General features: G+C 34.2%; 112 protein-coding genes (2 of these 112 cut by a window edge). 50 read left to right on the top strand and 62 right to left on the bottom strand.

Annotated elements, in window-relative coordinates; all coding sequences use genetic code 11:
• From PBT89_RS08755 to bshA, 4 genes are all read left to right on the top strand, one after another.
• Positions 1–104, top strand: partial view of a (Fe-S)-binding protein gene (locus PBT89_RS08755; RefSeq protein ID WP_270061563.1) — the 3' end only. 688 nt of this gene lie to the left of the window's left edge; 104 of the gene's 792 nt are visible here — the last part of the coding sequence; its start codon lies off the left edge, out of view; its stop codon occupies positions 102–104.
• 116 nt (positions 105–220) lie between these two features.
• Positions 221–706 (top strand): ABC transporter ATPase, encoded by a 486-nt coding sequence (locus tag PBT89_RS08750; protein WP_270061353.1) that lies wholly within the window; start codon positions 221–223, stop codon positions 704–706.
• A complete protein-coding gene (locus PBT89_RS08745) occupies positions 706–3,642 on the top strand; it encodes a glycoside hydrolase family 3 N-terminal domain-containing protein (protein WP_270064255.1) in 2,937 nt (978 codons plus the stop codon). Before PBT89_RS08750 ends, PBT89_RS08745 begins: the two co-directional genes overlap by 1 nt.
• A gap of 59 nt (positions 3,643–3,701) precedes the next feature.
• Entirely contained in the window at positions 3,702–4,850 is a 1,149-nt protein-coding gene (bshA, locus tag PBT89_RS08740) for an N-acetyl-alpha-D-glucosaminyl L-malate synthase BshA (RefSeq protein WP_270061562.1), read from the top strand.
• A gap of 33 nt (positions 4,851–4,883) precedes the next feature.
• Here bshA and PBT89_RS08735 read toward each other — a convergent pair whose 3' ends face one another.
• Positions 4,884–5,381, bottom strand: coding sequence for a hypothetical protein (locus PBT89_RS08735; protein ID WP_270061561.1), 498 nt, complete (start codon positions 5,379–5,381; stop codon positions 4,884–4,886).
• A gap of 135 nt (positions 5,382–5,516) precedes the next feature.
• Here PBT89_RS08735 and PBT89_RS08730 point away from each other — a divergent pair, with 135 nt between their 5' ends.
• The gene (locus PBT89_RS08730; protein WP_270061560.1) at positions 5,517–8,438 is read left to right on the top strand and encodes an FAD-binding and (Fe-S)-binding domain-containing protein; all 2,922 of its coding nucleotides are present in this window, start codon (positions 5,517–5,519) and stop codon (positions 8,436–8,438) included.
• A gap of 85 nt (positions 8,439–8,523) precedes the next feature.
• Here PBT89_RS08730 and PBT89_RS08725 read toward each other — a convergent pair whose 3' ends face one another.
• On the bottom strand, positions 8,524–10,917 hold the full coding sequence (locus PBT89_RS08725; protein ID WP_270061559.1) for a TonB-dependent receptor domain-containing protein: 2,394 nt from the start codon (positions 10,915–10,917) through the stop codon (positions 8,524–8,526).
• Positions 10,918–11,047: 130 nt separating this feature from the next.
• Between PBT89_RS08725 and PBT89_RS08720 the strand changes: the two genes are divergently transcribed.
• Positions 11,048–11,485 (top strand): energy transducer TonB, encoded by a 438-nt coding sequence (locus tag PBT89_RS08720; protein ID WP_270061558.1) that lies wholly within the window; start codon positions 11,048–11,050, stop codon positions 11,483–11,485.
• Between the two features lie 115 nt (positions 11,486–11,600).
• On the opposite strand, the gene PBT89_RS08715 is transcribed toward PBT89_RS08720, so the two are convergent.
• From PBT89_RS08715 to PBT89_RS08705, 3 genes are read right to left on the bottom strand one after another with little or no spacing between them, the layout of a single operon-like run.
• Entirely contained in the window at positions 11,601–13,997 is a 2,397-nt protein-coding gene (locus tag PBT89_RS08715) for a GH92 family glycosyl hydrolase (RefSeq protein ID WP_270061557.1), read from the bottom strand.
• 9 nt (positions 13,998–14,006) lie between these two features.
• The gene (locus tag PBT89_RS08710) at positions 14,007–16,301 is read right to left on the bottom strand and encodes a GH92 family glycosyl hydrolase (RefSeq protein ID WP_270061556.1); all 2,295 of its coding nucleotides are present in this window, start codon (positions 16,299–16,301) and stop codon (positions 14,007–14,009) included.
• Positions 16,302–16,332: 31 nt separating this feature from the next.
• A complete protein-coding gene (locus tag PBT89_RS08705; protein ID WP_270061555.1) occupies positions 16,333–17,292 on the bottom strand; it encodes a glycoside hydrolase family 43 protein in 960 nt (319 codons plus the stop codon).
• A gap of 249 nt (positions 17,293–17,541) precedes the next feature.
• Here PBT89_RS08705 and PBT89_RS08700 point away from each other — a divergent pair, with 249 nt between their 5' ends.
• From PBT89_RS08700 to mscL, 7 genes are all read left to right on the top strand, one after another.
• Complete coding sequence (locus PBT89_RS08700; protein ID WP_270061554.1) at positions 17,542–18,273, top strand: class I SAM-dependent methyltransferase; 732 nt, start codon at positions 17,542–17,544, stop codon at positions 18,271–18,273.
• Between the two features lie 113 nt (positions 18,274–18,386).
• Positions 18,387–19,586 carry a hypothetical protein gene (locus PBT89_RS08695; protein ID WP_270061553.1) on the top strand — a complete coding sequence of 400 codons (1,200 nt, stop codon included), beginning with the start codon at positions 18,387–18,389 and terminating at the stop codon, positions 19,584–19,586.
• A gap of 170 nt (positions 19,587–19,756) precedes the next feature.
• Positions 19,757–20,851 carry a redox-regulated ATPase YchF gene (gene ychF, locus PBT89_RS08690; RefSeq protein ID WP_270061552.1) on the top strand — a complete coding sequence of 365 codons (1,095 nt, stop codon included), beginning with the start codon at positions 19,757–19,759 and terminating at the stop codon, positions 20,849–20,851.
• Between the two features lie 267 nt (positions 20,852–21,118).
• Positions 21,119–22,981 carry a DNA topoisomerase IV subunit B gene (locus PBT89_RS08685; RefSeq protein ID WP_270061551.1) on the top strand — a complete coding sequence of 621 codons (1,863 nt, stop codon included), beginning with the start codon at positions 21,119–21,121 and terminating at the stop codon, positions 22,979–22,981.
• Complete coding sequence (locus PBT89_RS08680) at positions 22,978–23,460, top strand: hypothetical protein (protein ID WP_270061550.1); 483 nt, start codon at positions 22,978–22,980, stop codon at positions 23,458–23,460. Before PBT89_RS08685 ends, PBT89_RS08680 begins: the two co-directional genes overlap by 4 nt.
• A 3-nt stretch (positions 23,461–23,463) precedes the next feature.
• The gene (locus PBT89_RS08675) at positions 23,464–26,094 is read left to right on the top strand and encodes a DNA gyrase/topoisomerase IV subunit A (RefSeq protein ID WP_270061549.1); all 2,631 of its coding nucleotides are present in this window, start codon (positions 23,464–23,466) and stop codon (positions 26,092–26,094) included.
• Positions 26,094–26,543 (top strand): large conductance mechanosensitive channel protein MscL, encoded by a 450-nt coding sequence (gene mscL, locus PBT89_RS08670; protein WP_270061548.1) that lies wholly within the window; start codon positions 26,094–26,096, stop codon positions 26,541–26,543. The genes PBT89_RS08675 and mscL overlap by 1 nt, the downstream gene beginning before the upstream one ends.
• Positions 26,544–26,552: 9 nt before the next feature.
• Here mscL and PBT89_RS08665 read toward each other — a convergent pair whose 3' ends face one another.
• Together PBT89_RS08665 and PBT89_RS08660 are read right to left on the bottom strand one after the other, a co-directional pair.
• The gene (locus tag PBT89_RS08665; protein ID WP_270061547.1) at positions 26,553–26,927 is read right to left on the bottom strand and encodes a DNA topoisomerase IV; all 375 of its coding nucleotides are present in this window, start codon (positions 26,925–26,927) and stop codon (positions 26,553–26,555) included.
• A 31-nt stretch (positions 26,928–26,958) separates the two neighbouring features.
• Complete coding sequence (locus PBT89_RS08660; RefSeq protein WP_270061370.1) at positions 26,959–27,405, bottom strand: helix-turn-helix transcriptional regulator; 447 nt, start codon at positions 27,403–27,405, stop codon at positions 26,959–26,961.
• Between the two features lie 277 nt (positions 27,406–27,682).
• On the opposite strand from PBT89_RS08660, the gene PBT89_RS08655 reads away from it, so the two are divergent.
• The 6 genes from PBT89_RS08655 (at position 27,683) to PBT89_RS08630 (ending at position 34,293) form a co-directional block, all read left to right on the top strand.
• Entirely contained in the window at positions 27,683–28,846 is a 1,164-nt protein-coding gene (locus tag PBT89_RS08655; protein ID WP_270061546.1) for a M14 family zinc carboxypeptidase, read from the top strand.
• Positions 28,847–28,922: 76 nt separating this feature from the next.
• Entirely contained in the window at positions 28,923–29,402 is a 480-nt protein-coding gene (locus tag PBT89_RS08650) for an Lrp/AsnC family transcriptional regulator (protein WP_013072138.1), read from the top strand.
• A 95-nt stretch (positions 29,403–29,497) separates the two neighbouring features.
• Complete coding sequence (locus PBT89_RS08645) at positions 29,498–32,080, top strand: phosphoenolpyruvate carboxylase (RefSeq protein ID WP_270061545.1); 2,583 nt, start codon at positions 29,498–29,500, stop codon at positions 32,078–32,080.
• A complete protein-coding gene (locus PBT89_RS08640; protein WP_270061544.1) occupies positions 32,080–32,601 on the top strand; it encodes a DinB family protein in 522 nt (173 codons plus the stop codon). Before PBT89_RS08645 ends, PBT89_RS08640 begins: the two co-directional genes overlap by 1 nt.
• Before the next feature lie 47 nt (positions 32,602–32,648).
• On the top strand, positions 32,649–33,614 hold the full coding sequence (locus PBT89_RS08635; RefSeq protein WP_270061374.1) for a YihY/virulence factor BrkB family protein: 966 nt from the start codon (positions 32,649–32,651) through the stop codon (positions 33,612–33,614).
• Between the two features lie 130 nt (positions 33,615–33,744).
• Complete coding sequence (locus tag PBT89_RS08630; RefSeq protein WP_270061543.1) at positions 33,745–34,293, top strand: type 1 glutamine amidotransferase domain-containing protein; 549 nt, start codon at positions 33,745–33,747, stop codon at positions 34,291–34,293.
• Positions 34,294–34,356: 63 nt separating this feature from the next.
• Here the strand turns inward: PBT89_RS08630 and PBT89_RS08625 are convergent, their stop codons facing one another.
• Positions 34,357–34,656, bottom strand: a complete 300-nt coding sequence (locus tag PBT89_RS08625) for a hypothetical protein (protein ID WP_270061376.1) — start codon at positions 34,654–34,656, stop codon at positions 34,357–34,359.
• Between the two features lie 93 nt (positions 34,657–34,749).
• Positions 34,750–35,814: a 3-dehydroquinate synthase gene (aroB, locus tag PBT89_RS08620; protein ID WP_270061542.1), complete on the bottom strand. Its 1,065-nt coding sequence runs from the start codon at positions 35,812–35,814 to the stop codon at positions 34,750–34,752.
• Between the two features lie 96 nt (positions 35,815–35,910).
• Here aroB and PBT89_RS08615 point away from each other — a divergent pair, with 96 nt between their 5' ends.
• On the top strand, positions 35,911–37,122 hold the full coding sequence (locus tag PBT89_RS08615) for a proline dehydrogenase family protein (protein ID WP_270061541.1): 1,212 nt from the start codon (positions 35,911–35,913) through the stop codon (positions 37,120–37,122).
• A gap of 4 nt (positions 37,123–37,126) precedes the next feature.
• Here the strand turns inward: PBT89_RS08615 and PBT89_RS08610 are convergent, their stop codons facing one another.
• Positions 37,127–37,942, bottom strand: coding sequence for a UDP-2,3-diacylglucosamine diphosphatase (locus tag PBT89_RS08610; protein WP_270064254.1), 816 nt, complete (start codon positions 37,940–37,942; stop codon positions 37,127–37,129).
• A 169-nt stretch (positions 37,943–38,111) separates the two neighbouring features.
• Between PBT89_RS08610 and aroC the strand changes: the two genes are divergently transcribed.
• Together aroC and PBT89_RS08600 are read left to right on the top strand one after the other, a co-directional pair.
• Entirely contained in the window at positions 38,112–39,176 is a 1,065-nt protein-coding gene (gene aroC, locus PBT89_RS08605; protein WP_270061540.1) for a chorismate synthase, read from the top strand.
• A gap of 24 nt (positions 39,177–39,200) precedes the next feature.
• A complete protein-coding gene (locus PBT89_RS08600) occupies positions 39,201–40,514 on the top strand; it encodes a dicarboxylate/amino acid:cation symporter (RefSeq protein ID WP_270061539.1) in 1,314 nt (437 codons plus the stop codon).
• A gap of 119 nt (positions 40,515–40,633) precedes the next feature.
• On the opposite strand, the gene PBT89_RS08595 is transcribed toward PBT89_RS08600, so the two are convergent.
• From PBT89_RS08595 to PBT89_RS08585, 3 genes are read right to left on the bottom strand one after another with little or no spacing between them, the layout of a single operon-like run.
• A complete protein-coding gene (locus PBT89_RS08595) occupies positions 40,634–41,158 on the bottom strand; it encodes a hypothetical protein (RefSeq protein WP_270061538.1) in 525 nt (174 codons plus the stop codon).
• Positions 41,159–41,209: 51 nt separating this feature from the next.
• Positions 41,210–41,626: a thiol-disulfide oxidoreductase DCC family protein gene (locus PBT89_RS08590; protein ID WP_270061537.1), complete on the bottom strand. Its 417-nt coding sequence runs from the start codon at positions 41,624–41,626 to the stop codon at positions 41,210–41,212.
• A complete protein-coding gene (locus PBT89_RS08585; protein WP_270064253.1) occupies positions 41,623–43,809 on the bottom strand; it encodes an endonuclease MutS2 in 2,187 nt (728 codons plus the stop codon). Before PBT89_RS08585 ends, PBT89_RS08590 begins: the two co-directional genes overlap by 4 nt.
• 172 nt (positions 43,810–43,981) lie before the next feature.
• Between PBT89_RS08585 and PBT89_RS08580 the strand changes: the two genes are divergently transcribed.
• The 4 genes from PBT89_RS08580 (at position 43,982) to PBT89_RS08565 (ending at position 46,698) form a co-directional block, all read left to right on the top strand.
• On the top strand, positions 43,982–44,647 hold the full coding sequence (locus PBT89_RS08580; RefSeq protein WP_270061536.1) for a uracil-DNA glycosylase: 666 nt from the start codon (positions 43,982–43,984) through the stop codon (positions 44,645–44,647).
• Between the two features lie 227 nt (positions 44,648–44,874).
• Positions 44,875–45,669, top strand: a complete 795-nt coding sequence (locus PBT89_RS08575) for a DUF3667 domain-containing protein (RefSeq protein WP_270061535.1) — start codon at positions 44,875–44,877, stop codon at positions 45,667–45,669.
• A 209-nt stretch (positions 45,670–45,878) separates the two neighbouring features.
• Positions 45,879–46,454 (top strand): hypothetical protein, encoded by a 576-nt coding sequence (locus PBT89_RS08570; RefSeq protein WP_270061534.1) that lies wholly within the window; start codon positions 45,879–45,881, stop codon positions 46,452–46,454.
• A 43-nt stretch (positions 46,455–46,497) separates the two neighbouring features.
• Positions 46,498–46,698 carry a DUF4177 domain-containing protein gene (locus PBT89_RS08565; RefSeq protein WP_270061533.1) on the top strand — a complete coding sequence of 67 codons (201 nt, stop codon included), beginning with the start codon at positions 46,498–46,500 and terminating at the stop codon, positions 46,696–46,698.
• A 76-nt stretch (positions 46,699–46,774) separates the two neighbouring features.
• On the opposite strand, the gene PBT89_RS08560 is transcribed toward PBT89_RS08565, so the two are convergent.
• The 6 genes from PBT89_RS08560 to PBT89_RS08535 all read right to left on the bottom strand — a co-directional run bounded on the left by PBT89_RS08560 (position 46,775) and on the right by PBT89_RS08535 (position 52,865).
• Positions 46,775–47,626 carry a substrate-binding domain-containing protein gene (locus tag PBT89_RS08560; RefSeq protein WP_270061532.1) on the bottom strand — a complete coding sequence of 284 codons (852 nt, stop codon included), beginning with the start codon at positions 47,624–47,626 and terminating at the stop codon, positions 46,775–46,777.
• Entirely contained in the window at positions 47,623–49,671 is a 2,049-nt protein-coding gene (gene ppk1, locus PBT89_RS08555) for a polyphosphate kinase 1 (RefSeq protein WP_270061531.1), read from the bottom strand. Before ppk1 ends, PBT89_RS08560 begins: the two co-directional genes overlap by 4 nt.
• 73 nt (positions 49,672–49,744) lie before the next feature.
• Entirely contained in the window at positions 49,745–50,614 is an 870-nt protein-coding gene (locus PBT89_RS08550) for a nucleoside phosphorylase (RefSeq protein WP_270061530.1), read from the bottom strand.
• A 1-nt stretch (position 50,615) separates the two neighbouring features.
• The gene (locus PBT89_RS08545; RefSeq protein ID WP_270061529.1) at positions 50,616–51,548 is read right to left on the bottom strand and encodes a DUF1835 domain-containing protein; all 933 of its coding nucleotides are present in this window, start codon (positions 51,546–51,548) and stop codon (positions 50,616–50,618) included.
• A 2-nt stretch (positions 51,549–51,550) separates the two neighbouring features.
• Positions 51,551–51,907: a translation initiation factor gene (locus tag PBT89_RS08540; protein ID WP_270061528.1), complete on the bottom strand. Its 357-nt coding sequence runs from the start codon at positions 51,905–51,907 to the stop codon at positions 51,551–51,553.
• Between the two features lie 7 nt (positions 51,908–51,914).
• The gene (locus PBT89_RS08535; protein ID WP_270061527.1) at positions 51,915–52,865 is read right to left on the bottom strand and encodes an isopenicillin N synthase family dioxygenase; all 951 of its coding nucleotides are present in this window, start codon (positions 52,863–52,865) and stop codon (positions 51,915–51,917) included.
• Between the two features lie 208 nt (positions 52,866–53,073).
• On the opposite strand from PBT89_RS08535, the gene PBT89_RS08530 reads away from it, so the two are divergent.
• From PBT89_RS08530 to PBT89_RS08505, 6 genes are all read left to right on the top strand, one after another.
• Positions 53,074–55,050 (top strand): alpha-ketoacid dehydrogenase subunit alpha/beta, encoded by a 1,977-nt coding sequence (locus PBT89_RS08530; RefSeq protein WP_443089614.1) that lies wholly within the window; start codon positions 53,074–53,076, stop codon positions 55,048–55,050.
• Between the two features lie 127 nt (positions 55,051–55,177).
• Positions 55,178–55,339: a DUF1328 domain-containing protein gene (locus PBT89_RS08525; protein ID WP_092540888.1), complete on the top strand. Its 162-nt coding sequence runs from the start codon at positions 55,178–55,180 to the stop codon at positions 55,337–55,339.
• 83 nt (positions 55,340–55,422) lie between these two features.
• Complete coding sequence (locus PBT89_RS08520) at positions 55,423–55,902, top strand: lipocalin family protein (RefSeq protein ID WP_270061396.1); 480 nt, start codon at positions 55,423–55,425, stop codon at positions 55,900–55,902.
• Positions 55,903–55,928: 26 nt separating this feature from the next.
• Positions 55,929–56,624 carry an OmpA family protein gene (locus PBT89_RS08515; protein ID WP_270061525.1) on the top strand — a complete coding sequence of 232 codons (696 nt, stop codon included), beginning with the start codon at positions 55,929–55,931 and terminating at the stop codon, positions 56,622–56,624.
• A 187-nt stretch (positions 56,625–56,811) separates the two neighbouring features.
• Positions 56,812–57,531 (top strand): MBL fold metallo-hydrolase, encoded by a 720-nt coding sequence (locus tag PBT89_RS08510; protein ID WP_270061524.1) that lies wholly within the window; start codon positions 56,812–56,814, stop codon positions 57,529–57,531.
• A gap of 210 nt (positions 57,532–57,741) precedes the next feature.
• The gene (locus PBT89_RS08505) at positions 57,742–59,730 is read left to right on the top strand and encodes an aconitate hydratase (protein ID WP_270061523.1); all 1,989 of its coding nucleotides are present in this window, start codon (positions 57,742–57,744) and stop codon (positions 59,728–59,730) included.
• 64 nt (positions 59,731–59,794) lie between these two features.
• Here the strand turns inward: PBT89_RS08505 and hpf are convergent, their stop codons facing one another.
• Together hpf and PBT89_RS08495 are read right to left on the bottom strand one after the other, a co-directional pair.
• Complete coding sequence (gene hpf, locus PBT89_RS08500; protein ID WP_270061400.1) at positions 59,795–60,094, bottom strand: ribosome hibernation-promoting factor, HPF/YfiA family; 300 nt, start codon at positions 60,092–60,094, stop codon at positions 59,795–59,797.
• Between the two features lie 190 nt (positions 60,095–60,284).
• A complete protein-coding gene (locus PBT89_RS08495; RefSeq protein WP_270061522.1) occupies positions 60,285–61,199 on the bottom strand; it encodes a cation diffusion facilitator family transporter in 915 nt (304 codons plus the stop codon).
• A gap of 150 nt (positions 61,200–61,349) precedes the next feature.
• On the opposite strand from PBT89_RS08495, the gene PBT89_RS08490 reads away from it, so the two are divergent.
• A complete protein-coding gene (locus PBT89_RS08490; RefSeq protein ID WP_270061521.1) occupies positions 61,350–61,907 on the top strand; it encodes a DUF4251 domain-containing protein in 558 nt (185 codons plus the stop codon).
• Positions 61,908–62,291: 384 nt separating this feature from the next.
• Here PBT89_RS08490 and PBT89_RS08485 read toward each other — a convergent pair whose 3' ends face one another.
• The gene (locus PBT89_RS08485; RefSeq protein ID WP_270061520.1) at positions 62,292–62,678 is read right to left on the bottom strand and encodes a single-stranded DNA-binding protein; all 387 of its coding nucleotides are present in this window, start codon (positions 62,676–62,678) and stop codon (positions 62,292–62,294) included.
• A 1,028-nt stretch (positions 62,679–63,706) separates the two neighbouring features.
• Between PBT89_RS08485 and PBT89_RS08480 the strand changes: the two genes are divergently transcribed.
• Together PBT89_RS08480 and PBT89_RS08475 are read left to right on the top strand one after the other, a co-directional pair.
• Positions 63,707–64,123, top strand: coding sequence for a hypothetical protein (locus tag PBT89_RS08480; RefSeq protein ID WP_270061519.1), 417 nt, complete (start codon positions 63,707–63,709; stop codon positions 64,121–64,123).
• A gap of 2 nt (positions 64,124–64,125) precedes the next feature.
• Positions 64,126–64,383 (top strand): hypothetical protein, encoded by a 258-nt coding sequence (locus tag PBT89_RS08475; protein WP_270061518.1) that lies wholly within the window; start codon positions 64,126–64,128, stop codon positions 64,381–64,383.
• A 174-nt stretch (positions 64,384–64,557) separates the two neighbouring features.
• Here the strand turns inward: PBT89_RS08475 and PBT89_RS08470 are convergent, their stop codons facing one another.
• The 31 genes from PBT89_RS08470 to PBT89_RS08320 form a co-directional block, all read right to left on the bottom strand.
• Positions 64,558–65,052, bottom strand: coding sequence for a hypothetical protein (locus tag PBT89_RS08470; RefSeq protein ID WP_270061517.1), 495 nt, complete (start codon positions 65,050–65,052; stop codon positions 64,558–64,560).
• Positions 65,053–65,062: 10 nt separating this feature from the next.
• A complete protein-coding gene (locus tag PBT89_RS08465) occupies positions 65,063–65,392 on the bottom strand; it encodes a hypothetical protein (RefSeq protein WP_270061516.1) in 330 nt (109 codons plus the stop codon).
• Positions 65,392–66,246: a hypothetical protein gene (locus tag PBT89_RS08460; RefSeq protein ID WP_270061515.1), complete on the bottom strand. Its 855-nt coding sequence runs from the start codon at positions 66,244–66,246 to the stop codon at positions 65,392–65,394. The genes PBT89_RS08465 and PBT89_RS08460 overlap by 1 nt, the downstream gene beginning before the upstream one ends.
• 112 nt (positions 66,247–66,358) lie before the next feature.
• Positions 66,359–66,796, bottom strand: coding sequence for a hypothetical protein (locus PBT89_RS08455; protein WP_270061514.1), 438 nt, complete (start codon positions 66,794–66,796; stop codon positions 66,359–66,361).
• 191 nt (positions 66,797–66,987) lie between these two features.
• Positions 66,988–67,419 (bottom strand): M23 family metallopeptidase, encoded by a 432-nt coding sequence (locus PBT89_RS08450; protein WP_270061513.1) that lies wholly within the window; start codon positions 67,417–67,419, stop codon positions 66,988–66,990.
• Between the two features lie 237 nt (positions 67,420–67,656).
• Positions 67,657–68,091 carry a hypothetical protein gene (locus PBT89_RS08445; RefSeq protein WP_270061512.1) on the bottom strand — a complete coding sequence of 145 codons (435 nt, stop codon included), beginning with the start codon at positions 68,089–68,091 and terminating at the stop codon, positions 67,657–67,659.
• Positions 68,075–68,398 carry a hypothetical protein gene (locus PBT89_RS08440; RefSeq protein WP_270061511.1) on the bottom strand — a complete coding sequence of 108 codons (324 nt, stop codon included), beginning with the start codon at positions 68,396–68,398 and terminating at the stop codon, positions 68,075–68,077. The genes PBT89_RS08445 and PBT89_RS08440 overlap by 17 nt, the downstream gene beginning before the upstream one ends.
• 6 nt (positions 68,399–68,404) lie before the next feature.
• Positions 68,405–68,635: a hypothetical protein gene (locus PBT89_RS08435; protein WP_270061510.1), complete on the bottom strand. Its 231-nt coding sequence runs from the start codon at positions 68,633–68,635 to the stop codon at positions 68,405–68,407.
• Positions 68,636–68,681: 46 nt separating this feature from the next.
• Complete coding sequence (locus PBT89_RS08430) at positions 68,682–69,497, bottom strand: hypothetical protein (RefSeq protein WP_270061509.1); 816 nt, start codon at positions 69,495–69,497, stop codon at positions 68,682–68,684.
• Positions 69,498–69,508: 11 nt separating this feature from the next.
• Positions 69,509–69,778: a hypothetical protein gene (locus tag PBT89_RS08425; RefSeq protein WP_270061508.1), complete on the bottom strand. Its 270-nt coding sequence runs from the start codon at positions 69,776–69,778 to the stop codon at positions 69,509–69,511.
• An 83-nt stretch (positions 69,779–69,861) separates the two neighbouring features.
• Complete coding sequence (locus PBT89_RS08420) at positions 69,862–70,674, bottom strand: hypothetical protein (protein WP_270061507.1); 813 nt, start codon at positions 70,672–70,674, stop codon at positions 69,862–69,864.
• A gap of 10 nt (positions 70,675–70,684) precedes the next feature.
• A complete protein-coding gene (locus tag PBT89_RS08415) occupies positions 70,685–70,828 on the bottom strand; it encodes a hypothetical protein (protein WP_270061506.1) in 144 nt (47 codons plus the stop codon).
• Positions 70,829–70,923: 95 nt separating this feature from the next.
• Positions 70,924–71,289 carry a hypothetical protein gene (locus PBT89_RS08410; protein WP_270061505.1) on the bottom strand — a complete coding sequence of 122 codons (366 nt, stop codon included), beginning with the start codon at positions 71,287–71,289 and terminating at the stop codon, positions 70,924–70,926.
• Between the two features lie 147 nt (positions 71,290–71,436).
• The gene (locus tag PBT89_RS08405; protein ID WP_270061504.1) at positions 71,437–73,470 is read right to left on the bottom strand and encodes a phage/plasmid replication protein; all 2,034 of its coding nucleotides are present in this window, start codon (positions 73,468–73,470) and stop codon (positions 71,437–71,439) included.
• A 557-nt stretch (positions 73,471–74,027) separates the two neighbouring features.
• Complete coding sequence (locus tag PBT89_RS08400) at positions 74,028–74,588, bottom strand: hypothetical protein (RefSeq protein ID WP_270061503.1); 561 nt, start codon at positions 74,586–74,588, stop codon at positions 74,028–74,030.
• A 160-nt stretch (positions 74,589–74,748) separates the two neighbouring features.
• Complete coding sequence (locus PBT89_RS08395; RefSeq protein WP_270061502.1) at positions 74,749–75,723, bottom strand: S41 family peptidase; 975 nt, start codon at positions 75,721–75,723, stop codon at positions 74,749–74,751.
• 188 nt (positions 75,724–75,911) lie between these two features.
• Positions 75,912–76,103 carry a cold-shock protein gene (locus tag PBT89_RS08390; protein WP_270058108.1) on the bottom strand — a complete coding sequence of 64 codons (192 nt, stop codon included), beginning with the start codon at positions 76,101–76,103 and terminating at the stop codon, positions 75,912–75,914.
• A 179-nt stretch (positions 76,104–76,282) separates the two neighbouring features.
• Entirely contained in the window at positions 76,283–77,650 is a 1,368-nt protein-coding gene (locus PBT89_RS08385) for a GH1 family beta-glucosidase (RefSeq protein ID WP_270061501.1), read from the bottom strand.
• A complete protein-coding gene (locus tag PBT89_RS08380; RefSeq protein ID WP_270061500.1) occupies positions 77,651–78,676 on the bottom strand; it encodes a glycosyltransferase family protein in 1,026 nt (341 codons plus the stop codon).
• Positions 78,676–78,813, bottom strand: a complete 138-nt coding sequence (locus tag PBT89_RS08375) for a hypothetical protein (RefSeq protein ID WP_270061499.1) — start codon at positions 78,811–78,813, stop codon at positions 78,676–78,678. The genes PBT89_RS08380 and PBT89_RS08375 overlap by 1 nt, the downstream gene beginning before the upstream one ends.
• A gap of 113 nt (positions 78,814–78,926) precedes the next feature.
• Positions 78,927–79,754: a 4,5-DOPA dioxygenase extradiol gene (gene ygiD, locus PBT89_RS08370; RefSeq protein WP_270061498.1), complete on the bottom strand. Its 828-nt coding sequence runs from the start codon at positions 79,752–79,754 to the stop codon at positions 78,927–78,929.
• Positions 79,755–79,838: 84 nt separating this feature from the next.
• Positions 79,839–80,441, bottom strand: coding sequence for an FMN-dependent NADH-azoreductase (locus PBT89_RS08365; protein WP_270061497.1), 603 nt, complete (start codon positions 80,439–80,441; stop codon positions 79,839–79,841).
• A gap of 103 nt (positions 80,442–80,544) precedes the next feature.
• Complete coding sequence (locus tag PBT89_RS08360; RefSeq protein WP_270061496.1) at positions 80,545–81,081, bottom strand: helix-turn-helix domain-containing protein; 537 nt, start codon at positions 81,079–81,081, stop codon at positions 80,545–80,547.
• A gap of 213 nt (positions 81,082–81,294) precedes the next feature.
• Complete coding sequence (locus PBT89_RS08355; RefSeq protein ID WP_270061495.1) at positions 81,295–83,622, bottom strand: T9SS type B sorting domain-containing protein; 2,328 nt, start codon at positions 83,620–83,622, stop codon at positions 81,295–81,297.
• 224 nt (positions 83,623–83,846) lie between these two features.
• Positions 83,847–84,557, bottom strand: coding sequence for a 6-phosphogluconolactonase (gene pgl / locus PBT89_RS08350; RefSeq protein WP_270061494.1), 711 nt, complete (start codon positions 84,555–84,557; stop codon positions 83,847–83,849).
• The gene (zwf, locus tag PBT89_RS08345; protein ID WP_270061493.1) at positions 84,551–86,077 is read right to left on the bottom strand and encodes a glucose-6-phosphate dehydrogenase; all 1,527 of its coding nucleotides are present in this window, start codon (positions 86,075–86,077) and stop codon (positions 84,551–84,553) included. Before zwf ends, pgl begins: the two co-directional genes overlap by 7 nt.
• Before the next feature lie 18 nt (positions 86,078–86,095).
• The gene (gndA, locus tag PBT89_RS08340; protein WP_270061492.1) at positions 86,096–87,502 is read right to left on the bottom strand and encodes an NADP-dependent phosphogluconate dehydrogenase; all 1,407 of its coding nucleotides are present in this window, start codon (positions 87,500–87,502) and stop codon (positions 86,096–86,098) included.
• Positions 87,503–87,523: 21 nt separating this feature from the next.
• On the bottom strand, positions 87,524–87,979 hold the full coding sequence (locus PBT89_RS08335; protein WP_270061491.1) for an RpiB/LacA/LacB family sugar-phosphate isomerase: 456 nt from the start codon (positions 87,977–87,979) through the stop codon (positions 87,524–87,526).
• A 171-nt stretch (positions 87,980–88,150) separates the two neighbouring features.
• Positions 88,151–89,080: a YeiH family protein gene (locus PBT89_RS08330; RefSeq protein ID WP_270064240.1), complete on the bottom strand. Its 930-nt coding sequence runs from the start codon at positions 89,078–89,080 to the stop codon at positions 88,151–88,153.
• Between the two features lie 73 nt (positions 89,081–89,153).
• Positions 89,154–90,047: a LysR family transcriptional regulator gene (locus PBT89_RS08325; RefSeq protein ID WP_270064239.1), complete on the bottom strand. Its 894-nt coding sequence runs from the start codon at positions 90,045–90,047 to the stop codon at positions 89,154–89,156.
• Positions 90,048–90,172: 125 nt separating this feature from the next.
• Complete coding sequence (locus PBT89_RS08320; protein WP_270064238.1) at positions 90,173–92,047, bottom strand: M1 family metallopeptidase; 1,875 nt, start codon at positions 92,045–92,047, stop codon at positions 90,173–90,175.
• Between the two features lie 266 nt (positions 92,048–92,313).
• Here PBT89_RS08320 and PBT89_RS08315 point away from each other — a divergent pair, with 266 nt between their 5' ends.
• From PBT89_RS08315 to PBT89_RS08300, 4 genes are all read left to right on the top strand, one after another.
• Positions 92,314–93,831, top strand: coding sequence for an FAD/NAD(P)-binding protein (locus PBT89_RS08315; RefSeq protein ID WP_270064237.1), 1,518 nt, complete (start codon positions 92,314–92,316; stop codon positions 93,829–93,831).
• Complete coding sequence (locus PBT89_RS08310; RefSeq protein WP_270064236.1) at positions 93,818–94,738, top strand: AEC family transporter; 921 nt, start codon at positions 93,818–93,820, stop codon at positions 94,736–94,738. Before PBT89_RS08315 ends, PBT89_RS08310 begins: the two co-directional genes overlap by 14 nt.
• Before the next feature lie 57 nt (positions 94,739–94,795).
• Positions 94,796–95,812: a zinc-binding alcohol dehydrogenase family protein gene (locus tag PBT89_RS08305; protein ID WP_270064235.1), complete on the top strand. Its 1,017-nt coding sequence runs from the start codon at positions 94,796–94,798 to the stop codon at positions 95,810–95,812.
• Between the two features lie 203 nt (positions 95,813–96,015).
• Positions 96,016–96,435: a BRCT domain-containing protein gene (locus PBT89_RS08300; RefSeq protein WP_270064234.1), complete on the top strand. Its 420-nt coding sequence runs from the start codon at positions 96,016–96,018 to the stop codon at positions 96,433–96,435.
• 64 nt (positions 96,436–96,499) lie between these two features.
• On the opposite strand, the gene PBT89_RS08295 is transcribed toward PBT89_RS08300, so the two are convergent.
• Together PBT89_RS08295 and PBT89_RS08290 are read right to left on the bottom strand one after the other, a co-directional pair.
• Positions 96,500–97,600 carry an alkene reductase gene (locus PBT89_RS08295; protein ID WP_270064233.1) on the bottom strand — a complete coding sequence of 367 codons (1,101 nt, stop codon included), beginning with the start codon at positions 97,598–97,600 and terminating at the stop codon, positions 96,500–96,502.
• A 149-nt stretch (positions 97,601–97,749) separates the two neighbouring features.
• Complete coding sequence (locus PBT89_RS08290; RefSeq protein ID WP_270064232.1) at positions 97,750–98,322, bottom strand: Crp/Fnr family transcriptional regulator; 573 nt, start codon at positions 98,320–98,322, stop codon at positions 97,750–97,752.
• Positions 98,323–98,690: 368 nt separating this feature from the next.
• Between PBT89_RS08290 and PBT89_RS08285 the strand changes: the two genes are divergently transcribed.
• Complete coding sequence (locus PBT89_RS08285) at positions 98,691–99,875, top strand: pyridoxal phosphate-dependent aminotransferase (RefSeq protein WP_270064231.1); 1,185 nt, start codon at positions 98,691–98,693, stop codon at positions 99,873–99,875.
• A gap of 70 nt (positions 99,876–99,945) precedes the next feature.
• On the top strand, positions 99,946–101,010 hold the full coding sequence (locus PBT89_RS08280; RefSeq protein WP_270064230.1) for a permease: 1,065 nt from the start codon (positions 99,946–99,948) through the stop codon (positions 101,008–101,010).
• A 59-nt stretch (positions 101,011–101,069) separates the two neighbouring features.
• Here PBT89_RS08280 and PBT89_RS08275 read toward each other — a convergent pair whose 3' ends face one another.
• Positions 101,070–101,585 (bottom strand): DUF6155 family protein, encoded by a 516-nt coding sequence (locus PBT89_RS08275; RefSeq protein WP_270064229.1) that lies wholly within the window; start codon positions 101,583–101,585, stop codon positions 101,070–101,072.
• A gap of 3 nt (positions 101,586–101,588) precedes the next feature.
• Entirely contained in the window at positions 101,589–103,835 is a 2,247-nt protein-coding gene (locus tag PBT89_RS08270) for an FUSC family protein (protein WP_270064228.1), read from the bottom strand.
• Between the two features lie 196 nt (positions 103,836–104,031).
• On the opposite strand from PBT89_RS08270, the gene PBT89_RS08265 reads away from it, so the two are divergent.
• Entirely contained in the window at positions 104,032–105,027 is a 996-nt protein-coding gene (locus tag PBT89_RS08265) for an NADP-dependent oxidoreductase (protein WP_270064227.1), read from the top strand.
• 75 nt (positions 105,028–105,102) lie between these two features.
• On the opposite strand, the gene PBT89_RS08260 is transcribed toward PBT89_RS08265, so the two are convergent.
• The 4 genes from PBT89_RS08260 to PBT89_RS08245 all read right to left on the bottom strand — a co-directional run bounded on the left by PBT89_RS08260 (position 105,103) and on the right by PBT89_RS08245 (position 108,192).
• The gene (locus PBT89_RS08260; protein ID WP_270058133.1) at positions 105,103–105,849 is read right to left on the bottom strand and encodes an SDR family oxidoreductase; all 747 of its coding nucleotides are present in this window, start codon (positions 105,847–105,849) and stop codon (positions 105,103–105,105) included.
• A gap of 150 nt (positions 105,850–105,999) precedes the next feature.
• The gene (locus PBT89_RS08255; protein WP_270064226.1) at positions 106,000–107,058 is read right to left on the bottom strand and encodes an ArsO family NAD(P)H-dependent flavin-containing monooxygenase; all 1,059 of its coding nucleotides are present in this window, start codon (positions 107,056–107,058) and stop codon (positions 106,000–106,002) included.
• Complete coding sequence (locus tag PBT89_RS08250; RefSeq protein ID WP_270064225.1) at positions 107,059–107,388, bottom strand: ArsR/SmtB family transcription factor; 330 nt, start codon at positions 107,386–107,388, stop codon at positions 107,059–107,061.
• Between the two features lie 90 nt (positions 107,389–107,478).
• Positions 107,479–108,192 (bottom strand): SDR family oxidoreductase, encoded by a 714-nt coding sequence (locus PBT89_RS08245; RefSeq protein ID WP_270064224.1) that lies wholly within the window; start codon positions 108,190–108,192, stop codon positions 107,479–107,481.
• Between the two features lie 204 nt (positions 108,193–108,396).
• Here PBT89_RS08245 and PBT89_RS08240 point away from each other — a divergent pair, with 204 nt between their 5' ends.
• From PBT89_RS08240 to PBT89_RS08225, 4 genes are all read left to right on the top strand, one after another.
• Entirely contained in the window at positions 108,397–108,789 is a 393-nt protein-coding gene (locus PBT89_RS08240; RefSeq protein ID WP_270058137.1) for a hypothetical protein, read from the top strand.
• 55 nt (positions 108,790–108,844) lie between these two features.
• The gene (locus tag PBT89_RS08235) at positions 108,845–109,462 is read left to right on the top strand and encodes a YqaA family protein (protein WP_270064223.1); all 618 of its coding nucleotides are present in this window, start codon (positions 108,845–108,847) and stop codon (positions 109,460–109,462) included.
• Positions 109,463–109,567: 105 nt separating this feature from the next.
• Positions 109,568–110,353 (top strand): DUF1206 domain-containing protein, encoded by a 786-nt coding sequence (locus tag PBT89_RS08230; RefSeq protein ID WP_270058139.1) that lies wholly within the window; start codon positions 109,568–109,570, stop codon positions 110,351–110,353.
• Positions 110,354–110,452: 99 nt separating this feature from the next.
• Positions 110,453–110,611, top strand: coding sequence for a YqaE/Pmp3 family membrane protein (locus PBT89_RS08225; protein WP_270064222.1), 159 nt, complete (start codon positions 110,453–110,455; stop codon positions 110,609–110,611).
• Positions 110,612–110,685: 74 nt separating this feature from the next.
• On the opposite strand, the gene galE is transcribed toward PBT89_RS08225, so the two are convergent.
• Complete coding sequence (gene galE / locus PBT89_RS08220) at positions 110,686–111,714, bottom strand: UDP-glucose 4-epimerase GalE (RefSeq protein ID WP_270064221.1); 1,029 nt, start codon at positions 111,712–111,714, stop codon at positions 110,686–110,688.
• Between the two features lie 146 nt (positions 111,715–111,860).
• Here galE and PBT89_RS08215 point away from each other — a divergent pair, with 146 nt between their 5' ends.
• The 4 genes in view from PBT89_RS08215 to PBT89_RS08200 are tightly spaced (at most 47 nt apart) and all read left to right on the top strand, a layout consistent with a single transcriptional unit that may run on beyond the window.
• A complete protein-coding gene (locus PBT89_RS08215; protein ID WP_270064220.1) occupies positions 111,861–112,148 on the top strand; it encodes a DUF3817 domain-containing protein in 288 nt (95 codons plus the stop codon).
• Positions 112,145–113,434 carry a mechanosensitive ion channel family protein gene (locus PBT89_RS08210; protein ID WP_270064219.1) on the top strand — a complete coding sequence of 430 codons (1,290 nt, stop codon included), beginning with the start codon at positions 112,145–112,147 and terminating at the stop codon, positions 113,432–113,434. Before PBT89_RS08215 ends, PBT89_RS08210 begins: the two co-directional genes overlap by 4 nt.
• A gap of 47 nt (positions 113,435–113,481) precedes the next feature.
• A complete protein-coding gene (locus tag PBT89_RS08205) occupies positions 113,482–114,558 on the top strand; it encodes an endonuclease/exonuclease/phosphatase family protein (RefSeq protein WP_270064218.1) in 1,077 nt (358 codons plus the stop codon).
• Positions 114,555–115,343 carry the 5' portion of a mechanosensitive ion channel family protein gene (locus PBT89_RS08200; RefSeq protein ID WP_270058145.1) on the top strand. 123 nt of this gene lie beyond the right edge of the window, so 789 of the gene's 912 nt are visible here — the first part of the coding sequence; the start codon lies at positions 114,555–114,557; its stop codon lies beyond the right edge, outside the window. Before PBT89_RS08205 ends, PBT89_RS08200 begins: the two co-directional genes overlap by 4 nt.

The following is a 115,343-nucleotide window of genomic DNA, read 5'->3' as shown; positions in this document are numbered from 1 at the left end:
TTTGTAATACGATGATGACTGATGGCGTAAAAAGCAAAAATCAGGAAGAAAATATCGATGTTATGGATGTTGCAGAGATGATCGCTAACGCCAAAGATCTTTAAAATCAAATTCTTATAAAATTCCTTCAATAAAGCTTAATTAATTTGAAATATGGCAGCTTTTTTGCGACTATATATTTAATTATTAAGTTTGAAATCGATAAAATTACCACCACAATATGTTAGTACCTTTTGAATCCTTGCCAGATAGTTCACGAGTATGGATCTATCAATCTAACCGATCTTTTACTGAAGAGGAATTATCTGAAATTAAGCAAAAACTAGATCAATTTTTAACCCAGTGGACAGTACATGGCTCTAGCTTAAAAGCTGGGTATGATATTAAATATAAAAGATTTATAACCATTGGTCTAGATCAAGAAATCAATGCAGCTTCAGGATGTTCAATTGATGCTTCAGTTCAATTTATACAAAGCCTTGAAAAAGAATATAATGTCGATTTATTAGATAAGATGAATGTATCCTTTAAGCAGGGAGAATTTGTGGCTTATAAACCCCTAGCAGATTTTAGGAAATTAGCCAAAAATAAATCGGTTTCTCCTAAAACAATCGTCTTCAATAATCTGGTAAATAACAAAGCTGAATATCTTTCAGATTGGGAAGTCCCAGCATCTGAAAGTTGGCACAAGAGATTTATGAATTAATGAGGATAAAAGCTAAACTAACCGTACTGCTTCTATCGTTCTTTTTTTTATCTCCTGTTTTAAATGCTCAGCAGATAAGCAGCCCCGATCCTTTGGTTGCCAATGATAGTTTGGCACAAAAGAAATGGGTAGATAGTATTTATTCTAATTATTCCCTGGAGCAAAAACTTGGGCAGCTTTTTATGGTCGATATTTTTTCGAGCGGATCTCAAAGAGATTTCGATAAAGTACGATCGCTTATTTCAGATTATGAGATAGGAGGAGTTATTTTTTCTAAAGGAGGACCGGTAAGAGAAGCTAAATTAACGAACGAGTTTCAGGAAATCAGCAAAACTCCGCTTCTAGTTGGTATGGATGCAGAATGGGGACTGGCCATGCGCTTAGACTCTACGTTTGCCCTGCCATGGAATATGACTTTAGGAGCTATTCAGGATAATAAATTGATCGAAGAAGCTGGTGCTGCAATCTCAAGACATACAAAACGACTTGGTATTCATATAAATTTTGCACCTGTTGTAGATATCAATACAAATCCTCAAAATCCAATTATTGGTAATCGTTCGTTTGGCGAGAATAAATTTAATGTTACCCAAAAGGCCTTAGCTTTTATGCACGGAATGCATAAAGAAGGAATATTATCTAGCGCTAAACATTTTCCGGGACACGGGGATACCGATCAGGATTCTCATAAAACCTTACCATCGATCAACTTTCCAAAAGAGCGAATAGAAGGCGTTGAGCTTTACCCATATCGTAGCTTAATAAAGGATAGCTTAAGTAGTGTGATGGTGGCGCATCTAGATGTTCCCGCTTTAGGAACTCAAGAAGGAAGACCAACATCTTTATCTAAAAAGGTTGTTACCGGCATGTTACGTGAAAATTTACAATTTAAAGGTTTAATTTTTACCGATGCTTTAAATATGCGTGGGGCTTCCAATTACGACGAACCGGGAGAAATAGATCTAGCCGCTTTTAGAGCAGGAAATGATATTTTATTAATTTCTGAAAATGTTCCAAAATCTATAGAAAAACTGAAATCTGCCTATTATTCAGGTTTGATAACTGAAGAGAGGCTAGCGCATTCAGTAAAAAAGATTCTTAAAGCAAAATATAAGGCAGGACTTAATAATTATGAGCCCGTAGAAGAAACTTTTCTTTATGAAGAACTGAATGGTGTTATGGATAAGGTTCTATATGAGAAATTGATGGAAAATGCCATGACTTTGATTCGTAATAACAAAGGTATGGTGCCTATCAAAAACTTAGATGAACAAAAGATTGCTTATGTAGGATTAGGCGATGATGACGGTACTGCATTTCTTCAGCAATTGAAGAAATATGCGAGAGTTGATCACGTTTCCGCAGAAAAATTACCACAGCTTCTAGATAAACTAAAGGATTACAATTATGTAATTATAGGTTTTCATAAAAGCAATGATAACCCTTGGAAATCGTATAGCTTTAGTAACCAGGAGTTAATTTGGTTGCACGAAATTGCCAGAGCGCATCAAACGCTCTTAACGGTATTTGCAAGTCCTTATTCATTATTAGACATAAGAAGCACCACAAATATTCAGAGTATATTAGAAGCATACCAAAATAGTGAAATTGCACAGCAAAAAGCAGCACAGGTTATTTTTGGTGCAACCGAAGCCAAGGGAAAATTACCCGTTAGTATTGGTATTGAATTTCCGGAAGGTACAGGATATGATACTAAATCTATAAATAGGCTTACGTATGGTTCTCCAGAAAGTGTGGGGATGAATAGCTTTAAATTGAAGAAAATAGATTCGATTGTAAATTATTCTATTGCCAAGAAAATGACGCCTGGAGCGCAAGTTTTAGTGGCAAGAAAGGGAAAAGTAATCTATAGTAAGAATTTTGGATTTCATACCTACGAGCATATAAATCCTGTAACAGATACTTCAGTATACGATTTAGCATCGTTAACCAAAATTCTATCAACTTTGCCTTTGGTGATGAAACAGGTAGAAGAGGGAATAATTAGTTTTGATACCAAATTGGGCGAAATAATGCCGGTTTTTAGGGGAACTAATAAAGAGTTTATCAAGTTACAGGATATGTTGATGCATTATGCAAAACTTAAAGCATGGATTCCTTTTTATGTTCCCACTATAGATGCAGTTACCAAACATCCATCTACATTATACTATCACAAATCGCCAGACGAGCGCTTTAATACCCAAGTTGCTAATGATATGTATATTAGGAAAGATATGCAGGATACTATTATAGATATTATAGCAAAGAGTGGACTTAATCGTAAAAAAGAATATAAGTACAGCGATTTACCATTTTATATTCTAAAATATTATCTTGAGGGATACTACGGTTCTAACTTAAATAGTCTTACCCAAAATAAATTTTACAAAACTCTGGGAGCTAACTATACAGGTTATCTACCGATAACAAGATTCCCATTAGATGAAATTGTACCAACCGAAAATGATAAATTATGGAGAGGGCAGTTAGTACATGGCTATGTTCATGATCAGGGCGCAGCCATGCAAGGAGGTATTGGCGGTCATGCGGGCTTATTTAGTAATGCTAACGACGTTGCCAAAATAATGCAGACCTACCTACAAGGTGGTAGCTATGGTGATCAAACCTACCTAAAATCTAAAACTATAGAAAAGTTTAATACCTGCTATTATTGTAATAGAAATGTAAGGCGTGGTGTTGGTTTCGACAAACCACAGATTAGTGGTGCAGGCCCGGTTTGTTCTTGTGTTTCGCACAGTAGTTTTGGACACAGCGGATTTACAGGAACACTCGCTTGGGCAGATCCAGAAGAAGAGATTGTTTATATATTTTTATCTAATCGTGTATATCCAGATTCGACCAATAGAAAACTGATTCGCGAAAATATTAGAACCAAAATACAGGAAGTAATCTATGATGCTATAGACTATTAATGTAAATTGTTAGAAATAATTAAATTGAATCGGTTCTAGCCGATTTTAAAAAAGGATTAATGAAAATAGCAATAGTTTGTTATCCCACTTTTGGCGGTAGTGGTGTAGTCGCAACAGAACTTGGCCTGGCGCTATCAAGAAGAGGTCATGAAGTTCATTTTATAACCTACAAACAGCCGGTACGATTAGATCAATTATCTAGCAATGTGAAATTTCATGAAGTTCACGTACCAGATTATCCATTATTTCATTACCAACCTTACGAACTTGCTTTAAGTAGTAAACTGGTAAACATGGTTAAGCTACACGGAATTGAATTATTACATGTACACTATGCTATTCCGCATGCTTATGCGGGCTATATGGCTAAAAAAATGCTAGAAGATCAAGGGATAAATATTCCTATGGTAACTACGCTGCACGGTACAGATATTACTTTAGTAGGTAATCATCCTTTTTATAAACCTGCAGTTACCTTTAGTATCAATGCGAGCGATATGGTTACTTCAGTTTCTGAAAGTCTGCGAAAAGATACATTAGAACTTTTTGAAATTAAGAAAGAGATCAGAGTAATCCCTAATTTCATTGATGCTTCTAAGTATCAGGAAAAAAGCTTCACCGATTGTCAGCGAGAATTGATGGCTGACGGCGATGAAAAAATTATTACTCATATTAGCAATTTTAGGAAAGTAAAGAAAATTCAGGATACCATTAAGGTTTTTTATGAAATTCAGAAGAAATTAAAATGCCGTTTAATGATGGTGGGTGAAGGTCCTGAAAAAGAAAAAGCCGAAGCTTTAGCAGAAGAACTGGGTATTCAGGATAAAGTGATGTTTTTAGGTCAAAGTCACGAGATTGATAAAATTCTATGTTTTTCAGATTTATTTTTACTAACGTCAAAAAGAGAAAGTTTCGGTTTAGCTGCTTTAGAGGCAATGATAAATAGCGTTCCCGTTGTTTCTAGTAACACCGGAGGATTACCAGAAGTAAACCAGCAAGGGGTTTCAGGTTATTTGTGCGATGTAGGCGATGTGAAAGGAATGGCAAAGAAGGCTATTGCTATATTAAGTGATAATGAAACTTTAAAAACGTTTAAAAGAAACGCCAGAAAAGTGGCAGCGACTTTTGATATTAATCAGATCGTACCGATGTACGAAAAAATGTATTCAGAACTTTTAGAAAAGAGCATAAAAAAAGTGGAAAATTAATTTCCACTTTTTTTATATCTCGATTTTATTAATCTAAAACTGGTAACGTACACCAATCGCAAAATCTGGAGCAAGATCGTCGATAGTATCGTAATCATTAAATCCAATTTCTGGTCTCAAATCTAAAGTAAGCACTAGAGGAATATCAAAATTGTATTCAATACCAATATCTCCTGCTATAAGAATATAAGCACCGTCGTTATAGGGATCACCAATTCTATCATCATCTAGACTTGCGATACCGGCACCTGCACCAGCGTACCAGTTAAAGCCACCTTCGATATTCCAAACCCATTGATACAATCCAACAAGTTTAACAATATCATAATGCTTATGATTTCTCCAACCAAGGTCGAATTCTAAACGATTATTATCGCTTCCTACCGCTCTTTGATAAGAAATTTCTGGTCCAAAACCATTACTCCCTCCAAGTCTAAGACCAATAGCATTATCAGCAATCTCTTGTGCATTTACATTCGTAAATAAAGCTGATCCTAAGGTAACCAATGTAATCACTAAAAACTTCTTCATTGTTTTGATTTATATGTTTTGGGCAAAAATACTTTTTGACGGAAAGTAATATTAGGCCTTTTAGCCAATCTATTGTTAATTATCTTTAAAAATCTGTTAAGCAGTTTAGTGAATTTGCTTAATTTTAAAGGCTGTATGGAAAAGAAACTTCAGCAATTAGCAACGCGACTGGATGGCCAGTTATTTTTTGATAAACTTTGGCGATCGATTTATGCAACCGATGCCTCAGTTTATAGAGAACTACCATTAGCGGTAAGTTATCCTAAAAGCAAGAACGACTTAAAAGAACTAATTCTTTTTGCTAAAGAAAATAAAACCTCATTGATTCCGCGAACGGCGGGGACTTCTCTTGCTGGCCAATGTGTAGGTACTGGTATTGTTGTAGATGTATCTAAGAACTTCACCAAGATTTTAAGTCTCGATACAGAAAATAAAACGGTAACACTACAACCAGGAGTTATAAGAGATGATCTTAATAGAATGCTGAAGGAACACGGTCTTTTCTTTGGGCCTAATACTTCAACTTCCAACCGTTGTATGGTGGGTGGAATGGTAGGAAATAATAGTAGTGGTACCACTTCCATTAAATACGGAACCACCCGAGAAAAAACGGTTGCCTTAAAAACAATTCTTAGCGATGGAAGCGAAGCTGAATTTAAAGCTATTTCTAAAAAAGAGTTTCAGGAAAAGCTGAAATTGGATAATTTAGAAGGTAATATTTACAGAAATATAGCTGAAATACTTTCTTCGGAAGAAAATAGAGCAGAGATTATTAAAGAATTTCCGCCGCGAGAATTACATCGTAGAAATACAGGATATGCGATAGATGAATTAATTTATTCTGAAGTTTTTTCTGAAGATTCAGACGAGCTACTTAATATTTGCCATTTGCTTGCCGGAAGCGAAGGGACATTAGCCTTTACTACCGAGCTTACTTTGCAGTTAGATGATCTTCAACCGCCTGAAGCAGCCATGATTGCTTCGCACTATCGTAGTATCGAAGATTGTTTGCAGGACGTAGCTTCTACCATGGAGCATTCACTCTACACCTGCGAGATGATGGATAAAACTATATTAGATTGTACCAAGCAAAACATTAAATATCGCGAGAACAGGTTTTTTATTCAGGAAGATCCTGAAGCTATATTAATGCTTGAAGTTAGAGCTAATACTGCCGATGAACTTCAGGATAAAACAATAGCCTTATTACATACTCTAGAAGAGAATGGAATAAGTTACGCCAATCCCATTCTTTATGGCGAGCAAATTAATATGGCTTCAGAATTAAGAAAGGCTGGGCTTGGTTTATTAGCAAATATCGTTGGCGATAAAAAAGCCGTAGCCTGTATTGAAGATACCGCGGTCGCTTTACCAGTATTGGCAGATTACATAAAAGAGTTTAGCCAGATTATGAAATCGTACAGGCAAAATGCGGTTTACTATGCCCATGCCGGTGCGGGTGAGCTTCATTTGCGCCCTATTTTAGATTTGAAGAAGAAAGAAGATGTCGCTCTTTTTAGAAAGATTACCACAGATGTAGCGAAATTGGTTAAAAAATACAATGGTTCTATGAGCGGAGAACATGGCGATGGCCGCGTTCGTGCTGAGTTTGTAGAAATGATGGTTGGATCTAAAAATTACGCACTATTAAAACAGGTGAAAGCTACTTTTGATCCACAGAACATCTTTAATCCCGGCAAAATTATAGATGCTCCTGCTATGGATACCTCGTTGCGATATCAACCAGACCGAGTTGAGCCGGAAATAAAGACTCTGATGAATTTTGATGAAAATCAGGGAATTTTACGTTTAGCAGAGCAGTGTAATGGGAGTGGAGATTGTAGAAAATCTGCGGAAAGCGGCGGAACCATGTGCCCAAGTTATCGCGCTACTAAAGACGAAAAAGATACTACCAGAGCTAGAGCAAATACGTTGCGGGAGTTTTTAACAAATTCAGATAAAGAAAATAAATTTAGTCATAAAGAAATTAAAGATGCTTATGATCTTTGTTTAAGCTGTAAAGGCTGCAAAAGTGAATGCCCAAGCAGTGTTGATGTTGCTGCTTTAAAAGCAGAATTTCAGTATCAATATCAAAAAGAACACGGATTTTCCAATCGAAGTAAAGCTTTTGCCAATAATGGAAAAATGAATAAAATGGCTTCCAAAGTTCCTGGAGTGGCTAATTTTATGTTCTCTAATAGTTTAACCTCTGGTATTGCTAAAAGAATAATGGGCGTAGCTCCACAAAGAAGTTTGCCAAAATTGGCCAAAATGACTTTAAAATCTTATTTCGAAAAGAATAAAGATCGATTAACACCCCGAAATCCTATAAAGTCTGTTTATTTTTTTAATGATGAGTTCACGAATTTTCTGGATGCTGAAATTGGTTTTGATGCTCTTGAACTTTTAAGCAAGCTGAATTATAAAGTTATTTTTACCGATCACGAAGAGAGTGGAAGAGCGCATATTTCTAAAGGTTTTTTAGAAGAAGCGAAAGAAATGGCGAATAAAAACGTTTCTATTTTTAGCAATTTGGTTGCAGAAGATCAACCGCTTTTAGGTTTGGAGCCTTCAGCAATTCTAACATTTAGGGACGAATATTTGCGCTTAGCCGATGATCGAGAAAAAGCAACCGAATTATCTAAAAATTGCTTTATTATCGAAGAATTTTTGAAGAAGGAAATGGCCCTCGGAAACATCAAAAAAGAGCAGTTTACTTCCGAAGAAAAAGATATAAAAGTCCACGGTCACTGCCATCAAAAAGCATTATCGAATACTGCAGTAACTTTTGAGATTTTAAATCTACCTGAAAATTATAAAGTAACCATTATCCCTTCGGGTTGCTGCGGAATGGCGGGTAGTTTTGGGTACGAAAAAGAACATTACGAGGTAAGTATGGCGGTTGGTGAGCAAACCTTGTTTCCGGCAGTTCGAAAAGCTTCAGATGAAACGATAATTTCGGCAAACGGAACCAGTTGTAGACATCAGATTTTTGATGGAACAAAACGCGAAGCCCAACACCCGGTAAGTATTTTGCTGAATGCCTTAAGAGTATAATATTGTCTAATTTAAGAGTATTGATAAAGTCTTTAGTTGATTTTAAAATCTAACTAAAGACTTTTTTGATAATTTAAGTCTCAAATCAACCTCCGGCGCGTCTTTCTGTATCTGTATTTCCTGATTTTTGCGAACGCACTTTCAAATTATCATTTCCAAACTTGTAGCTTACACTCAGCCAAAATTGTCTGGAATCGTAAAAATTTCTAATTTCCTGAGTAACTCCGTTTATTTTAGCCGTTTTTCGCTCAATAGCGTTTTTAAATAAATCTTCTCCACGCAGGCTAATATTCAAATCTTTATCTAAGAGTAAAAACTGTAGCGAAAGTCCTAGAGAACTTTGCGCTTGGGTTTCAAAAATTCCATCGACACCTTCAAATTGATACCAATAGTTAAGGCCGCCAATAATTGTTTTTTCAGAATTTAAATTAAAATCATTATTAGTGCTAACTCTGCTATTAAAACCGTTGCGATCTGCTTGTGGTTGCTCTAAATTGAAAGTTGATTTTGCATAATTTAGATCTAAATTATTTACGTTAGTCCACCAATGTATTGGATTCCAGGTAAAACTTTCAGAGATTCCTAAAAGCGTTCTGTCAATATAATTTTCGTAACTAAATCCTGTACTATTAATCGATGTATTGGCTATTGGAACTTCACCAAATGCATTGTTTTCCCGAGTAAAATAAAGCCGGGTTACAAAATCATGATGTAAAACACTAAATTCTATATTATGAATAAATGAGGGATCTAAATAGGCGTTTCCCGAGTAAAATATAGATGGGGTTCTATAATAAGTATTAGGATTAAGATCTCTAAAGTTTGGGCGTTCTATCCTACGACTGTAATTGAGTGAAAAGTTTGTTTTCGTATCAAGATTATAATTAATGTAAAAAGTAGGGAAGAGGTTAGTGTAATTATCCTCACGATTGATATCCAAATTTGGAGAAAGGGCGCTTATAGCGGTATTTTCTAATCGTAAACCAAACTGTGCAGACCATTGCTCACCAAAATTTCTATTTGCTGAAATATACGCCGAAGCAATTTTTTCATCGTAATCAAAAGGAACTGCAGGAATATTAGGAATCTCATCTGTAGGATTTAAAGTGTATCCTGTGTTAAAACTTTTAATATCGCTAGAAATATCAGAATAAGTATACTTTGCGCCAAAGTCTAAATCAATCCATTTTAGTGGATTTTCAATGTCTATTTTAGCCGAATAAATATCATATTTATTATTGGTTTTATTGAAAGATCTAAAATATCTATTCTCTGTATTTTCATCTAAGCCAGGAGATTCTATACCCTGATAATACTTTTTATCTTCGTTGGTATTATACAAGTAATCTAGATTCAAAATCACGTTTTTACCTAAGGAATCTAAATTGAAATTGGTATTAAGATTTAACTTGTGAACTCGTGGATGTTGGGGTTCAGATCCATTCATTCTTATAAAGCTATCTTCTGCATTATTTCGTGTGATTTTGGTTTTAGGCAAAGATTCAATATTTGCAGCCGTACCATTAAAATAATATTGTGCGCCTAAATGCCAATTTTGATTCATTTCATAGCCAATTTCTGCGGAAGCTACCGAGCCTTCCAGATCTATATCAACCGGGGTAGAAGTTACTGAGGTTTCTTCTGGATATGTAGATGTTAAGTTTTCCTGAAGCACTAGTTGATGTTTTATAAAACCAAGCCGTCCTGAAAATGTAAATTTATCTTTGTTAATATTGAAGTTGGCCGAACTTCTATAATTCGCTTTGGTTCGCTGTATGTATGTTCCTTTAAGTTGTGCATTCCAAGAATCGCTTTTTGGCTTTTTCAGGATAATATTTATGAGTCCGCTATTGCCTTCAGCTTCATATCTAGCTGGCGGATTGCTAATTACTTCGATACTCTTAATAGTTTCAGAATCGATACTTTGCAGGAAATTTATAAGGTCTACGCCAGAAAGTTGCAGCATTTGCTCGTCAATCATCACTCGCATATTTCCTTTACCAATCATACTTATAGCATCATTTTCTACACGAATACTGGGAACTATTTTTAAAACCTCAACAACATCACCCTGTGACGATTTGGATGAATTTTCTACATTAAAAATAAGCCGATCAATTTTTCGCTCAATCAGTTTTTTCTTAGAAGTCAGGAATACTTCATCTAATTCTTGAGCATTATCGACGATTATAGTTCCTAAATCTATAGCGTCTTCTTTGACTTCAATCTTTTTAGTAAACAATTGTTGGCCTACAAATGAAATTTCTAAACTGTAATTGCCGGGAGTAGTGTTCAGCTGAAAACTACCATCATCCTCGGTAATAGAACCAATAAGTTTTCCAGACGTTACGTTTTTTAAAACAACTTCAGCAAAAGGAATTGCAGTGGAGTCATTTTCGATGATTTTACCTGAAATTTTAGTTTGAGAAATTGCTGAAAAACATAATAATCCAACGATGATGGTGATGAATAATTTCATTTAAGGAATTTGGGGATGTTTATTTTATTCCAGCAAAATACAAAATAATTACGCTTTGGGATAAAATTTATAGGGATTAATATGTCTTCTCGTTCGAAATTTTTACATTCGATTTCTTAATTGTTTATGAATGTTCAAGAATATACTTTCCACCGTAGTTTTTATTATGATAAGCTGTTTGGTGATGGCACAATCAGATCCTTCAATAGAGAATTTGCATCTTGAAGCTGTAGATAAAATTCCTATTGCTGAAGACTGCGATCCTAATGCCAGCAATAAAGAGCTTGCCAATTGTTTTTATAAGAGTGTGCGTAATACGATAATGGCTAATGTGGATACAGCTATTATAAATAGCGAGAATTTAGAACCAGGATTGTATACCGCTATTGCGAAATTCAGAATAAATAAAAAAGGAAAAGTAGACCAGGTTAATGTTGATTTTGAAAATAAAAAGATCGCAAAAAATATAAAACTAGCGGTAAAAAAGATAAAGCGATTAGAACCAGCAATGAAAGATGGAAGAGCGGTTAATATAATTTTTTCGGTTCCTGTGAAATTTAAAATTTAAAGCTTTCACTGCGTATTGAAATTAGGAATTTTCAAAAGCACTCGAGGGATTTGCCATTAGTAAAAAAAGCGGGCATTTGCCCGCTTTTTAAATTCAAAACAATATAAATTATACACTAATTTATAAATAAGGCTTTATTTGGCTGGTTGCTCATGTAAAATTTAAGTTCACCGCCATTCATTACATCCTCGTGAGAAATAAATGGTTTGGATAATTCTTTGCCATTCAGTTCTACTTTTTCCACATAAACATTTTTATCACTTTGGTTTTCAGCAATAACTCTAAAAGTATTACCATTATCAAGATTTAATTTTGCATCTTTAATTGCAGGACTTCCTAAAGCATAATCCACAGATCCCGGAGCAACAGGGTAGAAGCCAAGGCTACTAAAAATATACCAGGCACTCATTTGTCCAAAATCGTCATTACCGCTAAGACCGTCGGCTCCTGTTTGATATTTCATATCTAAAATCATTCGAATTTTATCCTGAGATTTCCACGGAGTATTAGTCCAGTTATAAAGATAAGCCACGTGATGTGAAGGCTCGTTGCCGTGTACGTAATTACCAATAATCCCTTCACGTGAGATATCTTCAGTATTTTCGAAATATTTATCAGGGAGTTCCATAGTAAAAAGTGAATCCAAATGTTTCGAAAATTGCTCTTTTCCGCCCATCATCTCGATCATTTCAGTGGGAGCGTGAGGAACGTATAAACTGTAGTTCCAGCTATTTCCTTCAATAAACCCTTGTCCGTGAGTATTTAATTCATCAAAATCCTTTTTAAAAGTACCATCACTTAATTTAGGACGCATAAAGCCGGTTTTTGAATCATAAACATTTTTATAATTCTCAGCTCTTTTAATAAACTCTTCGTAGATCTCTGTTTTACCAAGTTTTTTAGCGGTCTGGGCAATTGCCCAATCATCGTAGGCATATTCTAAAGTTTTAGATACTGAAGCACCATTTTTATCTTCAGGTACATAACCCATGTCAATATAGTAGCCTAAACCATCGTAGTATCTTGTTTTGGCGGTGTTCACCATCGCTTGTAAAGCATGTTCCTGATCGAAATCTGCATTACCTTTTACAATGGCATCCGCTAAAACAGATGCACTATGATACCCGATCATACACCAGTTTTCGTTGGCATAATGCGACCAAACCGGTAGCATAGAATGTACGCTTTGGTCATAGTGAGCCATCATCGACTGGGCCATATCAGCATTTCGTTTTGGCTGTAATATATTGAATAGTGGATGTAATGCTCTATATGTATCCCAAAGCGAAAAACTGGTATAATTGGTAAATCCATCGGCTTGATGAACATTAATATCCAAGCCCATATACTTACCATCGGTATCCATATATTCTGTAGGTCCTAAAAAGGCATGATACATGGCGGTGTAAAAGTTAGTTAACTCATCTTTATCTTTAGATGATAACTGAACTTTATTAAGCTCACGATTCCATTTGGCTCTTGCTTCTTTTTTAACCTGATCGAAATCCCAATGGGGAGTTTCTTCTTTCATGTTATTTAAAGCACCTACAGAACTTACCGGAGAAATGGCCATTTTGACTTTTAATTTTTCCTGAGGTTCTAGATCGAAATTAAAAAAAATTCTAATTTTCTCTCCGGCGATCTCAGGAAAGTTTTTAGACTGATCGAATTTTCCCCAAAAACCATTGTAAGGTTGTTTATCATTACGAGTTCTACCATAATCTTTGATAGGTTCACTAAAAGACATGGCAAAGTAAACTCGGCGTGTTCTTGCCCAACCATTAGTTTGGCGGTAACCAGTAATTAATGTATCATTTTCTACACGTACAAATGTCCATACATTTTTGTCATCATAGTTATAAATACCATGCATTAGATCGAAAATAATATGTGCATCTTTCCCTTCAGGAAAAGAATATTGATGCATTCCTACGCGCGATGTAGCTGTCATTTCAGCTTTAATATTATAATCGTCCAATATCACACTGTAATAACCAGCTTCTGCAGTTTCCTTGTCGTGAGAAAATCTGGAACGATATCCACTTTCAGGATTCGTAGCAGTACCAGGATTTAATTGAAGATCTCCTGTGGTAGGCATAATCAAAAAATCTCCAAGATCTGAATGTCCTGTGCCACTAAAGTGCGTATGGCTAAAACCAACAATGGTTCTATCTTCATATTGATAGCCTGCGCAATATTTATAAACATCTGGATTGTAATGACCATCTACAGCATAAGGAATAGTATCTGTATCTGGACTTAATTGTACGCTCCCAAAAGGAACGGTTGCACCAGGGTAGGTGTGTCCCATTTTTGCAGTACCAATCATTGGATCTACATACTGCGCAAAATCTTTAGTATCGTTTATTTTTGATGCTGAAACCGAATTTTCTTCGGCTTCAGCATCTTTGCAGGAAGTATATAAACTTAAAGAGCTAAGAAAAATACTGGCGCCTAAAAGTTGAATTCCTTTTTTAAACTTGGATTTATTTTGAAATGAGCTTATAATCATAAATTTATGCTATTCGTTAGAAAATGAATAAGGCAAAGCATCTTTTGTAGTACCGCGATTTTTATTTGGGGAAGTGCTCATTTCGATATCAATCGTTACGCCATCTACTAAATCTGAATGTTTCAAATAGTTTTTGTGGTAAGACTCTCCATTAATTTTCATACTCTTAATATACTTATCATTGTCGCTATTTTTTGGAGCATTGATCTCGATCTTATTTCCATTTTCAAGGTTCACAGTCATTTTTTTAAATAACGGAGCTCCTATTACATATTGATCTACCGCTGGAGTTACGGGGTAAAAACCTAGAGCAGAGAATACATACCAGGCTGAAGTTTGTCCATTATCTTCATCACCACAATAACCATCTGGTGTAGCCATGTACATTCTGTCCATAGTTTCTCTAGCCCATTTTTGAGCTTTCCATGGCTCTCCAGCATAATTATAAAGATAAATCATATGCTGAATAGGTTGGTTACCGTGTGCATATTGTCCCATATCTGCAATTTGCATCTCACGAATTTCGTGAATTACGCCACCGTACATACTTTCATCAAAAATTGGAGGCATAGAGAAAACAGAATCTAATTTCTTTACAAAGTTTTCTTTACCTCCCATAAGACCAATTAAACCTTCAACATCATGAAAAACTGACCAGCTGTAGTGCCAGCTATTTCCTTCAGTAAAAGGATTTCCCCATCTAAAAGGATTAAAATCTTCCTGCCAGCTTCCATCTTCATTTTTACCTCTCATTAATCCATAGCTAGGGTCAAAGAGGTTTTTATAATTCATACTTCTTTCCTTGTATTTTCTAATCTCCTTTTTTGATTTTCCAATCGCTTTTCCAAATTGGTAGATAGCAAAATCGTCATAGGCATATTCTAAAGTTCGTGCAGCGCTTTCGTGAACACCAACATCGTATGGTACATATCCAAGTTCGTTATAATAGGGAGCACCAGCACGTCCTACAGCCGTCATAGGCCCTTCGTTATTGGCTCCGTTTACTAAAGCATCCCATAAAGTTTCGGTATCGTAACCTCGTAAACCTTTTATATAGGCGTCTGCAACAACAGAAGCCGAGTTATTACCAACCATAATATTAGAATAACCGGGGCTAGACCATTCTGGCAGCCATCCACCTTCTTTATAATCGTTAGCAAGACCCTGTTGCATTTCTTTGTTTATAGACGGATAGGCTAAATTAAGGAAAGGGTAAAGGGCTCTAAAAGTATCCCAAAAACCAGTACCCGCAAACATATATCCAGGAAGAATTTCTCCATTATAAGGGCTCCAGTGAACGATCTCGTCGTTTTCATTAATTTCGTATAATTTATTCGGAAAAAATAAAGTTCTGTAAAGACAAGAATAAAATGTTCTCACTTGATCGATCGTTCCGCCGGAAACTTCTAATCTGCCTAATTTTTCATTCCAAAGATCACGTGCATTTTGCTTTGTAGTTTCAAAATCATCACTCGCGATTTCGCGATCCAAATTTAATTGAGCTTGCTGGAAACTTATAAAAGAAGAAGCCACTTTTGCATTTACAACAGCCGCGTCTTTAGTATCAAAACCAACAATAGCACCGGCATGATCTGCTTCCATTTCAGCCTGTCCTTTAGCTAATTTATTACCTTCCCAAGTATTCACATCAATAAATGGTTTATCAAACTGAATCACAAAGTAATTCTTGAAATTGGTTAATTTTCCGCGGGAATATTTTGTGGTGTATCCAATGATCTTATTTTCTTCTGGAATCACTTTTACATAAGAACCTTTATCAAATGGATCGATAACCACATAAGAGCTATCAGATTTAGGGAAGGTCATTTTAAACTGGGCAGCACGCTCTGTTGGAGTAAGCTCTACCGTCACATCATGATCTGCTAAATATACCTTATAATAATAGGGGGTAGACTCTTCAGCTTTATGAGAAAACCAGCTTGCACGATCGTCTTGGTTAAATTTCAGTCCGCCGGTAACCGGCATTAACGAAAATTGACCATAATCGTTCATCCAGGGAGAAGGCTGGTGCGTTTGTTTGAATCCGCGTATTTTATCTGCGTCATAGGTATACGCCCAACCATTTCCCATTTTACCTGTTTGGGGTGTCCACAAGTTCATTCCCCACGGGACAGCAACTGCGGGATACGTATTCCCATTAGATAATTCAGGTTTAGAGTCTGTTCCCATTAGTGGATTTACAAAATCTACAGGATTCTCAACAGATTCTATAAGATGGTTTTGGGCGTCAGCATAATTGAATACGGCAAAGAAGGCCAGTACCGTTAAGAACTTTTTTTTCATAGTTTATGTTGAATAATTTAGATTGCAATTTTTATTTTAAAGGATGTGCCGCAACACCTTCATTGGTTATTTTCACCGGTTTTATATGTCCGTTGCTGTCAAATTCCATCACATCGATACAGGTTTCTCTAGAATTTCCATCGGTTTCTGTAAGCGGTCTGCGATGGTAAATTATATAATAATCGTCATCTTTGGGATGTTTTATTACGGAATGATGCCCGGCACCGGTAGCAATATCTTTATCCTGCTGAAGTATCTTATCTATTCTCTTAAAAGGCCCCAGCGGTGAATCTGCAATAGCGTATGCCACTGAATAATCTGGACCTGTCCAGCCACCTTCAGACCACATAAAATAGTATTTTCCATCTTTAATGAACATAAAAGGCCCTTCAACATAACCTTCAGGTGTAACTTCTTTAAAAATGGTACCATCTTTAAAAGGAACAAAACCTGTAAAGTCGTCGTTTAATTTCGCGACATTACAATGTCCCCAACCACCGTAGTAAAGGTAATACTGGCCATTTTTATCTCTAAAACAAAATTGATCTATAGGTTGCGCACCATTATAGAATTTGCCAATAAGCGGTTTTCCTAAATGATCTTTATAAGGCCCTTCTGGATAATCTGCAATTGCAACACCAATTCCGCCTAACTCTTCATCGCTTTGTATATCGTTTGCGCCAAAGAATAAATAGTACTTATTTTCTTTTTTGATAATTGATGGTGCCCAAACTGCACGTTTTGCCCATTTTATTGTTGCCGTATCAATCACTTTTTCGTGCTTTGTCCAATTTACAAGATCTGGAGAAGAAAAAGCATCGAAAAAAACTTGCTCATCATACGGAGCTGAAAACGTTGGATAGATCCAATATTGATTGTCGAAAACTATTCCTTCAGGATCGGCGTACCAACCCGGGAATACTGGATTATTATTCTGACCATTTATGCTTAAATAGCAAAATATCAACAGTAGAAATATTAGTTTTTTCATGATATTGCAGCTAGAGCTATTTGATCTTGCTATTATACGAAAATAAAGACTAAAAAATAAATCGTTTTAGCTAAAGTTTATTTGTCTATAAATTAGATATTTCGAAAAAAGTATTTAATGTTCTATTTATAAAATCTGAATGAAGTATGAGCTTATTTTGTATCTTTCTAAAGTTCTAATTTCGAATAATTATTAAAGGTTGAAATTCTACTTATCAAGTTGAATTTTCTAAAATTATTAATTCATTTTATGAAAGATAACTTTTCAGATCAGTCTCAAAACTACGCCACTTTTCGTCCCACGTATCCAGATGCCGTTTTTACAGAAATAATGAATCATGCAAATGCTAAATCAAATGCATGGGATTGTGCTACTGGTAATGGGCAGGTAGCAGAAGAACTTTCTAAGCTATTTAAGTTTGTTGAAGCCACTGATATCAGCGAAAATCAAATACAACAAGCACCCAAATTATCCAATATCAATTATAGTATTCAACCAGCTGAAAATGTAAATTTTCCTGATAATTATTTTGATTTAATTACAGTGGCTCAAGCAATTCATTGGTTTGATTTCAATAAATTTTATGCTGAAGTTAAGCGGACCTTAAAAAGTAACGGAATTATAGCAATTTTGGGTTATAGTCTCTTCCGTAGTAATTCAAAAACAAATGAAATAATGGATCATTTTTATTACCAAGTCATTGGTCCATATTGGGATGAAGAGCGAAAATATTTAGATGAAAGCTATAACACAATACCATTTCCGTTTGACGAAATAAAAACATCAAAAATCATTTTTAGAGAAGAATGGAGTTTTGATAGGCTTATTGGATACATAAAAACATGGTCTGCGGTTAAACATTTTATAGCGAAAAATGGATTTGATCCTGTAGATGATATTTATAAGGATCTTAGACTGAGCTTTGGGTCATCAAATACGATAGAATTCCCAATTTTATTTAAAATTGGTAAACTTTTCTAAAAAATGAATATTTAAAAGGAGCGTTAAAGTGTTTCATCTTTATTATTAAGTAAAAAATGATAATTTAGCTTGGCATAAAAAATGCTGAATAACTAAATCAACTTTAACCACTAATGAAGAAATTAACCATAAGTTTTAGCCTTTTTCTTGCTTTTAGCGGAGTTACTTTTGCGCAAAGTCTTTCAACTACTGTTCCTAATGAAACAGTAACCGATCAGGTTCTTAAAGAACTAAACCGCGAGCGAGCTTTACTAAGTCAAAATCTGGATTTTCGAATTAAAGAAATTGATTCTAAAATCACCAATCTTGATGAGAGTATCAAAAATTCTAAAAATGCTTCAGATAAAGTTGAAAAGCTTCTAGAGCGAGTAAAGTTTTTGGAAGAGCGCCAATCTGAAATCGATAAAAATACGGTAAGCGTTTATAAATATAATTACAGTTCCGCAGTATTAAATCTTGCCAGTATGGAGCGCGAGATAAAACCCCTAAACTTATTTAATAGTTCAAGAGAATTTTATTCCACATTGGATAAAGTAAGTAATCCTATGCATTATGATGGGTACAAAGAATGGTTTGGTAAATTTCAGAATTTTGTAAAGGAAGAACAGGATAGCAATGCAAGCTTAGCAGCCCTAAATCACATTATGGCAGTAACCGGTGATCTAAGCCAGGGAACTCCCTTTGTAGGAATGTTCGCCGGGAGCCTTTTTGATGGGATTGGTACTTTTATTGAATCTTTAAATCGAAGACAAAAAGAGTTACAAAAGCAAAGTATAGAAATGCTAAAGTTAACAACTTCGGTATCTCAGTTTACGCACGATAAAGATCTAATTGAAACCGAATGGGAAGCAATTAACAAAAGCCTGGACGAATTAAGAAGTCTTCAGGATAAAGAGATGAAGGAGAATTTTGTGAATATGCTTGGTGTTAATCTTGAAGAATTTGAAAGAAAATTTACTGAAGAAACCGATGCAAAAAAAAGAACGCAATATATTCTTGACATTTCAAAAATTGCTGAAAACAAAATTGTAGAAGAGCGCGAAAAAAATCCTGAAAACTGGAAACAAAGTTACCATGATCAAATGCTAGCCGTTCAGAATCTTAAAATTCGTTTTGGAGATATTACTTTCAGGATTCTGGAAAATTTAAAAAAGTACGAGGGTTTAATTGAAAAATACAATAAAGACCCTTATTTGAAAAAAGAAATGGGAGAATTAAAATTAAAATTAGATATTGTAAAAAATACATTCGAATCTACTTTTAATCCGCAGGAATATATCAAAGCTTCTAACGAAATGTATATCGTAGAGTAATTAAAATCGAATAATTTTTTTTTCATTAAAAAATAGAGGAGAACAGCCAAGTTCTCCTTTTTTGCTTTTATAAAGTTTTTTAGAGATATTTAAAATAGGTATTATCAATTAAATTCGTATCTAATTCTTATCTTTGCAGCCGCAAAATTAATAGCATCAAAATTTAATTTATGAAAGCCGGAATTGTAGGATTACCAAACGTAGGAAAATCGACTCTATTTAATTGTCTTTCCAATGCCAAAGCGCAAAGTGCAAACTTTCCTTTTTGTACGATCGAACCTAACGTAGGAGTAGTTAATGTTCCAGATCCTCGTATCCAGCGATTAGAAGAATTGGTGAATCCAGAAAGAGTACAGCCGGCAACAGTAGAGATTGTAGATATTGCTGGTCTTGTTAAGGGCGCTAGTAAAGGAGAAGGTCTTGGAAATCAATTTTTGGCTAATATTCGTGAAACCGATGCTATTCTTCATGTATTAAGATGTTTTGATAATGATAATATTGTACATGTTGATGGTTCTATAGATCCTATTCGGGATAAAGAAACTATCGATATGGAGCTTCAACTTAAAGATTTAGATACGGTCGAAAAAAAGTTGGATAAAGTAAAACGCGCGGCTAAAACTGGTAATAAGGAAGCGCAAAAAGAAGAAGCTGCATTACTAAAAGCAAAAGAAGGTTTAGAAGCAGGGAAATCGATTAGAGCGGTAGATTTTACTGAAGATGAGCATAAGGAGTTTATCAAACCTTTGCAATTTATTACCGATAAGCCGGTAATGTATGTTTGTAATGTGAATGAAGAAGCTGCGGTAAATGGTAATAGCCATGTAGATCGAGTTCGTGAAGCCGTAAAAGAAGAAAACGCCGAGGTTTTAGTGCTTGCCGTGGGAACTGAAGCTGATATTACGGAACTTGATGATTATGAAGAGCGCCAGATGTTTCTTCAGGATATTGGATTAGAAGAACCTGGATCTGCCAAACTTATCCGTGGTGCTTACAGTCTTTTAAATTTGCAGACCTATTTTACAGCCGGAGTGAAAGAGGTTAGAGCTTGGACTATTCCTATTGGTTCTACTGCACCACAAGCTGCGGGAGTTATTCATACCGATTTTGAAAAAGGCTTTATTCGTGCTGAAGTAATTTCTTATAATGACTTTTCAGAATTAGGATCTGAAGCTAAAGTAAAAGAAGCCGGAAAAATGCGAGTGGAAGGTAAAGACTATATCGTGCAAAATGGCGATGTAATGCATTTTAGATTTAACGTGTAAACCTAAAAAGGATTATTTAAGTTTTAATTCTAATTGCAAACTTCACACGGTGTAGTTTCAGCATACAAATATTTTTTTTGTAAAACATCAAGAGAGTATTTGATAATGCATTTATTTTTAAAATTCAGGGGTGTAATAGCATGGAATTTTAAAAAATTGCGGAATTAACATTTTTTCTAAAGTCTTTGTTAATTACTTTGTGGCAACAAGGTTTTAACTTTTCCCGGTATATCTTATATTAGCCGGGAATCTCCACTATTTACACATATGAGTCAGGAAACAAAGTATACTGAAGATAATATTCGGTCGCTAGATTGGAAAGAACATATCCGTATGCGCCCCGGGATGTATATCGGGAAACTGGGAGATGGTTCTAGTGCAGATGACGGAATTTATATTTTACTTAAAGAAACTTTAGATAACTGTATCGATGAATTTGTAATGGGCGCCGGTAAAACCATCGAGGTCTCTGTACAAAATCAACGTGTTATCGTTCGTGATTACGGGCGTGGTATTCCACTGGGGAAAGTTGTGGATGTTGTATCTAAAATGAATACCGGTGGTAAATACGACTCTAGAGCGTTTAAAAAATCTGTTGGATTAAACGGAGTTGGTACAAAAGCAGTTAATGCACTTTCTTCTTATTTTAGAGTTGAATCTAATAGAGATGGGAAATCCCATGCAGCAGAATTTGAGCAAGGGAATTTAAAGGAAGAAGAATCTTTAGAAGAAACTTCTCGTCGTCGCGGTACAAAAGTAACTTTTGTACCAGATGAGCTTATTTTTAAAAACTTCAAGTTTAGAAATGAGTACATCGAAAAAATGATTAAAAATTATGTGTATCTAAATCCTGGATTAACTATAATTTTTAATGGAGAAAAATTTTATTCAGAAAATGGATTAAAAGATCTTTTAAGTGATACATTAAAACAAGAAGATCGATTATATCCAATTATACATTTACGGGGTGATGATATCGAGCTGGCGATCACGCATAGCAAAGCTCAATATAGCGAAGAGTATCACTCTTTTGTAAATGGTCAAAATACTTCGCAAGGTGGGACACATCTTGCTGCTTTTAGAGAAGCTTTGGTGAAAACCGTTAGAGAATTCTACGGAAAAAATTATGACGCTTCAGATATTAGAAAATCTGTGGTAGCAGCTATTTCCATTAAAGTAATGGAACCGGTTTTTGAAAGTCAGACCAAAACAAAATTAGGTTCTACCGATATGGGAGGAGATTTTCCAACTGTAAGAACCTATATCAATGATTTTGTAAAGCGTAATTTTGATAATTATCTGCATAAAAATCAAGAAACTGCAGATAAACTTCAGCGTAAAATATTACAGGCCGAGCGCGAAAGAAAGGATCTTTCAGGAATAAGAAAATTAGCTAAAGAAAGAGCAAAGAAAGCCAGCCTGCATAATAAAAAACTAAGAGATTGTAGAATCCATTTAGGGGATAGTAAAAAAGAGCGATATTTAGAGACCACGCTATTTATTACCGAGGGTGATTCGGCTAGTGGATCTATTACCAAGTCACGCGATGTTAACACGCAAGCGGTTTTTAGTTTGAAAGGAAAACCACTGAATAGCTATGGGTTAAGCAAAAAAATTGTTTACGAAAACGAAGAATTTAATCTTTTACAGGCAGCTCTTAATATCGAGGAGTCTATGGAGGATCTTCGCTATAATAATATCGTGATCGCAACAGATGCCGATGTAGATGGAATGCATATTCGCTTATTATTGATAACATTTTTTCTTCAATTTTTCCCTGAATTGATAAAAGAGAATCATCTTTATATTTTACAAACACCACTTTTTAGAGTACGGAATAAAAAGGAAACTATCTATTGCTACTCTGAATATGAACGAAAAAGGGCTGTTGAAAAACTTAAAGGAAAGGTTGAAATAACTCGATTTAAAGGTCTAGGGGAGATATCTCCAGATGAATTTAAATATTTTATTGGTGAGGATATACGATTGGATCCCGTGATGTTAGATAAAGATAAATCTATCGAAGAAATGCTTAGCTTTTACATGGGAAAAAATACACCAGATAGACAGGATTTTATTATTGATAATTTGAAGGTCGAACTAGATCTAATCGAAGAATTGGGAATATGAGACTGAATAATAGTAACGAAATAAAAATAATACCTCCAATTTATATTGTTTTGGTGGCCGTTTTTCTTACTAATTTTTTTGTGAATCTCGAATTAATGGGGCGTGATGAGCCTATTAATTTCAGTCATTTTTTACCCAATATTGTATCATTTGTTCTATTTCTATTAGTTCATAGAGTTGGTGTAAGTTTCAATTTCGATGGTGAAGGAGAAACGCTAATTTTTAAGAACAATGGCGTTTTCTTTTCTAAATTTATGGAGTACCGCTTAAAGAAAGCAGAATTTCCAAAAAGAAAACTCGCCAATTATAATTTTACAGATTATGGTGTTTATTCAAGCATCACTATTTATATAAAATCCAGACGAAGAAAAGGTTTTAAAAAATATACTTTTAACACCACATTTTTAAGTAGAAAAAAGAAGCGAGAATTGGTCGAATCTTTAAAAAATGTTTTGGACAAACCTAAAGCTGTGGCTTAACTTATGGAAGAGAATCCCGAAGAATCTAAAGACGAACAACTAAATAATCCTAAAGAAGAAATTATCCGAGTAACCGGTATGTACAAAGACTGGTTTTTGGACTATGCTTCTTATGTAATTTTAGAGCGCGCCGTACCGGCAATGGAAGATGGCTTTAAACCGGTGCAAAGGCGTATTATGCATTCTATGAAAGATCTTGATGATGGTCGTTACAACAAGGTAGCGAATATTGTTGGGCATACAATGCAATATCACCCTCACGGCGATGCCAGTATTGGTGATGCGATGGTTCAAATTGGCCAGAAAGATATTCTAATCGACACGCAGGGAAACTGGGGGAATATTTTAACTGGCGATCGTGCGGCTGCTCCCAGATATATAGAAGCTCGATTATCCAAATTTGCTCTAGAGGTTTTATATAATCCTAAATTAACCGAATGGCAATTGTCTTACGATGGTCGTAAAAAAGAGCCGGTAAATTTACCGGTAAAATTCCCAATGCTATTGGCCCAAGGTGCAGAAGGTATTGCCGTTGGTCTTAGTACTCGATTACTTCCGCATAACTTTAATGAATTAATAGATGCCTCAATAAAGCATCTTAGAGGAAAAAGATTTCAATTGTTTCCAGATTTCCCGACAGGAGGGATAGCAGATATTTCAAATTATAACGACGGGCAACGTGGAGGTCGTGTAAGAGTACGCGCAAAAATAAGTCAGCTTGATAAAAATACGTTGGTCATTACTGAAATTCCTTTCGGTACCACGACAACAAGTTTAATAGATTCGGTTTTAAAAGCTAACGATAAAGGGAAGATTAAAATTAAGAAGATTGAAGACAATACTGCTGCTGAAGTAGAAATTCAGATTCATCTTCCTAATAATATTTCTCCAGATCGAACTATAGATGCGCTGTATGCTTTTACCCAATGCGAAAATTCACTTGCACCTTTAGGATGTGTAATTGTAGATAATAAGCCAGAGTTCTTAGGAGTATCAGATATTTTAAGATATTCTACAGATCACACTCTTCATTTACTAAAGCGAGAACTGGAAATTACCCTAGACGAACTAGATGAACAATGGCATTTTTCTTCTTTAGAACGAATTTTTATTGAAAATAGGATTTACCGCTTAATCGAAGAAGAAGAAACCTGGGAAGGTGTTATAAAAGCTATTGACGAAGGTTTAAAGCCACATATAAAACACCTTAAAAGGGCCGTAACCGAAGAGGATATAATCCGACTTACGGAAATTAGAATTAAGAGAATTTCCAAATTTGACATCGATAAGGCACAACAGAAGATCGACGCTCTGGAAGATGAAATTGCGCGTATAAAACATCATTTAGATAATCTTGTAGATTACGCTGTAGATTATTTCTCTAAACTTAAAGCGAAATACGGCGAAGGTAAAGATCGTAAAACCGAATTAAGATTATTTGAAGATATTGAAGCTTCCAAGGTTGTTATTCGTAATACCAAATTATACGTTAACCGTAAGGAAGGATTTGTTGGTACTGCCTTAAAGCGGGATGAATATGTTACTGATTGTTCTGATATCGATGACATTATTTGTTTTACCGCAGATGGTAAAATGATGGTTACAAAGGTAGATACGAAAACTTTTATTGGTAAAGATATAATTCATGTAGCGGTCTTTAAGAAAAAAGATAAGCGTACCATTTATAATATGATTTATCGTGATGGTAAGGGTGGCAAAACATATGTAAAGCGCTTTGCCGTAACCTCGGTTACCAGAGATCGCGAATACGATCTTACACAGGGTAAAAAAGATTCAAAAGTATTTTATTTCTCAGCAAACCCAAATGGTGAAGCAGAAGTGATTACTGTTTTCTTAAGACAGGTAGGGAGTATTAAAAAACTGAAATTCGATTTAGATTTTGCTGAAATTCTGATAAAAGGTCGAAATGTAAAAGGAAATATTGTTACGAAATACTCCGTGAAGCGCATCGAAATGAAAGAGGAAGGAGTTTCTACCCTGAAACCTAGAAAAATTTGGTTTGATGAAGTTGTGAAGCGACTAAATGTAGACGAGCGTGGTGAACTTTTAGGCGAATTTAAAGGCGAAGACCGTCTTTTAATTATTACGCAAGATGGCATTGTAAAAACCATTAAGCCAGAACTTACGAAACATTTTAACGAGGCAATGGTGGTGCTTGAAAAATGGAATCCTAAAAAGCCAATTTCAGCTGTGTATTGGGAGCCAGAAAAAGAACGCTATTACGTAAAAAGATTCTTAATCGAAAATCCAGACAGGGAAGAGAAATTTATTAGCGATCACGATGATGCTTATTTAGAAATTGTATCGACTGATTTCTACCCATTGATCGAAATTGAATTCACTAAATTGAAAGGAAAAGATCGTCGTCCTAATGAGGAAGTTAATATTGAAGAATTTATTTCAGTAAAAGGTATTAAGGCGCTTGGAAATCAATTAACTACAGATAAGGTGAAATCTATTAACTTACTAGATCCATTACCAGATATAGCAGATCCTGAAGATGAAGAAGACGAAGAAGAAAACCAGGTAGATTTAAATAAAACAGGAACTAGTTTTAAGGAAGATAAAGATTCTTCCGAAGAAAATCAGACTAAATTATTTGATGAAGAATAATGGGAATTTTTAAGGAATTTAAAGAATTTGCCATTAAAGGTAATATGGTAGATATCGCCGTAGGTGTGATAGTTGGCGCTGCCTTTAATAAAGTAATCGATGTTTTAGTTAAGCAGGTGATTACACCGCCGCTAAGTTTAATGACCGATGGAATTCAGTTTTCCGATCGTAAGATCGTACTAAGGGACGCTATAGATGCTTCGGTAGCTTCTGGTGGTGAAGCAGTAGAAGAAGTGGCGATTAATTACGGGGCTTTATTAGAAGCGCTAATCGACTTTTTTATTATTGGCTTTACCATATTCCTTGTGGTAAAATTTATGAATAGATTTAGAGCACAGGCACAAGATCCTAAAAATAAAAAGGTGACTACGCCAAAGGATATAGAATTGCTCTCAAATTTGACCGATCTTGTAAAAGAGCAAAATGAATTGCTGAAGAACAATAATTGAAAATAGGTGTTATTCTTCTACTTTATAAACAGATCCTCGTTCTTTGCGGGGATCTCCTACTTTTCCATATTCAAATGTATATCCATCTTTTTCGGTTTTGATAATGCGAATATGGATAGCCTGTCGTTCCTTCATATTTTTGGGATGTAAATTTTTAATTACATACTCACAATCGTTTACCCATCTTACCGAAGAAGTATCTGTCTTACCCTGAAAAGTATCAATCTCTATACTATCATTACGCACAAAACGGGAAGTAACCATTTCGCCATTTAAATAGGTTTGAAATTCGAAAGTTCCTGTATGAAAATCCTTGCAATTTTTTTCAGGCTCAAAGCAGCTTAAGAATAGGAAAGGTATAAGAAGAAAGATTAATTTTTTCATAGTGCAAAATTAATCCAAATGGCTTAGATATTCAATTTTCAAAGGCATCAAAAGTGCCATCTTCATAAAATATAATTACACGCGCAATTTTCTTTCCGTTATTAGGAATGATAGGAGTCGTATTCTTTTGTTCTTTATTGTTGTTTTCCTGACTTTCTGAAAACAAATCATTATCACTATTCTTCGTTGCGGTTGTTGATTGCTGTCTAGTTTCCGTTTTATTTTCTTCTTTTTTCTGAAAAGCTTTATCTCTTTTAGGAAATTCGCCTTTACCATTTAGTAGCCAGTAAAGTTCCACTTCAGGAAAAGTCTTTACAATTTTCATTACAAATTCTAAGCTTGGTTTATTTCTTCCCGAGAGTAAATGGCTAATAGAAGAGCGTCCCACTTCTATTTTGTCAGCAAAAGAAGAGGCGCTCAAATCGTAATATTCTATGATTTTCTGTAGTCTATTTGTAAACTCTTCAGTGTTTACCATTGTAAAAAACTAATACCTATTAATATTTACAAATGTAAATTATAATTTACAATGATACAAATTACATTTGTAAATCGACTTTCATAATTAAACTATAACTATAATTGAAATATATTAAATAGCTAAAATACAGTTAAATGTGTGATAATTTAAACGTTCACGGAATTTTTCCAATACAGATAAATAGCTAATCATACTCGAGTTTTACAATTGTAAACACAGCTACTGATCTTCTATGTTTACAATTGTAAAATAAAGGTTTTTTACTTTTGTCAACATGAGAAAATACGCAGCAACCATCGATAGTATTATGAGTCTTTATGGAGATTTTAAGCTTAAGGAAATTCAGGGGCGATATATAAATCAGTCCCACATTCAACCAATATTGAATAAGTTTGAAGAACATGTGGAACTTTCTAAAATCGGCTTTTCAGTAAATAAAGAACCTATTCATCTTTTAAAAATTGGTAACGGAAATACAAAAGTTCTGGCGTGGTCGCAAATGCACGGAAATGAATCTACTACAACTAAAGCTATATTAGATGTATTTAATGCATTAATCAATAATGATTCGGCAGATTTGAAAGTGATTTTAGATCATATTACTTTATATTGTGTCCCAATGCTTAATCCCGATGGAGCTAGAAAATACACTCGTTTTAATTATAATAATGTAGATTTAAACAGAGATGCACAGCATCTTACGCAGCCTGAAAGTAGAATTCTTAGAAAGATTTTTGAAGAAGTGAAACCAGACTTTTGCTTAAATCTGCATGGGCAGCGAACTATTTTTAGTGCGGGACTAACTAATAAGTCGGCTGTAATGTCTTTTTTAACGCCAGCTGAAGATCAAGAGCGTAATATCACCCCAAAGCGATTAGAAAGCATGAAAGTGATTGCACAAATTGCTGAAGATTTAAAAGCAGCATTACCAGGACAGATTGGACGATATGACGATGGTTTCAATCTAAATTGTACCGGAGATACGTTCCAGAGTGAAGGCGTGCCTACAATTTTATTTGAAGAAGGACATTTTCCTAATGATTATACCAGAGAAACTACACGGGAGTTTGCAGTTGCCAGTATCTTTTCTTCATTACGAAGCATTGCTACTAAAAGCTATCTGAATTTTAGCGGAGATGATTACTTCAAAATACCCGAAAATGGTAAAAAATTCAACGATATTCTAATCAAAAATGTAAGAATTAAGGATGGTATTTTTGATGTTAGCATTCAATATTCAGAAAAATTAGTAGGAGAGAAGATAGAATTTGTACCAAAAATTGAAAATATAAGCCCTAAAATTGATAAATATGGTCATCGTGAGATTGAAGGTGAAGGCAAAATTCTTGAATTAGTAGGTGAGAAGTCACTAGTCGAAAACGTTGTAGTCGATAAATTACTCTTAAATAAAGAGATTTTAATGGTTAAATGTGATTAATTCTTCAAAAAATTATAAATACTTCAAAGTTTTTGTATTATTTTTGAGGTTCATATAATAAAAAGAAGTTAAGAAAATGGCCAAATTTAAATTAGACGAAACAGATCACCAGATTCTCGACATGCTTATCGAGAATACTAGGACTCCTTTTACAGATATCGCTAAAAAACTTTTAATATCTGCAGGGACTGTTCATGTTCGAGTTAAGAAAATGGAGGAAGCAGGAATTATTATCGGTTCTTCTTTGACATTGGATTACCAAAAATTGGGATATGCGTTTATCGCTTATGTAGGTGTTTTCCTTAAAAACACTTCTCAAACCAAGTTTGTTTTAGAAAGAATCAACGAAATTCCTTTTGTTACTGTTGCTCACGTAACTACCGGTAAATTTAATGTATTCTGTAAAGTTCGTGCTCGTAATACCCAACATGCTAAGGAAATTATTTTCCAATTAGATGATATAGAAGGTGTTTACCGTACAGAAACTATGATTTCTTTAGAAGAAAGTATTAACGATAAGAAGCGTTTAATGCACTCTATCTTCAAGGAGCTGTAAATAAGGGAATACTTAAACTTTTATTAAAAACCCTTTAAGCTCTTTTGTTTGAAGGGTTTTTTTATATTTTTAAATTCAACTAAATACCAAATATTATGCACAGAGAGCCTAAGTTAGAACGCTTTAATGAGAACGTTCTTTCTAAGTATCAAATTTATAATAGCCTTTTTTTAACCCTGCCTTTTGATGATATCAAAAAAACGGGTTCATTACTTCCTCTTTTTCAGGAAGTTTGCGAAGAAGGTTTCAAGCAAAAGAAAAATCCTTCTGAAATTGTAGAAGCTTTTTTTGATAAATATCTCGATAAACCTTCAGAAAAAGAGATGAATGAGCTTCTGTTCAGGTTTATTCAATATATAGAACGACAGGTAGTTTTGTTTGATGCGATAGAAGATGCTGCATTCCCGATTGTGAATAACATGGATGGTATTGGGACTTTAAGAAATATGAAAGAAGAGTCTGAATCACAAAATCAGACTGAAGGAATAAAGGAGTTTTTAAAACGCTTTAAAGTAAGACCAACTTTAACCGCTCACCCAACGCAATTTTATCCTGGTGCTGTTCTTGGAATTATTACAGACTTGGACAAAGCAATCCAAGAAAACGATCTTGTAAAAATTAAACAATTATTATCACAGTTAGGAAAAACACCTTTTTTCAAAAAAGAAAAACCAACACCATACGACGAAGCTGTTAGTTTAATATGGTATTTTGAAAACGTTTTTTATCAAAGTGTAAGTAAGATTTACAACTATATTCAGCAGAATTTATTTGATGGAGAAAGTGTAGGCAACGAGATCATAGAACTAGGTTTCTGGCCGGGAGGAGATCGTGATGGAAATCCTTTTGTAACCACAAATATTACACTTCAGGTTGCGAAGAGATTAAAAAGCACCATTTTATTCTGTTATTATCAGGATGCCAGAAAATTGAAAAGAAGATTAACTTTTGAAGGCGTTAGAGATACAATCGAAGAAATCGAAAAAGAATTGTACGATGGCGCTGTTTCTGAAAGTGGTGATATTAAAATTTCTCTGGAAGATTTAAAATCTAAACTTCGTTCTATTAGAGAAGTACTAATCGACGAGCATCAATCACTTTTCTTGGATGATGTAGATGATTTACTTAATAAGGTTAATCTTTTTGGGTATCATTTAGCTACGTTGGATATCCGCCAAGATAGTGGTGTTCACGAAGAAGTTCTTTCAGAAATTATAAATGTTTGCGAAAAAAGGGACGATAATCTAATTCCTAGTAATTACAAAGAGCTTTCCAACGAAGAGCAAATTGACATTCTAACGAAAGTTAAAGGAAATCTTTCTGCAGATGAATTTGAAGAGGAAAATGGTATGGGGAAAGCGACAATATCGTCTATCCATGCTATGAAGGAAATTCAGCAGAAAAATGGTGAAAAAGGTGCGAATCGCTATATTATTAGTCATAGTGAAGTACCGCAAAGTATTTTAGAGCCGTTTGCATTCCTAAGATTATGCGGTTGGGACCAACCAACGGTAGATATTATTCCGTTATTTGAGACGGTGCCAGATTTGAAAGCTTCACCAGATGTGATGAAGACTTTATACAGCAATCCTGTATATCGTGAACATTTAGAGCGTAGAGGGAACAAGCAAACGATAATGCTTGGTTTTAGTGATGGTACCAAAGATGGTGGCTATTTAATGGCAAACTGGAGTATCTATAAAGCAAAACAAGAATTAACTGAGATTTCTAGAGAATACGATATTAAAGTAACCTTCTTTGATGGGCGTGGAGGACCACCAGCACGTGGAGGAGGAAAAACTCACCAGTTCTATGCTTCCTTAGGATCTGCTATTGAAAATGAAGAAATTCAGTTAACAGTACAGGGACAAACGATTAGTTCTAATTTTGGAACCAAAGATAGTTGCCAATACAATCTTGAGCAGTTAATAAGTGCGGGGGTTTCCAACGAAATTTTCAATCACGGTAAAAATAATTTATCAGAGGAAGATCGCGCCACTATGGTAGGTCTAGCAGAGTCTAGTTATAATACATATATGGACTTTAAAGCTCACCCAAGGTTTATACCTTATTTAGAGAAAATGAGTACCTTAAAGTATTACTCTAAAACAAATATTGGTAGTCGTCCTTCAAAAAGAAATAATAAAGAATTAAATCTGGATAATTTAAGAGCTATTCCTTTTGTTGGAAGCTGGAGCCAGTTAAAACAAAATGTACCTGGTTTCTTTGGAGTTGGAACAGCTTTAAAAAAGTATGAAGAGAATGGAGAGTTCGATAAAGTAAAGCAACTTTATAATAACTCGATATTCTTTAAAACTTTACTGGAAAACAGTATGATGAGTTTAACGAAATCATTCTTTGAGCTTACTTCTTATATGAAAGAAGACGAAGAATTTGGTGAATTCTGGCAGTTAATCCATGATGAATATATTCGTTCTAAAGAAATGCTGCTTAAAGTAACTGGTTATAAAGATTTAATGGAAAACGAACCAGCAATGAGAGCTTCTATACAAGCCAGAGAGCGTATTGTTTTACCATTACTTACTATACAGCAACATGCATTAAGAATGGTACAAAAACTTCAGAATGGTGAAGATAGTGCGCGTTTAGAAGAGTTTGAGAAAATGGTCACCAGATCATTGTATGGAAATATTAATGCAAGTAGAAACTCTGCATAATGACGATTGAGCAAATTAGCATTTCTGAATATAATTCGTTCTATGAAAATTATATCAAGATTATCCCCAAAGAGACTTCTTTGGGGATATTATTTTTAGAGAACCTGAAGGAAAGCTTAGATCTATTTGATAATTTGTCTGAAGATCAATTATCATTGAAATACGAGGAAGGAAAGTGGACTGTTGCTGAAGTTTTACAACATCTAATTGATGTAGAAAGAATTTTTCAATATAGAGCGCTTAGTTTAGCCAGAAAAGAGACTAAGCCTTTGCCGGGATTTGATCATAACGAGTATGTAGTTAATTCAGGAGCCGAGCATCGAAGCTTACAAAGTCTGAAAGATGAATTTGAAATTGTAAGAAAATCGACTTCAATTTTATTTAATTCTTTTACCGAAAATATGCTTAAAACAGTTGGAGAGATGAATGGTTCTGCCGCAACACCAAGAGCTATTGGTTTTATAATAATAGGACATACAAAGCATCATTTAAAAATTTTACAAGAACGCTATAAACTTTGAAGAATCCCCCAAAATATACAAAATCAATCCAGTCTTTTTTTAAACTTTTGGTCAAAGCTTTTAAAAGTTGGAATAAAAACGAGCCTTATTCGCGTAGTGCAACTATTGCCTATTACACTTTGTTTTCATTACCATCTTTATTAATCATCATTGTAAGCATAGCGGGGCGCTTTTTTGGAAGAAAGGCGGTAGAGGGAAGAATAACTTCAGAAATTGGTCGCTTTATAGGGTCAGATGCCGCAGATGCTATTCAAAGTATGATATCAAATGCGTGGTTATCAAAAGATTCTACTTTTGCGATTATTTTTGGAGTAGGAATGCTACTTTTTGGTGCTACAGGTGTTTTTGTTCAACTAAAACTGGCAATGAATAACATTTGGAATGTTGCTGAAAAACGTAATGATTTTTGGGGATTACTATTAGATCGAGCTATTTCTTTTGGGATGATCTTGGTAATTGGGTTGTTGCTGTTAGTTTCACTTGTACTTTCAGCATTGCTAAATCTTATCAAAGAGAAAATACACTTCATTGCTCCAAACATTACTGGAGCTATGTTGTATATCATCAATTTTGTAATTAGCTTTTTTGTAATTACCAGTTTGTTTATGGCTGTTTTTAAAATTTTGCCGAATATTAAAATCAAGTGGAAAACAACTTTTTGGGGAGCAAGTCTAACAACTATTTTATTTTTGATAGGAGAATATTTAATTAGTTTTTATTTTGGTACCAGTGAGCCAACTTCAGTTTATGGTGGTGCTTCTAGCGTCGTACTTATATTATTATGGGTTTATTATGCTTGCATGATTTTGTTCTACGGAGCTGAATTTACTGTGCAGTATGCTTTGGCAAAAAACGAAAAGATTCAGTTGGGTAGAAATGGAGAACCTGCGATCTATCAGGAAATGGAAAAACTAGAAAAGAAAAAAATACAGTTAAAAGAAGAAAAAAGAATAATCGATAGATTAAAGGAGAACCTTAGAATGGCCAAAAAGGATAAAAATCCGAAGTCTTAAGGTACTTCAAAAGAGTTGTTTTATAAAGTTTAACTCTTATTAACTCCAAAAAATATAATTTTAAAATCGCTTTAATACAGCCTCATCTTCATAGTTCTTACTTTTGGAGTAAACCTAAAAAAGAAAAATTATGGAAAAGAGAATCGCAATTTTGGCTACTGATGGATTTGAGGAAAGCGAACTTACTTCTCCAAAAGAAGCTATCGAAAAAGCAGGCTTTACTGCAGATGTTGTAAGTATTAAATCTGGCTCTATTAAAAGTTGGGATGTAGATAACTGGGGTAAAGATATTACTGTTGATAAATTGGTAAGCGAAGTAAGCGCCAAAGATTATAACGCATTGGTTTTACCAGGTGGTGTTATTAATCCTGATAATTTACGTACTAACGAAGATGCTTTAGTATTTATTAGAGATTTCTTTAAACAAAGCAAGATTGTTGCAGCAATTTGCCACGGTCCACAATCTTTGATTAATGCTGAAGTTGTAGAAGGAAGAACAATGACATCTTACCCATCAATTAAAAAAGATCTTGAAAACGCAGGAGCTTTATGGGTAGATAAAGAAGTAGTAGTTGACGAAGGTTTTGTAACCAGCAGAACCCCGGATGATTTACCAGCTTTTAATGACAAATTAATTGAAGAGATTAAAGAGGGGAAACATGATTATCAACATGCCTAATTAGATTAAAAAATTGATGTAAAAAAAGGAGAACTTTAGAGTTCTCCTTTTTTATTAAGTACACTAATTGTCATCTTCTTCCTCTTCTTCGCCCTTTTCAGGAATATCTACAATAGGCTCGTTAAAGTCTTCATCGTCATAATCATCTTCGTCAAAATTAGCCATTTTATTTTCTAATCGAGTACTTACTTTAACTAGATAAATAGCATCTTCTGTTTTTACTTCTACAGCATCTACTGTTTCTCCTTTAAGATTTTTAAAGGAAATAATGTGATCATCATCATAGCCATCGGGATATTTTTCGACCAGAAGGCTTAATATTTCGGGTGTTAATTTTTTAAAGTCAACAATTACTCTTTTCATTTTCTAAGGTTGAATTTTTTGCAATTATAATTAAAAATACGAAACCTAAAAGCTTAAGTATAAATTTTTAATGAAATAATAAAATTATAATAATTAGGCGTTTTTATAAAATTCGAAAGCATTTATTATCAAATCATTCGGCACCTCGCAGTCAATTTCAGCTTCACCTATGTCTTTTAATAATACGAAATTAATTTTTCCGGCTTCATTTTTCTTATCATATTTCATCAAATCGATTATCTGATCGATATCTTCCTGGCTGAATTCCGTTTTTCCGTAGAGATCAATAATTCGTTTTGTGATATCGTTTAGTTTTTCAGAAGGAAAATCTTTCAAATGTTTTGAAATATAGGTTGCTAATATCATCCCTATAGCAACAGCTTCACCATGTAATAAGGTCTTTTTTTCGTTATGAGTTAAGCAGTATGATTCTATGGCGTGGCCCAAGGTATGCCCGTAATTTAAGGTTTTTCGTAATCCCTTTTCGTATGGATCTTCTTTTACTACTTTTGCTTTTATATCTACGGAAGTTCGAATAATTTCATCTAAATCATTTAATGTAAGATCACTTAATCGACCAACTTTATTCCAATAATCTTCATTAGCGATAAGACCGTGTTTTAATATTTCAGCTAATCCACTGCGCATTTCTTCTGTAGGTAAAGTTGCTAAGTAATCGGAATCAACTACAACCAACTCTGCATTAGAAATTACACCAATTTGATTTTTTAAATTACCTAAATCTACACCGGTTTTACCACCTACAGAAGCATCTACCATAGAAAGTAGGGTAGTAGGTACATTTATATAATTAATTCCTCTTTTAAAAGTAGAAGCAACAAAACCACCAAGATCGGTTACAACTCCACCTCCCAAATTAATCATTAAACTTTTACGATCCCCTTCAAGATCAGACATTGCTTGCCATACTCCCATGCAGGTATCTGAATTTTTATAGGGCTCACCGGCATCTATTTCAATAACCTCAATCCCAACCTCTGTAATGATTTTAGGTAAAAAAGCCGATAAACAGTGTTCGTGCGTATTGGTATCTACAAGAACAAATATTTTGGAATGATTGGCTTCCTGTAGGTAGTTATTGATTTGCTGGTATGCTTCTTCTTTATAATAAACGGTTCCTTTTGCCGTATTTGCCATGATTTTGATTGTTTGTAACAGATTCGAAAATAAGCAGAAATAATTAAATCGAAATCAATATTCAATAATTATATTTGCGAAAATTAACGCTATCCCATGATTAGAAAAAAGATATTTAACAATACTAAAACTGCTTTTAAATTAAAATCGGATAATGAGCTAGATAGAGCAATATTTTTATTTAGTATGATGGGGAAACCATCTTTAGTAAAGTCTGGTATAGCGCTTACTAAAATGTCTTTACGATTAAAATTACCTGTAGAAGGTCTTATAAAAAAAACGATATTCGAACAATTTGCTGGCGGTGAAACAATGGAAGATTGTAAGCCTACTATCAAAACCATGTACGAAGCGAATCTTTGCAGTATTTTAGACTATTCTGTAGAAGGTAAAGAAACCGAAGAAGAATTTGATGCGGCTTTAGAGAAGAAATTAAGCTTAATAAAATTTGCTAAGGAAGAAGAAGAACTTCCCTTTGCAGTATTTAAACCTACCGGAGTAGGAAGATTTGAAATCTGGGAAAAGTTGACTGCCAATGTAAGTTTGGATGATGATGAAAAAAAAGAGTGGGACAATATTAAAAGGCGTGTCGATAAACTTTGCAAAACCGCGCACGATTTAAAGGTTAGACTTTATGCCGATGGTGAGGAGAGCTGGATGCAAACAGCGGCAGATGATCTAATGGAAGAGATGATGCGAAAATATAATAAGGAGGAAGCATTAATTTTCAACACCTTACAATGTTATCGCTGGGATAGGATAGAATATCTAAAAGATCTTCATGAAAAAGGTAAAGCTGAAGGATTTAAAATTGGCGCTAAAATAGTTAGAGGGGCTTATATGGAAAAAGAAAATGAGCGCGCTAAAAAATTAGGGTATGTATCACCTATCTGTGAAAGTAAAGAGGCTACCGATGTAAACTTTAATAGTGTGATGTCTTATTGCCTGGGTAATCTGGAAGATATAGCTGTATTTATTGGTACTCATAACGAGGTAAGTAATTACTTAGCCTTGCAAATTATAGAGGATAAGAATATAGATTTAAATGATTCTAGAATCTGGTTTAGTCAACTTTTTGGGATGAGTGATCATCTAAGTTATAATCTTGCTAAACGTGGTTACAATGCAGCGAAGCTTGTGCCTTTTGGCCCTGTAAGAGATGTTGTACCTTATTTAATGCGAAGAGCACAGGAAAATTCTTCAGTAAAAGGACAAACGGGTAGAGAACTTTCTCTTTTATTAGAAGAGCGTAAGCGTAGAAAAGGTCACGAGACAAGGCACGATCGTCAGGAAAAAGAAAATTTTTAATTATCTATCTGGATTTACTGCTTTTTATCACAGTAATCGCAGTGAGCATTTGTGGAGTTTTATTCTTTTTGGAATTAAGTTCAGGAAAACTAATAAGTTCCCAACGCTTATCATTATACTCCAGGGCGGTTAGATTTTCAATCCAATCGCCTGAATTTAAATAGAGACAAGTTCCCTTTTTATTGGTTTTTCTTACAATTCGCGGTTGGTGAATATGACCGCATACTACATATTTGTATCCGTTTTCTATCGCAAGATCTGTGGCAGTTTTTTCAAAATCATCAATAAATTTAATTGCTCCTTTTACACGATTTTTGATTTTTTTTGAGAGTGAATATTTCTTTCTACCCATTCCCACTAAACACCAATTTAAAAATCGATTAATTAAAATTAAAAGATCGTAGCCCCAGCCTCCAAGTTTAGCAATCCATTTTGCATTTTGAATGGAAACATCAAAAACATCTCCATGAAAAAACCATGCTTTTTTTCCATCCAACTCAAGCACAAGCTTATCTACTATAGAAAAAGAACCCATTAACGTTTCGCTAAATTTTCTTAGCATTTCGTCGTGATTACCTGTAATATAGATCACTTCAGTTCCACCAGTACTTAAATCAATAATTTTTTTTATAACCTCTAAATGTGATTTTGGGAAATAACTTTTTCTAAACTGCCAAATGTCTATAATGTCACCATTTAAAATAAGTTTTTTAGGATTTATACTGTCTAGGTATAATAGCAATTCTTTTGCATGACATCCAAATGTTCCTAAATGAACATCTGAGATTACAACCACTTCAATTTCTCGTTTTCTTCCCAATACAAAAATATTTATAGCAAAGAAACTGGAATTGAATCGATTATAGATTTCTTGTATTTTAAACATCTTTTACCAAATTATTAAATCTGATCCTTGTTACTTTAATATTAATCGTGTTAACATTTTTAAATTATAGGCTAAAAAATTACATTTGTTCAAAATCGAACTAATGGCAGGAAATTCCTTCGGAAAACTATTTAAACTCACCACCTTTGGTGAATCACACGGGCCGGCAATTGGTGGAGTCATCGATGGATGCCCGGCAGGATTACAATTAGACTTTGAAGCAATTCAGGAAGAATTGAACCGAAGAAAACCTGGACAGTCTGCTATAGTAACGCAGCGTAAAGAACCAGATACGGTAGCATTCTATTCGGGTATTTTTGAAGGACAAACCACTGGTACGCCAATTGGTTTTGTAATTCATAATTCAAATCAAAAATCTAAAGACTATTCTCACATTAAAGATGCGTATCGACCTTCGCATGCAGATTATACATATGACGAGAAATACGGCGTAAGAGATTATCGCGGTGGTGGCCGTAGTTCTGCAAGAGAAACGGCAAGTAGAGTAGTAGCTGGAGCGATTGCAAAACAAATGCTTCAGGATATCAAAATTACTGCATACGTAGATTCTGTTGGAAAAATATCACTAGAAAAACCCCATTATGAAGTCGATTTTTCTTTAATTGAAACAAATCCTGTTCGCTGTCCAGATAAAGCAAAAGCTCAAGAAATGGAAGCTTATATTAAGCAAATTCGGTCTGAAGGTGATACTGTAGGCGGTACTGTTCGTTGCGTGATTAGCCATGTACCTAAAGGTTTGGGAGAACCGGTTTTTGATAAATTACATGCCGAATTAGGAAAAGCTATGCTTTCTATCAATGCTGTTAAAGGTTTCGAATACGGTAGCGGATTTGAAGGAACCAAGATGAAAGGAAGTGAACATAACGATCTCTTTAACGAAGACGGTTCTACAAAATCAAACTTAAGTGGCGGAATACAAGGTGGCATTTCTAATGGAATGGACATCTATTTTAATGTTGCTTTTAAACCTGTAGCTACGATAATGCAAAATCAGGAAACCATTGATAAAGAAGGTAAATTAGTAGAAATGCAAGGTAAAGGTCGTCATGATCCTTGTGTTGTGCCTAGAGCAGTTCCTATTGTAGAAGCAATGGCAGCACTTACCATTGCCGATTTTTTACTTCAGAATAAATCTTCTAAATTATAATAAAACAATACAGAAAACCACACTATGAAGAAATTAGCACTGCATTGGCAGATTTTATTAGGAATGTTTGCCGGAGTTGTTTTTGCTTTAATCATGACCAATTTTAGCTGGGGAGCTGAATTTATAAGTGATTGGATAAAACCATTCGGGAATATTTTTATAAATGCATTAAAATTAATCGCAGTTCCGCTAATTCTAGCTTCATTAATAAAAGGTATTTCCGATTTAAAAGACATCTCCAAGTTATCTAAAATGGGATTCCGTACTATCGGGATTTATATAGCTACCACCATTGTAGCAGTAACAATCGGCCTGGTGATGGTTAATTTGATTAATCCGGGAGGAACGATTGGTGAAGATACCCGGCAAGAGCTTATAGCCAGTTACGAAGGTGATGCTGTTGGTGTGCAGGCAAATGCCGCTAAACAAAAAGAAGCGGGACCTTTGCAGGCGTTAGAAGATCTAGTGCCTAGTAATATTTTTGCAGCCGCCGGTGATAACGCCAATATGCTTCAGGTGATTTTCTTTGCTATTTTCTTCGGAATTGGATTGATTTTAATTGATGAAAAAACTGCTAAACCCGTAAAAGATTTCTTTGATGGTTTTAATGAAGTAATTCTAAAATTAATCGATTTAATCATGCTTTTTGCACCATACGGTGTTTTCTCATTATTAGCAGCTTTAGTTGTCGAATCACCTAGTACAGATCTTTTTGCCGCATTAGCGATGTACGCGCTAACCGTTGTTATTGGATTGGGTTTAATGATTGGTGTTTATGTTTTACTAGTATGGATTTTCACTAAAAATAAACCATCTTTTTTCATCAATGGTATCGCTCCTGCGCAGCTTTTAGCATTTTCTACCAGCTCTAGTGCAGCTACTTTACCAGTTACGATGGAAAGAGTAGAAGAGCACATGGGGGTGCACAAAGAGGTAACTAGTTTTGTATTACCAATTGGAGCAACAATCAATATGGACGGAACTAGCTTATATCAAGCCGTGGCTGCCGTATTTATCGCGCAGGCTTTTGGTATGGATCTAAGTATTGGTGCTCAGTTAGGTATCATTGCTACAGCCACTTTAGCTTCAATTGGATCTGCAGCGGTGCCAGGCGCGGGGATGGTGATGTTAGTAATTGTACTAGCTCAAGCTGGTATTCCTGAAGCAGGTTTAGCGTTGATCTTTGCTGTAGATCGGCCATTAGATATGTGTAGAACCACCGTCAATGTAACTGGTGATGCTGCCGTATCGGTAATGGTTGCAAAATCTGTAGATATGATGGGCCCACCAAATGTGAAAGAATGGGATGATGAGTATGCTAAAGAAGAAGATAAATAATTTTTAAAATTTCTGATTTACACTTTTTATTGCTTCGGAAAAAAGATCATTCGGCGTTTTTCTACCTAATGATTCATAATTTGTATGAAAAGTGATTTGAAATATGGAATGCTGAATTATTATTTCATATAATAAAATTTCAGATCACTTTTAACTTTCGGTGCTCCGTGAAAAGATTTTAGAAAATCTAATTTAAGATCATAATTAATATTGTAGGCAGAAAGTGCGGCATCAACTTCAGATTTGTTTGCTTTGGCAATATTTAAGTTATTTTGATAATTGTTTAAAGCACCCCAACCCATTCCCAATAGAACTATAGCAATTGCCGAAATAATGATAGGCACGGTATAAGCCATTAGAAAGAAATGTTTTAAATAATTAAGAAATATGTAATCCAGATAGAAAAGTACAATAGCGAGAATATTGAACAGAATAAAGTAACTATATACCCACCATTTGTTTTTCAGTATCTTCTGAAATTTTGCATTAGTATCGATTACTTTTTGTTTCCTTTTTTCTCCAAATTCGATAGTACTGCAGGTATTTTTAAAATTTGGCTTATTTGCTGTTAATCCACAAACATTCCCTTTTCTTAGGTTTACATCTTGGTGTTCGCAAAGTTCACAATGCCAGTGAAGCTCCATAAATAATAGTTTAAAACGGTAAGATATAAAATTGCTTTAGCTACAAAAAACCTAATCCAAAAATTTACCTTTAAGCTCGGGTGTGGGAATCATACAGCTTTCTTTTTTACCAAACCATTTGTAACGATTATTGGCGATACCTTTGTAAAAAATGTCTCTTAGACCTGTAGGCAAGAATTTAAAAAATTTTAAGCCTTGATAGATTCCGCTTAATTCCTTTGCAATTTCCAGTGCAGCATCAGATTTTTGATACCAGGCGATTCCGGGTTCAATAAGAATAATGGAATCCAAATAGTTAGGATCCAAACCGCGTTCTTCAAGCAGTTGCTTACCAATGTCTCCTTGCAATGAAGCAAAGCGAAATTGGTCTTTTTTGTCATGCTTTATTATGAATATCACGGCATCGTTGCAAAGATTACAAACACCGTCAAACAAAACAATTTTCTTATTTTCTGGAATATTCATCATGATTTTTTCATGGCTTGCACCAACTCTAGTTTTTCAATAGCCACCTGGGTGGTAAACATACCGTAATTAACTGTTGCTTTTCCTTTTTCGATCTTATCTAGTGTTCCTACACTACGGCTGTCTTCAAGTCGAACACGATCTCCAAGTTTTACCTTAGCTTTTGGCTTATTCGCTTCTTTTTTAGCCTCGATCTCTTCTTTCTTTTTTTCTTCTTTTTTCTTTTGCCGAATTACTTCAACTTTCTTTTCTGCTTCAGCTTTAATCTTCTGTTCCCTGGCTTTTTCCGCTTTTCGCTGTTTTGCGTTTTGTTTTTTACGTTTAGAATTTTCAATAGCAACAAACTTCAAAAATTCTCCAATAAGCTCTTTTTTGTTATTATTAGTGAAGAATTTTTCGCTGATGTCATTAACTTTCTGCCCCAAGTAAATCATTTGTTGGTTGGTATCAAAAAGTTCCTGATAATCTTCTAATTTTTGCTGAATACGTGCATTGGTTTCTTCCAGCTTATCCTTTTGTACTGCTGCTTTTTGCTCTTTTTGCTTTAACGAATCTGTTGTTTTTTGAAGTTTGCTACGTTCTTGCTGAAGTTTTGCGATACTTCGATCAAAACGAATTTTACCACGCTCAACTTTTTTCTTCGAACGATTAATTAAACTATAAGGAATTCCGTTTTTCTGGGCAACTTCAAAAGTAAAAGAGCTCCCGGCTTCACCAACACGTAGTTTAAACAATGGCTCTAAACTGGCCGAATCGAACAACATATTCGCATTGCTCATATTCGGTAATTCGCTTGCTAATTTTTTTAGATTTGCATAATGCGTTGTTAGAATCCCAAAACTTTCTTTTTCGTAAAATACTTCAAGAAAAGTTTCAGCCAAGGCACCACCAAGTTCAGGATCACTACCAGTTCCAAATTCGTCAATTAAAAATAAAGTTTTATCGTCACACTTCCGCAGAAAATAATTCATATTCTTTAAGCGATAAGAATACGTACTTAAATGATTTTCAATAGACTGATTATCGCCAATATCGGTTAAAATTCTATTGAAAAAAGAAACTCGACTAAATTCATGAACCGGAATCAAAATTCCGCTTTGCAGCATTAATTGCAATAAACCAACCGTTTTTAGCGTAATACTTTTACCACCGGCATTGGGTCCAGAAATCACTACGATACGATTATCTTTACTTAAATCGATATCTTGCGGATAAGTTTTAGCACCTTTTTTATTGTTGCTAATTAGCAGTAAAGGGTGATAAGCCTCTTTTAACTGAACTTCTTGATCTACCGTAATTGTTGGTAAAAGGCCATTAATTTTTTCAGCATATTTCGCTTTTGCCGCGATCACATCAATTTTTGTAAGTAGTTTTTGATACTGAATTAAAAGCTCTCTAAATGGTCGAACAAATTCTGTAAGTTCTTTTAAGATTCGGTTAACTTCCTCTTTTTCTTCATATTGAAGATTATTAAGTTCTCTTGTATATCGAAATGTAGATTCTGGCTGAATAAAAACAATACTTCCAGTTTTAGAACTTCCCATTATCCCGCCTTTTACCTTACGGCGGTGCATAGCCGTTACAGCTAAAACTCGTACATTTTCAACAACACTTTCCCTTATATCATCTAAATAGCCATATGACGAATAAGTACTTAAAGCGCTACTAAAGCTGCCATTAATCTGGCCTTTTACTGAATTGATGTTGCGACGAAGACTTTGTAAAAGGGGAGAGGCATCATCTTTAATTTCACCAAATCGATCAACAATTTTATTGATTTGATCGATTAAAACGGTCGTATATTCAACCTCTGAAACCGTTTGATATAAATTTGGATAAATCTCCTGAAATTTATTAAAATACCGAAGATGCATATTTACCGTCTCCGATAAGCTTGCAATTTTTCGAAAGCCAGAAACTTCCAAAATAGTTTCTTCAATATTCAATAATTTTAGTTCATTATTTATTTGATCGAAACCATGGTTAGGAATAGGTGTTTCCTGCAATTTGGAGCTTACATATTCGTTTGTTTGATGCAGTCCAAAATAGGTTTTTTTATAAGTTTTATAAGGCTTAATCTCTAAGGCTTTAGCTTTTCCGGGATCGGTAACACATAAATCACTTATTTGTTCTCGTACTACAGGAAACTCTAAATCTGTAAGGCTTTTTTCTGTAATTTTTATCATAAACATTCCCTCACTGAGGGTTTAATTTTCAATTTTTATTCGATCGGTTTTTACAATCGAATTTCTTGAAATTATAAATTCTGTTTTTCTCTTTTTTATAGCTGTTCTCACATTCCAAGAGTTGTTTAAAATTTCCTACTTTTGGAACACTGCAAATTTACTTAAAATTATAATGAACGTAAATATTAACGAAGGCTGGAAAACGCATTTAGACACCGAATTTGAGAAAGATTATTTTAAAAATCTTGTAGGATTTGTTAAAACTGAATATTCAAACTTTAATGTGTATCCAAAAGGCAAACATATTTTTGCAGCTTTTGAGCATTCGAAATTTGAAGATACCAGAGTTGTAATTTTAGGGCAGGATCCATATCATGGGCCAGGCCAGGCAAACGGACTATCATTTTCTGTAAATGACGGAATAGCACAGCCACCGTCTTTAATCAATATTTTTAAGGAAATACATACTGATACCGGTAGCGAAATTCCACAAAGTGGAAACTTAGAGCGTTGGGCAGATCAAGGCGTTTTATTACTTAATGCTACGCTGACGGTAAGAGCGCACCAGGCAGGATCACACCAAGGTAAAGGTTGGGAGCAGTTTACCGATCGCGTTATTGAAATTGTTTCTGCTGAAAAAGAAAATGTTGTTTTTATGCTTTGGGGTGGGTATGCCAAGAAAAAAGCTAAAAAAATTGACGCCTCAAAACATTTAATCTTAACTAGTGGACATCCTTCACCTTTAAGTGCAAATCGCGGGTACTGGTTTGGGAATAAACATTTCTCTGAAGCTAATGAATATTTGATCGCAAATGGTAAAAAACCAATTGATTGGTAGGTTTTTTACGATTAAGACAATTTTACTAAAATTTAGAGATAAATCCTTTTCATAAGGCTTAGTCTAATTGGTAGATATATTTTTTTATTCCGAAGGGTTATAATATTTTTATTCAGAAGATTGACTATATTTGGAAACACTGTTATTTATGTAGCTGTTTGAAATGGCTTGTTTTTCAAATATTTAATTGAATTTGATTAATATTATCACTCACCAAATAAAATAGGATGGCTGAATCTTGTCTAAATTGCGGATGGCTAGTAAATGAAAATTATTGCGGAAACTGCGGTCAAAAAAAATTTAATAGAATCGATAGAAGATATGTATTAAATGAATTAGAAAGCACTATTTTACAAACTAATAAAGGGTTTTTATATACTATAAAAGGTGTAATACGCAACCCAGGAAAGACAGCAAAAGAATTTATTAATGGAAATAGAATAAATCATTACAAACCAATTCTTTTGGCTTTTTTATTGTGCGGTATTTCTGCATTTATTTCCTTTCAGATTCTAGGCCTGTTGGAGATAATGAAATCGTTTTATTCTGAACAAAAGGTTCTTTCAGGATTTATGAATGATTATTTAGCGCTCTCATCGCGGTACAATTCAATAATTATGATTTTATTAGTTCCTTTTTATGCCCTTGTCACGAAATTGGCTTTTAGAAAATGGGGACAAAATTACTTTGAGCACATAGTGATGAATTCATATATCTTATCATTGTACCTGATAATGAATATAGTAATTTTTTATCCTTTAATATATATATTTAAAAATAATATAGATCTAGTAATTCAAATACCTAGCTTATCACTATTAGCGTTACCAATTATTATCCTGTGGTTTTTTAGGGGCTTTTATGATAAAAAACTGTTTAAAAGTATTTTTGGAAGAGTCTTGTTAACGGTATTATATACAATAATAGGTTTCTTAATCTTTATAATTATCGGTATCATTATTGGGATTATTGCTGTAATGATTAAGGGACCGGAAGTGTTGGAATATTTTGGTACACAATAAGCGAAATTAGATTATAGAAAAATAAGCTAAACACTTTTGAAAGATTCCTAATTGATTATAATTGAAGATTGAGAATAATTTAATATTGGTTGTGGTGTAACATAATTGAGATAGGTATACTTATAAGCAAATGAAATAGATAGAACACAAGTTCGATATACTCGAAAATTTTTTGATTTTCATTGACTAAACCATAAGCAACCACTGGAATGAATAATTACCTTGATAAAATACAGAATATATTATATCTAGGATATATTTTTTTAATATTTCTTGGTATTATCAATGAGACACTTTTCTACAGTCAATTTGGAATTAATATTTTAGAATACTCTGATATTCTTGATGTCTTGATTAGTCCCATTTCCAAATTGTCTTCTAATGTCTCATTATTGATTATATCATCATTCGTAATTTTAATTTTGATTGCAGTTCCGAAAATGAGTAGAAAATTAAAAGATAAGAAGTGGTTCACATCATTTTTAAAATTAGATCCATCAGAAACCAATATCGAAAAAAAAGTATTTGAGGGGTTAACCGTATTTTCCATTATATTTTTTATAGGAATTTTTGTAGGTGCAGGATATGGTAAAGCTCTAAGATTAAAGCAAAAAATAGAGTCTAGAGAAGTAAAATATACTAATCAGATTAACTTTCTTGATGGTGAATTACTAGATGTCAAATTAATTGGAAAAAATAGTTCCTACGTTTTTTATCTAATAGAGGGTGATACGGAAGTAAAAATCTCTCCAATTAACGGAACCATAAAGTATTTAAGTAATTAGAATTTATAATTATAAACCAATCTAAATTGAAAACTTAGAAAACATGAAAGAATACAAAATTGAAACATTAATTTACTACTCTAAATTAACATTAGATGTTAATCATATCGCCAAAAGTTCAAAACTTGAAATTCAGGAAAAGTTAGACGAATATGCGAAGAATGGCTATCGACTAGTATCTACAGATGCGTCAAATTTTGGGGCAGCAATGTATATTTATCTGTATTTCGAAAAAGAGGTTTAAAGGAATAGGATTAAAAAAAGGAAAAAAATCAATTCAAATTCTTTTCCTTTTTAGTCTTTTTTAAAAATCTTAGCGCTTATAAATTATATAGAATACAAGAATTATCGATAGTATTCGATATTAGATTAAGCTGAAGTAGTTGCTGTTGTACTTTTTCTAATTCTTTTTGAGAGATTTGATGTTGACTCCATGTGGTAATTTCCATCCACTTCCTGATATCCTCGATTTTTTGGCCATAGCGTTCAGCAAAAATTTTATCAATTCCCTTTATATTTAAAATTTCGGCGGATTTCGCATTTACAATATCCATCATTTTGCGAACATCACTATAATCAAGTCGAAGTATTTCGTTCTTTACAGCAATCACAAAACATGGCCACGGAGTAGGGCAGTCGTCTACTCTTTTAAAAGTATTGTTATCTACTAAAGGTTTGGTAGTAAAATGTTCCCACATAAAATAATCTGCACGACCTTCTTTTAATGCCTTTATTGCACCGTTAATGTCGCCGACAATTTCAAAATCAAGATTTGAAATATCCCAACCTTGATTTTGTGCATTCACATAAGCCATTAATTGAGAACCAGAGCCAACACGACTAATGGCTGCTTTTTTCCCTTCAAGGTCTTTTATCGTATTATATTCTGAATTGGCATCTACATGAATTCCCCAAACTAAGGGTGAAGCAATATAAGATTGCACAATTTTAGCTTCATTTCCAGAAATTATATCTTTTACAGCACCTTCAGTAAGCAACACAGCAACATCAATTTCTCCATTACGCAGCGCCTTGGTCATTGCTCCCGTACCATCAGGAAAATCTTTCCAGATAACATTTATGTCTTCTTTTTTGAATTCTTCATTTTCTATGCATAAATGCCATGGAAGGTTAAAGTGTTCGGGGACTCCACCTACTTTAAGAGTTTTCATAATGTATGTTTTTGTTTGAGGTATTCATAAATTGAATATTGAGACCGATTATATTTTTCTCCTTCTTCAGTTTTAACATACCGATTGTTTTCCCCGGTATCCTGAATTCTAGCTTTCACGTTATCGCTAAGTTGAATTGTAAGAATATCTTTTAATTCAGCAAAAATATCTTCGTCGTAAATTGGAGTAACTACTTCAATTCTACGATCAAGGTTTCTATTCATCCAATCTGCACTTCCGAAAAACATTAACTCTTCTCCGCCATTTTCGAAGAGATAAATTCTGCCGTGTTCTAAGTAACGATCTACAATACTTGTAATATAAATATTTTCACTCAAACCTTCAACTCCTGGGATCAAACATGTAAAACCTCTTACTAAAAGTCGAATTTCGACACCGGCTTTACTAGCTTTGTAAAGAAGATCAATAATTTCGTAATCTTCCAAACTATTCATTTTAGCAGTAATTTTTGCTTTTTTACCCATTCGGGCATTTTCTATCTCGTTATAAATTAAGGTAGTAAATTTCTGGCGAGTTGAAAATGGGGAGATTAACAAATGTTTTTCTCTGGGCACAATTAGTTCTCCCTCAAGCACCATAAAAAGGCGAGACATTTCTTTTGTTAAATCCTTATTAGCTGTAAATAAGGCATGATCGCAATAAATCTTGGAAGTTTCGCTATTAAAATTTCCCGTACCTATATAAGAGTAATTAATTACCTCTTCGTCCTCTTGGCGGGTAATCATCATTATTTTAGAATGTACCTTAATTTTAGGATAGCTATAGATAACGTTAGCGCCTTTTTCTTCTAATTTTCTTCCCCAAATAATGTTATTTTCTTCGTCAAATCGTGCTTTTGCTTCTACAAAAACCGTTACATTCTTTCCTTTTTCTAAAGCTTCTAATAAGCTACTGGTTAAAGGTGAATTATCGGCTACCCGATATAATGATATCTTTATGTGAGTAACCTGATTATCTTTTACCGCTTGATCTAAAAATCGTTCAACATAATGAAAAGACATATATGGAAAATGAACTAATTGATCTTTTTCTTTAATTGTTTTGAAGTAATTTTCAGAATGCTCTAATATGCTATGCGGAATAGGAGGTTGCTTTCCAAATTGAAGTTCAGGATTTCCGGTAGGATCTTTTAGTGATAAAAAGTCTTTAAAATTATGATATTTTCCTCCGGGCATCATGTCTATTTTGCCCAACTTCAACAGATTTCTAACTTTTTTTTGTAGATCTTTTGGCATCTTAGCATCGTAAAGTAACCTTGTAGGTTGCCCATCTGCTCGTTGATCTAAACTTTTATAAATCTTTTCAGCTAAAACACCTTCATATTGATCTTCAATATAAAGCTCTGCATCTCTGCTTAATTTTATCTCGTAAATTCCTGTAATTTCATCTTCCGGAAATAAGCAGGGTAATTCGCTTCTAATAATTTCATCTAAATAGGTAAGCATGTTTTTACCATGCTCAAAATATACAAATCGCCCGCATTGGGCTACCGGAATATTTACTATTCCTAAATGATCTTCATTCTTAAAACTAATTAAAAAGTAGATCATAGCATTATCAAGAAATAGATCATTATCAGTCGATAACTTGATCTTTTTCATTTCAAGATGATTTTTTACACTATGCTCAAAATAGTGGTTTGCAAACTGTTGTTGCTTATTATCAAAATGATCTGAATCAATAAGGTGAATATCATTAGCAGAAAGCTCTGGCAGTATTTGCTTGGTGTAAATATCACCAAAACGTTCCTGCTGCTCTTTTACAATTTTTAAAATTTGTTTAGTGAGACGGTTAGGCTTTAAATCCAGTTTTTTTCGAATACTTTTCTCAACTCGTTTCATTTGTCGAAGTTGGGATACTCTAACTCTAAAATATTCGTCCAGATTTGAAGAAAATATGGCTAGAAAACGTATTCTTTCAAAAAGCGGATTTATTTTATCTTCTGCTTCCTGTAAAACTCTTTCATTAAAAAATAGCCAGTTAAGATCCCGATGTCTAAATCGATCTTCGGTTGGTTGTTGCATTTTTTGGTTCACTTGTTTGACCAAAAATACAAAGTTGAGCTATGTTCAGCTTCTAATTTTCTGTTAAATAAGGTCAATTAGCAAGCTTATCTAAACAATATATAATAAGTTTTTCCATTGTTTCTTTTGGAGTCTTAGTAAATTCTCCAGTAGCTCTATTTGCTAAAATTACATTCATAGAAACGGCATTATGCCCTAAAAGTTTCGACATGCCATAGATGCCAGAAGTTTCCATTTCAAGATTCGTTAATTTTTGATCCTGAAATTTAAATTTAGCCAATTTATCGTTCATTTTTTCGTCTTGTAAAGCAAGACGCAACGAGCGTCCCTGTGGGCCGTAAAAACCAATATTTGTAGCGGTTACGCCCTTATAGATTGTTTCTGAATCTAATTTTTCCTGAAGTGTTTTACTATTTTCAACAACATACGGAGTCGCTTTTTTAGCATTCCAATCCATATGTTTTACAAAGGCTTCAGAAAAGTCTTCATCTAAGAATTTATCGGCTTGATAAAAATGAAGCAAACCATCGAAACCAACGGCTTTCTCGCTTAGTAAAAATGATTCTATCGGTATTTCAGCCTGAATACTTCCGGTAGTTCCAATTCTAACGATATCCAGAGATTTCAATTCTTTTTTAACTTGCTTTTTTTCGAAATCAATATTTACTAAAGCATCAAGTTCGTTAAAAACGATATCAATATTATCGGTACCTATTCCGGTAGAAATTACAGTGATTCGCTTTCCTCGATAGGTTCCTGTTTGGGTATGAAATTCACGTTTTCTGACGCTAAATTCAATATCGTCAAAATGTTTGGTTACTTGGTCTACGCGGTCGGGATCTCCTACCGTGATTACTGTATCTGCCAAATGTTCTGGTCGCAAATTTAAATGATAGATGCTGCCATCTTCATTCAATATAAATTCAGAAGCTTTTAAGCTCATGCTATAGTTTTAATAATTGGTGAACTTCAGGATCGTAAAGAAAATCATACATTTTGGAACCTCCAAATATGTCGTCATTCTTTAATTCTCTATAAAAGTTCTTTTTTCCATCTAGTACCAAATGACCTTTTTCGGTAAGTTTAATTTTATCGCCCTCAGCAGCGTAAAAAATAGATAGTTTCTCTAATATTCTCTTCATTTGTAGGTCACTATATCCATAATAGCCTTGATACTCTAAAGCATATCCCAAGAGTTGGGTGAAATTATGTATTTCGTACTTTTCAATGAGTTGAAGGATATTTTTTTCTAAAGAATTAATACCGGTAACGGTATTTGGAAAGCGTTCAACATGCGCCCGAATGCAACTGGATAGATATTCAAAATTTGTAATTGTTGTAATCTGTCGCTTTAGTAAATTAGGATTTTTGCCACAGTATAATTCCCACATAAGATTGGCAACTTCAAGATCATTTTCAATCAATAAAATTTTTTTCTGATAATGTTTTAAAAGTTGTTTTTCTGAAAGTTGAGATAGCGCAGTAAGTTTTTTATCTCCTTTAAGTTTTTTACTACATACCAGATAAAATGGTGTGTTGTTCTTCTTGTCGGTTAAAAAACTAATAGTTGCCAAAACATTAACGTGGCAAAAGAGATCAAATTCAAACCATAAAATAATATGATCATAATCTTCTAATTCTGCCAATTTTTTTAGTTCTGAAACAAATTTTTCTTGATAATCCTGCGCTGAAATACCATAGTAATCCTGCAGAAAATTAGATCTTATTTCAATAAAATCATCAGATCCAACTTCCTGTGTTGTTGGGCCTTCACATAGCATCTCACGCCAAATGATCTGTTGACCGGGTAGATCTAGCGCTGCAACACTTTCTGCAAGGCTATCTCCATTAATAATATGTAAAGGTTTTTTTTCCAAATTTATCCGCCTACGCGCTTTACGTTATATCCTTCTTTTTTCAGGATTTGCATTATTTTATCGCGATCATCACCCTGTATAATAATTTCGCCATCTTTTGTAGACCCTCCTACGCCACACTTTTTCTTTAAAAACTTACCAAGGGTGACAAGATCTTCTTCGGGTCCTACAAAACCTTTAATAATGGTAACGGTTTTACCACCGCGACCTTTATTGCTAAAATGAGCTTCCAGACGCTGATCTTTTGGTTCCAGGTTTTCTTGTTCTTCACTATCTACGTATTGACTATCATCAAATTCATCATTAGTAGAAAAAACAAATCCGCCTAAATTCTCTAGTCCTAGTTTCTTTTTGGCCATAAATCTTTTACTTTTTCAATAATCCAATTTCAACAAGTCGCTGATGCAAAAATTCTCCAGCTGTGATATCCTCGTAATGTTTTGGATTTTCTTCATCTATACATTCTTCTAAACAATTTAAAGGCATCTCGCTTCTTGGATGCATAAAAAATGGAATAGAATAACGAGGTTCGCTCCATTTTTCTTTAGGTGGATTAATAACCCGGTGTATGGTAGAACGTAATTTGTTATTTGTGTGGCGCTCTAACATATCCCCAACATTAATCACCAATTCGTCTTCTGCTGGTATGGCATCAATCCATTCGCCATCTTTACGTAACACCTGCAATCCCCCGGTAGAAGCTCCCATTAAAAGGGTAATTAAGTTTATATCACCATGGGCTCCTGCACGAACAGCACCTTCTGGTTCTTTTGTAATTGGAGGATAATGAATAGGTCTTAAAATTGAATTACCATTACTTGCCCAATGATCAAAGTAAGTTTCTTCTAAACCAATGTATAGTGCTAAAGCGCGTAAAACGTGAATTCCGGTTTTTTCTAACATTCGGTAAGCCTCCATACCTGTGTGATTAAAATCGAGTAATTCGTCTACATGAACGTTTTCAGGATATTTCTCTATTAAATTTGCATCTTCAGCCGGCTCTTGCCCAAAATGCCAAAATTCTTTTAAATCACCTTCTTTTTTTCCTTTCGCGTGTTCTTTGCCAAAGGAAATATATCCGCGCTGTCCTGCTAAACCTTCAATTTCGTATTTTTTTTTCGTTTCTAATGGAAGATCGAAAAATGACTTTACTTCTTTATATAGTTCAGATACAAGGTCGTCGCTTAAAAAATGATTTTTAAGTGCTACAAATCCAATTTCTTCATAGGCTTTTCCTATTTCATCAACAAACTTTTGTTTTCGTTCAGCATCCCCAGATATAAAGTCTGCAAGATCAACACTTGGTATATTCGTCATTGCCATTTATTTCTCTTATTTTTTGGTAAGGCTTACAAACTTAATGAAAAAAGGATAAATCTAACAGGAATAAAATATCTGTTTATGCTTTTAAAATTAAGTAATTAAAATGAATAATTACGATTTATTTTAAAGTAGAGCGCAAGGTCGTTTACTAATTTGCTACATTTGAATATACCTTTTTTATATGTTGTATAACGCTACAGATATGATTTTTGATTCTGAAGTATACCCACAAGATTTCCTAATAGATCTTTATAAAAAATTACTGAAGCCTCGTTTAGTAGAAGAGAAGATGTTAATTCTTTTGCGACAGGGGAAGGTAAGTAAATGGTTTAGTGGTATTGGGCAGGAAGCTATTGCAATTGGTGTAACTTCCATTCTTAATGAAGATGAATATATTCTTCCCATGCATCGCAACTTGGGTGTTTTTACAAGTAGGAATATTCCTTTACATAGATTGTTTTCTCAGTGGCAGGGTAAACTAAAAGGCTTTACAAAAGGTAGGGATAGAAGTTTTCATTTTGGTACGCAGGAATATAAGATTATTGGTATGATTTCCCATTTGGGTCCGCAATTAGGAGTTGCAAACGGAATTGCACTTGCGCATAAACTTCAGCATGAAAAAAAATTGACAGCCGTTTTTACGGGAGAAGGCGGAACAAGTGAAGGAGATTTTCATGAGGCGCTCAACATTGCTTCGGTTTGGGATTTGCCGGTATTATTCTGTATTGAAAATAATGGTTATGGATTATCCACACCTACAAGCGAGCAATATAGATGTGAACATCTTGCTGATAGAGCAAAAGGATACGGTATGGAAGCACATATAGTAGATGGCAATAATATATTGGAGATTCATACAAAGTTGTCTAAAATTGCTAGCGATATTCGCGAAAATCCGCGTCCTGTTTTAATCGAGTTTAAAACATTTAGAATGCGTGGTCACGAAGAAGCTAGCGGAACTGCTTATGTCCCTGACCAGGATTTAGCGCATTGGCGAGAAAGAGACCCTATTGTAAGATATGAGAAGCATCTTTTGGATCTTGGTGTTTTAAATTGGGATTGGGCGGAGCATATTAAATGGGAGATAAAACAAGAAATTGAAGAGCATTTATCAATTTCTTCAGAAGACCATTTACCGGATTTCAGTGAAAGTATTGAGTTAAATGATATTTTTAAAAATACTGAAAATCAATATTATAAAATTTCAGAAGAAAAAAAAGAAATTCGATTTATAGATGCAATAAGTGATGCCTTGCGATTATCGATGCAAAAACATCTTAATCTCATTCTAATGGGACAAGATATTGCTGAATATGGAGGGGTATTTAAAATTACCAAAGGCTTTATTGAAGAATTCGGTAAAGATCGCGTAAGAAATACACCTATCTGTGAGAGCGGAATTATAGAAGTTGCAGCCGGTTTATCCATAAAAGGAATGAAAGCGGTAGTAGAGATGCAATTTGCAGATTTTGTAAGTTCTGGTTTTAATCCTATAGTTAACTATCTGGCTAAGTCTTATTATCGATGGGGGCAAAATGCCGATGTGGTGATACGTATGCCTTGTGGAGCGGGGGTAGGCGCGGGTCCTTTTCATAGTCAATCTAACGAAGCATGGTTTACTAAAGTCCCTGGGTTAAAAATAGTTTATCCCTCAAATGCCCAAGATGCTAAAGGATTATTGATAGCCGCAATAAACGATCCAAATCCTGTTTTATATTTTGAGCATAAAGCTTTGTATAGAACACAAAGACAAGAAGTGCCTCTAAGTTATTATGAAACTGAGATCGGAAAAGCTAATCTATTAAGAAATGGAGAAAAACTTAGTCTTATTAGTTATGGTGCAGCTTTACAAGAGGCATTAAAGATTATCGATGAAGAACATATCGATAATATTGATGTTATTGATTTGAGAACACTTCAACCTTTGGATACTCAAACGATTTTCGCTTCAGCAAAAAAGACCGGAAAAGTAATTATTCTAACCGAGGATTCTTTAATTGGGAGTATAGCATCAGAAATTAGTGCTCAAATTTCTGAATATTGTTTCGAGTTTTTAGATGCTCCGGTTTTGAGAGTGGGAAGTTTAGAAACTCCAATACCTTTTGCTTCCATTTTAGAGAAAAACTATTTACCCTATCAACGTTTCAGACAAAAACTAATAGAATTAATAGAATATTAGTAAATAAGATTTTTATTCTTATTTAATTAAGATTTGTTAACAACACCTCTGTTAAAGTATTAATAATCTTTTGCTAGCGCTGCATACCTGAACTAATTTAGACTTAGCTAATCAAAAAAAAACTAATATGATACGTCTAATTGTTATTTTCTTAATTATTGCGATTGTTGCGGCAATCTTTGGATTTGGTGGAATCGCTGAAGGAGCAACTGATATTGCTAAAATTATATTTTACATCTTTGTTGTGCTACTTGTAATATCTCTAATAAGCAGGCTTTTTAGAAGATAATAAAATTACTAGATAACTTATCCAATGCGGCGACGTTCTTAATTGGCGTGCTGCATTGTTTTTTATGAATAATAACTACTATAATGAAAAAAGTAATTTCAATTTTCGCACTTCTAGTGCTGTTGGTTTCATGTGGAGGGCCAAGTAAAGTTGCCAAAGAAGCAAGAAAAACCTTTGATGGTAACTGGACGCTAACCAATATTACCTATCCAAATAATACGGGACAGTTTAACGTGACTTTATTCAACGATGCATCGGCCAGTTGTTTTGAAGGAAGTACTTGGGATTTCGTGTCCAATAATAATCGCGGAACTTACGAGGTATCTGGTTTAGATTGTGTTTCTGGTAATAGAAACTTTATCTGGTCTATAGATGAAGAAAATACTCCTAGTGGAATGTACGATTTCTTACTTAAACCGGTAAATGAAAAATATAAATCTACTAATGGCGACCAGGGTTTTCGATTGAATTTGGTGAATCTTTCTGAAAATTCAATGGTTTGGGAGCAAACTGTAACCTTAGAAGGCTCTCCATTCGTAATAAGAATGATGTTTACAAAATAAGAATCAGTTAAATAAATAGAATAAATATGAAGAGGACTTTAAATAAAATAATGGCGGTTTGTTTTGCTGCAAGTATGCTCGTTGGATGCGATGCCATTCAAAATGCAAATAATAAACAAAAAGGTGCGGTAATAGGATCTGCGGGTGGAGCAACCATTGGTGGAGTAATAGGAAACAATACCGGTGATGGTAATAGTGCATTAGGCGCTATAATAGGCGGTGTTGTTGGTGGTGCTGCTGGTGCTTATATTGGTAATAGGATGGATAAGCAGGCTAAGAAAATCGAAACTGAAGTTCCAGGAGCGGAGGTAGAACGTGTAGGTGAAGGTATCAATGTAACCTTTGATGAAAATAGCGGTGTTTATTTTGCTTCAGAAAAATATAATATTAATGAAAAGTCTGAAGAAACCTTAAATAAATTAGTCGGGATCTTCAAAGAATATCCAGATACTAATATCTTAGTTGAAGGACATACCGATGATACTGGTAGCGAAAGTTACAACCTTACGCTTTCTAAGAACAGAGCACAGGCGGTAACTAATTTTTTAACCAGCCATGGTATTTCGGCCAGTAGATTTGAAACTAAATGGTATGGTGAAGCACAACCAAAATTTGATAATACTACAGCCGAAGGTCGTTCTAAAAATAGGCGAGTAGAATTAGCGATTGTAGCTAATGAAGAACTTAAGAAAGAAGCTGAACAAAACACTACAGAAAACTAAATTGTAGTTTTGCTTATTGAAAATATACAGCCGTCCATTTGGGCGGCTTTTTGTTTTTATAGAATCAAGAAATTTCGGGCTGAGTTAAGGCTTTCCTAAATACGAGTTAAACCCATCTAAACACTTTTGTCGTTATTCGCATTGGTTTGTATCTTCAAACTAACTAATAAAAAAATCAATTTACAATATGAAGACTGTTGATAAAATGGAGGTACTGCATAGCCAATCTGCTGAATATATTCTGCAAGGCGAAACTGGTAAATTTTTAAAACTTATTCCAGATACATTCTTAATTAAAGGAAAAGAGAAAGATGGCGTATTCAATCAGGGATATGCTATAAGACACATCAATCGTCGTGATATTATCTTAATTGATGTTGTAGAAGAAGAAACCAAAGCAGCAGTTAAAAAATTGATTGATGAAGGTTATCAAATCAAGGGTCTGCTAATTACCTGTGATGGCATTTTAGATAATGCTTATGCAGATCTTAAGACTATTTCTAAAGATGCAAATAATGCTCCTATTTATGCGCATCCAAGAAATAATTTTAAAGACGATTTTAAAACTAAAGATATCATGACGCAGGCTAATGACCTGAAACATTTTGGGATTAAAGTAATCGACTTACCAGGAAATGGAGGAGCGTCGGTTTTAGTTTATTCTGAAATCAATGGCGGTATGTTATTCCCGGGAGATGATGCTGTTGGATCTTCATACGATTCAGATTTAAATACTTTTAAGCGTCCTGAAATGAAGCGTGAAAACGATGATTTTGGATTAGCTGAAAGCTGGAGTGCTTTTGAAGATGAGTTTAGTTATTTTTTCCCAAGAAAAGGAAAACCTGCATTTAATGTAGAAGAAGGTCAGCAAGTCGATATCTTAAACGATTTGAGTAGAGCAAAATAAGAAATATAATTATCCGACATATAGGATAGAAAAACCCTGCTAATTCAATAATTGAAGATGCAGGGTTTTTTATGCTTTCTTTTTAAAATTAAACAAGATCAATTTTCTAAATGGTATGAGAAAATTGTATGGTTTCAGCATAACGTATTGTTAAAGAGTTCACTCCTTAAAAGTGTATTTCTTAAATTAAAGGATAAAAGAAAACTAACTATGTCAAAATTAAATGTCACTCAAAAACTTATTAAAGAGCATCTCTTAGAAGGAGATATGATGACGGCCGGTAAAGAAATCGGAATAAAAATCGATCAAGCTTTGCTTCAGGATGCCACTGGTACACTTGTTCAGTTAGAACTGGAAGCGATGGGGCTTAAAAAGGCTCAAACTGAGGTTGCTGTGCAATATGTAGATCATAACCTTTTACAAACCGATTTTAAAAATGCCGATGATCATAAATTTCTACTTTCCGCAGCAAGAAAATTCGGACTATGGTTTAGTAGACCGGGAAACGGTGTAAGTCACCCAGTACATATGGAGCGCTTTGGAAAACCGGGCAAAACTATGGTTGGATCTGATAGTCATACTCCGGCTGCAGGCTCACTAGGAATGCTTGCAATTGGTACTGGTGGTTTGGATGTTGCAGCAGCGATTGCCGGGCAACCTTACTATGTGAAGATGCCACAAGTGATGGGAGTAAAGCTTACCGGAAAATTACCGGATTGGGTAAGTGCGAAAGATGTTATTTTGGAAATGTTACGTAGACATGATGTAAAAGGTGGCGTTGGGAAAATTATTGAATATTATGGCCCTGGATTAGATAATCTAAGTGCGATGGACAGACATGTTATAGCCAACATGGGAGCAGAACTGGGGGCTACAACAACTGTTTTTCCTAGTGATCACGAGACAAAGAAATTTTTAAAAGCCCAACAACGCGAAGACGATTGGGTAGAACTATTACCAGATGAAGGTTGTGAATATGATCTTCATGAAGAAATTAATTTAAATGAATTAATTCCTTTAATTGCATTACCTACAAGCCCGGGAAATGTTGTTCCTATTGAAGAAGTTGCAGGTAAAAAAATTAGTCAGGTTGTTATAGGATCTTCTGCGAACCCTGGATTAAGAGATTTTTGGATTGCCGGTGCAATCGTTAAAGATAAATCTGTAAATGCAGATGTGTCTATGGATATTAATCCAACTTCTAGACAAATGATCCAGAATATGATTGATAATCGTGCTTTTGCCAATTTAATAAAAGCAGGTGCGCGTTTTCACCAATCTGGTTGTATGGGTTGTATAGGTATGGGACAGGCTCCAGCTTCAGGAACAATAAGTCTTAGAACGATGCCTAGAAACTTTCCCGATCGTAGTGGTACAAAAGATGATCAGGTACATTTGGTAAGTCCGGAAACCGCGGCAGCTTCAGCACTAACAGGTGAAATTACAGATCCTAGAGATTTAGAGGAAATTTACGATATGAAATATCCTAAGTTTGAGGCTCCTGAGATCGAAATTATAAACGAAGATATGTTGCTTCCGCCAGCAGATAATGGAGAAGAGGTAAGTCTTGAAAAAGGACCAAACATAAAATCTCTTCCTGAAATTGAGCCTTTAGCTGATGAAATTGAGGTTCCGGTTTTATTGAAAATGGGCGATAATATTTCTACAGATGAAATTTTAAAAGCAGGCGCTGAAGTTTTACCTTTTAGAAGTAACCTTCCCGAAATAAGTAAGTTTACTTTTACGGTAATCGATGAGTCTTTTTACGATAGAGCAATGGAGGCTAAAGAAAAGGAGGGAGGCCACATTGTTGTAGCTAAAGAAAACTATGCGCAGGGTTCTAGCCGTGAGCACGCTGCAATTGCTCCAAAATATTTAGGACAACATGCGGTTATTGCAAATAGTTACGCGCGTATCGCATGGCAAAATCTAGTTAATTTTGGTATTTTACCATTAGAATTTATAAATGCCGAAGATTACGATAAGATTGAACAGGGAGATACAGTAAGCTTTAAAAATCTTCGCGAAGATGTAGAAAAGCGAAATAATATTAAGATAATTGTAAAAAAAGAAAGTGGCGAAAATAAAGAATTTGAAACTAAGCATACGCTAAGTGATCGCCAGATAAATATCCTTTTAAAAGGTGGAATTATAAATGAATTTAAAGAGCGTCTAGAAAAAGAGCAAGCTCAGGATTAATTTAGGCATTCAATAAAACAAAAAAACCTTTCAATATTGAAAGGTTTTTTTGTTTTTCAATTTTTTAGTGCGTTTGCATTTGCCCTTTTTTCTTATCCAACTGTTTATCTAATTCTTTAACAGTTTGGGAAGCAGCAGCTTCAAAAGAATCTGAATTTGATTCTGCAAAAATTTGTGGTCCTGGTACGCTTACTTTTATATTACAGATATAACCTTTTGGATCCTCGGCGTGATTTCTTTTAAAGTGTACTTCTGCACGAGTAATAAAGTCATATTTTCTTTCAAGCTTCTCAAGCTTCTCATTTACAAAGTTTTGTAAACGTTCACTTTTGCTAAGAGCAACAAATTGGTAAATGGTTTCCATATTATCTTTTTTTGAATCACCTAAGAACGCTAATAATGCTAATTTAGACAAGTTTTTAAGTTGTATTTTGCACTTTTTTGTGAAAGATTTTATAATTAATAGGGTCTCCCGCAATAATTAGTTAATTAAAGCCTTATGAACCCTTAAAATTATAGGGTAGAGCGATCAAAAACATAAAGTTTTCTTAAATCTAAAGCTTGTTGGTGGTTTGCAAATAAACTTTGTTGATTTTGGGAATCTCAGTTTTAATTTTTTCTCTTAAGCTTTGTAAAGTGTTTTCAGCGTCTAAAAGCTCCAAATCGTCATACAGATCTACTTCCACAATTAATAAAATACTTTCAGGACCAAAATGCATGGTTTGCGGCAGTCCGATCTCTTTTACCTTAGGGTTGTTATTTAGGATATCTTCAACCTTTATCAAAATTTCAGGTTGGGCACTTTCACCTAATAAAAGACCTTTGCTTTCTTTAGCAAGAAAAGTAGCTACAAATAAAAGAATACAACCTATAATGATACTGGCGATACCATCGCAATAAGGATTGTTGAGCGTCTGGCTTAGAAAAACACCTATCAAAGCAACAGCCAAACCAATAACCGCTGCCGTATCTTCTATAATTACAGCAAAAGTAGCAGCATCTTTACTTTGTGTAATTTTGGTAATTAAATTACCTGTTTTAGCGCCAGCTCTAGATTTATTAAAAGTTTTAAGTGCTAGGACCAGGGCAGTACCTTCAAATAAAAGTGCAGCAATAAGTACGGCATAATTCCATGTAGGATCTTCGGCGACTTCAGGAGCTTCAAGCGCATGAATTCCTTCATAAATGGCAAAACCGCCACCCAGAGCAAAGATGAGTATACTTACAACAAAACTCCAAAAATAGACTTCTTTTCCGTAACCAAATGGATGTTGTTTGGTAGGTTTACGTTTTGATCGCTTAATCCCTAGTAATAGCAGAAAGCCATTGCCGGTGTCTACGAGCGAATGAATACCTTCAGCCATCATCGCTGAGCTTCCTGTAAAAAACGAAGCTGTAAATTTGCTTACAGCTATTAAAAAATTAGCGCCTATCGCGCCAAATATTGCAATGTTTGAATTTCCGGCCATAATTAGTTTAGTTAGATGCTGCAAAATACAATAAAAAAGATGGGGCTAAAAAAGCTAAATCCTGTTTTAGTAAGGATTTAGCATAAATGAGGAACAATAGTTGTAAATTAAAATGTGATTAATTAGATAATATGTTAACTAACTAAACCTATGAAACGTTTAAATATAAAATTATCTGTAAAAATAGTTGGTTGTATAATAATGCTATTAGGTATTTTGAGTTGTGGTTCTTCAGCAAGTACTGTTGCTGAAGTTAAGAATTATGAAGATTTAAAATTATTCGCTCAAAAGAAAGAATTTGAAATAGAAAACCGCTGGGCAAATCCTATGCGCGCTAATACGGTGAGCTTTATAAATCATCCAAATTTTAATAGCGGAACTATAAACTTAAATGGCAATGCCAACTTTATAAGATTTAAAAGAGATTCTATTAATGTATTCTTGCCGTATTTTGGTGTTCGCCAAATGAGCGGTGGTTACAATGATCGTGGTGCGATAAAATTTGAAGGAATTCCTGAAGATTTGGAAATCACTGAAAATGAAGATAAGAAATATGTTCGGTTTGAATTCACTGCAAATGATGATTCTGAACATTATCAATTCTATATTACATTATATTCTAACGGAAATACAAATACATCGGTAAATAGTTCACAGCGAGATAATATTTCCTATACCGGAAAATTTAGTAAACTATCATCGGAATAATAATAGCGAGATTTAAGAAACGTTCTAATTCGGTTTATAGACGAGAATATGAGGAGAAATGGATAATAAAATATTCTATTTTACATAATATAAATTATAGGTCAAAAATTAGCCCTAAAAAAGACGGTTTGGCAGACCGTCTTTTAGAATGTAAATAAATACTACGCATCTCTGCATATGGGTTATTTAACATCAACAGGAAGACAAAGTTAAGATTTAGAAAAATCGTAACTAAATGTTTTCAGAATATTTTAGGACTAATTTTTTGACCGAGTCGATTAAAGCCTTAATTGGTAGATTAAATCAATAATTTGTTGTGTAAAATATCCTGCCAAGAATAAACAAATTACGTAAATCAGATAATTAAGGAGTTTGAGCCAATTTCTAAAAAGGTAGGTCATCGTCGTCGGTTGATGAATGACTGTTAGAAACTGAATTTTCAGATTTATCAAAGGTTTGTAATTCAATATCTCTAGCGTTAACGAGTACTTCAACCTTAACACCGTTGCCATGTGTGTTAACATTAAACGAAGGTTCGCCAGTTACTAAGACTTTATGACCTTTTTTCAATAAATCAATTAATTTTTGTGGATTCTTTTTTGTTCGTCTAAAAATCGTATACCAATTAGTACGTGATTGTAGTTCGCCAGTTTCCGGGTTTACCCATCTTTTAGTAGCTGCCAAGCTAAAACGGATTAAAAACTGATTTTCTGATTGTTGTTTTACATCGGCGTCAGCCCCGATATTTCCTGTAATAGTTAAAAACTCCATAGGTTTAATTTTAGGTGCGTCCTAAAATTTCCTTAATGCAAAAAACTAACCGCAGTATTTCAAAGAACTCTAAAGCAAATTTAACATCTTTTTTGAGTAAACAAGCGTTTTTATAAGAAAATTCTTAAAAAAACGTTTAAGTAGTTGTATTACAGTTGGTTATATGCACTTTATTCAACCTTTTATTTAAGTAATGGGTTAATGTATTGATTATCAATAAATTAATACGTTTGGTTTTCCGAAATAATCGTTTTTCGCTAGTTTGTTGGTTTTCAGCTATTAAAGTCAAAAAAGGTTGCACAAGTGAAACTTAGCAGCGTATGTTATTAACGGAACGCTGCTATCCTACTCGACCCTGATTTAATCCCTTTCGGGGGCATTGATAGCCGTTCATACTTCACGGCCACCAATGATGGAAGTATTTATTTTTTGTTGCCCTGCGGGAAGCTCCAACCAGAAAAGGAAAAGCCGGGGCATGTTCTTTTGCCGTATCAAAATGAGAACTCTAGCACTTACCCGTGCAAACTCTCCTTAATCGCATATTTCTTTCACAAACCTAAAATATCTTTTCAAAAGGACTTAGCGCAATTGCTATCGCATTGCACTACTTCAGCGCATAAACTCAGTAGGCAAAGAAAAATGACGCTAAAGCTATTTTTCTAAGCCTACATAGTTATAGCTGACCTATTGAAAAGATATTTTTTAACGGTTGTAGAAATAGGCGATTCCGAGTTTACACGAGTAAGTAAGAGTTCTTTACATTTTGAAACAGCAAAAAGGAAAATTTAGGGTTTTCCTTTTTCTGGTTGCAGCCAACAAAAAGAAATAAGGCTTAAACCGGATTGCCAAGTAAGATTTAAAATTTGAATTATGGGAATAAATAAAAGAAAAAAAGAGGTTTTAAGGCTCCGTAAGCTTCGGAAAAAGTTTGCAAAGCAACCGAACACCATTAAGAAGCTAAACGAGCAAATTAAAACCCATACGGCTATAATTAGCGCACACCAACAAAATCAACACAATCAAAACTTATGGAAAATTACAACATTGGGATAAATTCGGCTTGGTATGCTGAAAGCCTTAAACTTTTGAAGCGTGAAAATAAACTTAATGAACGTGAGGATTATATATGTTTTTCTCAAAAAAAACACGCTTTTAGAATTGATGAAATTTGGATTCATCCACAAACCCAAGAAAAAATATTCGTTGAACATTATAAAGGGGAATTTCCCCGGATTTATCTAAAAGAGCAACACGGCAGTTATTTTAAAATTCAATGTAAATCCCTGTTTTTCGATAAAAAATACGATACTATACAGGAAGCCGTTAAGGATGCTAAAAGCTTAATACAGGGTATTAATGGGGCTGATTTATACGTAATTCAAAACCGAAATAAAAGGGCTAAAATATCCAATGTTCACGGAGATATAAAAATGCAAATCCTTTAATTATGGCTATTCTTATTCGTAAACTCACAGAACGCCAACAAGAAGAACTCGATAAGGCTAAAAAATTATTCGATGAAAAAACCGACAGCAAAACGGTTCTTAAAATGATTGAAAGCTTTGCCGAAATGATGGAAACAGCAGAAAACAGACTAAAAGAAAATGTAGAGCTTCGTAGACAACTGAAAGCACACAAAGAAACATTTAATCAAATCAAATGGAATTTAGATGTTTTGGGTGATGATGAAAGCGAGTTTTATTAATGATAACAAATTTTTTCTGCAGGTTGCCGGATCTGTCCAGGCCCGCAGCTGTAAAAAGTTTAAAATGATAACATTTTATGAATTTAGAACAAATTGTACTTAGTATAATGATTTTTATTGCCGTCGTTCTTTTAATTCAATCCATAAAAAAAAGCCCCTAATTTGGGGCTTTTCTTATATCTGTTTTTCTAAAGGGTTCTTTTCCGCTAAAGCTTTATAGAAATGTTTCAACATAAAACCCCGTTCGAGGTTGTTATATGCGTAATATTCGCTTTTTGGGTCAATGTTCCATTTCGTACTCATAACGTCCGGGAATTTATCGGAATCCTTTAAACCAAAATATATACCTAATCGCCTATTGACGATAATTTTTAAAAGGTTTGGGAAATTTGCTAATTCGCTATTTATCGTTATTACTCCGTTTTCTTCCCCGGCTAAAAAGTTCCGGTCAGCAGTAACGAGCCGAATAGCTTTAAGATTTCTAACTTTCTCCTGATAGTCGACACCGTAATATTTACAGCCATCTATAAAATTGTTTACAATCTTCGGGATTTCCTTATGATTGGTTATTACTGCTTTTTCGTCTATTTTCTTTACTTCGGAATAGTCTTGACCGAAAGAAATTGCTATGCTGAATGTCAGCATTAAAATGCTAAATAGTTTCTTCATCTTATTTATTTTATGGTGTTTGCATTTGAATTATAAAACCTCTAAAAAAGCCTTTGCCGTCTATTTCGTTTCCGTCATTATCATAAAATTTACATTCTGTAAATGTTTGATAAGCTTGGCTTAAATCGTCGATTTTTATGACTTCATCCCCATTATAAAATAAATGTGCGTTCACATTTTCAGGGAGTGCCAAAACGCCAAAATAAACGGTGTTTTGTTGCGCTGGAAATTGCATTTTATTACCCGATAAAATTTTAGGCTTATGGGTAATTTGATAATAGCTATTTTCTTCCTGTAAACAGGCTATTACGTGCGCTAATGAATCTAAAGTAAACTGCATTATTCAAATATTTTAAATTTTATATCGTACGCTTGATATCTAAATTGCAAAGGGGTTGTTTTCCTATAAACAATTTTAAAAGCACCAATTAAAGGAAAAGAAACTCCACCTATATTAAGCGTACCTTGATCTATAGTTAAAAGCTTTTTAGTTGACGCCATTCTAGTTTGTGAAACACCAGTTTCCCCAGTAGAATCAACAATCCATTGATAATTAGAACCTCTTTTCGAACGATAACCGCCCACTAAATTACCAGAAGAATCTAAAACATCTAATTCCATATCATCTCCATAAGCATCAAACACGCTGAAATAAAATTCCATTTTAAAATTTGTATTATCAGCAGCAAATATTTCAGCATCTCCAATACCACTAACTTTCCCTTGATCGAAATAAATAGTACCATTAACGTTGGTAACATTAGTATTATCAACTAAGGTTATAACACCTTGAAAAACCTCAAAAACCTTACTAAAAGTTTTTGAAACTCCATTATCTATAGTTAAATCAATAAGACCACTCTCATAAGTAGTAAAAGTTATTTCTATAAAATTATCATTAATAAAAACATAATTATCAACGACAACACCACCAGATAAAGAAACAGTTGTTTCAGGAGTGAAAAAAGAACCTTCAATAAGCCAAGTATATTGAGTATTAGGATAAGCGTAGGATTGATTTAATTTTCTTAAATAAGGTAATTCAATAGGAGCCTTAACGTGTTTCTCTACCTCTTGAACTTCAAAACCTGATAAAGCGTAATCTTTTAAAGGCAATTCTTTTAAATTTCCCTGAACATCAATAACCTTTATCGTACCGTTACCGCCTTTTTTTCTCGATTGGTATGTTATCATTATCTAATCTTCTTTTGAATTTTTCCAAATCTGGTAAATTGTCCAAATGGCGACACCTAAGCTTAAAACCGCACCGCCTAAATCCAAATAAACCACCTCTTTAGGTGTTTTTTTATAATCCATTGTCTTTTTTGTTTTTCGCCATTGTACCGAAATAGAAGCCTAAAACGGTAATCCCGGCATTTTGGAATATATCCACTACCCTATTTACAATTGCTTCGTTTTCCTGCGGAATATCAAAGTAAAAAAGGCTACCTAATGCAAGCATCATTATACTAATTACGATGGCTGATAGCACGTAAATAAATCGTTTTGAAAATAAATCGTTTTGCGCTAAAGCAGCTTTTTGCATGCTTCGTGCGTCTTGACGATCTTCTATTTCTTTATCTAGCCTTTTTTGAAATTCTTTTTCAAGGGCTAACTCAAAATCTCTTTTCTTTTGGTCTTGCCCTTTTAATAGTTCGGTTAAACTATTTAATATCTGGCTTTCCCCCTGTGGGGTTTTTCCGCCAAAAACTGAACCTAAAGCCGTTTTTATTATCTCGAACATTGCCAACAATTTTTAAAATCAATAGCACTATTGTAAGTACTGAAATGATAACATTTAATAACGGCTTCGTGTCTATTAGTATATTTTGACTAAAGGCAAAGCCTGAAAGGATATAATATTTTAAATCGCTCATTTTCTCTTAATCAAAGGAAATATTAGGAAAGAAGCTAAAGCAAGGAGTAAGAAGCCTATTAGACTTCCAACTCCTTTTTTTTTAAATCTTCCGTAGGGTCTAAAGGATTGTTTCTATTTACGTCCGTAGCCTTGTATTTCTCCACATGAATATGCGGAGTTATTCCCGGGTAACGGGCTGCAATATCCTGTGCGATGCCAATAAATTGCCCTTTCGGGATTTTATCGCCAACGTCAAAAGCGTCATCTAATTCAGTATAGAAAAGTCTAACCTTATCGGTTTTTCCTGTAATCTCTATATATCTGTAATTAGCCCCGGCATAAGCCCACCCGTATTTTGTTATTTCCCCATCAAAAGGACTATAAACGTAATCGCCCGGGCTTGCAACCAAATCAACACCTATGTGTTTTCTATTGCCACGTGATGCGCCAAAATAGCCGCAGCCCTGCGAATCACACTCTCTAAATTCGTGTATATCTAATACTCTCATTATTTATGCATCATTTGTAGATAATCGAAAATTGTATCTTTTTTTAAAGACTTTTTTTCATTCAATTTTGAATTGCAACTTTTTCGATAAATCAAATATTCTTTGATTTGATAGCTAACAAAACAAATTGTTATTGCCGGGCTAAGTGCGACTATAAAAGCCAATAGCAACACAATTACACCCAATGCAATAGGCAATAGCAGTATTATACCAATTAGTTTAAATGCTCCTTTCATTTTACTTTTTCCAAATGGTTACACTAGGGTTTTGGCTTGTTAGCTTTGCCCTTGTTTCTTCGGTTGTTTCATAATTTAACCAACTGGTTAAATCATATTTATCTGATGTAATAGGGTCGCCCCCGTTTTTCCATGTTACCGAATATTGGCGCTTTTTAAAGGCGTTATAAACTTTGTTATAATCTGCATCGTTTTTTATGCGCTTCCATATTGGTAATAATTCGTCATAATCTGAACCGAACCAAGAAACCATAACATTAAATAATTGTTCGGCTATGGCTTCGGCTTGTAGGTCTGAAATGGTCGCACCGTATGCGGGCTTTTCCTTTTCCAGATCTTCACGGCTTCCAAAATTTTTAGTTCCGAAAAGAGTATCCCTAAATAGAATTACAACGACCACCAGAACAACGCCAATATTTTTAACTAGAAATTGCATTTTGACTAAATTTTATAAAACCACCGTCAAGAATTTGACGTTTAATAATTGAATCGGAAACGCTCAAAACGTCCGTATCGTTAGCCCGTTCGTATAACTCCCGGTTTACCGTTACTTCCTTATTTTCGGCTTTAAAGTCTGGCTTATTGGGGATTGTAATAGTATTATCCTTTTCATTATCACATGAACAATCTTTTTCAAAATAAGATTTAATTTCCTGCGGTAATTTATCCCTGAAAAGCAAGACCAAAAGCAATAAAATCAAAGCGATAAAACCGCCTTGATTTTTATTGTTTTGATATCTCATAAGCTTTTAGCGTTTCATTCGTGAAGCGTAAGCAGCTTTTCTTTTGGCAATGTTCCCAAGAGAAACAGCTAAACCAATATTGCCGGCTCTTGCCGCGTTTCTTGATTGTCGCCAAACTCTTGTAACTGAACCTTTACCCTTTGCTCTTAAAGCGGAATTAACCATTCTTTTTGCATTGCTGCTTTGAATGCCTGTAGAAGTTCGACGACTTCTTTGGCTTCTTCTTCGTCTAGCCATGATTATAATTTTAAATTGCTAAGTTTTATTTCTTTAACATTCGGTCTTATTTCAAATATTTAAAAGCTCCAAAAGCTATTGCAGCGAGACCAAGTAAACCGCCTGAATTTGCTTGTTTTACTTCTAACTCTCCCGTTTCCGGGTTACGTTCGATTTTTGAAGCTTCGGGATATTTTATTGAATATTCGTAGTATGTTTTATTCATATACGTTTCATAATCCCGGGGAGTATTAAAAGTTGCTCCCGTGTATATTTGCCTTGCCCTTTGGTGAATAATCTGCGGAGAATAACGCACCGATTTACGGCTTAGGGTTGCCCCTGATGCCTTTAATTGCGCCCGGCTTTCCGTCCAGATTTTCATTAAAAGGTTGTTTAGTTCCTTTTGTGTCCAATCATTCGCCAAACGTGTACTTTTGGCTTTACTATGTTTATCCCTTAAAGCGATAAACATGTAATGATTTGAACGTAAATGAAAATCTAATTCATTAAGAACGTCCGTAATATTTTGCGCATTAATAGAGCTTAGTTTTTGCTCCACAAAAGGCAATACTTTTTGCGCAAAATCGGCTTGATGTTGTTCGGGGTTTGTACTTGCCCCCCAACTGGATAAACCGTATTTAAAAACATTGCTTAAATTATCGGCTAATCCTATCTTATCTAAAACGCCTTTAACAATAGAGCCGAAAGGAATAGCACTAGCAGCAACGTCCAGTGCGGCATTTGCGGCATCCCCGGCATCAATACCGTTTTTTTGTGAATCAGCAACATTATTAAAGAGATTACCAAAAGCCGAAGTACTTGTAGGAGCGTAAGAAGTTGAACCCCCGGAACTACCTAAGCTTAAATTTGATAGAAAACTCATTGTCTATGGTATTAATATAAGCCCCTTTCGCCCTGTTCCTGTGGTTCAGGGTTCATAATTGATGTAACTTGACGTAACATGAAAAAGTAAAAAATAGGCATTAACAGACGGGTAAAAACGCCTTTGTGCATTTTTCCGTAGAAATGTTTAACCTTATCTTCACTTCCTTCCCTTGCATCTTCTTCCCATGATTTTACATCAAGTTTTAGCTGTGCGAATTCTTCCGAATCAACTAAATGAAAGGCTTTGATTATTTTTAAAAAAACGTCGAATAAACGCATATTTTAGAGAGATTTTAAAACAAAGCCCCAAGTATGTTTGGGGCTTTGAAATGGAGATTTAACTAACTAACAGTAAATGGCAGCTACTGTATATTTTCTAAAGCTACAACCACGATTTTTGCCTTTTCTTCGGCTGCCTTATCTAGGTTCGCTCTTAGTTTTACATCGTCTAACGGTTCGCCTTGATAAATTACCAAGTCTTCAACATCCGACTCCGGGTTATTGTCAAACATGTGCATGTTTTCACACAATAACTGTGTATCGTTAAAGGCTTTTTCAAAGCCCTGTGAAGCTTTTAAAGCACCGTCACGGATTTTCGCCTTTTGCGAGCTTAAATAATCAGCTGTGAAGTCTGTAATACATACAATCTTTACAACTCTATTACCTAAGTCCATATCGATGTTTTCTTTACCGTAACCAATAGGGAACGACTTAATTACCGGAATCCAAGAAGTACCTTGTTTTTTGGTCATGGTCTGAAACTCGATAATACTTTCATCTTCACTCGTTCTTATGTCCGTCCATGCATCACGAGGGGCATTGAATTTGATTTGTAGCTTATCTTCGCCATTTAAAGCAATTGCAGCCGGGTCAAAATCAATATAGACTAAAATTCCCTGTGTTGTCTGTTTTGTAACAAGTTCGAATTTCACGGTTTGGGCGTAGAAGCCTAAAATGTTATCCATTAGATAACCACGCATAATAACGAGTTCGTTACGGTTTGCCTTTCTTAGGGTTACTTCAATTGAAATTTTATTCAAATCGGCAACCGTTGCAGCCTTTAAACCGCCTTCGCCGTCTGATGCTTTACCATCTAAGCGGAATAATAAACCGCCTACCGTTTCTTTTGTAACTTCAAAATCGTAAGCCGTGTTAAAATTTAAAATTTTACGCATTCTTTAGATTTTAAAGCCAGTCTTTTAATACTGGAACGTTAGACAATTGGGTTTTGATTTCGTCATGGAATTTTACCCCGATAAATGCAGCCGCACCAACTACAGCAGCAGTAAATAGGTTTGCTCCAAAAACTTTTCTTTTCTTATAAGCCATCACTTAAACTTTTACTTATTCGTATTTGTGCAAACAAAAATAGGGGCAGATTTGCCCCTATGTGATTTTGTATACAATTTAGATGTTTTTGTATATTATTTAAGAATGTCTAAATGTTCTAATACTCTTTTAATTGATTTTATTTCAAAATCGCAATTTCTCATTGCTTTATCGTCGCCCCTCAATAAATGGGATTCTTTAGCCAGACTAATCGCCCTTAATTCTAAATGTAAAAAGGTAATTAATGATTGACGATTGATTTTGTTATCATTTTTAATCAATTTTTGTTCCGGTTCCGGTGGATCTTGTTTGGATATCGGTTTATTTTGATAACATTGCCCTATTTTCTCGAAATGATCTATTTCTGATTTTACATTCATACATATGCAATGCTCTATTAATTTGTATATGAGCAGAACAGTACAAGAAATTATAATACATACAGTTATTTCTAAATTCATAATTCCAAGGCGTTATTAGTGTTATTAGCTTTATTCAATTCATTCGTCCAATACAATGCTTTATATTTTATTTTCATCTCTTTAAATTCGCTTAAAATGCGTTCTATTGTAATTGTCTGCTTAGATTCTCCCAATTCTTCTTTAAGCTCATGCAATAGCGAAGTCGCTTTGGGCGTCAAACGGATTAATCCCATAATCTTCAGATTTTAATTTAATGTTTCTATAAAAGTTTTTGGCGTATTGCAGCCCGGAGGTATTCCAATAGTATTTTTCAAAGGTCATTTTCATGTTCACAGGTTCAGCAACACTTAAAGAGTTGTCGAAGACTTCAAAAAATTTCAAGTCCGCCTTAATTCGGCTTTTGGTACTTTTATTTGTTCCCAAATCTTCAAAGACCTGTGTTAAACTCTTTTTATGGTGGTACATCTGTGTAAGTACAGAGCCTAATATGGTTGCATTCACGGTTTTTAAACCTTGTTGCATAAGTTCTTTTCTCGTAAGCAATTGTGTTGCTTTAGTCATTTTTTGCCCGTTTCTTTTACGAATAAATTCGCCAGTTCCGGGATTTACAACCTTAAAGCGATTACGTTCGTTATATGCATCTACATTCGATTGAACATTATTATTATATTCCTTAATCCTATCCATGATAGCTTCAAAAGGTTCAATTTCATGTATCGTATAATGTTTAACAAAGGCTTTAAAACGCTTTATACATTGCATCAAAAAATATTCTGAAAAATGAACCGTATCATGTTTTCCTAATACCGTGTAACGGTATTCAAAACGGCTAATATTATATTCTCCGCTTACATGGTTATAATCGCTTCCGGCTTTAGTGCAATAACGTTTTAAACTTTGGTTATCGCCAAGAATTAAAGCTATTCCCCTATTTAAAAAGCCGTGCATCATTTTATAGTTTTTCCGGTCTTTTCGGGTTACATCCGAAAATTGCTTATTAGAATTTGCGTAAATACTTGCAGCTTGTTTGTATCGTTTTACGGATTCCTGATGTATTTTGTCATTTCTTCTAAAGCAATGACGTTTGTACAAGTACATGAAATAGCGATTTGACATCGATATTTCAAACCTTAAAACCTTATCCATTTCCTTTTTTAGGAATGGGATTTTATACGGGGTTTTCTCGTTAATATCGGCTATAACTGCCCTTAAGCGTTCTTCATCTTTTGGCGTTAATGCAAAATGATTGTCTTTGCCTTTAGCTAAAAAATAGTTCCAAATTTCCCCCTGGTTTTCTCTATAAAACTTTTTGGTATCCGGTGCGCAATTGCGGTTAATATAGCTTTCGATAAATTCCTTATTGATATTTAAGTGTTTTCTTAAATCCCCAAATTTAGAACTGGAATATTCCGAACCTTTGTGATATATTTTATATGCCGTGCCATGTTCGTTTTTATACCAAATCGAAGTATCGAAAGACTTTTCAATTGCCATTGATGAACGTTTTAACTTCATTTGTATTTTTCGTTGCTCTTGGAGTACTCGCAAAGCTTCTTCTTTACTTTTAAAGTACATGTTATAGCAAAAATCCAAACGACATATTTCGATATAATCATTGTTCGGTATGCTCTCACAGGAAAAGAAAATACATAAGTCAGTAAAAAATTTGTCGATGAATTTAAACAAGCGGTCATAAATAAATTTCGCCTGAAAATCATAACTATTGAAATTTATGCCATGCTCAAATTTTAAATCGCTTTCAGTTTGTGGGATAAATTCCGCTAAAGAATGACCGTATAAGTATTTCGGGATTGAAACCTGAAAATCTATAAAGCCGCCGTTTTCGTTAATTCTAAAGGTTACATCTGAAAAAGACGAGGGAACAGAATAAGAGCCGTTAATGGCTTTATTTTTGTCCTTTACTTTGCCCTCTTCATAAAATTTCATCCTATCCCTTACCTGATAGTGTTTTGTTACGGTATTTGAATTTTTATTTAACATCCATTCATCCTCCGCAATCGGTTCGTAGTCGTCAATTTCACGATTGTACGTTAAGTGCATCGTGAAGTTTTTACCTTGTTTCGTTAAGATTTTACGGTAGAGTTCGTTATGCTCCGGGACGGCAAAACGGGGTAGCCCGTTTTGCGCTTGGATTTCTGCCAACGTTCCCGTTTTGATATCATTTGCACCGTAAAGCCTAAGCCTTATTGTGTCAAGCATAATAACTCCCTGTTTTTGATGTAGAATTTAAAAGCTTGGAAAACTCGAGGGTTGAACCTTGACGGTTCTAGACTGTTATTTTTATAGTCCTTGTACATGTTTTCGAAAGCTTCTTTTGCTCTTTGTTCCGGTTCTAAATCCTTATCGGTTTTTATATTAACGTCCGGTAAATCGAGCAATAAGGCTACATTAAAAAAGAAAGTATCGATTATAAAATTGTGTATTAGCATGACATAGATTTAACGTTAAACAATTGTGTGAAGGTGCATAGCATAAGGCGGTCAAATTTGTTGAATAACCTTATTTCTTGCAGAATTTGTTTGTAGGTTGCCAAATCGCAATTTTTGTCTAAAAAAGAGATTTCTTCCGTTAAATCTTCTAAGTATAAATAGCGAACAGATACGCAAAACCAATTGCCAAAATGATTTTTATTGCTCCATTCTATAAATGAGTAGGCATAACCCGGCACGATTTGTTTATCGTACCGGAGTACCTCTATAAATGTTTGTTGATCGTGTTTGTCTGTTTGACTGGAAGTGATAAGCCTTAAGGGGGCTTTAGTTCCCAACAGAGTGTTTTGTAGTTGTCGATTCATTTGACGTAGTATTTAAGATTCTTACATTCGATGAATCCTTTATAAAAATACTGCGTTTAGTATGCTCTAATTGCTGTTTCTGTTGATGTAATTGTACAATTAAAGGCTTTGTTACATTAGTTATTCCATAATTTTTACTTCGTTGCCCGAAAACGTGCATGTCTTCAACAATTTCAATCAGAATATTAAAACATGTTTGAATATTCTGAAAAATAAATGCATTCGCATTTCCGGGAGAAAAACGTTTAAATATATAATTAAAACGTTCGTCAAAATCCCTGAAAAGACGATAATATAAATTTATTTTCCTTTCAGGAAATTGAAAATAATTATAACGAAATATTTGGTTAACCGTAGGATGAGAAATATTAAGTAAGCTTACATTATCTCTAAGAATCTTTTTATAACTTCTTAGGAATTTCTGTGCTTCGGTTTTATTCTCAAAAGTTAACCATTGTGTTTGCCCTAAATGAATACGATACTTATCTCTATACTTAGTAAGATCAAAATTAAGATGTTTCATTCGGGCAATATGTTCAAAGAATATGCAAAAAGAAAATTTTAGGACTAATTTTTGAAAATAATTTTAAATGTTTAAAAATGAATAAGTACGCATTAAGCATACTATAAATTATAGATCAAAATAGTGTATATATAATTTATGAGTAAAAAATTATTCATTGCTATCGAAGCCAATCTATAGCTTTTATAACTTTCTGATCTTTTCCTAATTGATTAAAAGCATCGCCGCCAATAATTTCAATATCGGGTTCTACGTAATTATGGTATTCCTTTTTATTTCTGTCTAAACAATATCCCGATGATAATTGATAATAAAGTTCTCCTTCAATATTAATTTGAATATTTTCAGTAACATAACCAGCGGTTTTTTCTCCAAAAAACTTTACGTTCTCTTTTCCTTTTAAAGCAATTGCCGTCATTTCTCCAGAACTCGCGGTTATTGGCCCCAAAAGCACTGCTATTTTAAGCGGCTTTTCTAAAGAGCATAATTTTTTAAACTTTATCATTTTATTTTTTCCACTATATATTTTATTCTTTTTTAATTTCCATTCCAATAAATAAGAATCTTGCTCAAAATAACCTAAAATCCCATTTTCTAATATTGGCGCAAGTCCTGCAATCATGGGCCACATGTTTCCTCCAGTATTTATTCGAAGATCAATGATAAGACCAGATAAACTATTTATATCTAGCCCACAGAGCGCTTCCATAAAAACCTGAGCATCACTTTCATTATGACTACCGGGTATCCGTATGTATCCAATATTTTCTAGTTTCGTAGTATAAAGTGTGGCGCCAGATTTTAATATACTTCTAGTACTATCGTTTAAGCGTTCAAATTTATCGGTTGGATTAGCTCTGCCAGAATGCTTGTCGCGGAAAGTCAGCTGAGAATGACTATCATCTAAAGCATCTAACAAAATGCCTACAGCTGGCGCTAATTGATCGTATGTATTATTGGCATTCAGATCGACTGCCTCTTTAACTTTTGGTGTTAAGCTATCCCAATCTACATTATCTGTATAGATAGAATTTCTTTTAGTAAGTGATAGAATCTTTTCAATGGGCTTCTCTTGTGCAGCTGAGAATTGAATACCAAAAAACAATAAAATTAAAACGAAATACAAAATACGCATTAGTCTAATTTTTAAGTAATTATAAATGATCAAAATCCTTGCTTAACCCCTATGAATCTGGCTATTAGATTTGCAACTAAAATAAAAAAATATACGGTACGGTATAAAATAAATTAAGGCTAAAAATAATAAAAGCCCATCATTTCTGATGGGCTTTTGATAAACCTTGAAAATATAAAAATATATAATTATATAACTTCTACGTTTACTGCGTTTAATCCTCTCTTACCTTCCTGAAGATCAAATTTAACCTCGTCGCCTTCGCGAATCTCATCGATTAAACCTGTTACGTGTACAAAGTGATCTTTGTCTACTCCTTCTTCAGTGATAAATCCAAATCCTTTAGTGTCATTAAAGAATTTTACTGTTCCTTTACTCATCTTAATATATTAAATTATAAGTGACAAATATCTAACTAATATTCCGATAACACACTATGATTTGAAGAAATTTATATAAAATCTGTATAATTCTAAATAATATTCTTCAATTTCAGTTCTTAGCTTAGTATTGGCGGGAATTGCGTTTTAATGTTAAATTATAAGATAATTTACGATTTTCAGTTATTTGCTTGCGATCTCAAAAAATCACGATACCATAAACCAGAGTTTTTGATAATGCGTTGCTGACTATCAAAATCGATATAAACTAAACCGAATCTTGGATGATAGCCTTCTGCCCACTCAAAATTATCGGTAAAACTCCATGCAAAATAGCCGTTTACGTTTGCACCTTGTTTTTTGGCTCGTAATGTTGCTTCTATATATTGCTGAAGATATTGCTTCCTTTTTTCATCTTTTACCTGTCCATTAATTAGCTGATCTGGAAAAGCAGCACCATTCTCGGTAATCAATATATTTTTTACTCCTGGATATTCATTATATTTCATTAGAAGTTTTGATAATCCTTCAGGATAGATTTCCCAACCCATTTCAGTTGTAGGAATATTTCTTTTTTCCGCTTTAATATTTATGGACTGCACATAAGGAATCCACCAGGCACTTTTTACAATCTCTCTAGTATAATTCTGAATTCCTATAAAATCAAATTCAAATTGAAGCAACCTATCATCTTCAGCCTTATAAAACTTATCTACTCTTTTCAAAAAAGGCAATTCCTTAAAAGGATACCCATAACCCAAACTGAGCTCTAAAAACAATCGGTTTACCAAACAATCTACTTTTTTTGTAGCCTTATGATCTTTTTCAAGATCGCGATAGGGCTCTATATACGAACAGGAAAATGTAGTGCCAATATTTAGCGTTGGATCGTAAGCTCTTAAAATTCTTCCTCCTTCGGCCTGGCAAAGCGAAGCGTGATGCATCGCCGGGATAAAATTCTTGACTCCTCTCCTACCCGGAGCGTGAATTCCCAAAAAATGTCCGGCTCCCAAAAACACCAGAGGTTCGTTTAAAACCATCCAGTTCTTAACGCGATCTCCAAATCTATGGACACAAATCTTTACATATTCTGAAAACCAATTTACGATTTCACGATTTGTCCAACCGCCTTTATTTTCTAATGATTGTGGCAAATCCCAATGATAAAGTGTTACCCAAGGCGTTATCCCTAACTGTAGACACTCGTCTATTAATCTGTCATAAAAGTCGAGTCCCGCATTATTTATGCTTCCGGTGCCGTCTGGTAAGATTCGGCTCCAGGATAATGAAAATCGAAAATTTGTAATGTTCATCGATTTCATTAAAAGCAGATCTTCTTTATAACGATTGTAAAAATCGCAAGCGATATCTGCATTTTGTCCTTTATGTATTTTTCCTTTTTTATGAGAAAACTCATCCCAAATAGATGCTTTTTTACCATCGTCATAAGGACTTCCCTCAATTTGAAATGCGGCTGTAGAAGTGCCCCAAATAAAATTATCCCCAAAATCACTTTTTTTTAGGTTATTAAATAGACTATCCTTCATTTATGAAATTCCGGTTTTCTTAACAGCAAAATTCTGCTCTTTCAAGGCAATATCGATTAATTTATCGATGATCATTTCAGTCTCGTTTGGAAAATTTACTTCAATAATTTCTTCTTTTAGAAGCCATTTTTCAATTTCAGGATAATGTTTGTTCTTTAGGTTTTTAAGTACTTTAACTCCCATTGTTTTAAGCATGGCAGCATTGCATTGTTGCTCCAATTGCCCTTTCATTGGTACGACTAATAGTTTTTTCTTCAGAAATAACGCTTCCGCAGGGGTCTCAAAACCAGCCCCACAGATTACACCGCGGCAACTTCTTATGCTTTCTATAAAATCTTTATTATTTACTGGCTTAATATTGATATTATCAATTTCTGAATTCATTTTAAAATGTTTTGAGAAAATCTCGAATCTGAATTGCGGAAAACTACTAAACACTTTAAATAATTTTTTATCGGAATAAGAAGGTAAATACACGGTATAATGATTTGATTTTATAGGCTGAAGATTACGAATCTCAGAGCGTATTACCGGAGTAAAAATACGATCATCAAAAGCTTTAAAATGAAAACCAAAACTAAAGCTACAAGGCGCGTAAGACTTTAAAATCTTTAATCCCAGCCAATCTTCTTTTAAAGGTTTTGGTGCAGAAGGATGTAAAACAGCCGATTGATGACTTAAGCCGTAGCAGGGTTTATGAGCCATCGAACATGCCCAGGCACTCACAGGCTCAAAATCGTTAATTACAAGATCATATTTTTCAACTGGTACGCTTTTTATCTCATTGTAAAGGCGTTTCATTCGGTTTTTGCGATAGGTGTTCCAAACATCGACACCGCCTTTTTTTCCGAAGATAAAACTGAGTCCTTTAAACCGATATTTTACAAAATACGGCAATTTTAAATCGCCTTGAGTTCCGCTTACCAGTAAATCTAGATCTCCTTTTTTCTGAAGAATGGGAATAATTTCTAAAGCACGACTTAAATGTCCATTTCCGGTTCCCTGAATCGCATATAATATCTTCATTAATGCGATAGTCGGAAAGGCGAAATCATCGAGCTTAACCGACGCTGAACAAAAATGGCTACTAATAATTGCTGAAATCGCTCTTTAAAATAGTAGTTTCTATGACCACTTTTTTGGAATGCACTTTTTCGTTTCATAAACTTTTAAATTAAAAACGATTAATCGAATTCAATGTATAAGAATATGATTTAAAAGTGTTTACGCGAATTTTAAATAAGTGTATGTTTAAGGTTAAGAAATTTAGCCTGGGCTAAGATAATTTAACCGAAGTCATTGTAAGTGACCCGCCAACGGCTTTATCATTAAAAAATTCCAACTCATCTTTATTTTCTTGTAACGCCAGTGTATAAAGTAAAGGCAAATAATGGTCTGAAGTAGGAATTGCCAAATTTACTGCTGTTCCCAGTTGATTATAATTCTGCAGCGCAATATGATCTTTGGCACTTATCAGTCCTTTTATTTTTTCATCTGCTTCTATAGCCCAATCGAATGCGTGATCGATTTTATTCATATTCTGCCAATCGATGCGTCTAAGATTATGGACGATATTACCGCTCCCAATAATTAAGATTCCTTTTCTTCTTAGTACGGCTAATTCTTTAGCAAAATTGTAATGTTCTTGTGGAGTTTTATAGGCATCTAGACTTAGTTGAACAATAGGAACGTCAGCCTCTGGATAAAGATGTCTAAGTACACTCCACGCACCATGATCTAACCCCCATTGATCGTCTAAATGAATACTTTCGCTGGTAACTAAGGAAGATGTAGCTTCGGCGAGTTCACGGCTTCCTTTTGCAGGATATTGAACATCGAATAATTGCTGCGGAAAACCACCAAAATCATGTATTGTTCTAGGAGAATTCATAGCAGTAACTGCGGTACCTCTTGTAAGCCAGTGCGCTGAAATACACAAAATAGCATTGGGTTTTGGTAAACTTTCGGCTATTTTACGCCAATTACTAACGAATTCATTTTCCTCGATTGCATTCATGGGGCTACCGTGTCCAAAAAACAAAATTGGCATTTTTGGAGTAGTTTTTAAACCTGTACTTATATTGTACAATTCATTGATGTTCATAAGCCGAGCTATTGAGTTAAACAAAAAAGCCTTTCGAAAATCAATCCGAAAGGCCAGTGATAATTTTTCTTTTTCTCTCAGATATTACGCCAATATTGCAGCAAATTCTTTTTCAGCTTTAGCTAGCGCATCTTCTCTTAATTCAGGAATAGCAACTCCTTCTACTCTTATTAATTCTACATCTGTCATTCCTAAGAATCCAAAAACTTTAATCAGATATTCAGATACAAAATCATAACCAGGATTTTCAGAATAAACACCACCAGAACTCATTGCGATATAAACTTTCTTACCAGTTACCAATCCTTGTGGGCCTTCTTCAGTATATTTAAAAGTTTCTCCAGCTTTAGCAAGATGGTCGATCCATGCTTTTAATTGCGAAGGAATCCCAAAATTATATAAAGGAGCACCAACAACTAAAAGATCTGCGTCAAATAATTCTTTGATCGCTTCTTCTTGGATAGCGATATTTTCTTTTTGAGCAGCTGTTCTGTTTTCTTCAGGAGTAATAATTGCTTGCCATCTGTCTTCAGTTAGATGTGGGAAATCTTCAGCAACAAGTTTTTTTTCTACGACTGTACTTTCGGGATAACTTTCTTTAAGTTGTTGAACTATTTTATTCCCTAAAGCTAAACTGTAAGAGTTTTGACCGTTTAAACTTGAAATTACGTGAAGTATCTTTTTCATGACTTATATTTTGTATGACATTTGTATATACAAATATAAGACACTAATGCCAGTATTTATAGTGTTAGCAAGGATTTCCCACTAACATTTAGGTTAGTGCCTTCTAATACTCTTCTAGTAATTCTCTACGGAAATTTTCTGGTTTGATGTGATATGTCCTTGATAACGCTTTTTCGAAATCTGAATAATCATCGAATCCGCAGGCTTCAGATAGACATTTTAAGTCACATTCTTGATATTCAGGGATATTGAGCATTTCTTTTAATTCCATAATTCTGAAATCGTCTAAATATTCAGTGAAGGTTTTTCTTTTCGCTTTTAATAAAATATAGTCTAGCTCTCCCGGTGTTAGCATTAAATGCCGACTAATTTGTTTAATCTTTAAGTTATGGATCAAAAAAAACTTCTCCTTACACATAATCTTGTCTAGAAGTTTCGAATATTCGGTTGCTGTTTTATAATCTATATAGCTTTGTTCTGATTCGGAATCAATTTCTTTAAAAATTAATCCGCGATTACAAAGCATGATTAAAAAGCATGCAAGCAAAATAAATAAAATAAAGGAAATTGAGTTAAATGTAAAATTCCCTAAACTAATATGAAATACGAAGTACGCTATGTAAGACGCTAACAAACTCATAAATGCGATTGTTTTTATCTAAAAGCCTTCGTTTGTAGTAGGGTGTAAAACGCTACGGCTATTTAAAAATTAAATAAGTATTTGTAAATAGATATCAATTGTAGTGCCATTATCTATTTCTGTTTACTTTTCTAAGAAATTTTATTAACAATTTTGATTTTCAATAAAATCATACAAATTATATATGCTTTAATTTAATATTTAGAACTTAAATTAGCGAATCAAACTGAAATGTCCTCTTTCTTCTCGTTCTAAGTTAATTGTTGCTTTAAACCAATAATCGTCTTCAGGTAATGGTTTTCCATTAGAAGTCCCATCCCAATCTTCCCCATTTATGAGAGTAGTAATTAAAGTTCCGTATCTATCAAAAATAAGGATACTGAGCTTTTTTTCTCCAACTCCATCAGGCTTCCAGGTGTCATTTATGCCGTCGTTATTTGGGGTAAAATAATTAGGGAATCCTATTAAATATATCTTATCGCTGGTAAAAGCACAACCATCAGTTTCTATAATTTCAATTTTATGAACACCTGGCAATACATTATAAAATTTCCCATTAGTATTATCACGATTATCCAGTTTAAAAATGTAATTTGATTCATATTCAGCGTTTAGATTAATATCATAAGATCCGTCATTATTATATTTTGTTAGCAGTTCATAATTTATAGGTTCATTTCTATCAAAAAGTGTAACGTTAATCTCACTCGACAGCACTTCACAATTTTCATTAGATACTATATATTTATATTTACCGGCATTAATTATTTGGGGATCAAAAATACCATTTGGTAAAGTAGGTTCCCAATAACCACTTGCATCTGGGGTACCACCTAAATAATCAATTAAAGGAAATGAATTTTCATATTTACATATGGAGATGCTTGAATCTATTCCTGGGTCTGGTTGAGGCGTAAAAATGACTTCGACTATCGCCGTTTTCGACACACAATAATTACTCACGGTATAGGTATACAGTCCTTCATTGTCTAAAGAAGGGTCAAATACAGAAGAATTTGAACTTAGTTTAGGACTCCAAGCTCCGCCTATCTGTGCATTAGGCCCCAAGTAATTAAATAAATCTACTGAGCTTCCATTTTGACATAGATTAAGATTTATATCATCACCTGCATTTAATATAAATGTTTCCTGAAAATCAGGAATATCATTATCATCTTCATCTAGAGGTTCTTCATATCCTAGTGTTTCATTAATAATTAGTCCATTTTCATCTACAGTATCAGGTAAATTACCTAATGTTCCATTATTATCTTTATCGGTAAATCCAGCTTCTATGACATCAAAACAATCATCATTATCACTATCTAAATCTCTCTTATCAGGATGACCATCTTGATCTGTATCTCGATCTAAAACACCATTATCTTCAATGACATCTAGAATTCCATCATTATCATCATCCAAATCAATATCATCGGGAATTCCATCATTATCAAAATCTGGTAAACATTTTTCCTCAATTTCTTGTCTTGTACTGCATTCAGAAGGATTATTTATAATTTCTACATCATCGTAAACTTTCTCATTAGCTAAGAGAGTACAAATTGCAGAACAATCTATCAATTTTGCGTTGTCAGAAACAATAAGTCCTATGATTCCAAAATTTCCACTAACTGAAATTAGACTCTCTAATCCCATTAAACTTGGAAGATTATTATTATTTTTAATAATCAAGGCTTTATCAATTTTTTTGAGATTACGAAATCCGCTGATCGTTGGTAATTCAGGATTATCTTTTATAATCATATTACCATAAATTCTTTCCAAGCTATTAAATCCAGTAAATACTGTGAGTTCTAAAGATTCACTAATTTCAAAATTGCCCCCACCTAGACTACCTATAGATATGAGTTTATTAAAGCCATCTATTTTATTTATACCAGTCCTCCTGATAAAAAGGTTATTGCCGACATACTTTAGTTCCGAAAACAGACCTACTCCATGTGGATAGTCCTCCATTATAAGAGAACCTTTAATATATTCTACGTTATTAAATGCATTAAATAATCCTAAAACCAGACCTGAATTGTCCATATTTATACTATTTTCAACAAATTTTAGATTTTGAAAAGCATCAAGCGAACTCCCAAGCCTCTTTAGGTCGACTGTATTGACCTGCTCCAATTTAGAGAAGCCATCAAGATAACCAAACATTCCGTCTATGTAAATATTATTGACCTTTATTAGTTCATTGAATGAATTAAGATCTTTCAGAAGAGTATTTGCATTTATTCGAAGATCACCACCTATTTTGGTAATCGAAAGATTTAAAGTTATATCTTCAATATCGGTATTTTTAATAATTAAATTCCCCTTAATTTCTTCAATCTTCTTAAGAGGTTGCAAATTGGTCACTGCGCCAGTAATTGTGAAATTTCCATTAACAATTTTGCAGTTAGAATATTTAATAACAAATTCTTCGAATTCTTGTTGCGAATTGATTGTTATATTACCTACAGGGCATTGTGCCTGAAAAGTAAAACTTAGCAAAAAAATGAGAAAAAATGTGATGAATTTCAAAACGGTTAACCTTATAAATTGACAGGCAATATTAAGCTTTTGTGCTGAATTTATATTTTTATTAACATTATAATTTGAATATTATTTTTCTAGCGCTTCTACACTTGAAGTGATATTTATATATAGATCGTTTCAGGTCTAGAACTAAAAGTATTTAAATAAAAAATCCAGATAGCAAAAGCAGTCTGGATTTTTTAAAAATATTCGTTATAAATAAACCTTGGCTATATTCTTGCCGCGGCGTCTTGATCAACGTACCACATTAATTCGCCAGCCGGATCTATAATTTGGGATGGGTATTTTTCAATATTTTTTTCACCTTTTACGACTTCGTAAAGTGCATCTGCCTTTTTAGCGCCAAAAACAATAAATGCAATACTTTTCGCGGCATTGAGTATTGGTGCTGTTAAGGTGATCCTATACATATCCTGAGGTTCTAGAAAATAGGCTGCGACTTTTTTGTCCTTTTCGTGAATTACTTTTTGACCGGGAAATAATGATGCAGTATGTCCATCGTCTCCCATTCCTAAAAAGATTAAATCGAAAGTTCTACCATCTTCTAAAACTTCATCCATAATTTTAGAATACTCTTTGGCATAATCTTCAGCAGAAACACCATCCTTATACATAGGATAGATTTGTTCCTTGGGAATAGCAACTTTATTAAGAAAGTCCTTAAAAGCATTTCCGGCATTGCTGCGCTCATCTTCTATAGGAACCCAACGCTCGTCACCCCAGAAAATGTAAATCTTTTCCCATTTTACCTGATCTTTAAATTCGGTAGTCAATAGATCATACATTCCCGCTGGTGAAGAACCTCCCGTTAGCGCAACTGTAAATTTTCCTTTAGCTTCGATCGCTAACTTTGCATGTTCTACAAAATGTAGTGCTGCTGCATGGCTAGCTTCTTCTTTGGATTTATATATATTTAGCATTGATCTTCTTTCTTTTCTTTCTTATTTCGAACGTTTATAGACCAAACATGTCCTTGCTGAGCGATTAAAGCTTCCGCATTTTCTGGACCGTAACTTCCGGCTTGGTAATTTGGGAAATTAAGTGATTCTCTGCCTTCCCAAGATTCCTGTACCGTTTTAATCACGTCCCAAGCTTCCTCTACTTGATCTGAACGCATAAATAATGTTGTATCTCCCAACATCGCATCTAATAACAAAGTTTCGTAAGCTTCTGGAGTATGTGTAGAACAGCTATCATAATCAAAAACCATTTCAGAAGGATTTAAATTCATTTCTAATCCTGGCTTTTTAGTCATAAATCGCAATCTAATGTCCATTTGAGGTTGCAGATTGATCGTTAATCTGTTTGGCATTATATTACTAGCCTGTTCTCCTGGGAAAGTAGCGTGTGGTACAGGTCTAAATTGGATAGTAATAGAAGAACTTTTTTCTTGCATTCTTTTACCTGTTCTTAGATAAAAAGGAACATTTTGCCATCTCCAATTATCAATAAAGAACTTAATCGCTGCAAAAGTTTCAGTATTAGAAGTTTCACTAACACCTTCTTCTTCTCTATAACCCGGTACTTCTTCACCTTGTACCCATCCATTACTATATTGACCACGAACGGCGTTTTTAGCAACTTCGTCTGGTTTTATTCTTCTAATAGCACGTAATACTTCAACTTTACGATTTCTAATTTCTTCAGCATCCGAAGAAATTGGAGCTTCCATGGCGACCATACAAAGTATTTGAAGCAGATGATTTTGTATCATGTCTCTTAATGCCCCAGAACTCTCATAATAACCGCCACGTGTGCCTACGCCAACTTTTTCTGCAACAGTAATCTGAACATAATCTATGTAATTTCGATTCCAAAGTGGCTCGAATAATGCATTCCCAAAACGAAAGGCCAATATATTCTGAACGGTTTCTTTTCCTAAGTAGTGATCGATTCTAAAAATCTGCTTCTCATCAAAAGTACGTCTTAGAAGTTGGTTAAGCTCAATCGCAGATTCCAGATCATAACCAAATGGTTTTTCGATTACTAAACGGTCTTTTTCTAAAGATTCTACGAGTTTCTGATCTTTTAGATTCGTGGTAATATCGTCGATAAACTTTGGTGATACAGAAAGGTAGAATAAGCGATTTGCTCGCTCTCCCCATTCCTTATCCAAATCACTCAATTTTGTGTGTAAATCTATATAAGATTTCTCATTAGTGATATCTGATTTGAAATAGTGAATTGACTCCTGAAATTCTTTCCAAACCTTATTATCTGGCTCTCTACGAGAAAATTCTTTTAATTTTTTGTATAAATCCTTTCTATAGGATTCATTATCAAAATCAGACCTACCTAAACCGATAATTGCAAAATTATAGGCCATGCGATCGTCTATAAATAGGTTATAAAACGCGGGGATTAACTTACGACTGGCAAGATCTCCGGTCCCACCAAAAATTACTATAATCGTAGGAGCAGCTTTTTTTTCTGTCTTCATTTCAATTTAATTAATTGATTATACCCAGTCTGTATGGAAAATTCCTTCCTGGTCGTTACGTTCGTATTTATGAGCTCCAAAGTAATCTCTTTGAGCCATAATTAGATTTGTTGGTAAAATCGCACTTCTGTAAGAATCAAAGTAAGAAACTGTAGAAGTAAATACGGAAGCAGGCACTCCTTTATCAATAAAAGTTTTTACCACCTTGCGAGCAGCCCCTTGTTTTTCTTCAAGTGCTTTACCTAATTTTTCATCTAATAATAAATTAGGTAGCTCTGGGGAATTTTTATATGCCTGTCTAAAATCTTCTAAACACGTCGCTCTAATTATACATCCACCACGCCAAATTTTAGCTACTTCCTCAAGGTTTAAGCCATAGTTATACTCTTTCGAAGCGAGATTTAATTGCGACATTCCTTGTGCATAAATGTTAATCATCGCGAAGTAAAAAGCATCCTTTAGTTCTGCGAAAATTTCTTCTTCTGAAGTTTCAGAGATATCTTTCCATTTTAAACTTTTTGAAGCTTTTACGCGCTCTTCTTTATATTTAGAAATATCGCGCATTTCTACCGCAGCGTTAATAGCAGGTATTGGAGCCTGAATATCCATAGCATTTTGGGAAGTCCATTTACCAGTTCCTTTCGCTTTTGCAGCATCAGAAACATAATTTAGTAGAATCCCTTTTTCGGTAATCTGATCTTCTTTTTTAAGAATATCTGCGGTAATTTCAACTAAGAAGGATGATAATTCTGAATCGTTCCACTTTTCAAATAATTGCTGAATTTTAGCATCTTCAACACCATAGCCTCTTTTTAGAAGGTCATAAACTTCAGCGATAAGTTGCATAATAGCATATTCAATACCATTATGAACCATTTTCACATAGTTTCCGGCAGATCCTTTACCTAGGTAAGTAACACAAGGCTCGCCATTTACTTTAGCGGCCACGGCCTCAAAAATAGGGCGAAGTCTTTCGTAAGCTTCAGAATTTCCACCTGGCATCATACTTGGTCCAAAGCGGGCTCCTTTTTCTCCACCAGATATTCCCATTCCGAAGAAATGAATTCCTTTTTCAGCAAGTTCATTAACACGACGGTCGGTATCAGGAAAATAAGAGTTACCACCATCTACTAACACATCGCCTTCTTCTAAAAACGGCAATAGTGATTTAATGGCGGCATCTACAGGTTTCCCTGCGGGAACCAATAACATAATTGCTCGCGGTTTACGAATAAGTCCGCAAAACTCTTCTGCCGAGGTTGTTCCTTTTATAGTATGATTTTCTAAGGCTTCTTTTTCTAGAGATGCAGCTTTTTCTGGATCTAAGTCCAGACCGGCTACAGAGAAATTATTATCGGCCATGTTAAGTAAGAGGTTTCTTCCCATTACTCCAAGACCTACTATTCCAAAATCGAATTCTTCCATGATTCTTTTTTAGTTTCTACGTTATTTAAAATATTCTTTTTCTATTGCAATTACTTTGTCTAATCTTCTTTTAAAACGATCTTCTTGCTGAAATTCAGCATTCAAAAATGCTAAAATGATTTCTAGAATTAGTGAAGTTCCTAAAACACGACCTCCTACACATATCATATTCATATCGTCATGTTCTACGCCCTGGTGTGCAGAATACGTTTCAGAAATTAGTGCGGCTCGTACTCCTGGGAATTTATTGGCAGCGATAGACACTCCTACTCCGCTACCACAAACCGCAATTGCTCTATCGATTTTATTCTCGATAATAGCGTTCGCTAATGGCGTTACAATGTCTGGATAATCGTCGTCACTCTGATATTCGAAAGCTCCAAAATCTTGTATATCGAAATTTTTTTCTTTTAAAAGATCCAGTAATTTTCTCTTTTGTTCTAGTCCAGCATGATCTGCTGCAATTCCGATTTTCATGTAATTTCAACTTTTGATTAAGCGTTTGGACGATAAATTTAGCCAATTAAATTTGTTCTTGGGTAAGAGAAAGCCTTATAAAAATACTAAAACCTTTGAAATTGCTTAGATATCCCAGCTTTTTGGAAAATTATCCTACTCAAGGAGATTGGATTTCCCGATTTTTGTAGTTTATTTGATAATTTCCATAATTCCAATAAACGAAATTACGCTAATAAAAATCCATATAATTATGGCTAAAAAAACAGGTCGAACTCCTACTCTTTTAAAACTTTTGTAATGCAATCCGCTACCTATTAAAAAAAGAACTAGCGTTAAGCCTATTTTAGATATTGAAACAATTTTGGGCGACAGTATCGCTATATTTGGAATATATGTATTCACCAAAATCGCTAAAATGAATAAACCTATAAAATAGGGAATCTTGATTTTTTTTAATGGGGTATGACTGCTTAATGCAAATAAAACTGAAACCGGTAAAATCCATAGAGCACGTGCTAATTTCACGGTAGTCGCAATTTCTAGAGCTTCGTTTCCGTATACTTGCGCTGCGCCAATAACAGAGCTCGTATCGTGAATGGCAATGGCACTCCAAATACCAAATTGATGCTGACTCATATTAAAAAAATGTCCTATTGCCGGAAAAAGAAACAGAGCAATACTATTTAAAAGAAAAACACAACCAATTGCAATAGAAATCTGTTTTGGGTCAGCTTTTATTATTGGAGAAACCGCAGCAATAGCGCTTCCACCGCAAATAGCAGTTCCAGAACTTATAAGTTTTGTTATTTTTTTATCGATTTTAAAAATCTTACCAACTAAAATTCCCAAACCTATGGTTAAGCTAATTGAAATTATCGTAAAAAAGAAGCCGTCTTTACCTGCTGCTAAAGCTTTGTCGATATTAATTACAAAACCAAGGCCGATAACCGATAATTTTAATAACCAGTTTATGCTCGATTGTGTTTTTTGCTGAAAAGGATTTTTAGCCATCTGCGCGTAAATAATACCGAGAGCTAAAGCTATTGGCGGATTTACCATCGGAAGGAAGCATGCCATGCAGAAAAGCAAAAAAACGATCTGATGAATTGAAATTTTCATAAGCTGAATTATAATATCCAAAGATAGCTACAGCCTTGTTTGCATTCAAATCATAAAAAGTAATCCTATATAACTAAAAGTTATAGTGATGCTGTAGAAATTTCAGAAAGACAGCATTCAATTTGGAGTGATGTCCTTGTTGCTGAATAAAGAAGAAATCACGGGTTATTTGAAGATTTTCAATATCCAAAATGTAAACGTCTCCGTGTTTTAATTCTTTTAAAACCGTATTGACACTTAAAAAACTAGCGCTATGCCCGTTCGATAAATACGATTTTATACTTTCTGAGCTACCTAACTCTATTTCGATATTTAAATCCTCTGTTTTAAGATTTTTATGTTGAAAAGCTTTTAAAATAACCTCTCTTGTACCCGAGCCTTTCTCTCTTAAAACAAGGGGAATATCTTTTAATTCTGAAATTGAAATCTGATTAAGTTTGGCTGAAAGATGAGATTTATCCACTACAAGAACAATCTCATCTTTTAAAAATGCCTGATAGGATAATTCCCGGTTTTTGGACTGTCCCTCAATAAAGCCCAACTCTACTGAATTATTCATTACCGCCTTTTCTACTTTTTCGGTATTCATATTCAATAAATGGATCTTGATTTTCGGGAATTTTTGATGAAATTTGGCTAAAACCTCGGGTAAAATATACTGTGCGATAGTGGTGCTTGCCGCAATTCTAAGCGTTCCTTCATTTTTATCTATTAAGGAATTCATATCAAATTCAGCTTTTTCATACTGCTGGAAAATTAGCTTAGTATGTGATAATAAAAGTTTCCCCGCAGTGGTAAGTGCTATACTATTGCCCTTTCTAGCAAAAAGCTTTTGGTTAAAATGCGCTTCAATTTGCCGAATATGTTTGGTAACAGCCGGTTGAGTAATATGAAGATCTTCAGCAGCTTTAGAAAAACTTAAACGTGATGCTACATTTTGAAATACCTGTAATTTAAAATCAAACATTATAATCAAAAGTAATAGTTATACGTTTAAAAGTACATTTATTTTTAAATTTTAGAAATAAAAAAACAGCTTCTAATTATAGAAAATCAGAAGCTGTTTCAATTTAAATTATTAAAAACTACAATTTACTTTTCCCAAGTATTATTATCTGGTGTGGCATCCATCCAGATTCCGCCTTCCATCGCTACAGCTTTTACTTCTTTTTCCGTAGCAATTTTTATAGAAGTTTTATTTTCCGCATTTTCCCAAATTGTAGATTTTTGATGAACTCTTTTGGTACTTCCATCGGTATAAGTCAGTTTTACATCAAAAGGTGCCGGCATTCCACCAACATTGGTTATGCTAACTTCAACTGAGTTATTTTGCTGGTTTACATCTTCAATCTTAAAATCAATATAGTTAGGACTAAAATACCAGCTATCCCAAAACCAATTTAGGTTTTCACCACTAATATCATTTATGCTATAAAAGAAATCCCAAGGGATTGGATGTTTACCATTCCAGCGTTCCATATATCCTTGCAATGCTTTTTTGAAAACTTCACCACCTAATAAATCTTTTAGTGCGAGATAACCAAGAGCCGCTTTTCCGTAGGAATTATTTCTATAAACCGGTCCGCTTAAAATATTGGAAGGTGTTATAATCGGCACATCCTGCTCCATATTATTATCACCAATCCATCTACGTACTCTAAAATTTTTAAAACTCTCTACTGCCTTTTCTTTTCCTAGATCTTCGATTCCGATTAAATGTTCCAGTGTAGTTGCCCAACCTTCGTCCATAAAACCAAAGCGAGTTTCGTTGGTTCCCATATAAAAAGGAAAATAGGTATGTGCGATTTCATGCTCGGCAACAAAACGAGCCATATCTGGATCTTCATGAGAATTATCGTTAACCATCATTGGATATTCCATATCGCCATGGCCACGTACTAAAGTAGATTTGGAATATGGATAAGGAATGCCCGGGTAATTAAAAGAAAACCAGTTTAATGCATGCTGTCCATAATCTACCATTTCTTTAAAATCTTCGGAAACATTATCATAAGAAGCCTGTACGCTTACCCGGCGATTAGTAGTAGAATCGACAACCACGCTTGCTGCATCCCAATTATACTCATTGCTTATAGCGATGGCAACATCTGTAATATTTGAAGCTTTCCACTTCCAGCTATTATTTCCGTCTTTAGTAATTTCTTTTTTCTTAAGATCTTCAGGTGTCGCAATACGAATCACTTTATCGCTTGTCATTGATTTTTCGAGTTTCTTCGCATATTTTTTCTGAAGTACTTCTTCTGGATTTTGTAAATCTCCCGTAGCCCAGACAATGAAATCTTCTGGTACATTAACGCTAATTTCATAATCATTAAAATCGTTGTAAAATTCCTGCATTCCGAAGAAAGTCATCGTATCCCAACCCATATAATCATCGTACACCGCAACTCTTGGATAAAAATAGGCCAGATAGAACGTATTTTCTAAAATAGCACCTTCTCTCCCACTTTGTTTAGAAATATCAAAATGCCAGTTAATGCTTAAGTCTATACTTTCGCCAGGTTTAAGCGGAGTATCCAGTTTGATCATTTTATTAGTGCCATCGTTCTTAGAATTCCATTCTTTTTGGTTTCCATTTTCTGAATAGGAATCGATATGAATTCCGCTAGTCATATAATCTTCTGAAACCATACCTAAACGCGGAACTCCGGGTTTATGGTTATTCAGAATTAGTTTAAAATTTAACGAATTTAGAGTGTCAGGACTATGATTAGTATAAGTGATTTCTTCGGAAGCTTTTACGCTGCGATTTGGTGGATTAACTTCTAAATTAATTTTATATGTTGCTGAATTTTGCCAATAATTATCTCCTGGTTTTCCTGTTTTGCTACGTGTTTTATTCTCGTAGGCTTCTTTAACATCTCTTGGTATATACAATTCTTGTCCTATTGCAAACTTTCCAAGAAATAGTAAACCTAGTGATGCTGTTAAAATTGATTTTTTCATGTAGTTAAAGTTATTTGTATTCGAAAATAATGCTTCGAATTTAAACAAGCTTGCTAATTCAGCTTTTTTCAGTATAAAAGGATTTTACTGTTTATTTATTTAATAAATGAAAGATTAAAAGATAATTGCATAATATTTATTTCAATTTTATTGCCAATTTTTTTACTTCAGATCTTCCAATTGCTTAAGTATTCCTTAAATAAAGTTAATACGGTTTAGTGCTTTTACATGATTCTTTAAATTACCCAAAAAGCTTAATATAACAGATGAAAAAAATCGCTATTATTGGTGGTGGTGCTTGTGGATCGGCTGCTCTTATCGAACTTATTATCCAAAGTATCACTGCCAAATTACAAGATCAAATTTCCTTTGTACTTATTGAACGTAAGGAAAAAGCAGGATATGGTTTAGCCTTTGGATCTAAGCAACGTAGCCATATTTTAAATACGCAAGCAGACTTGATGGGAATATATGCTAACGAACCGGCACATTTTGCGGAATGGTTAAAGGAAAACGGCAGGAAATATAGAGACGATGTTAAAAGTGAGAGTGATGAAGATAATGCTTATACCAGCAGATTGCTATACGGCCACTATGTTTCGCAGCAATTAAAAGAAACCATCGAAAAAGCAAAAAAGCATAATATAAAGGTAGAGCGGATTAAAGATGAAGCTTATAATATAGACAAACTGGAAAATGAAAAACTGCTTATTCATCTAAGTAGCGAAAACACAGTTGAAGTTGACGAAGTTTTGCTAGCTCCGGGAACTCCGAAACCAAACATATTCAGTCATTTTAAAGACAATCCAAATTATATAGATTTTCCATGGCCCACAAAGCGCTTGTTAAAAAACACCAATAAGAACGATCATGTTGGTGTTTTAGGAAGTAGCCTTAGCGCTATCGATACGGTGATGACTCTAATCGATAACGGTCATGAAGGTAAAATCACCATGTTTTCTCCAGATGGCATGCTACCCAGAGTTCAACCAGATGAAAACAAAGGTTTTGAACGTAAATATTTAACCCTTGCTAACCTGCATAAAATAAAAAGAGAAAAAGGACATGCACCAAGAGCTAAAGACTTATTTCGTTTATTTATCAAAGATATTGAAGCTGCCGAAGGTAAATCGCTAGATTGGAGTTCTTTTAACCGGGATTCTAAAGATCAACTTCCCTTATTAGAACATGATATTAAAATTGCTGAAAAAGGTGGAGATTCATTGTCGAACATGGCATATTCAATGCGTTACGATACTTCTACCATTTGGAGTTGGATGAGCTTACATGAGCAAATAATTTTTACAAAATGGATGGGTAGACACTGGACGATTACTAGGCACGCAATACCACTTTACAATGCTAGAAGGCTGTCTAAACTCATGAAAGAAAGCAAGCTTGAAATTATATCGCAAAACCAGAAGGTAGAATTTATTAAAGATAAAAATTGTTTTAGCATCGCTACAGGATTAGATGGAGTTTTCGAGATTGATAAACTTGTAAACGCTACCGGTAGCGCCGGAAGATTAGAAGAAATGGACAATGTACTTGTACAAAATCTTTTAAAGAAAAAATATCTAAAACCGCATCCAATTGGTGGCGCAGTAATTAACCCGCATACTATGCAGTGCATATCTGAAGCTGGAGGAGAACATATTTATGGTGTAGGCCATTTGGTAAACGGCATGTTGATGGATGTAAATGCCGTTTGGTTTAATGTAAAAACAATAGCTCGCCTAGCCTCAGAAATTATATTCAAAACAACTTCTAATGGACACATTTAAATCTTTATATTCAAGTTTATTACCCTATTTATGCTGCATTCCTGTAGGTTATTTTATTAGCAAAAAAGAATTTATTCCTAAAGCATGGATCCATAAACCTTTACTATTTGTTTTATTACCAATTTTAGTAATAGACCATGTTCTTAATGCCGAATTTTCTAATTTATTAATATTAGCCAGTATTTCATTCTTATTGGCTTTTCTAATGATTTTTCCGGCTATTTTAGTAGACAAATGGCTCGATAATTCTGGTGATATTAATATCTTAAAAAGCGGTTTTTCTTATTTTAATGTCGCATTCTTCGGGATTCCTACGGTAAAATCTTTATTTGGAGAGGAAGCAGTGACAACACTTATATGTATATATGTAGGGACGGCTCTCTACGGAAACATTGTAGGTTATATTCAGGTTGCAAAATCCAAATTCGGGACTAAACAGGCTATTATTGAAGTCTTAAAAATTCCGTTTATATACGTTATAATTTTAGCATTAGTATTAAAAGGCTTTAAGGTAGAAACACCTGAAGTGGTAAAGCCGGTAGTTGAGGTTATGGGAACTGTAGTTTCTGTGATGGGAATGCTAATAATAGGAATGAATTTAACGAATATCGAGTTTAAATCTTTAGACTGGAAATACTACGCTAAAGTTCTTGGGGTAAGAGCAATTGCAGCTATCCTTATCACGGCAGCTTTGATAGGATTAGAATACTGGTTTATTGATGGATTGGAGCAAAAGGAGCGTCAGGTAATGGCGCTAATTGGTCTTTTCCCGATTGCTGCTAATCTCGCGGTTTTTGCTTCGTTTCTGAAATCACAAGAAAAACAATCGGCGTTACTTATTGTATTTTCAATGATTTTATCGCTAGTTCTGGTGCCTTTAGGAGCGATGATCTTTGGTGGAAATTAAAGAAACGTCAAAGTTTTGGAGATGCATAATTCTTGTTTTAATTTTCATTAAAAAATTATGAAAGCTATAGGAATAACCAAATCTTTACCAACATCAGATAAAAATTGTTTTATCGCGTTTGAAACTGAAAAACCAATGCCAGAAGATTATGATCTTTTGGTTAAAATACATGCGGTTTCTGTAAACCCGGTAGATTACAAAGTACGCCAAAATGCTGCTAAAGATGAAGAATTGGACGAACCTAAGGTTCTGGGTTGGGATGCAGCCGGTATTGTTGAAGCAGTTGGAAGCGAAGTTTCTAATTTTAAAGTTGGGGATGAAGTTTATTATTCGGGAGAATACGAAAGACCAGGTTGTAATGCAGAATTTCAGTTGGTTGATTCTAGAATTGCAGGACACAAACCTTCTAATTTATCTTTTGCTGAAGCCGCAGCGATGCCATTAACATCTCTTACTGCCTGGGAAGCAATTTTTGATCGTTTGCGCCTAAAAAAAAATGGAGAAAGTGGTAAGAAATTATTGATTATCGGTGGCGCTGGCGGTGTTGGATCTATCGCTATACAAATTGCTAAAAAATTGACTAATATTGAAGTGATCGCTACCGCATCTCGAGAAGAGACCAGTGATTGGTGTAAGAACTTAGGAGCAGATGTTATTGTTAATCATCATGAACTCATTCAGCAAATGGAATCAGCCAATATTAGTGAAGTTGATTTTATTCTGAATTTTTCTGATACCGATATGCATTGGGATGCTATGGCAAAATTAATTAAACCACAAGGCCAAATTTGTTCGATCGTAGAAAATAAAGATCCGTTAGATTTAAACAAACTTAAAAATAAGAGTGCCTCTTTTCACTGGGAATTTATGTTTACGCGTTCTCTTTTTAAAACTGAAGATATGATCGCACAGCATAAAATCCTGGAAGAATTACGACTTTTATTTGAAGAAGGAACTTTAAAATCGACAATCAACAAGACTTTTGAAGGACTAGACACCGGTGTTTTTAGAGAAGTGCATGAATTTCAGGAAAGCGGAAAATCAATTGGTAAAAATGTGATTAGTTATATTTAATGATTTAGAAGTCAAAATTCAATAATTATAAAAGGGATTTCAGTAATGAAGTCCCTTTTTTAATTTTCAAAGATTGGGTTAAATAATTCTTAAACAAGTAAAATAGCATAGATTTCGCTTTATATAAGGTGTAATTCAGTTAGCAATCCACAGTATTTGCATTTTGAATTTCAACTGAAAAAAGAAAACTAAACCATACTGCTATGACAACCGAAACCATAATTATTGTAACCTATGTATTGATTTTTCTATTAATCTCATTCTTAGTGATTCAGCATTTATCTGAAAAAAATAAAGAATCAAAAAAGAAGAAAATTAAAACTTTAGCTGAAGAATTTGAAGGACAGAAAGTTTTGATCGACGGGAAATTGAACGAAGATTATTCTAAAATTAAAGAAATATTGAAGCGATTTAATGTAGAAGTACAACACAAAATGTCTACTAAAACGGGGATTTTGATCACAGGTAAAAATCCAGATGATTTTGTTGTTGAAGAAGCTAAATCTTTCGGAACTAAAATTTATAGCGAAGCTTCGTTTCTTGAACTTTACTATGCGCCTAAATTTATGTTGAAAAGCAAACTGAAATCTATGCAACGAGCAACCGTCAAGGTTAAAATTTAAAAAGTCATACAATAAAAAATCCCAGCAATTTGCTGGGATTTTTAGTATTCAAATAGTTCTATAATTAATCTCTCGCCTTAATTGGATAATCCAAATAGCCTTCTTTTCCAGTTGTATAAAAAGTATCTTTATCCCAATCGGTAAGCGCTACATCCTTCTCGAATCTTTCCACTAAATCTGGATTAGAAATATATGGTTTTCCGTAGGCAACCAAATCGGCATTGCCTTTTTCAATTACATCATTTCCAGATTCCTGATCGAAACCTGCATTAATAATTAAAGTACCTTTATATAAAGGTCTGTAATGTTTCGCAATTTCAGTAACCGCAAATTCATTATCTGAAACATCGGTAAAAGGTTCAGACAAATGAACATAGGCAAGATCATATTCGTTTAATTTGTTTACGATATAATCGAAAGTAGGAATCGTTTCTTTATCCAACGTCATCCCGAATAAACCATCTAGAGAGGGATTTAAACGCAATCCAACTTTTTGTTCCGGCATTACTTCTTTGATCGCGTCAATAACTTCAAAAAGAATTTTAGCACGATTTTCTATCGTTCCGCCGTATTCATCTGTTCTGGTATTCGAGGTCGCATTAAAAAACTGATGCAATAAATAACCATTAGAAGAATGAATTTCTACACCGTCAAAGCCTGCATCCATTGCATTTTTTGCTGCTGTTTTAAAATCTTCTATAGTTTGCTTAATTTCATCAATAGTCATTTCCTTCGGAGTAACGGTATCTTTAAAACCGTCTGCAGTAAATGCCTGCGCATCTGGATTGATAGCAGATGGTGCTAATGGTTTTTCTCCATTATGAAAATCTGGATGCGACATTCTTCCTACATGCCAAAGTTGGATAAATATTCTACCATTTTCTTCGTGTACTTTATGGGTTACCTTTTTCCATCCTTCAATTTGTGCAGGTTTATAAATCCCAGGAACATTAATATATCCAATCGCTTTATCGTTAATTGGAGATCCTTCAGTTATAATTAAGCCTGCTGAGGAGCGTTGTGCATAATATTCAGCTTCATATTCTTCACGCGGTGCGTTTTCTTCATTATCTGCGCGAGTACGCGTCATGGGAGCCATTACCACACGATTTGGTAATTTTAAGCCATTCAGATTATATTCTTGTAATAAAGGTTGTTTACTCATTGTTTTTCTTTTTTAATAAAAATTCCGGCAATCGTAGATGTGCCGGAACTTATATAGCAATTTTAATCCCTTTTTCAGTACAAATTTAAGCGATCTTATGATAAGATGACATTGACCTATGTTAGCGTAGGCTGTTAAATACTGTTAAGCTATATGAGCTCTTTCCTAATTCTACTTAAACTTTCGGGTTTAATACCTAAATAGTTAGCGATATGATAATTCGCAATCCTATTTTCTAATTCAGGAAAACGATCGTAAAATTCTAAATAACGTTCTTTACTGCTTTTTTGAAGGCTGGACATTATTCTGCATCGTAGCGCTATAAACGATTTGGTTACTTTAATTCTAAAAAATCGTTCAAATTTAGGGATACGTCTATAGAGTTCTTCTTGCGCATCTCTATGAATGGCAATTAACTCGCAATCTTCAAGACATTCTACATTTAATCTTGCGGGAATACCTTCTAAAAGCGCTTCATAATCACTAATCCACCAGTCTTCCATAGCAAATTGAAGATTAGCTTCATTCTCAAAATCATCACGATAAAAAGCTCGCAGACATCCTTTAACCACAAAGTAATTATGATGCACAAATTCTCCGTCTCTAATTAAAAGATCTTTTTTAGCATGCTTCACTGGAGTTAGAATGCTTAAAAATTCGGCCTTTTCTTCTTCAGTAAGATCAATAATTTTAGAAACGTGATCAAGAATTGGTTGACTCATAGATTTTCAATTTGAATAATTTTTCGATATAGTCGCGAACGACTTATTAAACTTTCTTAAAGAATATTGAATGTAATAATTAAACAGACATTTCACCAGTAATATGTAGTAGTAATACTCTAAATCATGGCCTAAATATCCAAAATTAGTCTGAGAACAAATTTGATTCAATTTAAATCAAAAATATTTTGAACGGAGCATTGAAAAATTCACCCGTTTTAATAAAATCTGCCGTTTTTTTGCAAATCTTAAAATTCATTTAATATTTTTTGAAATCATGAATTTATAGTATTCATTTTTAAGGTATTAGCATTGCTTAATATTGTGTTAATTTCTAACTTTAAAATGTAACACAAATACCACAAATTATGAGTCTTAACAGAAGAGAATGGCTAAAAAGAGGAGCGCTTGCGATGGGGGCTGCTGCAGTAGCGCCGGTAGATCTTTGGGCTAAAGCCGTTTCTGATGCACATGCAGAAAACAATAAATTTTTATACAATTATAGTAACTCGTTCGACGAGTATACCCCTCCCCGATTTCCTGATCTTAAAACAGTAAAAGCAAGATTGGTTTGGAATGAAAATCCCCATGGTCCTTCTAAAATGGCTGCGGAAGCATTTCAAAAGGCAGTTACAGAGGGGAATCATTATTCTTGGGGTGCTTTAGGAGCATTGGTAAAGCAAATTGCTGAATATGAAGGTGTCGAGCCAGCAAACGTGATGATGGGGCCGGGATCTTCAGATTTATTAGAAAAAACGGCCATTGTCAAATTTCAGCATGGCGGAAATGTAGTAAGTGCAGATCCAAGTTATATGTCACTGGTTAGTGTTGCAAAAGCAGCCGGCGGAAATTGGAAAGCGGTGAAACTTACCGAGGATTATCAGCATGATCTAAAGGCTATGGAAAAGGCTATTGATAAGGACACCAAACTTGTCTATATCACTAATCCCAACAATCCAACGGCTACTATGACCGATACCGACGATCTTAAAGATTTTTGTAAGCGAGTTTCTAAGAAAGTACCGGTATTTATTGATGAAGCCTATATAGAACTCTCTCCTGGCGGACTCAACTCGAGCATGGCGCCGCTTGTTGCAGAAGGTTATGATGTCTTTGTAGCCAGAACTTTCTCTAAAATCCACGGAATGGCCGGGCTTCGTGTCGGTTATATGTTAGGAAACAAAGAGTCTTTAGAAGAAATGAATGAGATTACTCGTGGCGGGATGGGATTAACTGGGCCTAGCATTGAAGCTGCTTCAGCAAGTATGAAAGACGACGCCTACCTTACCGATTGTAAAGCCAAAATTGAAGAAGCCAGAAATTATACAACATCATATCTTCAAGGTCGTGGGATGGATTATATGCCTTCTAGCACCAACTTTGTGATTTTTCCTATAAATATGGATGGTGACAAATTTCTAGAAAAAATTTACGAAAAGAAGGTTGTTGTTCGTGCTTTTAAGTTTTGGGATCAGGATTGGTGCCGTGTAAGTATGGGAACCATGAAAGAGATGAAATATTTTACTGAAGCTATTGATGAAATTCTAGTCTAGTTATATGGATGTAAGCCTACAAAAAACAATAACTTTTATTCTTTTTATTGCTATAGGATTACTTTTAAAAATGAAATTTAGTACCAAAGCTGAAGTGGTTGGTATTAAAAAAATAATCCTGAATCTTGCCTTACCAGCGACTATTTTTATTGCGCTTTTGGGAATCGAAGTTGAAGCAGATCTTCTTTTATTGCCGATTTTGGCTTTGATTTTAAATGCATTGCTATTTTTTATTTTTCCATTATTATTACCAATCTTAGGTATAGAAAAAGAAACGCCAAATTACCGAACCGCAAAAATGCTAATTCCTTCTTTAGCGCCGGGATTATCATGTTTTCCTTTTGTTTTGGAGTATTTAGGGGATGCTTTTTTAGCCAAAGCAGCAATGGCCGATCTTGGGAATAAAGTTTTTGTACTTATGATCCTTTATGTTGTAGCTATGAATTGGCATTATAAAGTACAGCAGAAAAAAGCACAATCGGGAAAAGCAAAACTTAAATCCTTGGGTATAGCAATGATTTCTGAACCAGTAAACTTGTTTATTGCGGCTGCGCTATTACTTGTTGGCTTTGGTTTTACATTGGATTCGCTTCCATTTTTTGCAAGTGAAACATTAAGTAGATTAAGTTTACTAATGACGCCTTTAGTTTTGCTGTATATTGGATTGGCTGTAAACATTAAAAAGGATCAGTTATTACAGATTTTAGGAATGTTGATGTTGCGGGCAGGATTCGTGATTTTAGCAATTGGTTTAATAATAAGCATCGCCGGAATTGCTATTGAAAACGAAGTATTGTTAATGCTTTCCTTTGGTCTAAGTGCTTGTAGTTTTTGGCCTTTTGCTCATATCTCTGCTGTTGATGCAGCTGAGCAAGACAGAGAAAGAAAAACATTCAATCCAAATTTTGCTGTAAGCGTTTTGGCGCTATCATTTCCGCTTTCAACCTTATTAATTTTGGGAATTTTATCGAGCGGAAAACTTTTTGCTGAACCACCAGCTATTTTTCTCTTAGGAGCGGTCTTAAGTGTCGCAGGATTTGGATTACCTTTAATATTACAGAAGAAAACATCAAATATTGAAGAAGCTGAAGTTATAAATACCGAATTAGAAATTTCAACTAACGAAAGCTCTTAAAATTTAACCAACCAATCAATTTGATGATGGAAAGGTAGTCAGTTTTTGGCTACCTTTTTTTAATCGAATTGAGAAGAAACTTTTAAAAATAAATAAGAATTCGGCCAATCTTGAGTTTCAGTATGTAATGATATTTTAATAATGCGAGATTCAAAATCGATTGATAATCCATTTTCTAAGATATATTTTACGGCTTCTTCGTAAGATTTAAACATCGATTTATAAAAGGCATCTTTAATCTTAGAACGATCTTCAGCATAAGTCTGTGCAATTTCAATATTATAAAGCATCAAGTCTGCCGTTTTTATGGGATCTACACCTAATTTTTTAAAATGCTTTATCAGTTTTTGCGCAATCGACCTGCGAGCTTTTGGTCGCTTTCGCCTGTTCTCGGGAAAATACTCCTTCCCTATCTTAACTTTCGCATTTTCAATAAGCTTGCGCTCGTTGGGATTAAAAACAAAATTGTAAAATACTTTTACTTCATCTAAACGCTCGTAAAGATCCATGATTTGTTCTTCCAGATCTTCTTTATCCAGCTCTTTTAAGTACTTTTTTAATGCTCTTTTGCTCATAATTTAGATCGAAGTCGTTTTATAGACAGTTTTTCGAATATTTTTTGAAATATCTAAAAGCCATTGCAGCTGATTGGTAATAAGTTGCGCTTCTTGAAGCTGTAAACGCATATCGTGATCTGCTAACTCTTTCCCTTCAGCAATTTCTTGATTTCTTATTTTAACTAAATCCTCGTATTTTTCATCCAATCTTGATTTTGCTTCCTTCAGCAAACTAACATTCGTTTTCTTTTGCTCTCCCTGTTCAATTAAACCTTCTTCAGCATTATCCAAACTGTGCAAAATTTGTTTCACAAAAACTTCAAAATGCTCTGAAGCATCAGTGGTATTATGATTTCTAATGTAGGTTCCCATAGAGGCTAATGCCGATAAAAAAGTTTGGTTTAAACTAACCAGGCGATAAATTAAACCTAAATCTTTTTGCTTAGATTTAGGTTCCTGCGTCATTCGTTGAAAAGCAGTACTTAAATTACCCATTTCTAAAAACGCTTTTTTTCTGGATAATTTATAGCTCGTTGGCAATTCTCCTTTATTGTGGTAGAATTTATCGATTTCAACAAAGTAATTTCGATTTGCAGCAATGCTTGTCGCTATAATATTTCTAATATTTTCGGCTTCCCATGCAGGCCATAAAAATAGATTCCCTAAAGCTGCCAATACTGCTCCTACCAGGGTATCTATAATTCTAAATTGTATTACCTGCAGTACATCGGGCTTCATTAACGCATATATAAATATGATACTTAAGGTAATAAAAACCGCGGCCGTTCTATAATTACGTTGAATTAAAGAAAATGCCAATGTTAAGGATAGCAATCCAAGTGCGCCATAAATATAGACATTCTGAGTAATAAATACGATCCCAATTGCAATTGCACCACCTATTAGTGTCCCGATAATACGTTCTTTGGTTCTTGATTTTGTGAGTCCGTAATTAGGACGCATTATAACGACAATGGTTAAAAGAATCCAATAGGCATTTTGAATAGAGAAATAAGCTCCTATAGAAAATCCAACTAAAACAATAATGGCTAGACGGAGTGCGTGACGAAAAATGGGAGAACTAAAGTTGAAATTTTCAACTAAAATTTTAGATGAATATTCTTGCGGAGTAATAAATTTTACAACTTCTTTTTGTTTCATAAAGATGTTGTTGCCCATCTTTAAATTATTGATAACGGCAAAAATAGTATTGATTTTATGCGACTGGCGCTCCTGGTAATCAAACAAATTCCGAAGCATTAAAATATGTTCGCGTTTTTCTGAAATATCAATATTTTCTCTGTACTTATTAATTAGCTCGCGGTTCTTTTCAATATAATCTGAAATTCGATTATCAGGAATCTGCTTTTTATTTTCAATAGATTTAGAGATTTCTATTAGTTGTTCGCCGAAATAATATGTAACATCACTAAACATTTTCAGGTACTTTTTATCCTCTTTGAAAAGCGCATCCATACGCTCATAATTTACTGGATTAGCCATACCTAGCTCTAAAATATCGATCAACTCAATAAAAATTAAAAGTCGCTTTCTAGTATAATTCGAATTCCCCGAAATTTTTCTAGAACTGATTAAAATTTCTCGTAAACTCTCATGTTTTTGATTTAAATCGTTTTGTAGATCGAAAAGCCTTCTTTGGTAATTATCCCGTTCTTTTACCTCTAACAGCAATTTAGAGCGTACCTGCAAGTATTCTCCTGTAAGTTCTAGACATTGTCCTAAAAGCTGTTCTGTTTCGTGCTTAGGATTAAGAAAATGCCAAATAAGACTAAGCGTTAAATACCAAAAGCCACCAGCTGAAATTAATAAGCAGTGTTGCCATAAAGGCATTGATGTATCTACATTTGCAAAGCTAAGAACGATTGCCATTAAACCTGCAAAAGCTACCATAGATGCTCTAAAACCATAGATAGCGAGATAAGAAATGGCGAAGACAACAATTCCTAAAATTGGAAGGGTTAAATAAAAATTTACTGAAGCAAATCCTAGCACAAAAGACGTAACCCCCGCGAGAATTGCTGCTGCAATAACTCCTACAACTTTATGCTTTAAAGTTCCTATAGTATCACTTGGGGCTGTAAGCAAACAACCTACCGCCATTGGCACACCAATTTGGGATAAACCTAACGCATTAAAAATCCCAATCGACGAACCAATACTAATCGTAAGAATTAAAGCTTTCGTAAAATCTGTACTGTGTAAAAATCTTAAAGTAGAATGCCAATACTGGGATAGTTTATTTGCCAATGCGCTTAGTTAGATTAAGTAATTGTTGCTTTAGCTACAAAGTTATCAATTTCAGATTTGCAAATGTTAAAGCGAAGCTAAACCATCTCTTGGTAGTTTAATTTTGCTGAAATATCGAATATAGTATTAAGGATAAATTAAGACCGGCATTTTGGTGATGGTTTTAGATTAAATTAATTTCATAAAAAAATAAGTTATGAGTAAAGTAATCACATTAAAGGAAAGACCATCCGGAAAACCGGAAGAGAAAAACTTCGAATTTAAAACGGAAGAAAAACCTGAAATTGCAGATGGTGAGATTCTCTTGAAATCGAAATATATTTCAGTAGATCCATATCTAAGAGGGAGAATGAGAGATGAAGATTCTTATATTCCTCCATTTAAAATTGATGAGCCATTAGCATCAATGGTCGTAGCTGAAGTGATCGAATCTAAATCTGATGATTTTGAAAAAGGAGATCACGTAAGCGGAATGTTAGATTGGAAAGAAATCCAGAAACATACTGGTGAAGGTTTAAACAAAATAACCAATAAAGATGTGCCACTTTCAGCGTATTTAGGCATTCTTGGCTTAACCGGTTTGACTGCCTATTTAGCTTTAGAAACTATTGGAAAGCTTAAAGAAGGAGAAACACTATTGGTATCTGGGGCTGCCGGAGCCGTAGGAAGTGTTGTTGGGCAAATAGGAAAAATTAAAGGTTGCCGCGTTGTTGGTATCGCCGGAACTGATGAAAAAATTGATCATATAAAATCCAAATTTGGTTTTGATGCGGGGATCAATTATAAAACGACAGAAAACATTAAGGAAGATATTGCTAAAGCCTGTCCAGATGGCGTTGATGTTTATTTTGATAATGTTGGTGGTGATATTTTAGATGCTGCAATGCAAAACATTAATGATTTTGCTCGTATTATAAATTGTGGTGCTATTTCGATTTACAATAAAGAAGAAGTACCAAAAGGAATGCGCTTAGAAGGAATTATGGTAAAAAAACGCGCTTTGATGCAAGGTTTTATAGTTCGTGATCATGCCGATCAATTTCAGGATGCGATCAAGCAATTAGGAAGCTGGCTTGCTGATGATAAATTAAAGTTTGATGAAACGAAACGAGAAGGTTTCGATAATGTGCCAAAAGCTTTTATCGAAATATTTGAAGGTAAAAATACCGGTAAAATGCTTGTTGAAGTTTAATCGCTTAACTCATATTATAAAAAAAACCGCTGAATTAAATCAGCGGTTTTTTTATGAAGTTTTTTGAACTAGAAATTACTGTTGTTGCTCTGTTGGCATCACATAAACTTCATTAATATTTGCTCTTCCTGGTTGAGAAAGTGCATAATAAATTGCTTCAGCTATATCTTCAGACTCTAATGGCGTTAACTCATTAAGACTCGAAACAAAGTCTTCTTTAATTTCATCATCGGTAATGGTATCGGTTAACTCGGTATCCACAGCACCTGGTTCGATAGAAGTTGCTTTAATTCCGAAGTTTGGCGCTAATTCCATTCGCAATCCTTCAGTAAACATTTTTACTGCTGCTTTTGTAGCGCAATAAATAGCTCCACCAGGATAAATTTTGTTCCCTGCTGAAGAAGAAATATTTACAATATGTCCAGATTTTTGCTCTTTCATCGTTGGTAGCACTGCTGCCACACCGTTTAAAACACCTTTAATATTTACATCTACCATGGTATTCCATTCATCGGTATGTAAATTTTTCACGTAAGATAAGGGCATTAAACCAGCATTGTTGATCAATGCATCAATACTTCCAAACTCGGCTTTAGCTTGTTTTGCAACATTTTCGAAATCTTCTTTTTTAGTAACATCTGCGGTTACCACCAAAGCTTTACCACCTTCTTTTTCGATCGCTTCTTTTAAAGATTTAAGGCGATCTTCTCTTCTGGCACTAATTACTACGTTAGCACCTTCTTTAGATAGTTTCTTTGCAGTTGCTTCACCAATTCCGCTTGAAGCTCCAGTAATAATGATTGTTTTTCCTTTAATACTCATAACAGTTTTCTATTTTTTTTCTGAATATACTATCAAGATTATTCCAGAGCAAAATAGAGACCTCATTTAGCGGATATTTAACGGCTAAAATAGCATGATGTTAAGGATTTTAAACTTGTTGAAGTTTATACAAAGTAATATCTCTAGAGACTATGAATTACTTTTGTTTAAAAAAGCTTCAATTTCAGAAACTGTTTTTCTGGCTGATCTGCCAACGCCAATTAGGGTTGCAGATGCAAATCCCGTCCATTGGCCAAAACCTACCAACCATAATCCTGAAATATCTTTTGCTGAAGTGTTATCGGTTTTGATCTTTCCATATTGGTCAGTTTCAACCAAATTTTTTAAATAGTCTGTAGCGTATCCAAACCCGGTGCACCAAATTATGGCGTCAAAATTTTCTTCCTCACCATCCTGCCATTTTACACCATCTTCAGTAATCGTTTCAATATAATTGAAGTTATTATAAACTCCGCGATGCCGAGCTTCTTTAACCTGCGGAACCATCACAATACTACCAATATTGTAGTTTTTCGGTTTATATTCTTTGCCTTGTTGTTTAGCTCTATATTTTGCAGAAGCCTGATCAAACAGATCTTTACCATCGATATCATCTGGTAAAAATTCAGGTTTACTTTTTACTGCCCATCTCGTTGTTGTAATTTTTGAAAGTTGTGCTAAGATTTGAGCGCCGCTATTCCCCTCTCCTACTACTAATACTTTTTTATTAATGAAATTTTGGGCTTTATGATATTCTGAAGAATGAACCTGTAATCCTTTAAACTTATTTCTTCCGCTAATAGTTGGAATGATTGGTTTCGATTGGGTTCCTGTGGCTGCGATGATGCATTTTGCGCTGAAGTTTCTATTATTACTTTTCAGAATATATAAATCGTTCTCTTTTTGTATATTCTCAATCTTAATCCCTCTTTTTATCGGGAAGTCGTAACGCTTTTCATACGCGCATAAATAACTAATTGCCTCTTCTTTAGTAGGATATTCACTTTTAGTCTTGGGCATTAGCCAGCCGGGAAGCGAACTATGTTTAGCAGCTGAAAATAAATCTAAATTCTCCCAGTTTTTTGCCCAGGATCCTCCGCATTCTTTATTTGCATCAAGGATAAGGTATTTAAGCGAAGTTCTTCGAAGATAATAAGCACAGGCTAATCCGCTTTGGCCTCCGCCAATAATAATAACATCATAAACCATTTAGCAACACTCCTTTCCGCAGATTTCCTGCTGAAAAAATGCACTCAATAAATCACGAATCTCGTTCCATTTTTCTTCATTTATGCAATAACAAACGCGTGTTCCTTCAATATCCCCTTTTATAATTCCGATATTCTTTAATTCTCTAAGATGTTGCGATATGGTGGGTTGCGCAAGACCAATTTCTGAAACCAGATCGCCACAAATACAGCTTTTAGATTTAATAATTTGCTGAAGAATGGCAATTCTTGCAGGATGTCCCAAAACTTTAGCCATATTGGCTATTTGATTCTGACTATCACTAAAAATTTCGGATTTTGTAACGCCCATAGCTTTATTTTAATTGCAATATTACGATAAATATAAACTCAAAAAAAGCCACAAAACTAATGTGGCTTTTTGTATAATTTCAATTAAGAATTACTTTTTTGGTGGTTTAGATGGTCGAACTTCGATTTTACTAGGTAAAGTTCTCGGATTCATTTTCATTAAATCTACCACTAATTCACCAATATCTTCTTTCTGTATTTTCCACGCATCTTCGTCGCTTGGCGTATGCCCATTAAAATGAGTAGCAACAGATCCTGGCATTATCGTACTTACTTTCACACCTTTTTGTCTAAGATCTAGCATTATCGCCTGTGAAAATCCTGTTAGTCCAAATTTACTGGCGTTATAAGCCGCTCCACCCGCAAAATAATTTGTACCTGCAAGACTAGAAATACTAATTACGTAACCTTCAGTTTTTACTAATTCTTCTAAGCTCGATTTTACGCTGTAAAATACACCGGTAAGATTAGTTTCTATGGTTGCATTCCACTCTTCCGGAGTCATATCTTCAATAGAATTAAATTTACCAACGCCTGCATTAGCTACTAATAAATCTAACTTTCCAAATTTATCTACCGCAGCTTTTACTGCTTTCTGCTGACTTTCGTAACTTCTTACATCTGCTTCCAGACCAATAATTTCTCCTTTACTTTCTAATTCTTTCGCAGCATCCTGTGCAGACTCTAATGTTCTACTGGTTATAGCTACTTTAAAACCCTCATTTAATAAAGCTTCGGCTACTCCGTAACCTATACCTTTACTTCCACCGGTTATAAATGCGACTTTTCCTTTTAAAGCACTCATAGTATATTTTTTTATTTATAAATTCACTTAAAATTAAATCTAACAAAGTAGCTAGGCCTTATGAAATTATTACTGGTAATTAATTGTTAATTTTAAATCTAAAACCTTTATTAATTTAGGTGTTAAATAGTTTCAGAACTAGCATAAAAAAGTATTTTTGCAAAAACTAGATTTCTTACTACTACAAATAAATACACTTATATTTTGAAACCTTTAGAAAACATAAAAGCTCAAAAGCTGCTGAATAAAATACAGCGTGATTTAATGCGTAACGGTATAATCACTAATACGTTAATTGGAGATTTAAAACAACTTAGGGATTATGTTGTCGAAGAAGGACAGCCACTGTTAGCTAAAGTGATTCGACTTACTACCGAGCATGTAGAAGAATACCAATCTTTTAATATCGCGATTCCTGAAGACGATCCTATCGAAGATGATGAGGAAAATCAAGAAGTACGTGTTGAAGAGGAAATTACAGGACAGGAAAGTCTTGCTTACCTTTTGTCACTAATGGAAGATCATACAAACAGGGTTAACGAGATTGAATTACGTGATTACATCCAGGCTTTTACAGAGTATGCTGAAGAACATTAGAATAGTTTCTTCTGTTTATATTCGATAAGCTAGATTAATTTCTAAAAGATTGCTGATGAAGAAAGATGCGAAGTCTAGAAAAAAATCGAGACTGCGCTTAATGCACCAATATTATAAATATACGGGGTTCTATAGTTTTGTTTGGAAAAGTCTAAAAAAAGCTATTTTACCGATTGCTTTATTTATAGGTGCTTTATTTGCTTTAGATTATTTTGTTATTGATATAGAGGATACTTTGGTAATGGTGACAGAAAGCTATTCTCCAATAGTAGTCCTTAGCATCTTTTTTGCCAGCGAATCTATTTTGGGGCTTATCCCTCCTGAATTATTTATTGCATGGGCGGGTAAATCTGCTAGCCCAATTTTATTTCTTTCTTTTTTAGCCGTAGCTTCTTATGGAGGCGGAATTGTTTCCTATTATATAGGGCGCGGTATCACTAAAATTCCAAGTGTACGTGAAGCGATGGAAGTTAAACTTGCACAACACATTAAAAATACCCGAAAATGGGGTGGCTTTTTAATTATTGTAGGTGCTTTGCTTCCTATTCCTTTTGCTATTACAAGTATCGCTGCCGGAATTATTAGATTCCCTTTTGGTAGTTATCTTATGTTTGGGCTTTTACGCTTTGTTCGTTTCTACCTTTACGCGCTCGTAATTTTTGAAATGGTTTAACGCTTTATAACATTTTGGCGTTTAACTAATTAAACTTGTGCTAAATATCTTTATCCCCCATATTTATTGAGGTATTTTTGATTTTACCAACCTAAAACTCAATAAATGGATTCAAAATTAAAGAAAATTGCACGTACTGGATACGTTGCTAAAGGAGCGGTTTATACAATTACCGGAGTACTTACATTATTAGCTGCACTCGGCGAAGGAGGGCAAAAAGCAGGAAAATTTCAGGCTTTAGATTTCCTTGAAAAACAAGCTTATGGAAATGCTATTTTAATAGTTATGGCTATTGGCCTTCTATGTTATGTTGTTTGGAGAGGGATACAACTTTTTCAAGATCCTGAAAATATTGGAAGTGATAAAAAGGGAAAAATAAAAAGAGTAGCCTTTGGGGTAAGCGCTGTAATTTATTTAGCTCTAGCTGTTTCAGCAGTAATGAAAGTTATAAATGCTGGAGGTAGCTCTGGAGGAAGCGGTAGCAAAAGTCCTGATTTTATGACTGGACAAATTGGGGTGATCATATTCGCAATTATAGGTGTTTGCGTTATCGGTGCCGGGATCAATCAGATTAAAAAAGCATATACAAAAAGTTTCTTACAGAAATTCGATTATAAATCTATTTCAGAAGAAAAAAGAAGAAAAACGATTAAGAATACCGGTTTAATGGGACTAATCGCTAGAGGTGTGATATTTTTTATATTAGGTTATTTCTTTATAAGAGCGGCAATGGAATCTAATACTTCAGACATTAAAAGTACAACCGATGCCTTTTCTTTTATTCAGGAATCTTCTTATGGTCAATATTTATTAGGTGCCGTGGCAGCAGGATTAGTTTGTTATGGTATTTATATGTTCATGATGGCTAAATACAGAAAATTTAAAGCTTAAGTTAAACTAAGTTAATTTAAGGCTAATTGTATCAGTGCCTTAAGCAAACTACCATATATTGGCTCTTTATTAAAATAACCAAACCAAAAAAATCAAATTATGTCTATTCTTACAATTATTCTAAACATTTTATTACCACCATTAGCTGTATATATGAAGCACGGTGTGGGTACTACATTATTAATTAGTATTGTACTAACACTAATTGGATGGATCCCAGGAGTTATTCATGCTTTCTTAGTTAATGGAACAAAATAAATAAGAAAGTATTATATAAAAAAAGTCCGGTCAAAACTGACCGGACTTTTTTTATGTTCTAATATGACCAAAATCTATTCCTGTTCGCTAACTTTCTTTTCCCATTTCCAAGCGCTAGCTAAAGATGTATCTAAATTAGTATCTGCTTTCCACCCCAATACTTCGTTTGCTTTAGTAGTATCAGCATAAGCAGCAACGACATCTCCTTCTCTACGTTCTGCTATTTTGTAATTCAACTTTTCTCCTGTAGAACGCTCAAACGAGTGAACAACTTCTAAAACAGAGCTTCCTTTGCCTGTTCCTAAATTGAAGACTTCATAATTAGGCGCTTTTTCGTTTTCCAAAAGTCTGGTAAGTGCGCTAACATGAGCTTCAGCTAGATCGACTACGTGAATGTAATCTCTAATGCATGTTCCATCTTCGGTAGGATAATCATCTCCAAAAACAGATAGTTGCTCTCTTTTCCCTATAGCAGTTTGGGTGATAAAAGGCACTAAATTTTGTGGAGTTCCTAATGGTAATTCTCCGATTTCCGCAGTTTTATGAGCACCAATAGGATTAAAATAGCGCAAAGAAATTGCTTTAAGACCTTCAGCGATCTTACAGGTATCAATAATAATTTCTTCCCCTATTTGTTTAGTATTTCCGTAAGGAGATTCTGCTTTTTTAACTGGCGATTCTTCTTTAATCGGTAATTCATCTGCCTGCCCGTAAACCGTGCAAGAGGAGCTGAAGATAAAATTAGCTTTATCTTTTTTGCTAAGTTCCTGTAAAATATAAATTAAAGAAGCTAAATTATTCTCATAATATAATAATGGATTTTGTACACTTTCACCAACCGCTTTGGATGCTGCAAAATGGATTACTCCATTAATATCATTATGCTTTTCGAAAAAATCTTTAACACTCGATTTTTCTCTAAGATCTATTTTTTCGAATTCTGGTGTTTTGCCGGTAATTCTGGTTATGCCCGCCAAAACATCTATAGAAGAATTTGAAAGGTTATCGATTATAACAACATCATATCCTTTTTCCTGAAGAGCAACTACGGTATGAGAACCAATAAATCCCAAACCACCTGTTACTAATATTTTTCTACTCATAATTTAGGTTGATTAATCTGCAAAATAAGCAAAATATCAATAATAATAAATTTCAATAGCCATCTTAATCATTTCTTTATTTAGGATAATAATCTTCAGGAATTCGCAATCAAAAAACTTATCTTTGCAGCCCTAATAATTTTTATATGGAAAGAACGATATCCATTAAGATTTTCAAAATAATAAGCACGCTAGAAGCTATTTCCTTTTTGGTTTTACTACTAATCGCCATGCCTTTAAAATATATTTGGGACATGCCATCTATGGTAAGAATCGTAGGAATGGCACACGGTATTTTATTCGTTTTATATGTTTTAGGAGCCTATTATATGTACGAAAAATTAAACTGGAACATCAAGCAGCTATTGATAGTAATCCTTTGTTCTATTTTACCATTAGGTCCTTTTTACGTTGAAAGAAAATATTTGCCATGATTAAATTGGATGAATTTGTAAAGCATCTTTCCTGCCTGTTAGAGGACTTCTTGCTATCTAACGGAGTGAATTATAAAATTGCTCATTATTCAAATCTATTATTAAACATTTTTGTTCTTCTAGTTGTTGTTTTAGGAGCAAATTATCTTATTAAGCGATTTGTAATAAAAACATTTAAAACGCTTACCGATAAAACAAAAACTACTTTTGATGATTTTTTGATTCAAAGTAGATTTCCAAATTATGTAGGGCAGATTATTCCTTTAATGCTGCTTTATTACCTGGTTCCCATCGTTTTTGTAGATTATCCTGCCATTCTATATTTGTTCGATAAACTGTTTGATCTTTACGTAATTATCTTATGTATCTGGATTTGTAGAAGTTTATTAAGAACTTCCAAAAAATTTTTAAAGACATTACGTCAATTTAATGATAAACCAGTAGATAGCTACATTCAGGTAGTTATGATTATGGTTTGGGTGATAGGGCTAATGTTTATTTTTGCTGAAATCACCGGAGAATCGATCCAACGATTTATAATTTCATTAGGTGCCGCTTCAGCTGTACTTTTATTGGTTTTTAAGGATACTATTTTAGGATTTGTAGCTTCTATACAAGTTGCTGTTAACGATATTGTACGTATTGGAGACTGGATTACGTTTGAAAAATATGGAGCCGATGGAAATGTTACTGAAATAAGTTTAGCGACGGTGAGAGTTCAAAACTGGGACAATACGTTTACCACAATTCCTACCTATAGTTTAATTTCTGAATCCTTCCAAAACTGGAGAGGAATGCAGGAATCTCCCGGACGGCGAATTAAAAGAGCGGTCTATGTAAAGCAAAACTCAGTAAAATTTATGACTTCTGAAGATTTGCAAGAAATCAGTAAAATTTCATTGATCAAAAAATACGTCCACAATCGCCAGGAGGAAATAGATAAATATAATTCAGAAAATAATATTGATCGTTCGTTGCCTTTAAACGGTAGAAATCAAACTAACTTAGGTATTTTTAGAAAATATATCGATTCTTATCTTAACGACCATTCAGCCATTCATAAAGAATTATATATCATTGTTCGCCATCTTGCTCCTACAGATAAAGGTATCCCGATAGAAATCTTATGTTTTAGTAAAGACAAGCGATGGGAAAATTTTGAATATATAACTGCAGATATTTTTGATCATATTATTGCTGCGATGCCCTATTTTGGGTTACAAATATTCGAATCACCTTCAGGAGATGATATTAAAAGATTCTATGATATTCAGGAGAAAAATTAACCTAACGTAAACACAGTGCTACAGCAATTTGGTATAAATTGCTTGCTATGAAACTACGTCGCTTCCTCCAAGTATTTGGTATAATAGCCATTGTTCTTACAATTTTTCCTTTTGTCGCCGCAGATTATTGGTGGATTAGAGTATTTGATTTTCCGCATGTACAATTAACTATTCTCACAGGTTTAGCTTTATTATTATACTTTATAAAATTTAATATTCGATGGACAGAGGACTATGTTTTTGTAGCTTTGCTTATAGCTTGTCTTGTAGTCCAATCAGGTAAAATCTACCCTTATACCGTTTTAGCGGAACCTGAATTAGGAGACAGCAGTATAGATAAGCCTTCAATTAAGCTGCTAACCGCGAACGTTCTTCAAAAAAATAAAGATCACAAAAGTATTTTAGCTGAAGTTGAAAGACTTGATCCAGATTTATTGATATTGGATGAAACAGATGCTCAATGGATGAAGGATGTATCGCCAGAGTTATCTAAAAAATATCCTTACAAAAAAGAAATTCCGTTAGATAACACCTACGGAATGCTATTCTATTCCAAATTAAAATTAATTGATCCCGAGGTACATTATATGGTAGAAGACAGTATTCCTTCTATCGATACTAAATTTATTTTCAACGGGGATACTATTCAGTTTTATAGCATCCATCCTACTCCTCCTATGCCGCAACATAATCCTACCTCTTCTGATAGAGATGCAGAAATGATGCGAATTGCTTTACGAACTCATCATTCTAAATATCCTGTTATTGTTATGGGCGACTTTAATGATGTTGCCTGGTCGCAAACTACCAGATTATTTAGAAAAGTTGGCGGATTATTAGATTTACGTATTGGTCGTGGTTTTTACAATACGTTCAATGCAAAGAATATTATTATGCGCTGGCCTTTAGATCATGTTTTTACTACAGAAGAATTTAGAGTAAAAAGATTAGAAGTAGGAAAAGATATCAGTTCCGATCACTTTCCGGCTTTTGCTGAAATAACTTTCGAGCCAGAAAGAGCCGATGCCCAAACTCCTGAGCCGCCTACAGAAGAGCAACTTAAAAATGCCCAAAAGCAAATAAAAGAAGAGAAAGAAGAGGACCAAGAAAAAACAAAAAAATGATCATTCAGGAAACAAATCAAATTCACGATTTAACAACTGCTACAACTAATTACTATCAGGATTTTATCGATCAATTACCTGGTATCGGCTTTGGTTTGCTGTTAATCATTTTAGGCGTTTTAATTGGATCTTCAATAGGTAACTTCATTACCCGAAAAATCTCTAGGCGCACTCAAGATCCCTTAATGAGTCGTTTTTTAGGGAAAGCTATAAAGTTTGTAATAATAGTAATTGCCATTATCTTAGGGCTAAAAGCAGCCGGTTTGGGCGCCATAGCAACAGGAATTTTTACAGCTGCCGGGGCGAGTGCGTTAATCCTAGGATTTGCTTTTAAAGATATTGGAGAAAATTTTATTTCAGGAGTTATTCTAGCTTTCAACAGACCATTTGATGTAAACGACACCGTGGAAATTGGAGATAACTTCGGAAAAGTAAAAGCGCTAGAATTTCGATATACAAAATTGAAAACTTTCGATGGTAAAGATGTTTATATCCCAAATAGTGATGTTCTTAGAAAACCAGTTACCAATTATACCGAAGATGGATTTTTTAGATGGGATTTTATAATTGGCATAGCCTACGAGGATAATATTGATGCCGCTAAAAAAGTTGTTATGGAAACACTTCAGAAAGAACCCACAGTAATTTCAGACGAGTTACATGAAAACTTTGTTATCGAAGATGAATTGGCGACAAGTACAGTTAACTTAAAGGTTTTCTTTTGGGTAGATACTACCGACTTTAGAAAAATGGCGCTTATTACTAAAGGAAATGTAGTAAGAACA

It is taken from the genome of Zunongwangia sp. HRR-M8 (assembly GCF_027594405.1).
In the GTDB taxonomy this organism is placed as follows: domain Bacteria; phylum Bacteroidota; class Bacteroidia; order Flavobacteriales; family Flavobacteriaceae; genus Zunongwangia.
Note: the sequence above shows the minus strand (reverse complement) of the source record. Positions and strands in the feature narration are given on the sequence as shown.

Bases quoted from the DNA above. Each gene is read 5' to 3' on its own strand.
- PBT89_RS08720 (WP_270061558.1), top strand. From the start codon at position 11,048: ATGTTCAAGAATATACTTTCCACCGTAGTTTTTATTATGATAAGCTGT.
- PBT89_RS08640 (WP_270061544.1), top strand. From the start codon at position 32,080: ATGACGATTGAGCAAATTAGCATTTCTGAATATAATTCGTTCTATGAA.
- PBT89_RS08440 (WP_270061511.1), bottom strand. From the start codon at position 68,398: ATGAGATATCAAAACAATAAAAATCAAGGCGGTTTTATCGCTTTGATT.
- PBT89_RS08570 (WP_270061534.1), top strand. From the start codon at position 45,879: ATGAATAATTACCTTGATAAAATACAGAATATATTATATCTAGGATAT.
- PBT89_RS08645 (WP_270061545.1), top strand. From the start codon at position 29,498: ATGCACAGAGAGCCTAAGTTAGAACGCTTTAATGAGAACGTTCTTTCT.
- PBT89_RS08280 (WP_270064230.1), top strand. From the start codon at position 99,946: ATGAAATTTAGTACCAAAGCTGAAGTGGTTGGTATTAAAAAAATAATC.
- PBT89_RS08530 (WP_443089614.1), top strand. From the start codon at position 53,074: ATGATTTTTGATTCTGAAGTATACCCACAAGATTTCCTAATAGATCTT.
- PBT89_RS08490 (WP_270061521.1), top strand. From the start codon at position 61,350: ATGAAACGTTTAAATATAAAATTATCTGTAAAAATAGTTGGTTGTATA.
- PBT89_RS08305 (WP_270064235.1), top strand. From the start codon at position 94,796: ATGAAAGCTATAGGAATAACCAAATCTTTACCAACATCAGATAAAAAT.
- PBT89_RS08455 (WP_270061514.1), bottom strand. From the start codon at position 66,796: ATGTTCGAGATAATAAAAACGGCTTTAGGTTCAGTTTTTGGCGGAAAA.
- PBT89_RS08330 (WP_270064240.1), bottom strand. From the start codon at position 89,080: ATGAAAATTTCAATTCATCAGATCGTTTTTTTGCTTTTCTGCATGGCA.
- PBT89_RS08410 (WP_270061505.1), bottom strand. From the start codon at position 71,289: ATGAATTTAGAAATAACTGTATGTATTATAATTTCTTGTACTGTTCTG.
- PBT89_RS08335 (WP_270061491.1), bottom strand. From the start codon at position 87,979: ATGAAAATCGGAATTGCAGCAGATCATGCTGGACTAGAACAAAAGAGA.
- PBT89_RS08235 (WP_270064223.1), top strand. From the start codon at position 108,845: ATGAAGAAAGATGCGAAGTCTAGAAAAAAATCGAGACTGCGCTTAATG.
- PBT89_RS08625 (WP_270061376.1), bottom strand. From the start codon at position 34,656: ATGAAAAGAGTAATTGTTGACTTTAAAAAATTAACACCCGAAATATTA.
- PBT89_RS08565 (WP_270061533.1), top strand. From the start codon at position 46,498: ATGAAAGAATACAAAATTGAAACATTAATTTACTACTCTAAATTAACA.
- PBT89_RS08405 (WP_270061504.1), bottom strand. From the start codon at position 73,470: ATGCTTGACACAATAAGGCTTAGGCTTTACGGTGCAAATGATATCAAA.
- PBT89_RS08480 (WP_270061519.1), top strand. From the start codon at position 63,707: ATGGAAAATTACAACATTGGGATAAATTCGGCTTGGTATGCTGAAAGC.
- PBT89_RS08580 (WP_270061536.1), top strand. From the start codon at position 43,982: ATGAACGTAAATATTAACGAAGGCTGGAAAACGCATTTAGACACCGAA.
- PBT89_RS08250 (WP_270064225.1), bottom strand. From the start codon at position 107,388: ATGGGCGTTACAAAATCCGAAATTTTTAGTGATAGTCAGAATCAAATA.
- mscL (WP_270061548.1), top strand. From the start codon at position 26,094: ATGGGAATTTTTAAGGAATTTAAAGAATTTGCCATTAAAGGTAATATG.
- PBT89_RS08735 (WP_270061561.1), bottom strand. From the start codon at position 5,381: ATGAAGAAGTTTTTAGTGATTACATTGGTTACCTTAGGATCAGCTTTA.
- aroC (WP_270061540.1), top strand. From the start codon at position 38,112: ATGGCAGGAAATTCCTTCGGAAAACTATTTAAACTCACCACCTTTGGT.
- PBT89_RS08265 (WP_270064227.1), top strand. From the start codon at position 104,032: ATGAGTAAAGTAATCACATTAAAGGAAAGACCATCCGGAAAACCGGAA.
- PBT89_RS08225 (WP_270064222.1), top strand. From the start codon at position 110,453: ATGTCTATTCTTACAATTATTCTAAACATTTTATTACCACCATTAGCT.
- hpf (WP_270061400.1), bottom strand. From the start codon at position 60,094: ATGGAAACCATTTACCAATTTGTTGCTCTTAGCAAAAGTGAACGTTTA.
- PBT89_RS08385 (WP_270061501.1), bottom strand. From the start codon at position 77,650: ATGAAGGATAGTCTATTTAATAACCTAAAAAAAAGTGATTTTGGGGAT.
- PBT89_RS08360 (WP_270061496.1), bottom strand. From the start codon at position 81,081: ATGAGTTTGTTAGCGTCTTACATAGCGTACTTCGTATTTCATATTAGT.
- PBT89_RS08630 (WP_270061543.1), top strand. From the start codon at position 33,745: ATGGAAAAGAGAATCGCAATTTTGGCTACTGATGGATTTGAGGAAAGC.
- PBT89_RS08715 (WP_270061557.1), bottom strand. From the start codon at position 13,997: ATGATTATAAGCTCATTTCAAAATAAATCCAAGTTTAAAAAAGGAATT.
- PBT89_RS08260 (WP_270058133.1), bottom strand. From the start codon at position 105,849: ATGAGTATTAAAGGAAAAACAATCATTATTACTGGAGCTTCAAGCGGA.
- PBT89_RS08415 (WP_270061506.1), bottom strand. From the start codon at position 70,828: ATGGCTTATAAGAAAAGAAAAGTTTTTGGAGCAAACCTATTTACTGCT.
- PBT89_RS08680 (WP_270061550.1), top strand. From the start codon at position 22,978: ATGAGACTGAATAATAGTAACGAAATAAAAATAATACCTCCAATTTAT.
- PBT89_RS08750 (WP_270061353.1), top strand. From the start codon at position 221: ATGTTAGTACCTTTTGAATCCTTGCCAGATAGTTCACGAGTATGGATC.
- ychF (WP_270061552.1), top strand. From the start codon at position 19,757: ATGAAAGCCGGAATTGTAGGATTACCAAACGTAGGAAAATCGACTCTA.
- PBT89_RS08600 (WP_270061539.1), top strand. From the start codon at position 39,201: ATGAAGAAATTAGCACTGCATTGGCAGATTTTATTAGGAATGTTTGCC.
- PBT89_RS08245 (WP_270064224.1), bottom strand. From the start codon at position 108,192: ATGAGTGCTTTAAAAGGAAAAGTCGCATTTATAACCGGTGGAAGTAAA.
- PBT89_RS08590 (WP_270061537.1), bottom strand. From the start codon at position 41,626: ATGATGAATATTCCAGAAAATAAGAAAATTGTTTTGTTTGACGGTGTT.
- PBT89_RS08695 (WP_270061553.1), top strand. From the start codon at position 18,387: ATGAAGAAATTAACCATAAGTTTTAGCCTTTTTCTTGCTTTTAGCGGA.
- PBT89_RS08310 (WP_270064236.1), top strand. From the start codon at position 93,818: ATGGACACATTTAAATCTTTATATTCAAGTTTATTACCCTATTTATGC.
- PBT89_RS08650 (WP_013072138.1), top strand. From the start codon at position 28,923: ATGGCCAAATTTAAATTAGACGAAACAGATCACCAGATTCTCGACATG.
- PBT89_RS08505 (WP_270061523.1), top strand. From the start codon at position 57,742: ATGTCAAAATTAAATGTCACTCAAAAACTTATTAAAGAGCATCTCTTA.
- bshA (WP_270061562.1), top strand. From the start codon at position 3,702: ATGAAAATAGCAATAGTTTGTTATCCCACTTTTGGCGGTAGTGGTGTA.
- PBT89_RS08465 (WP_270061516.1), bottom strand. From the start codon at position 65,392: ATGCAGTTTACTTTAGATTCATTAGCGCACGTAATAGCCTGTTTACAG.
- PBT89_RS08290 (WP_270064232.1), bottom strand. From the start codon at position 98,322: ATGAGTCAACCAATTCTTGATCACGTTTCTAAAATTATTGATCTTACT.
- pgl (WP_270061494.1), bottom strand. From the start codon at position 84,557: ATGCTAAATATATATAAATCCAAAGAAGAAGCTAGCCATGCAGCAGCA.
- PBT89_RS08615 (WP_270061541.1), top strand. From the start codon at position 35,911: ATGATTAGAAAAAAGATATTTAACAATACTAAAACTGCTTTTAAATTA.
- gndA (WP_270061492.1), bottom strand. From the start codon at position 87,502: ATGGAAGAATTCGATTTTGGAATAGTAGGTCTTGGAGTAATGGGAAGA.
- PBT89_RS08540 (WP_270061528.1), bottom strand. From the start codon at position 51,907: ATGGCCAAAAAGAAACTAGGACTAGAGAATTTAGGCGGATTTGTTTTT.
- PBT89_RS08700 (WP_270061554.1), top strand. From the start codon at position 17,542: ATGAAAGATAACTTTTCAGATCAGTCTCAAAACTACGCCACTTTTCGT.
- PBT89_RS08525 (WP_092540888.1), top strand. From the start codon at position 55,178: ATGATACGTCTAATTGTTATTTTCTTAATTATTGCGATTGTTGCGGCA.
- PBT89_RS08520 (WP_270061396.1), top strand. From the start codon at position 55,423: ATGAAAAAAGTAATTTCAATTTTCGCACTTCTAGTGCTGTTGGTTTCA.
- ygiD (WP_270061498.1), bottom strand. From the start codon at position 79,754: ATGAACATCAATGAATTGTACAATATAAGTACAGGTTTAAAAACTACT.
- PBT89_RS08730 (WP_270061560.1), top strand. From the start codon at position 5,517: ATGGAAAAGAAACTTCAGCAATTAGCAACGCGACTGGATGGCCAGTTA.
- PBT89_RS08230 (WP_270058139.1), top strand. From the start codon at position 109,568: ATGGATTCAAAATTAAAGAAAATTGCACGTACTGGATACGTTGCTAAA.
- PBT89_RS08425 (WP_270061508.1), bottom strand. From the start codon at position 69,778: ATGCGTTTATTCGACGTTTTTTTAAAAATAATCAAAGCCTTTCATTTA.
- PBT89_RS08400 (WP_270061503.1), bottom strand. From the start codon at position 74,588: ATGAAACATCTTAATTTTGATCTTACTAAGTATAGAGATAAGTATCGT.
- PBT89_RS08215 (WP_270064220.1), top strand. From the start codon at position 111,861: ATGGAAAGAACGATATCCATTAAGATTTTCAAAATAATAAGCACGCTA.
- PBT89_RS08560 (WP_270061532.1), bottom strand. From the start codon at position 47,626: ATGAAAACTCTTAAAGTAGGTGGAGTCCCCGAACACTTTAACCTTCCA.
- PBT89_RS08535 (WP_270061527.1), bottom strand. From the start codon at position 52,865: ATGACGAATATACCAAGTGTTGATCTTGCAGACTTTATATCTGGGGAT.
- PBT89_RS08710 (WP_270061556.1), bottom strand. From the start codon at position 16,301: ATGAAAAAAAAGTTCTTAACGGTACTGGCCTTCTTTGCCGTATTCAAT.
- PBT89_RS08205 (WP_270064218.1), top strand. From the start codon at position 113,482: ATGAAACTACGTCGCTTCCTCCAAGTATTTGGTATAATAGCCATTGTT.
- PBT89_RS08515 (WP_270061525.1), top strand. From the start codon at position 55,929: ATGAAGAGGACTTTAAATAAAATAATGGCGGTTTGTTTTGCTGCAAGT.
- PBT89_RS08675 (WP_270061549.1), top strand. From the start codon at position 23,464: ATGGAAGAGAATCCCGAAGAATCTAAAGACGAACAACTAAATAATCCT.
- PBT89_RS08375 (WP_270061499.1), bottom strand. From the start codon at position 78,813: ATGAAACGAAAAAGTGCATTCCAAAAAAGTGGTCATAGAAACTACTAT.
- aroB (WP_270061542.1), bottom strand. From the start codon at position 35,814: ATGGCAAATACGGCAAAAGGAACCGTTTATTATAAAGAAGAAGCATAC.
- galE (WP_270064221.1), bottom strand. From the start codon at position 111,714: ATGAGTAGAAAAATATTAGTAACAGGTGGTTTGGGATTTATTGGTTCT.
- PBT89_RS08705 (WP_270061555.1), bottom strand. From the start codon at position 17,292: ATGAAAAAACTAATATTTCTACTGTTGATATTTTGCTATTTAAGCATA.
- PBT89_RS08575 (WP_270061535.1), top strand. From the start codon at position 44,875: ATGGCTGAATCTTGTCTAAATTGCGGATGGCTAGTAAATGAAAATTAT.
- PBT89_RS08450 (WP_270061513.1), bottom strand. From the start codon at position 67,419: ATGAGAGTATTAGATATACACGAATTTAGAGAGTGTGATTCGCAGGGC.
- PBT89_RS08275 (WP_270064229.1), bottom strand. From the start codon at position 101,585: ATGAGCAAAAGAGCATTAAAAAAGTACTTAAAAGAGCTGGATAAAGAA.
- PBT89_RS08255 (WP_270064226.1), bottom strand. From the start codon at position 107,058: ATGGTTTATGATGTTATTATTATTGGCGGAGGCCAAAGCGGATTAGCC.
- PBT89_RS08485 (WP_270061520.1), bottom strand. From the start codon at position 62,678: ATGGAGTTTTTAACTATTACAGGAAATATCGGGGCTGACGCCGATGTA.
- PBT89_RS08685 (WP_270061551.1), top strand. From the start codon at position 21,119: ATGAGTCAGGAAACAAAGTATACTGAAGATAATATTCGGTCGCTAGAT.
- PBT89_RS08660 (WP_270061370.1), bottom strand. From the start codon at position 27,405: ATGGTAAACACTGAAGAGTTTACAAATAGACTACAGAAAATCATAGAA.
- PBT89_RS08745 (WP_270064255.1), top strand. From the start codon at position 706: ATGAGGATAAAAGCTAAACTAACCGTACTGCTTCTATCGTTCTTTTTT.
- PBT89_RS08595 (WP_270061538.1), bottom strand. From the start codon at position 41,158: ATGGAGCTTCACTGGCATTGTGAACTTTGCGAACACCAAGATGTAAAC.
- PBT89_RS08320 (WP_270064238.1), bottom strand. From the start codon at position 92,047: ATGAAAAAATCAATTTTAACAGCATCACTAGGTTTACTATTTCTTGGA.
- PBT89_RS08510 (WP_270061524.1), top strand. From the start codon at position 56,812: ATGAAGACTGTTGATAAAATGGAGGTACTGCATAGCCAATCTGCTGAA.
- PBT89_RS08285 (WP_270064231.1), top strand. From the start codon at position 98,691: ATGAGTCTTAACAGAAGAGAATGGCTAAAAAGAGGAGCGCTTGCGATG.
- PBT89_RS08365 (WP_270061497.1), bottom strand. From the start codon at position 80,441: ATGAAAAAGATACTTCACGTAATTTCAAGTTTAAACGGTCAAAACTCT.
- PBT89_RS08550 (WP_270061530.1), bottom strand. From the start codon at position 50,614: ATGAGCTTAAAAGCTTCTGAATTTATATTGAATGAAGATGGCAGCATC.
- PBT89_RS08295 (WP_270064233.1), bottom strand. From the start codon at position 97,600: ATGAGTAAACAACCTTTATTACAAGAATATAATCTGAATGGCTTAAAA.
- PBT89_RS08665 (WP_270061547.1), bottom strand. From the start codon at position 26,927: ATGAAAAAATTAATCTTTCTTCTTATACCTTTCCTATTCTTAAGCTGC.
- PBT89_RS08395 (WP_270061502.1), bottom strand. From the start codon at position 75,723: ATGCGTATTTTGTATTTCGTTTTAATTTTATTGTTTTTTGGTATTCAA.
- zwf (WP_270061493.1), bottom strand. From the start codon at position 86,077: ATGAAGACAGAAAAAAAAGCTGCTCCTACGATTATAGTAATTTTTGGT.
- PBT89_RS08315 (WP_270064237.1), top strand. From the start codon at position 92,314: ATGAAAAAAATCGCTATTATTGGTGGTGGTGCTTGTGGATCGGCTGCT.
- PBT89_RS08380 (WP_270061500.1), bottom strand. From the start codon at position 78,676: ATGAAGATATTATATGCGATTCAGGGAACCGGAAATGGACATTTAAGT.
- PBT89_RS08475 (WP_270061518.1), top strand. From the start codon at position 64,126: ATGGCTATTCTTATTCGTAAACTCACAGAACGCCAACAAGAAGAACTC.
- PBT89_RS08585 (WP_270064253.1), bottom strand. From the start codon at position 43,809: ATGATAAAAATTACAGAAAAAAGCCTTACAGATTTAGAGTTTCCTGTA.
- PBT89_RS08495 (WP_270061522.1), bottom strand. From the start codon at position 61,199: ATGGCCGGAAATTCAAACATTGCAATATTTGGCGCGATAGGCGCTAAT.
- ppk1 (WP_270061531.1), bottom strand. From the start codon at position 49,671: ATGCAACAACCAACCGAAGATCGATTTAGACATCGGGATCTTAACTGG.
- PBT89_RS08430 (WP_270061509.1), bottom strand. From the start codon at position 69,497: ATGAGTTTTCTATCAAATTTAAGCTTAGGTAGTTCCGGGGGTTCAACT.
- PBT89_RS08210 (WP_270064219.1), top strand. From the start codon at position 112,145: ATGATTAAATTGGATGAATTTGTAAAGCATCTTTCCTGCCTGTTAGAG.
- PBT89_RS08445 (WP_270061512.1), bottom strand. From the start codon at position 68,091: ATGCAATTTCTAGTTAAAAATATTGGCGTTGTTCTGGTGGTCGTTGTA.
- PBT89_RS08655 (WP_270061546.1), top strand. From the start codon at position 27,683: ATGAGAAAATACGCAGCAACCATCGATAGTATTATGAGTCTTTATGGA.
- PBT89_RS08435 (WP_270061510.1), bottom strand. From the start codon at position 68,635: ATGGCTAGACGAAGAAGAAGCCAAAGAAGTCGTCGAACTTCTACAGGC.
- PBT89_RS08325 (WP_270064239.1), bottom strand. From the start codon at position 90,047: ATGTTTGATTTTAAATTACAGGTATTTCAAAATGTAGCATCACGTTTA.
- PBT89_RS08420 (WP_270061507.1), bottom strand. From the start codon at position 70,674: ATGCGTAAAATTTTAAATTTTAACACGGCTTACGATTTTGAAGTTACA.
- PBT89_RS08300 (WP_270064234.1), top strand. From the start codon at position 96,016: ATGACAACCGAAACCATAATTATTGTAACCTATGTATTGATTTTTCTA.
- PBT89_RS08470 (WP_270061517.1), bottom strand. From the start codon at position 65,052: ATGAAGAAACTATTTAGCATTTTAATGCTGACATTCAGCATAGCAATT.
- PBT89_RS08390 (WP_270058108.1), bottom strand. From the start codon at position 76,103: ATGAGTAAAGGAACAGTAAAATTCTTTAATGACACTAAAGGATTTGGA.
- PBT89_RS08725 (WP_270061559.1), bottom strand. From the start codon at position 10,917: ATGAAATTATTCATCACCATCATCGTTGGATTATTATGTTTTTCAGCA.
- PBT89_RS08460 (WP_270061515.1), bottom strand. From the start codon at position 66,246: ATGATAACATACCAATCGAGAAAAAAAGGCGGTAACGGTACGATAAAG.